The organism is Micromonospora sp. GCM10011541 (assembly GCF_042650725.1).
Taxonomy (GTDB): Bacteria; Actinomycetota; Actinomycetes; order Mycobacteriales; family Micromonosporaceae; genus Micromonospora; species Micromonospora sicca.
On record NZ_JBHSBP010000031.1, the window covers coordinates 1 to 88,033 of the forward strand.

Below are 88,033 nucleotides of genomic sequence, written 5' to 3' on the forward strand. Positions count from 1 at the left end.
CGCCCACCGCTGCCAACTGTCAGCTCACCACTGCTGAACCGACCCCGCCATGCTCACAGTCAGCCCAGGCCAAGGGCGCACCGTCCGAGCAGGAGCGGCTGCGCCCGGTTCGACTTGTGTGAGCTCAAGAGTCTTGCGGATCGTCATCGGCGGCGGGGCGATGATTCGTGTCGCCCACCGGACCGGAGTCTTCAACCGCAGATTGCAGCCGTGAACGCCCACTTGACCGGCACGTCATTCGCACCGGTCTTCGGAGCCCCGCCCGTACGGCGCACAGCAGTCAGGGCGGTGGCGGTACACCCGCAGGTCGCGTCCGCGCCCGTGACTGACCTCGGACGTGATCTCGTAGACGCAGGCCTGCCACACGACGGTCTCCCCGCCGCCGGGAACGACCTGGCCGTCACCTGGCCCGCCGCGCAGCCGAACGTCCACCTCTGAACGGTACGTAGTTCAGGACGATGGGATTCGGAGGCCCGAGAGTTACCTCCGCTGGCGGCGCGGGCCGCTGTGGCTCACGCCGGTCCCCGCAACCGAGCGGCTCGATTGCGGGGACCGGCGGTCGGTGGCCTGCGGCCGGGCTGCTCCACCTGCACGTCGCCAGCAGCCGAGCGGCGACCTCGCCGACCTGTTCAACTTCGCCACAGAGCCGGTCGCATGCCAGGACCGGACTACACGTTGTGAACAACCGTCGGTGCCTGCGCCCTGATCATGGTCGGATGTGCTGGCGCCTGTGGGTGCCCGGAGAGTTTGGATGGGTTGCGAGGTCAGGGGAGGAGCGAATGACGTTTCCAGGCCGCCCGCCGCGCCGTACCCGATTCCAGCCGAACGGGTCGAACAGCCAGGGCAAGGCCGTGCCGCAGCGCGAGGTCGCCAAGAAGCTGGGTACCACCACTGACGGCACCAACTCGGCCGACGACACCACTCGGGTGCTCAATGAGCTGACCGGCGGCGGCTACGAGACCACCAAGATCGAGGGCCCCACCGCTAAGCCGGAGCAGGTCGACAAACTGCGTACCGACGTGGTCGAGGCCATTGACGCCAAGCGCGGCGTCGTGGCCAACACCACCGGCACCGCGGTCGACACCCGCGACAACCAGCACTCGTTCCCCGCCGGGCACTACATGAGCATCGTCGGGTACCGAGACGCGGGTGACAGCCTGAAGATCGCCGACCCGTACGACCCGAGCAGGCACTACTGGATGAGCGAGAAGAAGGCCGCCGACTGGATCGCCGAGCGCGGTTACTCCAGCTGACGCCGACTCGGCGAAACGGCCGCGGGCCGGGCACCCGGAGACGGGACCTGGCCCGCATCGCTTTGCACGCCTGAGCCGGCCGCCTTTTCGCGCTCTCCAAGGGAGCGTGTGGTATGGCCGTTCTGCCTGCCCTCGTCCGGAAGGTGCTGGCGCAGGCCGAGCGGCCTCCTCTGCTGGTCGGCACGCGTGCAGCCGGTCCCCGCGCCGCTGGTTGGCGCGGCGAGGCCCTGTACCGCGATGCGCGCCCGTCACGCACTCGGAGACGCCGAGGGCATCCGCGTGCTCCTGCGGGGCCCGTCCGCATCGCCAGTCGACCGGCGCCAGCTCGGCTTCGGCGTGGCCGGATATCTTGCCTTCCACTATATTAGGTGGATGAGTTCTCGGGCGATGACAGAGCCGGCCTTCTTCATCCTCACCGCGCTGCTCGACGCTCCGCGCCACGGCTACGGGATCGTCGCCGAGGTGGCAGAACTGTCGCAGGGCCGCGTGCAGCTGAAGATCGGCTCCCTGTACGGGGTCTTGGACCGACTCGTCGGTGATGGCCTGGTCGAACTGGACCGCGAGGAGGCATGGCAAGGACGGTTACGCCGGTACTACCGGTTGACCGAGCGGGGCCGGCATGCCCTCGACGCAGAGGCTCAACGGCTGGCCGCCAACGCACGCCTCGCCTCGACCCGGTTGCGCGAGCGGCGGAACCCGATCGCGGGGACACCGTCGTGAGCCCGCTGGAGGAGCACTACCGGTTCGTTCTGCGGCTGCTGCCCGCGGCCTACCGGCAGGAATGGGAAGACGACATGGTCGCCGCCTTCCTGGACAGCATGGACACCGGCGATCCCGAGACGACCGCGTATCTCACGGACTACGGCCGACCGAGCCTGTCCGAGGTCGCCAGCATCGTGTCCCTCGCCGTTCGGTTGCGTCTCGGCGGGGCTGACGCGCCACCCCGCTCGTACGCCTGGGGGCAAGCCGTGCGACTGGCGACCCTGATGGCGATGCTGGCCCACGCCGTCATGGTCACCGCCAGCATCGCCGTCACACTGTGGCTCTCCGGGAAGATCGCCTGGTTGCCGGCTCCTGCACTGGAATGGCCACTCAGCCTGCCGTCGAACATCTGGCACACCGCCTGGAGTCTCGCCGGCTACGCGTGGTTACCGGCCTACGTTGCGCTCGTCCTCGGACACCGGCGCGTGGCCCAAGCGGTCGCCCTGCTCGCCATCGTGCCTCCCGCCATCACCACCGCCGTGGAACAAGCCGCCGGTGACGTACCGCTGTCCGTGTCGCCCTGGGCGATGCGGTTCATCGACGTCGTCCTGCTACTCGCCATGGCGGCCTTTCACCACGGCGCCCCACCGGTGCCGCGCCGCCCCTGGCTCCTCGCGCTGCCGATCGGAATTTTCCTCGTCCCCGTGCCGCTGTTCACCATCCAGGCGACCAGACCGGCGCTGAGGCTGCTGGACTGGCCGGGCCTGTTCTGCGCGGTGGTCACTGTCACCATGGTGGTCCACCTGGTCGGTCGAGTATCCAGTCGTTCATCTCGCACCCTGCCATGGTCACTGGCGCTGACCCTACTCGCCGTAACCGCGCTCGCCCTGCGAACCGCAACCCTGCCCGACTACAGCAACCAGGCGCAGCGCACAACACTCGCCACGATTGCTTCCGTGGAGGTTATCGCCGTCCTGGCGGTAGGCGTACCGCTCGCCGTACTAGCCATCCGAGCACTGCGCCGACTTCCACCGATCCCCGCCGTCGCCCGACGACCCACGACACCAACGTAGGAACTCGCCCAACCTCGGCACCACCGGCCCGAGACACAACCCCATCATGTCCGTGCAGACCACAACGGGACGCACTGTCATGCCGCGATCTCCCCGGTGGTCAGGAGCACGGGCGCAGGACACGGTCGTAGGTGCTGCGGACGGCCTGTAGCACCGGTTGCAGCGCGGCCCGCTCGGCCGGCAGCACTGGCGAGCAGCGGGAGGGATGCTCCATGGGTCGTAGCGTTCCTCCACGTCGTCGTAGCGTTGCTCGCCGTAGTAGCCCTTCCGCTCGAAAGCAGTGGAAGTCGCCGTGCGCGGTGAATCGTTCGAGGTCGGACGCCTGCTGCCACAGCGGTGCCCGCGCAGCCGAGAGGGCCTTGTTGAGGACGTCTCGGCGCACCTGGCGGACCAGTGGTGCGGCCGTCGCCGATGTGGTGCCGGAGCTGCTCGATGGCGTCGGGCAGTGACGCGCACCAGACGAACCGGCGGGGCGCCGGCAGTCCGGCAGGGCTCACCGGAGACAGCGCTCGCCGAGTTTGATCGGGCCGTCTACCGAGGGTGTTCGCCGGCGGGCGACCACCAGCCTTCGACCGAGTTGCCGACAAGAAGCGCAACGTCGTAAAACTCTTCAACAGATCCTGCCGAAGTCCGAGGCGACGCCGTCGCAGGGACCTTGTCCGCTGACACCGCTGCCGGGCCTCTGACGTCCGTGACCAGTCTGTCTCGGGCCATGTCTGATAGTCCGACTGGACCCGACGTAAGGCACCCGACATCGGGATCCCCTGGCGCGCCGCCAACAAGTACTCTCCTGGCGGAGAGGAACGAGATGATCAATCGTCGAAAGTTGATCGCCACCGGTCTGGGTGTCACGGCCGGCCTGGTGACCGCAGGTTGCAGCCGTGGGTCCGCGTCCGGAGCCGCGTGGTCGCAGCCTGGTCTGGCTGCGGCGAGTGCGCCCGCGGGCGAGGTGCGTGTGACCGTCACGCCGGCTGCCGATGCGACCAAGGTGTCGCCGCTCGAGCAGGTGGTCGTGGCGGTGGAGGGCGGCACGCTCAAGGACGTATCGGTGGCCACCGGAGGCAAGACCGTCGCCGGCAAGCTCGGCAGCGACGGTCAGACGTGGCGTTCGACCGGCAAACTGGCCTATGGCAAGACCTACACGGTTGCCGTGTCGGCGGCCGACTCCGCCGGCGCGCTGAGCCAGCACAAGAGCAGCTTCCGCACGGTCAAGCCGTCCGGGGTCGCTTCCGTCACGTTCCAGGCCAGCGCACTGACCGCCCTCCGGGACGGCGGCACGTACGGGGTCGGTCAGCCGGTCATGGTGAACTTCAGCAAGCCGGTCAAGAACCGCGCCGAGGCAGAGAAGGCGATGCTGGTGGAGACCACGCCGGCCGTCGAGGGACGGTGGCGTTGGATCGACGGCCAGAACGCGCACTGGCGGCCGGCGAAGTACTGGACCCCGGGCACGAAGATCTCGGTGAAGGTCAACCTCTTCGGCCGTGATCTCGGCAAGGGCGTCTACGGCGGCGCCAACGCCAGCACGAACTTCGCCATCGGCCCGTCCCGCATCGCCATCGCCGACGCCACCACCCACCGGATGAAGGTCTACATCGACGGCAAGATGGTGCGGGACATCCCGATCAGCATGGGCAAGGGCGGCACCGCCGTGGGCGCGAACGGGGAGGTCATCAGCTACTGGACGCGGTCCGGCCCGCACGTGGTGATGACCCGTGAGCCCTCACACCGGATGACCTCGGCCAGCTACGGGCTCGTCGATCCCAAGGATCCCAACTACTACGACGAGGTCATCAAGCTCTGTCTGCGGATCTCCTACTCGGGCGAGTTCGTCCACATGGCCGACTGGAACATCGGTGCGCACGGCAACCGGAACACCTCGCACGGTTGCATCAACGTCGGACCGGCCGACGCTCGATGGTTCTACGAGACGTTCCGGCCCGGCGACGTGGTCGATGTGCGCAACACTCCTCGGCACATGACGCTCACCGACGGGGTGGGCGACTGGACCGTACCGTGGGACAAGTGGTGATCGGAGGCGGCTTGGCACGGCCCTGTGCTCAATGGCAGCACGGTGCCGGGATGGCCGTCTCGGTCAGGAAGTGGCCGGCGCCGGTCTCCCGGAGGACCCCGACTGGCACCGGCCCGGTCAGCGCAGTCCGGCGAACAGGTCGTCCTCGGGTACCGGCGCGCCAGTGGTGTCGCGGACCCGGACGAAGGTCTCCATGCCCATCAGCTCGGTGAACCGGTCCCTGCCCAGTTGCAGGAAGAAGATGTTCTCGGTCTGACTGGCATGCGCGGCCAACGCGTCGAACTTCTGCGCGCCGTAGCTGCTCGTGTCCACCCAGGTGGTGATCTCGTCGTCGGGCAGGCCGAGCTGCGGCACCGACTCCGCAGACGCCGCGTCCGGCTCGGCCCACTCGACGCCGAGCTCCTGCATGATCCGGCCGAATTCCGCGAACGCCGAGCGCGGCACGGTGGTCCAGTACACCTTGGCGGGGATGTCCGTCATCGCGACCGCGGCCATGGTGATTCTGTGGGCCTGGATGTGGTCCGGGTGGCCGTAGAAGCCGTTCTCGTCATAGGTGACGACGACGTCCGGCCGGTACTGTCGGATCAGCTCCGCCAGCCGGTCCGCCGCCTCCGCCACCGGCGTGGTCCAGAACGCGCCGGGCAGGTCGTTGGTCGGCCAGCCCATCATCCCGGAATCGCCGTAGCCGAGCGTCTCCAGGTGGGTGACCTTCAACGACGCGCAGCTGGCCTCCAGTTCCTCCTGGCGCATCGCCACCACGGCGGCCGGGTCGTGCCCCGGGTCGCCGGGCTTGACCCCGCCGGGGCCGTCGCCACATCGGCCGTCGGTGCAGGTCACGAGCACTGTCGAGATCCCTTCCGCCGCGTAGCGAGCCAGGACACCACCGGTGCTCGTCGCCTCGTCGTCGGGGTGGGCGTGCACCGCCATCAAGGTCAGAGATCGCTCAGCCATGCCATTACCCTACGAGGGACGTCGCGACCGCTCGCCGGGGCTTCACCTGGCCACCGCCGCCCTGGCCGCGACGGCGGGTGGCCTGGTGGTCGCCCCCGACCGGTCAACGCAGATGTGACTCGATGGCCTCGATGATGCGCGGACGGAGTTCGGCTGCGCGGATGACGGCGTCCACGGAGCCGACCTCGACAGCGCGCTGGATGTTGTGCACACGGTCGAACTCCGTGGCCACCTCGCCGAGCTTCTCCGCTCGGACCGACGAGCGGAGTTCGTCGAGTTCCGCGGTCAACGCGGCGCGGTCGGCGCCGGAGGCGGCCGCTGCGCGGGCCTCCAGGTCCCGTACGCGAGGGTCGGCCGCGGTGCGGGCGTCGACGTCGCCGGAGAACACCACCGCAGCGGCGGGAGCGCCGCCGAGCACGGAGGCGAATGAGCCTTCCAGCGCCAGCACGGTCATGTCGGGGTTCAGCGCCTTCGAGAACACCACGAACGCGCCGCCGTGGTACCGCGAGATCACGCAGAACACGATGGGCCCCCGGAAGTTCACGATCGCGCGGCCGATCTCGGCGCCGTACTCCAGTTGCAGCTTTCGCATCGACTCGGGCGAGCCGTCGAAGCCCGACAGGTTCGCCAGCACCACCAGCGGTCGGTTGCCGCTGGCCGCGTTGATCGCCCGCGCGGCCTTCTTCGACGACCGGGGGAACAGCGTGCCCGCGGTGTAGGTTTCCGGGCCGTCGGTGGGCGGGAAGCCACGCCGCGGCACCGTCCGGGACTCGATGCCGAGCAGGCACACCGGCATGCCGCCCAGGTGCGCGTCCTGCACCACCGCGGTCTCCGCGTCGGCCATGCCCGCCCAGCGTTCCAGCACCGGGTGGTCCTGGTCGGACAGCGCCCGCATCACGGTCCGGATGTCGAACGGCTTCTTGCGGTCCGGGTTGGCCTCGGCGGAAAAGATCTCCCCGACGGTGGTGAAGTCGCTGCCGGCTGCGGCATGCGGGAAGTCGGAGACGTCGCGGTCGGTGGGGTCGGTGGTGGTCGCCCGCCGCGGCGCGTCCTCGCCGGGTGCGACGTACGTGTGGTCGTAGTGCGACATCAGTACGTCCCGCGCGGCGGGGAGGCTCGGCGCCCAGTACTGCGCCTGCCCGTTCGGGCCCATCACCCGGTCGTAGCCGCCGATGCCGAAGTTGTCCTCGGCGGACACGCCACCGGAGAAGTCGAGCGACTGCTTGCCGGTGAGCACCATCGCCGAGTCCGGTGTCATCACCAGGACGCCCTTGGTGTGCATGAGCATCGTCGCCTCGGCGTTCCAGTACGGCTGCGCGCCGACGTTGATGCCCGCGACCACGATGTTGATCTCACCGCCGTCCTGGGTGAACTCGACGATCCGCTTGAGCGCCGCCGCCACCCAGTCCATGTTCTCCGTGCCCGACTTCATCGAGATCCGCGCGCCGGCGGACAGCGCGTACCACTCCAGCGGCACTCGCATCTGCTCGGCCAGGTCCAGCGCGGCGATCACGCGGCGGCACTCCGGCTCCGACAGCGCGCCCAGCGACTTCGTCGGGTCGCCGAGCAGCGCGACCCGGGTGACGCCCTGCGGGTGCCGCGGGGTCGACGTGGTGACGATGCCGGCGACGATCGCCGCGGTGTTGCGCCCCTTCGGCCGGTCGACCGGCACCAGCGCATGGTCGTCGTCCAGGTCGTGCTCGACGAAGTCGCCGAGCAGGCCGGTCAGCTCGTACGGGTACACCGTGTTGCGGCTGCTCGCGCGCAGCACCTTCAGCCGGTAGTCGTCGAGCGGCTCGACCGGCTCGACCGGCGGCTCGCCGACGGTCAGCTCGGCGCCGCCCGTGGCGTCGAAGGAGATCCGTACGGCGATCTTGGTCAGCTCGCCGGTCTGGCGGTCGCGCTGCCGCGCGATGAACAGGATCTCCTCCAGCCCGGCGCCGACGGTCGTCGGGCGCACGCGCCCGGCGATCATCTCCATCTCCTCCCGAGTGAGGTCGCTCGGCGGCCACACGTAGATCACGATCCGGTTGGTGTTGAAGCGGGTCTTCGACGGTCGCCGGGACTGCGCGCGGCGGATCGAGTCGAGGCAGGCGGCGACTGTGTCCTCGGTCGTCGGCAGCGCGACCAGCCGGCCGTCGTGCTCGCGCAGCGCGGTCAGGTCGCGCACCTGCGCGAACGCGACGAGACGCTCGTCGGACGGGTTCTCCCGCGCCACGCACTGGAAGAGGTAGACCTCCTCGTCCGACGACGGCAGCCGGGTCAGGTCGAACTTGCGCAGCCGCTCCAGCTGCATCCGCTGCGCGATGTACGGGTGCAGGCCGCGGATCAGCCGCTCCTCGGCCATCCCGGCGCCCGACGGGCGGAACGTGAAGTGGTGGTGCATCACCGCTCCGCCGCGACCCGCGACGGTGGTGGTGACTCTGCGGACCTGGTGCGGCAGCGGGTGCGCGTTGATGACCTCGAGCAACGCGGTGGCCATCGCGTCGAAGTCCTGCGGCTGGCTCTCCCAGGCGAGGTAGATGTCGGCGTCGACGGCATCCTCGCCGCCGGCGAGTTCGGCGAGCCCGTGCAGCGCGCCGCCCAGCGCGTCGAAGCTCACCGCGGCGGAGACCACGCTGGAGTCCGCGCGCTCGGCGACCACGAACGTGCAGCCCGCGACCTCACGGATGCCGACGCTGGTGAGCCCCTTGTTGCCGTAGTACCGCCGGGTCAGTACCTCCAGCATGACCGCGTTGTCGAGGTGGTCGCGGACGAGCCGCTGGCCGAGCAGCCGAACCAACGGCTCGGTGCTGCGTACCATCGCGGCGATGCGCTCGGGGCGGTCCGGCGCGTCCGGGTGCGCGTCCAGGTGGCGCTGGTGCTTGCGGACCTCGGCGTAGACGCGGGCGCGATTGCGGCGCAGCAGCGGTTGGGCGAACCAGGCGAACACCACGCCGCGGGCGAGGTCGGCGACCACGGGGAAACGGACCTGCGTCGCGGCCACCAGCCGCTCCAGCGCGAGGCCCGCCGGCTCGCGCAGCGTCTCGTCCGGCGGCGACTCCCGCAACCACGCGCGCAGCAGCGTCGCGACGACCGTGGCGTCGGCGGACGCGCGTTGCTGGGCGAGGAAGATCCGGAACACGGCGGCTTCGAGCTCGGGGGAGCGCTCCAGGTCGGTGACCCCGTAGTGCCCGAGCGCCTTGGCGAGCTTCGCCTGGAACGAACTCGGCAGTCCGGCTCGCTCGACGTCGAGGCTCTGCAGGTAGGTGTGGAAGTACTCGCGGGCGCTGTGCACGTGGGCGTCGCCGCCGCCGTCCTCGCCCGTGGGCCGGTTGCGGCTCAGCTCGGTGAGGTCGGCGAACACGTTGACGAGGTCGAGTTCCTCGGCCAGCGGCCGGTGGCCGTCCTCGGTTGCCGCCCGACGCGCGGCGAGGTAGTCGTCGAGCACCCGACGGTCGTCGTGCGGGTCCACGTCGAAGCCGAGCAGCAGGCCGCGCAGGTCCTCCTGGCCGCGCATGGCGCGCTTGCGCGCCGGGATCTCCGCGGGCGCGGCGGGCAGGTCCAGCTCGACGGACGCGGCGGCGGGGCCGTTCGCGGCCTCGTCGGCCTCCTCGGCCAGCGGCTCCAGCCGCAGCAACGGGGCGCCGGCCTCCACCTGGCTCCCCACGGAGACGGCGCATTCCTTCAGCCGCGCCTTGAACGGCGCCCGCAGCACCGTCTCCATCTTCATGGCCTCCAGCACCAGCACCGGCGCGCCCGCCTCGACCTCGGCGCCGACCTCCAACGGCGTGGCGACGACCAGTGCGGGCATGGGTGAGCGGACGACGCCGCCCTCGTCGCGGCCGACCCGGTGCGTCACGCCGTCCACCTCGACCAGATGGATCGGCCCGTGCGTCCCGGTGAGCAGGCGGTACCGGACGCCGTTGACGACGATCTGCCCGGTGTGCCGGTCGAAACGGTCAAGCTCGACGTCGGCGGTGCGGACGGCCGCGCCCGCTTCGATGCCGACGCGGAACCGGTGCGCGCCGACCCGCGCCACCCGCACCCGATAGCTGACGCCGCGCAGCTTGAGGTCCAGCGGTCGGCCACTCTTGTGCTGCACCTGCGGGCGCCCGCCGAACGCCGTCGACAGCAGCCGCTGCCGCTCGATGCGTTCCTCCTCCTCGTACGCCTCGATGGCGGCGGCCGCCAGCGCGACGGCGGAGTGCCGCTGCGCGACGAGCCTGCCCGCGCCGCGGACGCGGTCGATCCAGCCGGTGTCCGCGCTCGCGTCGATCACCTCGGGCTGGTCGAGCAGGTCGAGTACGAAACTCTTGTTCGTCGCGCCGCCCTCGATGATCACCGTGGTGTTCGCCATCGCCCGGCGCAGCCTGCCGAGCGCCTCGTCGCGGTCGCGACCGTAGGCGATGATCTTCGCGATCATCGAGTCGAAGTCGGCGGGGATGGTGTCACCCTCGCTGACGCCGGTGTCCACCCGGATGCCCGGCCCGGCGGGCAGGTCCAGCCGAGCGATGCGGCCCGGGGAGGGCGCGAAGTCGCGGTCAGGGTCCTCGGCGTTCAGCCGGGCCTCGATGGCGTGCCCGCGCTCCACCGGCGGCTCGCCTTCGAGCCGCCCGCCCGCGGCGACGTGCAGCTGCGCCTTGACCAGGTCGAACCCGGTCGTCGACTCCGTGATCGGGTGCTCGACCTGCAGGCGGGTGTTGACCTCGAGGAACGCGAACAGCCGGTCGCCAGGGTGGTAGAGGAACTCGACGGTCGCCGCACCCCGGTAACCGACCGCGACGGCCAGCCGTTCCGCCGACGCCTTGAGCTCGGCGACCTGCGCCGGGCTGAGCACCGGCGACGCCGACTCCTCGATGACCTTCTGGTTGCGACGTTGCACCGAACAGTCACGGACACCGAGCGCCCACGCAGTGCCCTGGCCGTCGGCGATCACCTGGACCTCGACGTGCCGGGCACCGGTGACCAGGCGCTCCAGGAACACGACGCCGCTGCCGAACGCCCGCGCCGCCTCCTGGCTGGTGCGCTCGTACGCGTCGGCGAGTTCGGCCGCGTTCGTGATCACGCGGATACCGCGCCCGCCGCCGCCCGCAGTCGCCTTCAGCATCAGCGGATAGCCGATCTCGGTCGCCGCCGCCAGCGCGGCGTCCAGGGTCTCGACCGCGCCACGGCTCCACGGCGCGACCGGCACGCCGACCTCCTCGGCGATCAGCTTCGCGCCGATCTTGTCACCGAGCTTGCGCATGGCCTCCGCGCTCGGCCCGACGAAGGTGACCCCGACCTTCTCGCACAGCTCCGCGAACGCCGGGTCCTCTGCGACGAAGCCCCAGCCGACCCACGCGGCGTCGGCCCCGGTCTCCACCAACGCGCGCTCCAGCACCTTCAGGTCCAGGTACGGGCGCGCGGACGCGGGACCGAGATCGTAGGCGATGTCCGCCTCACGCACGAACGTGGCGGTGCGGTCGACGTCGGTGTACAGGGCGACGGTCTCGATCCGGGCCCCGGTCTCCGCGGCCAGCTCTCGGACCGCGTGGATGAGCCGCATCGCGGCCTCACCACGGTTGACGATGGCGACACGGCTGAACACCCGAACGACCCCTCCGGTAGACCCACGATGTACGCGCCGCGAGACCCCGGCCTCCGGCAGTGATCACCTTTCCGCCTGCCGGCTGGCAGCGCCATGTCGTAACCACCGAACCCGAGGCGGCACCATTTGTAGGAACCGAACAAAACTTTTTGGCTGCCCACGCCTCTCGTCAGGCGGGTGCGAACGGCAGCGACGGCACGTGCCGGGACCGCGGGCTCAGCCCGTCGACGAGTGGTGCGCGTCGACTGCCCGGCCCATGCGGGTGACGGCGTCGGTGAGGATCGTGGGTGAGGTGGCGAAGTTGAGTCGTACGAAGCCTGCCCCGCCGCTGCCGAAGACGTGCCCGGAGCTGAGGGCGACCCGCGCGCGGTCGAGGAACATCTTCGCGGGCCCGGCGACGTCGCTGGCCACGCCGGGTTCGCCGTCCGGCTGCTCGGTGGCGATGCCCAGGCCCGTGCAGTCCAGCCAGGCGAGGTAGGTGCCCTCGGGGCGGTGGAATTTGACGGACGGGAGGTGCTTCGCCAGCAGCGTGCGGTTGCCGTCGAGGCCGTCGAGGAGGAGGTCGAGCCACGGCCCGCCGGCGCGGAACGCGGCGGTGTGCGCGATGACGCCCAGGTGGCTGGGCCCGTGGCTGACCTCCTCCGGCATGCGCTCGAGGTCGGCGGCGGCCTGCGGCCCGGCGACCGCGAGCGCCGCCTTGAGGCCGGCGAGGTTCCACGCCTTGGAGGCGGAGGCCAGGGCGAACGCGTTCTGGGCGCCGGCCACCGTGAGGTACGGAGTGAAGTGCGTCCCGGGCAGTACCAGGGGGGCGTGGATCTCGTCGGAGATCACCCGCAGGCCGTGCCGGCCGGCCAGTTCGGCGACGGCCTCGAGCTCGTCACGGCGGTGGACGACGCCGGTCGGGTTGTGCGGGTTGCACAGCAGGAACGCCGGCCGGCGGCCGCAGGCCCGGGCCCGGCGGAAGGCCTCGTCGAGAGCGGCGGGGTCCATCCGCAGGTCGGGTCCGAGCGGGGCTTCGATCACCTGCCGGCCGGCGTGGCTGACGAAGGCGTAGAAGGGCGGGTAGACGGGGGAGCAGACCACCACCGCGTCTCCAGGGTCGGTCACGAGCCGGAGTGCCTCGACGACGCCCATCATCACGTCCGGTACGACCCTGGTGTGGTCGACGCGGAAGTCGTGCCAGCCCCAGCGCCGGGCGGCGAACTCGCCGAGCGCCTCGGCGTACGCCGTCCCGTGCGCGTAACCGGTGTCACCGAGGTCGATCGCGCGGCGGAGCGCGTCGGCCACGGGAGGAGCGAGGGGTACGTCCTGCTCGGCGACCCAGAGGGGGAGCACGTCGGGCGGGTGCATGCGCCACTTCACACTGCTGCGCTGCCGGAGTTCGTCCAGCGTGAGCAGGGTGAGCGGATTCTGGGCCGCGAAGCCGTCGGTCGAGGGGGCAGGGGTTGCCATGCCGCCCACCCTAGGCCGTACGTCGATGTCACCGACCGCGGCTTGGTGGTCGAGGTGTTCGCGACGAAGGAGGATGCGGACCGGCGGGCCGACTACATCAAGAAGTAAAGGCGATGGACAGCCAGCGGTGGATCTGCCGAACCCGCTCCTCGATCTCTGCTCCTCCTCTCGCCGCCGGTCGCCAACGGCGCGGCCGTCCGGTCACCGTCGTTGACACCATTTGGGGGAGTATGCCGCCAGGGTGCAACAGGATCGGTGAGACATGCGGTAATTGCCGGACATCTGTCTCCGGGAAACCGCCCGGGCGGCTGTTTGTCGCACAGAGAGGAAACGGGGATGCAAAGACAATGGCGCAGGGCGGCCGTCGCGGCCGCCTTGTCGATCACCGGTGTGCTCGCTGGACTGGCCACTGTGGCGCCGGCACAGGCCGAGACCATGGCCGCCCTGGACCTTCAGCTCGCCGTCGCCAGCGACGGCACAGCCAGTGCGGTGAGCGGCAAAGCGATGGTGCACGGCACCGTGACGTGCGACCAGCCTGCGTCCGTATCGCTCACCGGCGCCGTCTTCCAGGTGGTCAAGAAGGAGCTGGTCCGCGGCACCTTTGGTGCCCTGGTGAACTGCACGCCGGGTACGGCGGTGGAGTGGACGGCCTCGGCCACGCCGAATGGCACCACGCCGTTCGGGAAGGGCGACGCCGAGGTCAGCACCCAGGCGACCGCCTACTACAACGAGTACGGCGACTCCGTCACGGTCGACGACACGTCGATCGTGACCCTGTCCAAGTCCTGACCCCACCCACGCCTGGCGCCCGGACCGGCTACGGTCCGGCCGCCAGGCGTGGGTGGGGCCGGCCCCCGAACAGGGACGGCCCTGCCGGAGGCGGCGGGGCGGCTCGTCACCTCAACGTCGGAGCACCGCCGTCAACTGGGAAGCCGCGTGTTCAAGCCACAGCGCCGCGAGCACCTCGTGACCGCGATGACTTGGATGCACGCCGTCGGGCGCGAGTCCAGCTGCGTCGCCGACGGCGTTGAGGGCCGCGTCCGCCGGCACGAGCGCGGCGTCATACTCCCGCGCGAGGCTCCGCACTATCGCGATCTTCGGTTCGAGGTCCTCACGCCAGGCGACCTGCTCCGCCCGCACCGGGAGCAGGAAGGGCTCGATGAGCACGAGTCCGACGCGGTCGGCGGCGAGTGGCTCGAGCAGCGCGCGACAGTTCGCCTCGAAGTCCGCCGCCGGGGTCGGGTCGTCGCTGTCGTAGCGTCGCCAGGTGTCGTTGACGCCGACGAGCACGCTAACGAGCGCCGGCCGCGCCACCAGCACATCTCGGACCCACCGCTCGCGGAGATCGCGGCTCCGATCGCCGCTGATCCCGCGGTTGAGCCAGTGCGCCTCGCCCCCCAGGGTCTCAGCGATCCGGAGGACGTATCCGTCTCCGAGCCCGGCTGAGTCTTCACGCCGCCCGCAGTCGGTGACGCTGTCGCCGGCGAAGAGGATGGTCGGCTGGTTCATGAGATCCTTCCGATGTCGATGAGCATCGCCTGCTGCGGATTGAGCGTCGGCATGGGAACGCCGGCCCCCGCGAGCACGGCGCCGGAGAGTTCGATCGGGTGTTCGGCGGCTCGGGCCACCCACTCGGGGTCTCGCCCCTGATGCCGGCTCGCCGCGCCGAGTTCCTCTCGGATGACGACTCGGTAGCGGGCGGTGCGGTCGAGTCCGGGGAAGCGGACCCGGCCGGACTGGCCGGCCGCGGAGGTCTGGAACCGCACCCAGGTGAACAAGGCCCTCGAGCCGTCGCGGGCGACGGTGCCGTAGAGCGCGGTCGCGTCGTCAGCGAGGTCGGCGTTGACGACCCGCCCCGTGTGGAGGAACGGGCGGAACTCGCGGTACATCTGCGACCACGCGGCGATGGTCGCGAGTTCGTCGTCGCTCGCGACGGTGAGGTCCTGCTCGATACCCGCGTGCGCCGTGAGCGACGCGACGAGCCGGAACGACAGGTCGGTGGTGCGGGAGGTGGTGTGGGCCCGGGCCGGTCCGACGTGCGAGCCGATGAGTTCCGGCGGCACGAGTGCCCGCGTCCACCGCTCGATCTGCACACGTTCCACCGGGTCATTGCAGTCCGAGGCCCACACCCGATCGGTGCGGTCGAGGATGCCGAGATCGACACGCCCGCCGCCGCCGGAACACGTCTCGATCTCCAGGCCCGGGTGCCGTTCGCGCAGCTCGTCGAGCAGCCGGTAGAGCGCGAGCGTCTGCCGGCGGACGTTCGGCCGGTCGCCGCTCGCCTCGCGGCTGACCGCCTCGAGCAGGTCGCGGTTGTGGTCCCACTTGAGATAGTCGATCGAGTGCTCCCGGACGAGAGCGTCGATGCGGGTCAGCAGGTATTCGTACGCCTCGGGGCGGGCGATGTCGAGCACGTACTGCTGCCTTGAACTCGACCCGAGACCGGCGCTCGGCCCGAGGATCCAATCCGGATGCCGTTCGGCGAGCGCCGAGTCGAGGTTGACCATCTCTGGCTCGAACCAGAGCCCGAACTGCAGGCCGTGGGAACGCACGACCTCGACGAACGGGCCAAGGCCGTCGGGCCACACGTCGCGGTCGACGAACCAGTCGCCGAGGCCGGCGTCGGCCGCGCGGCGCCGATGGAACCAGCCGTCGTCGAGCACGATCCGCTCGACGCCCACCTCGGCGGCTCGTTTCACGAGCTGGGTGAGCCGGTCGAGGTCGTGGTCGAAGTAGACGGCCTCCCAGGTGTTCAGCACCAGCGGTCGCGGCGTCGAGGGATGGCTCGGCCGGCTGCGCAGTCGGCGGTGCAGGCGATCCGCGACGCCGTCGGTGCCGGCATCCGACCAGATGAACAGGACCGTCGGCGCCTCGTAGCGGTCCCCGTCGGCGAGGATGACCTCGCCCGAGTGCAGGGACTCACCCGCGCCGATGACGGCGGAGAAGGCGCCGGCTCCTTCGGGGAGGCGTTCGGCGAGGTAGCGCTGCTCGCCGCTCCACGCCAGGTGCATCGCCCAGACCTCGCCGTGGCCGAAGCCGAACGACTGCGTCCCCGCGACGAGGAGGTAGGGCGAGTCGTGCCCGGGCTTGCCGCGATGCGCGGCGCGCACGTGCGTGCCGAACCCGAACGGCGTGCGCTGCGGCGCGCGCTCACGGCACCACTTCCCGGTGAAGTCGAGCAGCTCGGTCGCCCGTTCGGGCACGGGCATGAGCGCGAGGAGGCCGTCGAGCGTGTACGGCGCGCCACCGGTCGACGCGTTGAGGGCCGCGTCGCGTTCGATGCTCATCCGAACGGCGAGCACGCCGAAACGGTCCAGTTCGTAGACGACGGTGGACCGAAGCGCCGTCACCCGGTCGACGAATCGGAACTCGATGCTGCCGCCGACGCCGTCGCCCGGGACGTCGATGCGATGCGACTCGAGCAGGGGCCGCGGGGTCGTCGCGTACCCCGCCGCGTTCCCCGACTGCGCGGTGGTGCCCGACCAGCCGTCGTACTCGCTCGGCCACACGGACAGGACCCTGGGTTCGTCGGGCGAGTTGTTGAGGATGGCGGGTTCGGCGGTGAGCCGAAGCTCCTCGTCGCGGCCGTCCGTCGGGTCTCCGAGATCCGCCCCCCAGTGGAGGACTCGGGGGGTGGGATGGCGCACCTCGACGATGAAGGCGGTGCCTCCGGCACGCAGGGTGAGTACGGCTTCGGCGCCGGAAAGCATGGGTCACAGCCTCCGTGGACGGCTACAGGGAAGTTACTTGACGCCGTAAATTAATCATGTCTACGCTGTCGCGGCAAGCGCAGGGGGAGTCGGGCACCTGCCGTCGAGCACCGCGCGACAGGTCGAACATGCGGGAGCAGGAAGACCAATGGCGCTCTGGAAATCAACGGCTCGCGAAACGCGGCCACCGCTACAGGCGATGCGGCGTAAGACGCCGCGCCGCCCGATCAACGCGAGCTCCCCGGCCCACTGCGGGGACGCACGGCTCGCCTGGGCGCTCATCGCGCCCTCGTTCGTCGGCTTCGCCGTCTTCGCGGTGTACCCGACGCTCCGCGGCCTCTACTTGAGCTTCGCCGGCTACAAGGTCCTCACCCGGCCCAGCTGGGTCGGCTTCGGCAACCACGTGAAGCCCGCAGGCGACCAGTTCTTCTGGTGCTCGCTCGGCGCGGGAATCAACTGATGGCCGAGACGCTCCGCCTCGCCTGGCGGCAGCCCGCACGCGAGTGGGTGGAGGCCACGCCCCTCGGCAACGGCCGCATCGGTGCGATGGTCTTCGGCGGCGCTCAGACGCGCATCCAGGTCAACGACGCGACCATCTGGTCGGGTCACCCCGACGCGCCGGCCGATGCGCTCGCCGATCTCGTGGCGCACGGAGCCGGACCCGAACGCCTCGCCGAGATCCGGTCGGCGATCGACGCCGGAGACCTCCGACGTGCCGAAGCGCTCCTCATGAGTTTCCAGGGCCCGTACTCCCAGGAGTTCCTGCCGTTCGTCGATCTGGAGCTCGAGACGCGCGGCGCGGCCGTCGCGGAAGGCCGGCCCGCCCGCATCCTCGACCTCGACGAGGCGCACGTGGCCGAATCGCTCGTGATCGACGGCGCCGCCGCCACGCGCCGCACCTTCGTCTCCGCGCCTGCCGGTTGCCTGTTCGTCGAGTACCTCGCCGACCGGCCGGTGCTCGACGTCGACATACGCCTGTCGGCGCGCCTGCGCGAGGCGGGACGCGACACCGCCGCGACCGGCATCACCCTCGACGTGGTCGCGCCGATCGACGGTGCCCCCCTGCACGAAACGGCCGTGGAGCCGGCTCATCGCTTCCTCTCCGGTGAAGCCGACGGCTTCGACCACTTCGCGGTCGCGGCGCTCGCGGTGCGAAGCGACGGAACCGAGGGTCCCGTCGGCGACACGCTGCGGATCCGCGGGGCGAGCCGGCTGCTGATCGCTCTTTCCACGTCGAGCCGGGCCGCATCGTGGTGGGCCGACCCTGACGGCGCCGACTGGCGCAGCTCCTCCCGCGAGGAGATCCGGGAGCGCGCGCACTCGAACGCGACGGCCGCCCTGCGGGAGACGGCGGACGAGCGGTTCTCCGAGCACCTCGCGGACGTGCGGGACCATGCCTCGGGGGCGCGCTTCGCGATCGGCGGTCGGCGGGCCGGCACCTGGGACGTCGAGCGCGACATCCTCCAGGGCGACGACGAGGGCCTCCGGGCGACCGTGCTCGCCGAGTACGGCCGCTACCTGCTCGCAGCGTCGTCTCGCTCGGGCAATCCCGCCGCGAACCTGCAGGGGATCTGGAACGACGAGCTCAGACCGCCCTGGTCGTCCAACTACACGATCAACATCAACACGCAGATGAACTACTGGGCGGCACCGGTGGTCGGACTCGACGATTCGACCGACCCGCTGATCGCACTCGTGCGGCGGATCGCGAGCACCGGCTCCGACGCCGCGGCCCGCCTCTACGGCGCCCGCGGCTGGGTCGCCCACCACAACAGCGACCTCTGGGGCTGGAGCCTGCCGGTCGGCATGGGTCACGGCGGCCCGAGCTGGGCGATCTGGATGATGGGCGGCGTCTGGCTCACCCACAACCTCTGGGACCATTACGAGTTCACGGGCGACCTCAAACTGCTCGAGCACACCGTATGGCCGCTCATGCGCGGGGCAGCGCTGTTCTGCCTCGACTGGCTCGTCGACGACCCCGTGACCGGCCAGCTGCGCACCATCCCGTCGACCTCGCCCGAGAACCTGTTCGTCGGCCCCGATGGACGGCCCGAAGCGCTCAGCGTCTCGACGACGACGGACATCGCCCTCATCCGAGCGCTGTTCGAGCGCGCCCGCTCGGCCATCGCCGTGCTCGGCCTCGACGACCCGCTCGACGTCGACCTCGCCGCCGCCCTCGAACGGCTCCCCGAGCTCGAGGTCGGCCCCGACGGCCGGCTGCGCGAATGGTCGACGGATGTCGCGGACGAGGACCCGCACCATCGGCACATGTCTCCGCTCGTCGCGCTCTACCCGCTCGGTCTCATCGACCCCGTCCGCACGCCCGAGCTCGCCGAAGCGGCGCGCCGCTTCCTCGACGCCCGCGGACCCGGGGCGATGGGCTGGTCGTGGGCGTGGAAGATCGCGCTTCGAGCCCGGCTCGGCGACGCCGCCGAAGCCCGAGCACTACTGCTCGAGGCGATCACCGCATTCGACCGTGACCACCGCAGGCTCGCCCCCGTCGACGGATCCGAGTGGGGCGGGCTCCTGCCGAACCTGTTCAGCACGCACCCGCCCTTCCAGATCGACGGCAATTACGGGTTCACGGCGGGGATCGCCGAGATGCTCGTGCAGAGCCACCACGGCCGCATCCGGCTGCTGCCCGCACTGCCCGCGGAATGGCCCTGCGGCCGGGTAGCGGGGTTGCGCGCACGCGGCGGACTCGAGGTCGACCTCGCCTGGGCGGACAGCGCCGTCGAGACCGCCGTGATCCGCGACGTTCGCGGCGCCCCGCACCGGATCGTCGTCGAGCACGGCGACCGGCTGCTCGAATTCGAGCTCCCGGCACACGGCGAGGTCACGCTACGGCCGTCCGACCACCCCGCGCCGACCTGGACATCGCATCTTCGCCGACAGCGTCAGCGCCATCGGCGCACCCGCCGGCCTTCGCCGCCGGGCGTATGAACGCGCCGGCACATCAGACCCACCACACCCACCCAACCGGGCGTCAGTGACGGCGCCGGCTCCGCCCCGCTCGCTGACTACCGTAGTGTCCGATCGACGCGTTACCACGCCCTGGCCGGCGTCCAAGCAAGAGGGATCCCGGGAATGAACGAAGCAGCCGCCGCAGTCTCGCTGCTCCGAGGGGCCTCCGCGGCGGCGGCCGAGGTCTTCAAGAGCATCCTCACGCGAGGCCCGATCACCCGCATCGACATCGCCCGGCTCACGGGCCTCTCGCAAGCGGCGGTCACGAAGGCGGTCGCGCCGCTCATCGGGGCCGGCCTCGTCTCCGACCAGCTCGAGTCGCAGCGCGACGGGCAGCCAGGGCGGCCGGCGAACCCGGTCATGGTCGTTCCCGATGCGCTGGTCTTCGTCGGCATCAAGGTCAACGCCGACGAAATCGTCGGCGTGGCGACCGATCTGACGACGAGCATCCTGGCCAGCGACCGGCGTCCGCTCCGTTCCACCAACCTCGACATCGTCGTCGACGCCATCGAGGCGACCGGGACCACACTCGTAGACCTGCTCGGCGTGCGAGCCGAACGCATCTGCGCCGTCGGGGTCACCGTCTCCGGCGACGTCGACGCGCACAGCGGCATCGTCCGCGAGTCTGCGATCATGGGCTGGACCGATGTGCCGCTCGGGAAGATCCTCACCGGCCGCCTCGACCGCGACGTGCTGGTCGAGAACGACGTTCGCGCCCTCACGATCGGGGAGCACTGGTTCGGCGTGGGCGTGGGCACCGCTTCCTTCGCGATCGTCACGATCGGCCGCGGCATCGGCAGCGGCATACACGTCAACGGGGCGGTCGTCGAAGGCGCCTACGGCGTCGCGGGCGAGATCGGGCACCTCCCGCTGACCTCGCCGGACCGGATCTGCCCCTGTGGTCGCCGCGGCTGCGTCGAGGCGGTCGCAGGCACCCCCGCCATCGTCGCCGAGGTCTCCCGAGGCCACGGCAAGGATCTGTCGATCGACGAGGTCCTCGACCTGGCGCACCGCGGCGACCCCATCGCCGTCCGGACGTTCGAGCAGGCAGCGACCGTGATCGGCACGGCGATCGCGACACTGGTGAACCTCGCCGGGCCCGAACTCGTCATCATCGGCGGCGAGGCGGTGAGCGACTTCGACCTCTTCGAGGAACACCTGCGTGCGGCGTACGCCGAGCACGCATTCGGCGCGGCGAGCCGCTGCCGGATCGTCACGCGCCCGCACACCTTTGAGGACTGGGCACGCGGCGCCGCAGCCTCGGCTATCCGCCGATTGGCGGAGAACCGGATCTGAAGCGCGGCCGGGGCCCGGGCCCCGGCGTGACTTCGGTCAGCGGCCGGATGCGATCACGTCGTCGTCGGGGATCAGGACGACCTCCAGTCGGCGGGGCCCGTGCACCCCCTCCACCCGGTCCAGCTCGATGTCGCTGGTCGCCGACGGGCCGGAGATCCAGGTCTGCGGCGCGCGCGGGTCGAGCCGGGCGACGGCCTCGGGCACCAGGCCCACGATCTGGCCGGTCCGGACGACACAGATGTGCCGGTCGGGAACGAGCGTCAGCACCCGGCGTCCCTGGGCTTGACCGGCGTCCAGCACGATGGTGCCGGTGTCGGCCACCGCTACCGCGCAGCCGGTCAGTACGGCGTCCATGCCGTCGAGGTCGGCCGGCGACAGCGGGGGTGTGTCCCGGCGGACCTGCCCGGCGAAGCCGGTCAGCCAGTGCCCGGGGATGTCGTCGGGCACCGCGAGCCGGTCGACGCCGGCCAGCAGACGCGGGAGAGCATCGAAACCGTGGTGGACCACCGCGCGGTAGTCCACCAGCCGGTCGACGAACAGCTCGACCAGATCGACGGACTCGGCGACGCGGCGATAGTGGCGCGGCACGTCGACCGGCGTCGGTGCGTCGACCAGCGCCGCCCGCAGGCGGGCGAGGACCTCGGCTCGGGCGGTCACTGCTTTTCCCACCATTCACGGAAGGTCTGCGGCGCGGGCAGCGGGGCGTCGCGCGACCGCGTCCACGCCGACGCCGGCCAGGGCAGCCGGCGTAGGGTGCGCGTCCCGGTCCGCCGATGCCGCCAGGCGCCCAGGGGGCCGGCAGCGCGGCGGGCAACCCGCAACGCGAGGGCCCACCGTCGTGGGCTGCGCATGATCCACGAGAGGGTACGCATGGCTGTCCGCTCCGCCACCGGGTGCGGTGCCTGTTGACGCAGGTGGACGAGGATCTCCGGTATGTCGATCTTGACTGGGCAGACGTCGGCGCAGGCGCCGCAGAGCGTGGACGCGAACGGCAGCGACGCGTTGTCGGCCACCCCGGTCAGCTGCGGAGACAGGATCGCCCCGATCGGCCCCGGATACACCGATCCGTACGCGTGCCCACCGGCCCGCCCATAGACGGGGCAGACGTTGAGGCAGGCGGAGCAACGGATGCAGGACAGCGCCGACCGGCCGACCGGATCCGCCAGCACCGCCGAACGTCCGTTGTCGACGAGCACCACGTGCACGTCCTGCGGGCCGTCGCCCGGGGTGACCCCCGTCCACATCGAGGTGTAGGGGTTCATCCGCTCGCCGGTCGAGGAGCGCGGGAGCAGTTGCAGGAAGACCTCCAGATCGGCGAAGCCCGGCACCAGCTTCTCGACACCGACGACGCTGATCAGGGTCTGCGGCAGGGTGAGGCACATCCGCCCGTTGCCCTCGGACTCCACCACGACCAGGGTGCCCGTGTCGGCGACCGCGAAGTTCGCCCCGGACACGGCGACCTTCGCCTCCAGGAACCGGCGCCGCAGGTGCAGGCGGGCCGCCTCGGCCAGCTCCCGCGGCTCCGCGCCCAGGTCGGCGGGCGCGTCGGCCATCCGGCGGCGGAAGATGTCCCGGATCTGCGTCCGGTTGTAGTGGATCGCGGGCACCAGGATGTGTGACGGGGTGTCGTCGCCGAGCTGCACGATCAGCTCGGCGAGGTCGGTCTCGTGGGCGGCGATGCCGGCCGCCGCCAGGGCCTCATTGAGCTCGATCTCCTGGGTGGCCATGGACTTGACCTTCACCACCTCGTCGGCGCCGGCCGCGCGGGTCAGCTCGACCACGATCCGGCATGCCTCGGCCGCGTCCCGGGCCCAGTGCACCCGGGCGCCGGCGGCCGTGGCCGCCGCCTCGAACCGCTCCAGCAGCTCGGGCAGCCGCCGCTGCACATCGGCCTTGATCGCCGCCCCGGCATCGCGCAACGCCGCCCAGTCCGGGACCTCGTCGACGGCCCGGGCCCGTTTGCCGCGGATCGTGCGGGTGGCCCGGTGCAGGTTGGCGCGCAGCTGGTCGTCGGCGACCGCGCTTCGGGCGGCGGTAGGGAACGGCAGCGGGGCGCGGATGCGGCCACCGCCGGTGGACGGAACTCCGGCCGGGGTGGCGGGGTGGCTCATGCGTGGTGTCCCGTCATGGCGAGGATCTCGGCGTAGTGCATCGCCCGTACGCCGGAGCGGGCGCGGTCCAGGCCGCCGCCGATGTGGGCCAGGCATGAGTTGTCCGCCGCCGCGAGCACCGCCGCGCCCGTCTCGCGTACCCGGGCGCACTTGTCGGCGAGCATCGCGGTGGACACCGCAGCGTTCTTCAGCGCGAAGGTGCCGCCGAAGCCGCAGCACTCGGTGGCGTCGTCGAGTTCGACGAGGCGGATCCCCCGGACGTGGCGCAGCAGGGTGAGCGGCTTGTCGCCCAGCCGCAGCATCCGCAGGCCGTGGCAGGTCGGATGGTAGGTGACCGTCTCCGCGAACGCGGCGCCGACGTCGGTGACGCCGAGGACGTCCACGAGCAGCTCGGAGAGTTCATAGGTGCGGCCGGCGACGGAGGCCGCAGCCGGGTGCAGGCGAGGGTACTGGTCGCGGATCATGGCGGTGCACGAGCCGGACGGCGCGACGACAGCGTCGTAGCCGTCGAAGGTGTCGGCGAAGCCGCGGACCATCGGCACCGCCTCCGCCCGGTACCCGGTGTTGGCGTGCATCTGACCGCAGCAGGTCTGCGCGACGGGGAACTCGACGGTGTGACCGAGTCGCCGCAGGATGCGGGTGACCGCGATGCCGGTCTGCGGATAGGCGAGGTCGTTGACGCAGGTGATGAACAGGGCGATGCGCACGGCGGGTCCTCGGGGACGTTCGGGGGCACTCCGGCTGGGGTGGAGTTGACGCCGGATTCAGGAAGCGACGAGCGCCTGGATGCTCACCGTGGCCGCTCCACGCGCCCACTCCTCGAAGGGCAGCGGGCGGATCGACAACGGGCACTCGGCGGCGGCGCCGAAGGCCTGGCGCTCGAAGCCCGCACGGATGTGTGTCTCGAACAGGTCGTAGGCGGCCAGGCCTTCGCCGGACACGACGATCCGGGCCGGCCCGACCAGGTTCGCGACCGCGGCGATGCCGCAGCCGATCGCGTTGCCGGCGCGGGCGAAGACGGCGCCGACGCGCTCATCGCCGCGGCGTGCCAGATCCACCGCTTCGTCGAAGGTGAGCTCCGGCCGTCCGGAGCGTTGCCGCGCCTGTCCGACGATGGCATCGGTGCCGGCGATGGCCTCCACGCAGCCGCGGCCGCCGCAGTGGCAGGTGGGGCCGTTCGCGTCGATGCCGATGTGGCCGATCTCGCCGGCGACGCCGTGCGAGCCGGAGACGAGCCGGCCGCCGATGACCAGGCCACAGCCGATGCCGGTGCCCACCGTGACGAGGGCGAACGACTCCGCGCCCACGCCCTCGCCGAACCAGTGCTCGGCGGTGGTCAGCGCCTTCACGTCGTTCTCGACCGTGACCGTGAGCCCGGTGAGCTTTTCCGCGCGTTCGCGCAGCGGCACGTTGTGCCACCGCAGAAATGGCGAATACCGGACCAGGCCGGTGGTGGGGTCCACGTCGCCGGAGACGGCGAGCCCCAGTCGGCGGGTGCGCGCCCGGTAGCCACCGGGGCTGTCGAGCAGCTCGTCGACGAGGTGGCCGAGCTCGGTGAGGACGGCCTCGACGTCGGGGTCGGTCAGCGGCCGGTGGATCGCGGTGCGCACCTGCGCGCACAGATCGCAGACGACGCCGATCAGCTCGTCAGCGGTGATCTTCACGCCGACGAAGAACTCGCGGTCGGCCCGGACGGCCAGGGGGCTGGCCGGCCGCCCGGCACCCGGTCCCGTCCGCTCGGTCGCGGCCAGTTCGTGCAGGTAGCCCATCTCGATGAGTGGCCGTGCGGCCTTGGTGACGGCGGCGGAGGACAACCCGAGCCGGCGAGCGAGCCGGACCCGACTGAGTGGTCCTTCGGTCAGCACCGCGGTGAAGACGGCGGTTACCGCGGGCGCGACGACGTCCGCCTTGGGATACATGGCCCAAACCTAGGCTTAATATTTAACTTCGTCAAGTATTGATTTCGTGTCTTGGGAAATTCTACGCTCGGTCGCACTCATCCGCCCGTCACCGCCCTGCTTCGTCGCCCCTCTGAACCGGAAAGGCATAGCGTGGCTCTGTTCGACCTACCCCTCGCCGAGCTGCTCACTTACTGCCCGGAACGCGTCGAGCCGGACGACTTCGACGCGTTCTGGCGGGCGACGCTGTCCGACGCGGCGCGGCACGAGCTGAAGCCGGAGTTCACCCCGTACGACGCGTTGCTGCCTGGCGTGCGGGTGCAGGACGCGCGGTTCAGCGGCTACGAGGGACAGCGGGTGGCCGCCTGGTTCCTCGCCCCTGCGGACGTGGCCGGGCCGCTGCCGTGCGTCGTGCAGTTCATCGGCTACGGCGGCGGCCGGGGCCGGCCCCACGAGTGGCTGCTGTGGCCGGCGGCCGGGTACGCGGTGCTCGTGGTGGACTCCCGCGGGCAGGGCGACGGCGACACCCCCGACCTGCCTGGCGGCGACACGCCGCAGCACTCCGGTCTGCTGACGCGCGGCGTGCTGGATCCTGAGCAGTACTACTACCGCCGGTTGTTCACCGACGCGGTGCGGGCGGTGGACGCGGCGGCCGCTCACCCGGACGTGGACCGCACCCGGATCGTCGTCGCCGGTGCCAGCCAGGGCGGCGGCATCGCGCAGGCGGTCGCCGGCCTGCACCGCCATGTACGGGCCGCGCTGATCGACCTGCCGTTCCTGACCCACTTCCGGCGCGCCACCGAGATCACCGACTCGCACCCGTATCAGGAGCTGGCGGACTTCTGCGCGACGAACCGTGACCGGATCGAGCAGGTGTTCCGCACGCTGGGCTACTTCGACGGCGTCAACTTCGCGGCGCGGGCCACCGCACCAGCGCTGTACTCGGTGGCGTTGATGGACGACGTCTGCCCACCGTCGACCGTGCTCGCCGCGTACAACCATTACGCGGGCCCGAAGGAGCTTCAGGTCTGGCCGTACAACGGGCACGAGGGCGGCGCGACGTTCCAGCCACCGATCCAGTTGCGCTGGCTGCGAGACCTGTTGGGGTGACGGGTGCAGGTTCAGCGCCTCGCGGCCCGCCCCGAACCTGATCCGTGGATCCGGCCTTGAGCCCCGGCTCAGCCCACCGGCCGCAGGTGGACGAGCGTGCTGGCGTGGTCGCCTGACGGCAGGTCGAGGGGCAGGCCGGAACCGAGCAGCACGGCACCCGCGTACGTCGCCCCCGTGTCGGTGTCCCGGTACACCACCTCCGGCCGCACTGCGGTCAGCCGCAATGGGGCGGTTGCGTGGCCGTACGGGCGGGTCGGGCACCAGGCGAGCACCACGTGCTCGTCGCCGTGGGCGTACTGCACCGCGGTCAGCGTGCCGTCGCCGCGCAGCCGGTAGGCCGTACCGTGCTGGACGACCGGCCGGATGCGCTTGTACGCGGCGATCAGCTCGACGGCCTCCTTGAGCTCGTCGTCGGTCCACGCGGCGAGGTCGCCGCCGATGCCCAGAACGCCGGCCATGGCGACGTGGAACCGGAACCGCAGCGGAGTCTCCCGGGCGGTGGCCGCGTTCGGGCTGTCGGTGACCCAGGCGCCCATGACCTGGGCGGGGTAGAGCTGGCTGAAGCCGTGCTGGATGTCGATCCGGTCGACCGGGTCGGTGTTGTCCGACGTCCACACCTGGTCGGTACGGGCCAGGATGCCCAGGTCGGCCCGCCCGCCGCCGCCGGCGCACGCCTCGATGCGCAGGCCCGGGTGGTCGGCCCGCAGCCGGTCCATGATCCGGTAGACCGCGCGGGTGTGCTCGATCCACAGCCGGTCGGGATCGCCGTGCCCGGGCCACCCGGCCTCGGTGAACGGCCGGTTGGCGTCCCACTTGAGGAAGTCGATGTCGTGCGCGGCCACCAGCCGGTCGAGCCAGGCGTGGGTCCATTCGGCGGTGTCCGGCCGGCCGAGGTTCAGCACCAGCTGGTTGCGCAGCTCGGTGCGGTCGCGGTTGGTCATGTGCAGCACCCAGTCCGGGTGCGCCCGGTAGAGGTCGCTGTCCGGGTTGACCATCTCCGGTTCCACCCACAGGCCGAAGCGCATGCCGAGCCGCCGCACCTCCGCTGCGAGCGGGCGCAGCCCGTTGGGGAATCGGACCGGGTTGGGCACCCAGTCGCCGAGGCCCACGTGGTCGCCGGTGCGGGCGCCGAACCAACCGTCGTCCATCACGAACAGCTCGACGCCGAGGCTCGCGGCGCGCGCCGCCAGGGCGATCTGGCCGACCTCGTCCACGTCGAACCCGGTCGCCTCCCACGAGTTGTAGAGCACGGGTCGCGTCTCGTTCGGGTGGGACAGCACGTGCCGGCGCACGTACCCGTGCCAGGCGCGGCTGGCGGCCCCGAATCCGCCCGCCGTGTAGAGGCCGGCGAACACCGGGGTGTCCAGCGCCTCGCCGGGGGCCAGCGACCAGGTCAGCCCTTCGTGGCCGAAGCCGCCCGTCCAGGTCGTGCGGCCGACCGGGTCCCGGTGCAAGGTGATTCGCCAGCTGCCGCTCCAGGCCAGCGCGGTGCTCCAGACCTCGCCGTGCTCCTCGCCTGCCGTGCCGTCGTCGACGGCGAGCCAGGGATTGGCGTGGTGGCTGGTCACCCCGCGCCGGCTGGTGAAGACCGTCTCGGCCACGGCGACGTCGGTGCGTCGGAGCTGGAACTCGCTGTTCCAGCCGCCGACGAGGTGGCTCACCCGGTAGTCCGTCCGGTGCGGTGCCGCCCAGGCGGCGGAGTCGCAGCGCAGCACCGTGATCGGGGTGCGGTCGTCGTGGTTCTCGACGGTCGTCCACCGCTCGATCACGTCGCTGTCGGCGCATACCCGGTAGTGCAGGGTGAGGCGCAGCGGGTAGTGCCGGTCGTGCAGCCGGATGCGCAGGTGGCCGCCGTCGACGTCGTGGCCGGCGTACCGCCACTGGACGCCGCGGGTGCCGTCGGCGAAGCGCACGAGCAGGCTGGGTGGTCCGAAGCGGGCGCCGCCCTCCACCGCCAGTTCGTCCACCGCGGCCACCGCCTCGAAACTGCTCGCCGCCGGGGAGATGCGCTCGGCAACCTTCACCGCCTCGGTCAGCGTCAGCGTCGCTCCCCAGTGGACATGTCGCACGGTGTCGTCGTCGGCGAGCCGGATGGCGTACGCGGTGGTCGGGCCGCGCAACAGCCAGAGGCGGTGATCGGGATCGAACAACACAGGGGGCATCAAGTCCTCGGCGGTGGTGGGCGACGCGCAGATGAGTGCCGCCGAGAGTAGGACCCACGCCAGCCTAAATCAATACTTGACGAAGTTAAATATTGGGCCTAGGTTTCGGCCATGTTTCCCCGGACCGTCACCGGTCCACCCGCAACCCGGCGCCCAGCTGAGTCCCGCGGTGAGCCGTCGGTCGCTCGTCGTCCCCTGGCCCACCCGCGTCGATCCGGCCCCCGGCCGGCCACACCGCGAATCGGCACCACCCCCACCCACCAGTAGGAGGTGTGACTGTGAGGTCACCGTCACGCAGCCCCGGGCAGCCCGGCGGCCTCTCCGCCGGGCGAGCGAGCCGCGTCCGCACCCGCCAAACGGCGCTGGCCGCCCGGCTGGGCGCGACGCCCGCCGCCAGCGACGTCCCGGCGCAGGCTGCCGCACCCGGTCCGAAGCCGAGCCCCGCCGGCAGGCACGTCGAGCACATCCCGCAGCCGGGTGCCATCACCCGCACCAGACCAGTGGACGACTCGGTTCGGCCGCGGGGCGTACCCCGTGGGGACCTGGACGCCACCGACGACCTGTGGGTGGCCTGATGACGATCACCACGCCGCGCCCGAGTCCGCCGGCCGGCGTGACCCGGCTGCGGGTCCGGTCCCCTTGGCGCAGGAACGCGCCCACGCGTCGGCGTAGCCGCTGGGCCGAGGCGCAGCGATCCTGGCGGCTGCATTGGCAGCTGTACCTGCTGGTGATCGTGCCGTTGGCGTACTTTGTCATCTTCAAGTACATTCCGATCGGCAACGCCGTCATCGCGTTCAAGGACTACAACGTCATCCAGGGGCCGTGGGGCAGCGACTGGATCGGCTTCAAGAACTTCGAACTGTTCTTCACCAACCCGGTTTTCGGCACGCTGCTGGAGAACACCTTCATCCTGGCGTTCTATCTGGTGCTGGCGAGCTTCCCGATCCCGATCATGCTTGCCATCGCGCTGAACGAGATCGGCAACGGCTGGTTCAAGCGCACCGTGCAGATGGTCACCTACGCGCCCTACTTCATCTCCACCGTCGTGGTGGTCTCGATGACGATCCTCGTGCTGTCGCCGCGGCTCGGCGTCGTGAACGACGGGCTCGGGCTGTTCGGGATCGCGCCGATCAACTTCCTCGGCGATCCGAACTACTTCCGGCACATCTATGTCTGGTCCGACGTCTGGCAGACCGCGGGTTACTCGGCCGTCATCTACATGGCGGCGCTCGCCGGCATCGATCCGGCGCTGCACGAGTCGGCCAAGATCGACGGTGCCAGCCGGCTGCAACGGATCCGGCACATCGACCTGCCGGGAATCATGCCCACCGCGGTGATCGTCCTGATCCTCGGCGTGGGGAACATGATGGCGATCGGATTCGAGAAGGCCTACCTGCTGCAGAACGATCTGAACCTGGCGCAGTCGGAGATCATCCCCACCTACGTCTACAAGACCGGCCTGATCAACGCGGACTTCAGCATGGCGACCGCCGTCGGCCTGTTCAACTCGGTGGTCAACCTCTGCCTGCTGCTGCTGGTCAACTTCGCTGCCAAGCGGATCACCGGGAGTGGACTATGGCGATGAGCACGCCGACGATGGCAACCCTGTCCAGGCCGCGGCGGAAGCCGGCGGCCACGAAGAAGGTCCGCGAGCCGTTCGGCGACCGAGTGTTCCTGGTCGTCATCACGCTCATGCTCGCCGTGATGCTGGCGCTGGTGCTGCTGCCGTTGATCTACATCGTCGCCAGCTCCTTCAGTAGCGCGACCGCCGTCAGCGCAGGCCGGGTGAAGTTCTGGCCGGTCGAGTTCTCGCTGCACGCCTACAAAGTCGCTCTCAGCAACCCGCAGGTCCTGCGGGGGTACTACAACTCACTGATCTACGCCGTCGCCGGCACCCTGATCAGCGTCACGCTGACCGTGGCCATTGCCTACCCGTTGTCGCGCAAGACGTTCTTCGGGCGCAACGTGCTGATGACCGTCCTGATCTTCACGATGCTGTTCTCGGGCGGCCTGATCCCGACGTACATGGTGGTCCAGGACCTCGGCCTGCTGAACACCCGCTGGGCGCTGCTGATCCCCAACGCGATCGGCGTCTGGCAGGTGATCATCGCGCGCACCTTCTTCGCTCACTCGATCCCGGACGAGCTCTATGAGGCGGCGACGCTGGACGGGGCGAGCGAGCTGCGGTTTCTCCGGTCGGTAGTGCTGCCGCTGTCGAAGCCGCTGCTGGCCGTCCTCGTGCTGATGTACACGATCTACCAATGGAACACCTACTTCGACGCCCTGGTCTATCTCAAGGATCCCGATCTATATCCACTGCAGATCGTGCTCAGGAACATGCTCATCCTGAACCAGCGCAACGTCGGCGCAACGGACGTGGCGCAGCAGCTCCAACAGCAGCAGCTCGCCAACGTCTTGAAGTACGCCCTCATCGTCGTGTCGAGCCTGCCCGTACTGATCATCTACCCGTTCATCGCCCGCCACTTCACCAAGGGCGTGCTGGTCGGCGCCGTCAAGGGATAGCAATTCGCGATTGGAAGGAACCATAGAAATGCGTTCTATCAGGAAAGTCGCTGCACTGACGATCGCCGCGGCACTGGCGGTGGCGGGGTGCAGTTCCGACAACAAGAATGACGCCCCCAAGGCCGAGATGGGCCCCGACGGCAAGGTCATCGTCGACACGTTCTCGCCCGCCAACGCGGACCTGAATCTGGACACCAACCCGGTCACGAAGTTGATGAGTGACAAGTTCAAGATCCAGTTCCGCTGGCAGACCACCACGTTCGACGCGGGGCCGGCCAGGGAGAAGAGGCAGATCTCGCTCGCCAGCGGCGACTACCCGGACCTGTTCATGCTTATCCCCTGGGTGGACGGGTTTTCCCAGGCCGACGTGCTGAAGCTGGGCAAGCAGGGCGTCGCGGTGCCGCTGGAGAAGCTGATCAAGGACAACGCGCCGAACATCCAGAAGGCGTTGGACTCCAACCAGACGCTCAGGGAGATGTCGACTGCGCCCGACGGGCACATCTACGCGTTGCCGCAATGGTCGGACTGCTTCCACTGCAGTTACCCGGACAAGTTGTGGATCAACAGTGCCTGGTTGAAGAAGCTGAACCTGCCCATGCCGAAGACCACCGAGGAGCTGCGTACGGTCCTGCGGGCGTTCAAGACCAAGGACCCGAACGGCAACGGCAAGGCCGACGAGATCCCGATGACCGCCGACGTGCAGGACGGCCACCTGATCGACTACCTGATGGGCGGGTTCGCCTACCCGCCGGCCGGTGCGAACAACGGCGGTCTCGGGCTGCTCACCCTCGACGGCGACAAGGTCAGCACTCCGGTGAACACGCCGGAGTGGCGCGAAGGCCTGAAGTACATCCACTCGCTGTTCCAGGAGGGTTTGATCGACCAGGCCTCGTTCACCCAGAACGCCGAGGCACTACAGGCGACCGGCAACAACCCCGACGCCGTCATGATCGGCTCGTCGCCTCTCCTGCACCCGGCCATCTTCGTCCAGCTGGGCTCCAAGGACGGCCGTGACAAGCAGTACGACGCCGCGCCACCGCTCACCGGGCCGTCCGGTAAGAGCTACAGCGGCCTGAACTACCCGAGCTCCAGCACCTTCACCTTCATGCTGACCAACAAGGCCAGCAAGGAGGCGCAGGTCGCGGCGATCAAGATGCTCGACTACATCTACACGACCGAGGGCACCAACATCGCGGTGATGGGTCCGGAGGGCGTGGGCTGGAACAAGCCGGGAGCCGGCGACATCGCGCTCGACAACAGTGTCCAGCCGCTGTACAAGCGCACGCCTGGTACGCAGGCGCCCAAGAACCTCTCCTGGGACTCGATGGCGCAGTACAACCTGACCCTCGCCTACCGCAACGCCAACGTGGTCCCGATGGACATCTACGCCGAGGCCGGATACGAGCGGCGGTTGTTCCAGGCAACCAAGCTGTACGAGGGCCACGATGACAAGGCGCAGTTCTTCCCGACCGTCTCGGTCTGGACCGACCCGAGTGTCAGCGCCGAGATCGCCACGCTGAAGACCAACCTCGACAGCTATGTCTCGCAGGGGCAGCTGGCCTTCATCACGGGGTCGAAGAACATCGACACCGACTGGGACGCCTACGTCAAGGGTCTCGACGGCGTCGGCTTGAAGCGGTACCTGGAACTGAACCAGAAGGACTACGACGGGTACAAGGCCGGCAAGTGACACTGCGCCCAGCCGGCCGGCGCCGGCCGCAGAGCAGGCGGAGGCCGCTGCGGTCGGCGCCGGCCGGCTGGGCGCGACGGTCGACGCTGCGAGATGTCCTCGTGGACCGGCTTGAGCACACTGTGCTGGCCTGTGTCGGGCTGGTTCTCATCGAGCGGAGTACCTGACGTGCCAGTGATGTCCACGATCACGCATGCCGAGGCGTACCTGGTCGATATCGCCGTCGAGACGGTCCGCACCGATGCGGTGCAGGCGTTCGTCAAGCAGGAGACGGTTTTCGTCGAGGTCCGCACGGCCGACGGCCAGCAGGGTACCGGTTACTCGTACACCATCGGGACCGGCGGCACCGCCGTGCTCGCGCTCCTGCGCGACCACCTGGTGCCCCGCCTGATCGGCCTGGACGCGGCCCGGGTGGAGGCGGTCTGGCGAGATCTCTACGCCAGCACCCGCGCCACCGCCGTCGGCGCGATCACCTCATTGGCCCTGGCCGCTGTCGACACCGCGCTGTGGGACCTGCGTGCCAAGGCCGCCGGCCTGCCCCTGTGGATGCTGGCCGGCGGGGCCAGGGACCGCATTCCGCTCTACGACACCGAGGGCGGCTGGCTGCAGCTCAGCACCGAGGAGCTGGTCGCCGGGGCGAAAGCGGCACAGGCGGCCGGCTGGCTCGGCGTCAAGCTGAAGGTGGGCAAGCCCGATCCGGCCGAGGACGCCGAGCGGATCGCTGCGGTCCGAGCCGCCGTCGGCGACCGGCTCGACGTGATGGTCGACGCCAACCAGTCGCTCACCGCCGCGGAGGCCATCCGCCGGGCGCGGCTGCTCGAACCGTACGGGCTCGCCTGGTTCGAGGAGCCGCTGCCTGCCGACGACGTCGCCGGGCACGAGCTGCTCGCCCGCTCGACCAGCATCCCGATCGCCGTCGGCGAGTCGATGTATTCGATCGGGCAGTTCGCCGAATACCTGCGCCGCCAGGCTGCGGGCATCATCCAGGTCGACGTCGCCCGGGTCGGCGGGATCACCCCCTGGCTCAAGGTCGCCCACCTGGCAGAGGCGTGCAACGTCGAAGTCTGCCCGCATTTCCTCATGGAGCTGCACGTGAGCCTGTGTGCCGCGGTGCCCAACAGTCGATACCTTGAGTACATCCCGCAGCTGCGGGCGGTGACCCGGTCCGAGATCGCCGTCGCGGGAGGCCACGCTCTCGCTCCGACCGCCCCCGGGCTCGGCATCGACTGGGACTGGGACGCGATCGAGTCCAGGCGAGTCGCGTGACGACCGCCATCACTCCGGCGGCGGCGCCCCCGGCGCCCCACGCCCGGCTCGATCTCAGCCACGGTTCGCGGGAGGGCGAGTGAAAGCCACAGAGAAGGTCCGACTGGGGCGCACCGAGGTGGAGGTGACCCGGCTGGGCTTCGGGCTCGCACCGATCGGCGGGCTGTTCACCGCCGTCGGCGACGAGGTCGCCCGGGCCACGGTCGAGGCGGCCTGGAACCTCGGACTGCGCTACTTCGACACCGCCCCGCTCTACGGCGGCGGCCTGTCGGAGCGCCGGGCCGGTGCGGTGCTGTCGGGCAAGCCGCGCGAGGAGTTCACGCTGTCGACCAAGGTCGGTCGGCTGCTCGTGCCGGGCGGCGTCGCGGAGCAGGAGTTCTGGGCGGAGCCGAGCGAGCTCACTCCGGTCTTCGATTTCTCCTACGACGGGGTGCTGCGCTCGCACGCGGAGAGCCTCCAGCGGCTGGGCCTGGACCGGGTCGACATCGCGCACATCCACGACCCGGACCACCACTTCGACGAAGCGGTGAGCGGGGCCTACCCGGCGCTGGCCGACTTGCGCGCGCGGGGCGACATCGACGCGGTCAGCGCAGGCATGAATCAGGCGGAGATGCTGGTCGACCTCGCTCGGGCCGGCGACTTCGACTGTTTCATGCTCGCCGGGCGATACACGCTGCTGGATCAATCGGGGTCGGCCGAGCTGTTGCCGCTGTGCCTGGAGAGGGGCATCTCGGTTCTCGCGGCCGGGGCGTACAACTCGGGCCTGCTCGCCGACCCGAAGCCGGGCGCCCACTACGACTACGCCCCGGCCGAGCGGACCCTGATCGAACGGGCGCTGGCGATCCAGGCGGTGTGCGAGCGGCACTCGGTGCCACTGAGGGCGGCGGCGATCCAGTTCCCGCTCGGCCATCCGGCCGTCGCCAGCGTCGTGGTCGGAGCCCGGGATCCCGAGCAGATCACCGACAACCTGGAGATGTTCGAATGGGAGATCCCGGGCGCCCTGTGGGCCGATCTGAAGAAGGACGGCCTGCTGCCGGAGGAGGTGCCCACACCGTGATCGTCGACGCACACCACCACCTGTGGACCGCCGACTACCCGTGGCTCGCCGCGCCGGGTCTGGCGGCGATCCGGCGCGATTACACGGTCGCCGACCTCACGCCCCGGCTGGCGGCGGCAGGCGTCACGGCTGGCGTGCTGGTCGAGGCGGGCCGCTGCGACGTCGCCGAAACCGCCGAGTTCCTCGCCCTGGCCGCCGCCACTGCGCACATCGCGGGCGTGGTCGGTTGGGCGTCCCTCACCGATCCGGACCTGCCCGCCACCCTGGCCGGCTACCGCGACCTGCCCGGCGGAGCGAAACTCGTCGGTATCCGCGACCAGGTGCAGGGCGTCGACGACCCGGCGTTCCTCGCCCGGGTGGACGTGCGGGCGGCGCTGACCACCATCGGCGCCGCGGGTTTGACCTACGACCTGATCGTCCGGGTCGGACAGCTGGCCGCCAGCGCCGCTGCGGCGCGCGCCACCCCGGGCACCACCTTCGTGCTCGACCACCTCGGCAAGCCCCGGATCGGCGCGGGAGCCGAGGGGTTCGCCGAGTGGCGCGCGGCCGTGGCGGGACTGGCCGCCTGTGGCAACGTCGTCGCGAAGCTGTCCGGCCTGCTGACCGAGGCTGGCCCCCGGTGGAACGTCTCCACCATCCGGCCGTACGTCGACACCGCTCTGGACCTCTTCGGTCCCGAGCGGCTCATGGTCGGTTCCGACTGGCCGGTCTGCGAACTCGTCGCCTCGTACCCCGCTGCCCTCGAGGCGATCGACAGTTGCCTGAGCGAGCTGTCGGCAGGCGAGCGGACCGCCATCGCGGCCGGCACCGCGATCCGTACCTATCGTCTGGAGGTTGGCTCTTGAAGCTCATGCGTGTTGGACCGGCGGGGGAGGAGAAGCCCGTTCTGTACGCCGACGGCCGTCACTTCGATCTGTCGTCGGTCACCGCCGATCTCGACCCGGCGTTCTTCGCCTCCGACGGGCTGCGGCGCGTAGGCGAGGCGACCGGCCTGCCCGAGATCGACATCGTGGGACAGCGGATCGGGGCACCCGTCGCGCGCCCCGGCGTGATCCTCTGCGTCGGCCAGAACTACGCCGCCCACGCGGCCGAGTCCGGCGCGCAGCCGCCGACCACGCCGATCATCTTCTACAAGGCCCCGAACACCGTGGTCGGTCCGTTCGACGACGTGCTGATCCCGCCCGGATCGGCGAAGACCGATTGGGAGGTCGAGCTGGGCGTGGTGATCGGCCGGCGCGCTCGGTACCTGTCCTCCCCTGAGGAAGCGCTCGGGCACATCGCCGGTTTCGTGCTGTCCAACGACGTGTCAGAGCGGGACTTTCAGCTCGCGCAGTCGGGCGGGCAGTGGTCGAAGGGGAAGTCGTGCGAGACCTTCCAGCCGCTCGGACCGTGGCTGGTGACGCCCGACGAGATCACCGACCCGCAGGCGCTGCGGCTGCGCTCGTGGGTCAACGACGACATCCGGCAGGACTCCTCCACCAAAGACATGATCTTCGACGTGGCGTACCTGGTGTGGCACCTGTCCCAGTACTCCGTCCTGGATCCGGGGGACCTCGTCAACACCGGCACGCCGCAGGGTGTGGCGCTCTCGGGCCGCTTCCCGTACCTGGCGCCGGGTGACGTGATGGAGGTCGAGATCGACGGCCTCGGCCGGCAGCGTTCGCTCCTGAGGAGCGCCTGATGGCCGTGATCGTCGCCGTCGACACCTTCGACGTACGGTTTCCGACCTCGCGCGAGCTGGACGGCTCGGACGCGATGAACCCCGACCCGGACTACTCGGCCGCCTACGTCGTCCTGCGCACCGACGAGGGGCCCGACGGGCACGGGTTCACGTTCACCATCGGCCGCGGCAACGACATCTGTCGGGTGGCGATCGAGGTGCTCGCCCCGTTCGTCGTCGGCGTCGACCCCGATGCCGTCGACCTCGGCGCGTTCGCCCGCAGCCTCACCCACGACTCGCAACTGCGCTGGCTGGGGCCGGAAAAGGGGGTCGTACACCTCGCCGCCGCAGCACTCATCAACGCGATGTGGGACCTGGTCGCCAAGCGCGCCGGTAAACCTGTCTGGCGCTATCTCGCCGACCTCACCCCCGAGCGGATCGTCGACCTCGTCGACTGGCGCTACCTCACCGACGCGCTCACCCCACAGGAGGCGTTGCGGATCCTGCGGGCCGCCGAGCCCGGCCGGGCCGGGCGGATCGCAACGCTGCAGGCCCGCGGATACCCCGCCTACACCACCTCACCGGGCTGGCTCGGGTACGACGACGAGAAGCTGGTTCGGCTGGCGAAGCAGGCGGTGGCCGACGGGTTCACCCAGATCAAGCTGAAGGTCGGTGCTGATCTGTCCGACGACGTCCACCGCTTCCGGTTGGCTCGCGAGGCCGTGGGCCCGGGCATCCGGATCGCGGTCGACGCCAACCAGCGTTGGGACGTCGCAGTGGCAGTCGAGTGGATGACGGCGCTGGCCCCGTACGACCCGTGGTGGATCGAGGAGCCCACCAGCCCCGACGATGTGCTCGGGCACGCCGCGATCCGCGCCGCTCTTGCCACCGCGGCGCCCGAGGGCAGGCCGATCCGGGTCGCAACCGGTGAACACGTGCAGAACCGGATCGTGTTCAAACAGCTGCTCCAGGCGGGCGCGGTCGACTTCGTGCAGATCGACGCGTGCCGGGTCGGTGGCGTCAACGAGAACCTCGCGATCCTGCTGCTGGCCGCGAAGTACGGTGTGCCGGTGTGCCCGCACGCCGGCGGCGTCGGTCTGTGCGAACTCGTCCAACACCTGTCGATGTTCGACTTCGTGGCCGTGTCGGGAACGACCGAGAACCGCGTCCTCGAGTTCGTCGACCACCTGCACGAGCACTTCCTCGCCCCGGCGATCGTCCGCAACGGCCACTACGTCGCGCCGACCCAGCCCGGCTTTTCGGCCGAAATGAGCCAGGAAGGCCTCGCTACCTACTCCTACCCCGACGGCCCGGCATGGGCATCCCCGGCGTCAATCCCCACCGGGCGGATCTGAAAGAGAGCACTCTTCATGTTTGACGGTTTGGTGGCAGTGGTGACCGGTGGCGCCTCGGGGATCGGGCGCGCCTGTGTGGAGGCCTTCCACGCCGCCGGCGCACAGGTGGGCGTGCTCGACCTCGATCCGACGGAAGCACCCGAGGATCCGCGCGTCCACGCGGTACGGGCCGATGTGGCCGACCGGGCCTCGCTCACCGCGGCGCTGGCCTCGGTCGCGCACACGTTCGGTGGGGTGGACATCCTGGTCAACAACGCAGGGATCTCCGCCGTCGGCGAGGTCGAGGAGAACGATGACGCGCAATGGGCACGCGTCCTGGACGTGAACGTGACCGGAGTCGCCCGGACCACCGCTGTCACGCTGCCGTACCTGCGCCGATCCCGAGCGGGCGCGATCGTCAACATCTCCTCGATCGCGGCCGGCGCCGGTCTGCCGAAGCGGGCGCTGTACTCGGCATCGAAGGGTGCGGTACACGCGCTGACGCTGGCCATGGCCGCCGACCTGGTCGGCGAGGGAATCCGGGTCAACTGCGTCGCACCCGGCACAGTGGACACGCCGTGGGTGGCCCGGCTGCTGGCCAACGCCGCCGACCCGCAGGCCGAGAAGCGCCGGCTTGCCGCCCGCCAGCCCACCGGCCGCCTGGTCACCGCGCAGGAGGTGGCGGAGGCTGTGGTGTATCTGGCGTCGCCGACCGCCGGGGCGGTGACGGGCACCTCACTCGCCGTCGACGGGGGCATGTCGGGCCTGCGCCTGCCGGCCCGCGCGACCTGACCGACGATCACGAAGAAGGCAAGCGGTGACCGGAGTTCACGAGATCATCTCACTGCCTGTCGGAGCGCAGCCGCCCCGGGCCCGGACCCGCTCGGACGCGGGTGAGCTCTCGCTCGACGGGCGATGGCGGTTCGCGTGGTCGCCGACCGCGCTCTCCGGCAAGGACCCCGCGGATCCCGGGGACACCTGGGACGAGATCCAGGTTCCCGCGCACTGGCAGCTGTGCGGCTATGGCGCCCCCGCGTACACGAACCTGCGCTATCCGTTTCCCATCGACCCGCCGTACGTGCCTGAGGCGAACCCCACCGGCGAGTACCGCCGAATCGTGCGGCGTCCGCCCGGTTGGGACGGCGGACGCGTGCTGCTCCGGTTCGACGGCGTCGACTCCTGGTTCGAGGTGTGGCTGAACGGTTCGTCCGTCGGTCGGGGGTCGGGCAGCCGGCTCACCGTCGAATTCGACGTGACCGAGCTGCTCACCGGGGGCGACGACCTCCTGGCGGTGCGGGTGCACCAGTGGAGCTTCGCCAGCTACGTCGAGGACCAGGACCAGTGGTGGTTGTCAGGCATCTTCCGGTCGGTCGCGCTGCTGCACCGCCCCGCAGGCGGGATCGACGAGGTCCACATCGTCGCGGACTACGACCAGCACACCGGCGACGGCCTCCTCCGGGTCGAGGCGCGCAGCCGCGAACCGGTGACGGTGGAGCTGACCGAGCTCGGCGTCCGCGGCGTAGCCGGCGAGACCATCCGGGTCGCGTCGGTGGAACCGTGGTCGGCCGAGCTGCCGCGGCTCTACCGGATCCTGGTGGCCACCGGGGCCGAGACGATCTCGGCCGACATCGGCTTCCGCACGGTACGCGTCGACGGGGGCCGGCTCCTGCTCAACGGCGCGCCACTGGTGTTCCGCGGAGTGAACCGGCACGACTTCGATGCCCGGTCCGGGCGTGCGTTGACCAGGGACGTGCTGGAGCGCGATGTGATCTTGATGAAGCGGCACAACGTCAACGCGGTGCGGACCAGTCACTACCCGCCCGACCCGTACTTTCTCGAGCTCTGTGACCGGTACGGCCTGTACGTGATGGTCGAATGCGACATCGAGACGCACGGCTTCTCGCTGGTGGACTGGCGGGGCAACCCCTCCGACGACCCCGCCTGGGCTGAGGTGTACCTCGACCGGATGCGGCGAATGGTCGAGCGCGACAAGAACTCGACGAGCGTCGTGATGTGGTCACTCGGCAACGAGGCCGGGTGGGGCGTCAACCTGGCGGCGAACGCCCGGTGGACCGCGGAACGTGACGCGAGCCGGCCGATCCACTACGAGCCGGACGTCGAATGCGAGGCGGTCGACGTCTACAGCCGGATGTACCCGACCTTCGACGAGCTCGACGCGATCGGACGGCACGCCGAGGCTGCGCTCGCCGACCCCGCCCGCGACGGTCGCCGGCGCGGGCTGCCGATGCTGATGTGCGAGTACGCGCACGCGATGGGGAACGGGCCGGGCGGGTTGGCCGACTACGAGGCGATCGTCGACGCGTACCCGAGGCTGGCCGGTGGCTTCGTCTGGGAGTGGATCGATCATGGCCTGGCCGGCGACGGCCCGGACGGACGCCGTGCGTACCGCTACGGCGGGGACTTCGGCGAGCCCGTACACGACGGCTCGTTCGTGATCGACGGTCTGCTCTTCCCGGACCGGACCCCATCGCCGGGACTCGCGGAACTCGCGGCCGTCATCGCGCCGGTGCGGATGCGCCTGGACGGGGACCAGCTTTCCGTGCGGAACCGCTGGAGTTTCTCCACCACCGAAGATGTGGACTTCCGGTGGCTCCTGGAGCTGGACGGCGAGGTCGTCGACGCGGGACTGCTGGACCCGATCGTGATCGGGCCGCGGTCGGAGTCCCGGGTTGCTCTCCCGCCCGCCGTACGCCGGGCGGAGCAGGACCCACCGGCGGGCGGGGAGCTGTGGCTCACGATTACGGCGGCGACCGGGAGCGCGCGCCCCGGGATCGACGCCGGGCACGCCCTGGCGCGGACGCAACAGCGGCGCCGTGCCGCTGCCCCGCCAACGGCTGCGGAGCTACTGCCGCCGGCCCCGGAGGCGCGGCCGGCCACAGTCGACCAGCGGTTCGATCACCTGGCGCGACCGACGGCGCTGGGTCCGTTCGCGGTCGCGCAGGTCGGCCTCGACGTCTGGCGCGCGCCGACGGAGAACGACCGGTACCCGGGACTCGGCGAGCAGGTGTCGCTGGAAACCCGCTGGCGGGCAGCCGGCTTCGATCGCCTGGTGGATCGTACGGTCGAGGTTCGACTGGGCGACGGGTCCGTACGACGCGTCGCGCGCTACGGTTCCCCCGGTCTCGACAGCGGATTCGACGTGGATCACCACTGGACGGCGCGGGATGATCGCCTCCGGCTCGACGTCGTGATCGAGCGCCGCGGCGAGTGGCGGCTGCCCCTACCCCGGTTGGGTGTCGTCCTCGCCCTGCGCTGCGCCGAGCCGGGTGCGACGGAGCTCGAGTGGCTCGGGCTCGGACCGGGGGAGAGCTACCCCGACTCGCGTTCCGCGAACTGGTACGGCCGGCACCGCATGACGGTCCGGGACGCGCAGGTCCCGTACGTCGTACCGCAGGAGAACGGCAATCGGTCCGACGTGCGCCGGCTGCGGTTGACCGTGCCCGAGGGCGGCCTGCGCATCGAGGGCGCCCAGCCATTCGAGGTCGCGGTACGGCCCTGGTCGACCGAGCAGCTCGAGCGCGCCCAGCACGCGGCGGAGCTGGCCGAGGCGGGGCTCCTGTGGGTGCACCTGGCGGCGGGCGTCACCGGACTGGGCTCGGCGAGCTGCGGTCCACCGGTCCGGTCATCCGGGCGTTACCGCGCCGCCCGGGTACGGCTCGGCTTCGACTTCGTCCCCGAGGCGGGTTAGCGATGGCAATGCCCGTCGCCAACCGGGCCGGGGTGTGACGCAGATGCCGGCACTGCTCGACGTCACCGACTTCGGGGCGCTTCCCGGGCACCCGCACACCGACGCCGCGCCCGCGGCCCGTGCGGCGCTGCGCGCCGCACGGGCCGCGGCCGGCCCGGTGCAGCTTCGCTTCCCGCCAGGCGAATACCACCTGTGGCCGGACCGCGCGCACGGACGTGAGCTGTACGTCTCCAACACGGTGGGGGACGACCCGCGACACCGCGTCAAGTCGATCGCGCTGCTCGTGGAGGCGACGGACGACCTGGTCATCGCCGGGGAGGGCGCCCGTCTCGTCCTGCACGGGCTCCAGACGACCTTCGCCGTCCTCGACTCGCAGCGGGTACGCGTCGAGGGGCTCGAGTTCGACATCGCGGTGCCGACGGTCGTCGATGCCACCGTGGTCGGCGCGGGCGTCGCCGCAGGCCGGGCCTACCGACTGATCCGGGTGCCCGCCGCCACGCTCTTCTCCGTCGAAGGTGCGTCGATCCGCTGGCACGGGGAAGCGCTCGACTCGGGCGGGTTTGCCTGGTCCGGGCGCGACGCGCTCGCGTACACCCAGATCCACGATCCCGCCGGTCAGCGGACGTGGCGCGGCCCGAACCCCCTTTTCGAGGACGTCCGGTCGATCCGGTTGGTGGGGGAGCGCGACATCCGGATCGACTACGCGTACCCCGAGGAACCGGCCGACCTGGGACTGGTCTACTCGATGCGGTCGAGGACCCGCGACCATCCCGGTGCGCTCGTGCTCGACAGTTGCGACGTGACGCTGTCGCGATTGCGGTTCCGCTTCCTGCACGGCTTCGGCGTGGTCGCTCAGACCAGCAGGGACGTCACGGTGGAGGGGTGCGAGTTCCGGGCTCCGCCCGACAGCGGGCGGCACAGCGCAGGCTTCGCCGACTTCATCCAGTTCGCCGGTTGCTCGGGACGGGCTGTCGTGCGCGACTGCCTCTTCGACGGGCCGCATGACGATCCGATCAACGTGCACGGCAGCTATCTGCGGCTTGCCGGTCAGCCGGACCCTCGTACCCTCGAACTGGCGTACCCACACCCGGAGACGGCGGGCTTTCCCCAGTTCGCGGCCGGTGACCAGGTAGAGCTCGTCGATCGCGCCACGCTCCAGGCGATCGCCACGGCCACGGTACGGACCGTGCGACAGCCGAGCGGTCGCGACCACGACCAACCGCTGCGCACCATCCTCGTGACTGTCGACGTGGAACTGCCGGACGGTCTCGTCGGGTGGACCGCGGTCGAGAACGTCACCCGGACGCCGACCGTGAGGATCGTCCGCAACATCTTTCGCAACGTCCCCACGCGCGGAGTGCTCGTGACGACCCGCCGCGCCGTGCTGATCGAGGAGAACCGTTTCGAGCACATGGGAATGGCCGGCATCTACGTCTCCGGCGACGCCGCCGAATGGTGGGAGTCCGGGCCAGTGCGCGACCTGACGATCCGCGGCAACAAGTTCATCGAACCGGGGGGACCGGCGATCCACCTCGATCCGAGGAGCACCCGACGCGCTCCGGGGCACGCCGTCCACAGTGGCCTGTTTGTGACGGAGAACCAGTTCGTGCTCGACGGCGTGCCCGCGCTCGACGCCAAGAGCACACGCGGGATCCGCTTCCGGGACAACAGCATCGTCCAGCGCGGCCAGGAGACGCCCGACATCGTCCTGCGGTCCTGCTTCGACGTGCGCATCGAACTCGACGGTGCCGGGCCGCCCTGATTGCCGGGCGCCCTGGTCAGTCCGGGTGGCTGGTCAGGCCGACGATCCGCAGCGGGACGGGCAGCGCCCGGAGCGCACGGAAATCAATGCTTGACGAAGTTAATTATTCATTTTAGGTTTCGTCCATGTATCCCGAGTCCGGCGCCGATTCGCTCGTCGCGGCCCCATCGGCAACGGCGGTGCTGGCCGGAGGACCACTGACTCTGGCCAGCCTCGCTCCTCGGCTCGGGCTGACCTCCGCCGCCGTCACCACGTTCGCGCGCCCACTCATCGACACGCGTCAGGAGTGGGCGCGCGGACCGGCTGCCGTGAGCGTCCAGTCGCTCGTCGTTCCCTGACCCACCAGCGTCAATCCGGCCACCGGCCGGCCAATTCGCAACAGGCACCACCCCCGGCTCCCCCAAACCAGGAGGTGTGACTGTGAAGTCACCGTTACGTACCACCGCGCAGCGAGTCGAACCCCCCGCCCGGCGCGAGAGCCGAGCCCGCACCGGCGTGGCCCTGGCCGTCACCCTCGCGGTGGCCCTCGGCGCGGGCGCCATCCCGGCACAGGCTGCCGCGCCCGTCCCGAGGACGCAGGCCGCCGTACCCGGTCCGAAGCCGAGGCCGACGCCGAGCAGCGCGACGCCCGGCGCCACCACGAAGGACCCGTCGCCCGCGGACCGGGCGGCCGCGCAGAAGGCGGCCGCCGCGGCAGCCGCGCAGGGCGTCGCGGACCGCCCCTACATGGGGTGGAGCAGCTGGAGCCTGCAGGCCACCAACTACCCCGGGGTCAACCCGAACGGCAACGCGAGCTGGCTGAACGAGGCCAACCTGCTCCAGCAGGTCGACGCGCTCGCCACCAAGCTAAAGCCCTACGGCTACGAGTACGTCAACATCGACGCCGGCTGGTCCACCAACTACGACTGGGCGCTCAACTTCGACGGGTACGCGCGTGAGATCGCCTCACCCGAGCGGTTCCCGCACGGCATGAAATACGTGGCCGACGCCATCCACGCCAAGGACCTCAAGGCCGGCATCTACCTCACCGTCGGGCTGAACAAGCCCCTGTACGGCAACGGCACGGTGCCGATCTGGAACGCTCCCGGCTGCACCACCGCCGACATCGTCTACCCCGACCTGCGTACGACGAACGGCTGGGACGGGGCGTACAAGATCGATTTTTCCAAGCCCTGCGCCCAGAAGTACATCGACTCGCAGGCCCAGCTGATCGCCGACTGGGGCTACGACTTCCTCAAGTTCGACGGCGTCGGGCCGGGCTCGTTCCGCGGCGGCGACAACTACAACAACGTCGCGGACGTCGCCGCCTGGCAGGCGGCCATCGCCAAGACCGGGCGCCCGATCCAGTTTGTCCTGTCCTGGTCGCTGGACCGCAACCACGCCGCCGACTGGAAGCAGCACTCGAACGGCTGGCGGATCGACACCGACGTGGAGTGCTACTGCGACACCCTGGTGACCTGGAACAACTCCGTCAAGATCCGGTGGGACGACGTACCCGGCTGGACGCCCTGGGCCGGCCCCGGCGGCTGGAACAACCTCGACTCGCTCAACGTCGGCAACGGCGAGATGGACGGCCTCACCGAGGACGAGCGGCAGAGCTACACGACGCTGTGGGCGATCTCGGCGGCCCCGCTGTACGCCGGTGACGACCTCACCAAGCTCGACGCCTACGGCCTGTCCCTGCTCACCAACAGCGAGGTGATCGCGGTCGACCAGCAGGGCGTTCCGGGCCGCCCGGTGACGCCCACCGGCTCCGCGCAGGTCTGGGGCATGAAGAACGTCGACGGCAGTTACACGATCGCGCTGTTCAACATGGGCAGCTTCCCGGCACAGGTCACCGCGAACTGGAGCAGCTTCGGCTTCGGCGGCAAGGCCACCGTGCGCGACCTGTGGCAGCACAAGGAGCTCGGCGGCTACGACGGCAGCATCTCGGCGACCCTGCCGTCGCACGGCTCCCGGCTGTTCAAGGTCACGCCCAAGGACGGGGCCGTCAAGATGGCCAGCTACGAGGCCGAGGCCGGCACGAACAGCCTCGTACGCGGTGCCTCGGTCGGCGGCTGCGCCAACTGCTCCGGCGGCGCGAAGGTCGGCAACCTCTACAACGGCGGCGCGCTGCGCATCAACGGCGTCACCGTGCCGAAGACGGGCACCTACCAGGTGAACATCCGCTACACCACGAACGACCCGCGCTCGGCGACCATCTCGGCCAACGGCCAGAACGCCGTCACCCTGGCCTTCCCGCCCAGTGGTGGTTGGGACATCCCGGCCACGCTGACCGTGGCCGTGCAGCTGCATGCCGGCGCCAACACGATCGAGATCGACAGTACGACGCCGGTCTACTCACCCGACGTCGACAAGATCGAGGTGCCGCTGACCGTACGGTAGGCACGGCTCGTCAGGGGGCCGGAGCGGCACCGCCGCCCCGGCCCCGTGCCATCCGGACTCACGTCGCGCGCTGGCGGCGGCGCGGCCCGGATCCCCGCCCGGACGGCGGCCCGAGGCTGCGTGAGATCGGCGTAACAGGTGATCAGCCAGCGCTACGGGCGGAAGCCGACGTACCGTGAGATCGTGCCGACGAGAGATGTGATCACCAGCGCTGACCTCGACGAACTTCGCCGCTCGGCGCTCGGCACAGCCAATCCGCTCGGAATCGCCGCCGACCTGGCGGACGCGGTGGAGCAGGGCCGGCTGGCGGAGCCGGAGGACGCCGGGGACGCGCTGACCCTGGCCGCGGAGATCGCCGAGATCCGAGGGCGGTTGGACGCCGCGCTCCGGTACGCGGACCGGGCCTTGGAGACGTACCCGTCGGTGGAGGACGCCCGGGCCGGCTTCGCCCGGGCGCTGCGGGCCCGGATCATGTTCCGGGCCGGCGGCCGGGAGGACGAGGCGATGGCGGAGCTCACCGCGCTGCGCCAGCTCTTGATCGAGCAGCCCGAGGCCCCGGTGTACGTCAGCGCGGCCCTGGACGCCGGCGGTCTCTCCGTGATCGCCGAGGAGTGGCTGAGCGAGGCGGTCGACACCGTGCTCGGCAGACGCGCCACCGCGGCCGGAGCACCCACGGAGGCCGTACCCGCCGCCGAGGCGACGGCGGAGGTCGGCCCTCCGGAGGCGCCCGGCGTCCTGTTCTTCCTGCTGCAGCAGCGGCACCGGGTACGCCGGGACTTGAACCTGCCGCATGATCGGCAGGACGATCTGGCGGACCGGCTGGAGACTCAGCTCCTCCGCCGGGCGGAGCAGCGGCAGGGCACGGAGCCCGACCTGCTCTTCTGGCCCCGGGCCGAGTTCGACCGCCTGCTCGCCGAGCACGCCGAGCTGACCGAGGCGTACGGGCCGGACTGGGACGCGCACCGGGGCCGCCTGGAACGGCACCTCGTCCAGCAGACCAACGCCGGTCGGACCGGGCTGAGCGTGCTCAGCGCATCGGTGGATGGGCTGACCGACTACGCCAGCCGGCACAACGGGGAGCCGACGGATCCGGAGATCCGCACCCGCTACGCGCGAGACTTGGCGACCCGCCCCGGCGCGCAGATCCCGTGGCCGCCGGAGCGCAACGACGCCTGCTGGTGCGGCTCGGGCCTCAAGTACAAGAAGTGCTGCCTGCCGCGCTCCCGTAGCTGACCGCCCCGCCAGTCGCTGCTGCGGCAGTCAGACAGAAGCGGCGGGCAGTAGGTGCGGCACCGGCGGCAACCGTCATGATGAGCCGGTGAAGATCCTCTCGATCCAGTCTTCGGTCGCCTACGGCCACGTCGGAAACTCGGCGGCTGCCTTCCCTCTTCAGCGGCTCGGGCACGAGGTGTGGCCGGTACTGACGGTCCACTTCTCCAACCACACCGGGTACGGCGCGTGGCGCGGGCCGCTGCTGGCGCCGGCCGACGTGGCCGAGGTGATCGCCGGCATCGCGGACCGCGGGGTCCTCGGCAGCGCGGACGCGGTCCTGTCGGGCTACCAGGGTGACCCGGCGATGGGCGCGGTGATCCTCGACGCGGTGGACAAGGTCAAGGCGGCCAACTCGGACGCGGTGTACTGCTGCGACCCGGTGATGGGCGACGAAGGCCGCGGGATGTTCGTGCGGCCGGGCATTCCGGAGTACATGCGGGACATCGTGGTTCCGCGGGCGGACATCATCACCCCGAACCAGTTCGAGCTGGACTTCCTCGCCGGCCGTAGGACGAACTCGCTGGCGGAGGTGCTGGAGGCGGTCGACGTGGTGCGCGAGACGGGACCGCGGCACGTCCTGGTCACCAGCGTGCTGCACGGCGACCTGCCGGTGGGGTCGCTGGAGGTGGTGGCCGTCTCGGACGAGGGCGCCTGGGCGGTGACCACGCCGCTGCTGCCGATCAACCCGAACGGCGGCGGCGACGTCACCGCAGCGCTGTACCTCGCGCATCTGTGGACGACGGGCTCGCCCGCGACGGCACTGGAACGCACCATCGCCTCCGTCTTCGCCGTCCTGGAGGCGACCCTCGCGGCGGGCACCCGGGAGATCCAGCTGATCGTGGCCCAGGCCGCGATCGCCGAGCCGCCAGCCAGCTTCACCGCCCGGCGGTTGCGCTGACGCGACTTCCTGCCGAGCCGCTTACTGGCGCGCTCACCCCCGTCGACATGCCCCGCGAGCGTCCGTACTGGCGTGCGCTGATCACCAGGCGCAGGGCGCGTAGTCCTTCAGGAAGCAGCCGTACAGGTCTTCGCCCTGTTCGCCGCGGACGATCGGGTCGTAGACCCGGGCCGCGCCGTCGACCAGGTCCAGCGGGGCGTGGAAGCCGGCGTCCGCCAGTCGCACCTTCGTCGGGTGCGGCCGCTCGTCGGTGATCCAGCCGGTGTCGACGCTGGTCATCAGAATGCCGTCGGCCAGCATCTCCTGGGCGCTCGTCCGCGTCAGCATGTTCAGCGCCGCCTTGGCCATGTTGGTGTGCGGGTGCCCCGGCCCCTTGTAGCCGCGGGCGAACTGGCCCTCCATCGCCGACACGTTCACCACGTACTTGCGGCGGGCGGGCGCTGCGGCCATCGCCGGTCGCAGCCGGCTGACCAGCACGAACGGCGCGGTCACGTTGCACAGTTGCACTTCGAGCAGCTCGACCGGGTCCACCTCGTGCACCCGCTGCACCCAGCTGTTCACCGGGTCGAGGTCCGGCACCAGACCGCCGGCGTCGATGGCGGTGGCTGCCGCGATCCGTTCCGGCGAGGCGGAGCCGCTCGTCAGCGCCAGCGCGGTGAGCGCCTGCGGGCTGATCGGGGCCGGCTGCGGCGAGGCGATCAGGCTGCCCGCCGAGTCGCCCCGGCCGGCCGGTTTGGCGAACGTGATCATCTCCGGCAGCGGGCCGTCCGGCAGGGCCGCCGCCTCCGCGGCGACGAGCTGCGCGTACGCCCCGGGAGTGCGCCGGACGGTCTGCGCCGCGTTGTTGATCAGGATGTCGAGTGGTCCCTGGCCACTGACCGTGTCCGCGAGGGCGATCACCTGGGCGGGGTCGCGCAGGTCGATCCCGACGATCCGCAGGCGGTGCAGCCAGTCCCCGCTGTCCGGCATCGCGGCGAATCGGCGGATCGCGTCGTGCGGAAACCGCGTGGTCACCGTGGTGTGCGCGCCGTCGCGCAGCAGCCGCAGCGCGATGTACATGCCGATCTTCGCCCGGCCGCCGGTGAGCAGCGCGCGTCGGCCGGTCAGGTCGGTGCGGGCGTTCCGGCGCTCTCGGTTGAGCGCGGCGCAGGGCGGGCAGAGCTGATGATAGAAGGCGTCCACCTCGCGGTAGCGCTGCTTGCAGACGTAGCAGCCGCGCGGATTGTGCAAAAGACCGGCCGTGGCACCCGCGGTGGGGGAGGCGAGCGGGATGCCCTGGGTCTCGTCGTCGATTCGGCCGGGGGCGCCGGTGGCGGTGGCCGCCGTCACCGCGCGGTCGGCCGCCGCGATGGCATCCCGCCGCTCCTCGCGTCGCCGCTGCTTGATCACCTTGTAGAGCTTCGCGGTGGCCCGTTGCACCCGCACCACGTCGGGGTGATCGGGAGGCAGGTCCTCCAACGCCTCGAAGACGCTGAGACAGGTCTCCAGCCGGCCGGGGTCAATGCCGTATTGACCGTTTTCGGTAATGTTGTCCGCCGTCATGCCGTCGCTGTCTCGTCCCGTTTCCTGCGCCAGATCTACCCGGCCCACCCCAAGTCCGACCCGGAACTGTACGCGCACCGCGCGTCTCCGAGACATCCCGCGCCGGTTACTGACCATGAGCTGGCTGGGTGCGGTGCCGCCGCGCCGCGCCGATGGCTCACCGCGGATGCACAACCGCCGTGGGCCCCGGCGGTTTCGGTCAGCCCAGCTTGGGTGCCGCGCGGGAGATGATCGCGGCGAAGTCGACACCGCTCGGCAGCGTGCCGAATGCCTGACCGTGGTCGCCCCCGAGCCGGGAGGCGCAGAAGGCGTCGGCGATGGCGGGGTGGCCGTGCCGCACCAACAGCGAGCCTTGCAGGACCAGTGCGAGCCGTTCGACGATGCGGCGGGCCCGTAGTTCGAGGTCGCCGTGGTCGGACAGGTCAACCTGCACCTGGCGTAGCGCGGCGTCGAGCCGCGCGTCGGCGCCGGCGGCGGAGGCCACCTCGGCCCGGAACGCATCCATGACCTGGGATTCCCTGGTGAGAGCGCGCAGTACGTCCAGCGCGGCGACGTTGCCGGAGCCCTCCCAGATCGAGTTCAGTGGCGACTCGCGGAACAGCCGCGGCATGCCCGACTCCTCGACATAGCCGTTGCCGCCCAGGCATTCGAGGGCCTCGGCGGCGTGCGCCGGCCAGCGCTTGCAGACCCAGTACTTGCCGACGGCGAGGGCGAGCCGTTTGAACGCGGACTCGCCGGCGTCGCCGCGCGCCGATCGGTCGGTCGCTCCGGCGAGCCGCATCATGAGGACGGTGGCGGCCTCGGACTCGACCGCGAGGTCGGCGAGCACGTTGCGCATCAGCGGCTGGTCGACGAGGTACCGGTCGAAGGTCCGCCGGTGGGTGGCGTGGTGGGCGGCGGTGATCACGCCTTGGCGCATCCCGGCCGCGGCGCCGATGACGCAGTCGAGGCGAGTCAGGTTGACCATGTCGATGATGGTGCGCACGCCGCGGCCCTCGTCTCCGACGCGCCAGGCGACCGCGTGCTCGTACTCGACCTCCGCCGAGGCGTTGGACCGGTTGCCGAGTTTGTCCTTGAGGCGCATCAGCCGCATCGGGTTGCGCGTGCCGTCCGGGAGGACACGCGGGACGAGGAAGCAGGTGAGTCCGCCCGGCGCCTGGGCGAGGGTGAGGAAGATGTCGCACATCGGCGCCGACGTGAACCACTTGTGCCCGAGAAGCCGATAGGTGCCGTCCGGCTCGGGGCGGGCGGTGGTGGTGTTGGCGCGCACGTCCGAGCCGCCCTGCTTCTCCGTCATCGACATGCCGGCCAGCAGTCCCTGCTTGGCCAGCGGCGGACGCAGCCCGAAGTCGTACGCCCTGGCGGTGAGCAGCGGCTCGTACTGCGCGGCCAGCTCCGGGTTGTGCCGCAGCGCCGGCACGGCCGCGTAGGTCATCGAGACCGGGCAGCCGTGGCCGGCGTCGGGGCGCCAGGTGTAGAACTTGGCCGCCCGGGCCACGTGTGCGCCCGGCCGGTGGTCCGCCCACGGTGCGGCGTGCAGGCCGTGCGTGACCGCGGTGCGCATCAGCTCGTGCCAGGCCGGGTGGAACTCGACCTCGTCGATCCGGTGGCCGTAGCGGTCGTGGGTGCGCAGGACCGGCGGGTGTTCGTTCGCCAGCCGCCCGTACTCGATCGCCTGCTCGCTGCCGCCGATCCGGCCGAGCTCGTGCAGCTCGGCGGCGGCCCAGCCGGCGCCCTCCCGCTCGAGCCCGTCGAGCAGTGCCGGGTCGTCCGCCGCGTCGTAGCCGGTCAGCGGGGGAACCTGGTTGAAGACCTCGTGTGTCGTCACGGCGATACTCCAAGCGCGCGGTGGATGAACGTGATCAGGCTGGGGATGGTGCTCGGGCCGGCGACCCCGGCGGCCAGCGGACCGACCATGGCCTCGGCCAGGGCGCCGACCAGAGCCGTCGCGGTCAGCTCCGGGTCCTGCGGAGGTAGTTCACCGCTCGCCACACCGGCCGCGACGTACCCGGCAATCAGCTCGGCGTATCCACGGCGGAACACGAGCCGCTGGGCGTCGACCGCCGGGTCGACCGGCTCGGCGAGCAGGGCGTACGCCAACCGCGGGGACTGCAGCGCGCGACCGGAGAACGTCTCGATGACGGCTGACACGCGCTCGGCGACGGCGGTCTTCAGCGCTGCGGCGCGCGCGACCGCGTCCATCTCGCGCTGGGAGGCTGTGCGAAACACCTCGGCGAACAGGTCGGCCTTGGTGGGGAAGTGGCGGTAGACGCTGCCGGTCGCCACACCGGCCCGCTCTGCCACGGCGGCTACCGAGCAGCCGGCGTATCCGTGCCCGGCCATGATCTCCAGTGCGGCGGCAATGATCCGCTCCCGGGAGGCGATCAGCCGAGCTTTCACGCGCTCGGTGCTCCGGTAGGCCACGCAAAGAATTGAAGCATCATTCAGTCCTTGGCGGCAAGGTGGCGACCACCCCGGGATCGGACATCGTCTCCTCGAAGTACGGCAGCCGAGTGACCCCGTCCGGGGCTCCCGGAGGAGTCGGGCACAGCCTTTCCAGGTGCGGTTGCGTGGCGAGTGCCGGGTTTACCGAGCGGAACGGTTGCAGCTTGGTCTAGCGCCCCGTCGTGATCTTGGTACGGCTCGTCAGATCAGGTACCGTCGCCTGTCACACCGTCTTTGCACCAACCCTGGCTGCCCGTCATACGGGGGCTGAATTCGGAGGGACATAGCCGTGAGGTTCGATAGCGCAGTCCGCAAGGCCGGCCTCGTCGTGGCGATCGCCGCCCTCGCGGTGAGCGCGGGATGCGCCAAGAAGGACGAGGGCGAGGTCCAGGCTGGCGGGGTCAAGCTCATCGAGAAGGGCAAGCTGACCGTCTGCACCCACCTGCCGTACGCGCCGTTCCAGTCCAAGGATTCCAGCGGCAAGGTGGTCGGGTTCGACGTCGACGTGATGGACCTGGTCGCCAAGGAACTCGGCGTCGAACAGACGATCGTCGACACGCCGTTCGAGGGGATCAAGTCCGGCCAGGACCTGAACACGGGCAAGTGTGACGCCGCGGCTGCCGGCATGACGATCACCGAGGAGCGGCAGAAGGTGATGAACTTCTCCGATCCCTACTTCGACGCAACCCAGGCGATGTTGGTCAAGACCGGCAAGCCGTACAAGTCGCTCGACGACCTCAAGGGCAAGAAGCTCGGCGTCCAGGCTGCGACGACTGGCCGTGACTACGCCAAGAAGCTCGCCGACGAGAAGGGCCTGCAGCTCGTCGAGTTCGAGGACCTCGCCGCCGAGCAGCAGGCCCTGGCCAACGGCCAGATCGAGGCCGCCATCAACGACCTGCCGGTCTGGACCGAGTACATCAAGGAGCACTCGGGCGGGTTCGAGGTGGCGGCCGAGTTCGACACCGGAGAGCAGTACGGGTTCTCGGTGAAGAAGGACGGCAACCCGGAACTGCTCAAGAAGATCAATGAGGTGCTGGCCAAGGCCAAGCAGGACGGCACGTACGACAAGATCTACGAGAAGTGGATCGGCAAGCAGCCGAACAAGTGATCGAACCTTGTAGCAGCAGGGCGCGCGCCTGGCGCGCGCCCTGCGCGTCGGCAACCTCCGCCCAGTCAAGGAGAGTCGAACGGTGAAGCTGCGACGCCGCCAGCGAGAGCGGCTGTCCCTCTGGCTCCAGTACCTGGCCTTTGTCGCCATCATTGCCGTGGTGATCTTTGCCGCGGACTGGGGCAGGCTGAGCGAGGCGTTCTTCCGGGTCGACATCATCGAGTCGATGTTCCCGACGATCATCACCGTTGCGCTCCGCAACACGATCCTGTACACGCTGGGTGCGTTCGCCTTCGGCCTCGTGTTCGGCACCGTCCTCGCGTTGATGCGGCTGTCCCGGGTGGCTCCGTACCGCTGGGTGGCGACGGCGTACATCGAACTGTTCCGCGGTCTGCCCGCGCTGCTGGTGCTCTTCCTCGTGGGATACGGCATTCCCATCGCCTTCCCCGAGCGGGAGATTCCGGGCGGCGTGTTCGGATCGATCGCGATCGGTCTCGGGTTGACCGCCGCGGCATACATGGCCGAGACCATCCGGGCCGGCATCCAGGCCGTGCCGAAGGGGCAGATGGAGGCGGCGCGCACCCTCGGCATGTCGCACTTCACCGCGATGCGCACCATCGTCATCCCGCAGGCGTTCCGGATCGTGATCCCGCCGCTCACGAACGAGCTCATTCTGCTGACCAAGGACTCGTCGCTCGCCTACGTGCTCGGCGTGACGGCGCAGACCATCGAGGTCACGAAGTTCGGTCGGGACACGCTGAACGACCGGGTGAACGCCACCCCGCTGCTGGTGGCCGGCCTCACCTACCTGATCATCACCCTGCCCCTGTCCCAGGTGGTACGTCGCCTCGAACTCCGCTACGCCAAGGCTCGGTGACCCACATGACCACTCCTCAAACCCAGCCCGCCGTCGAGATCCGTGACCTGCACAAGTCCTTCGGGTCGCTCGAAGTGCTCAAGGGCATCGACTTCGAGGTCGGCCACGGCGAAGTGGTGTGCGTCATCGGGCCGTCCGGGTCCGGCAAATCGACCCTGCTGCGCTGCGTCAACCTGTTGGAGGAGCCGACCGCCGGCAAGATCTGGGTGAACGGGACCGAGATGACCGACCCGGATGTCGAGATCGACTCGGTCCGCCGCGGCATCGGCATGGTCTTCCAGTCGTTCAACCTCTTCCCGCATCTGACCGTGCTGGACAACCTCACCATCGCCCAGCGCCGGGTGCTCCGGCGTGGCCGCGCCGAAGCCGAGCGGATCGCGCGGGGCAACCTGGAGCGGGTCGGCCTGACCGACAAGGCCGACGCGTTCCCGGCGCAGCTCTCCGGCGGGCAGCAGCAGCGGGCGGCGATCGCCCGATCGCTGTCGATGGACCCCAAGCTGATGCTCTTCGACGAGCCGACCTCCGCGCTCGATCCGGAACTGGTCGGCGACGTGCTCACCGTCATGCGCCAGCTGGCCGAGGACGGCATGACGATGCTGGTGGTCACCCACGAGATGGCGTTCGCGCGGGACGTCGCCGACCGGGTCGTGTTCATGGACGGCGGCGTGGTGGTCGAGCAGGGGCCGCCCCAGGAGGTACTCGGCGCGCCGCGGCACGAACGGACCCGCTCGTTCCTCTCCCGGGTCCTCGACCCGACCCATGTCGCGCAGCTCGGTCAGCCCGACCAGTCCGCCGAGTCACCGGAGCCGCCCCGGCTGCCGGCCGACGACCGCCACAACCTCTGACAGCCGCCCATCCTGAATGGACGCTCCGCTCATGCCGTCACCAGCGGCTCTCATCCAGGCTCGGTGGACATGTCGAGGGCCGCGGCGCCGACGATGGCCTTGTCACCGTCGTGCTGCACGTAGCCGACCACCGAGGCTTGTTGAGGATCAAGGTCTGGCGACACCTCCAGTTCCACCCGCCCACGCTCGGCGTCCAGACCCACCGACGTGAAGGCGCGCACCACGTTGTCCTGCCGCAGCGTCCGCCCGGCGTTCTCACCGCGGGCGACCTCGCTTTCCAGGCCACGCTCCACGATCGCCACGTTCAACACCGCCCGCTCCGGCGGCCGCTCGGTCCGGTAGTCCACCACCACCCGGTGCCCGCCGCCCGTGCCCCCGGCGGCGTCCTCGACCGATAGTGCGAGCGGCGTGGTGGCCACCACCGTCAGGGCGGACGCGATCGCGGTCGCCGCCCGCCGGCGGTCGGAGCCGACGAACTCGACGCTGCCGTTGACGACCATCTGCGGGGTGTACAACTGCCCGGAGCCGAAGGCGCGCGCGTACGCCTGCTGCCGCGCGCTGTACGCCACGTCGGCGAATTGGTCGGGCCAGCCCAGGTAGTCCCAGTAGTCGACGTGAAAGCCGAGCGCGAACACGGGTTGTCCCCGCTTCCGGGCGTCGCGCTCGATCTCGGTCAGCACTTCCTCCGCAGGAGGACAGCTCGAGCAGCCCTGGGAGGTGAACAGCTCGACGACGGCGAAGCCGCCCGTCGGCGCGACGTCATGCGGCTGCAGCGGCGACTCCGGCGGACGGGCACGATTCGAACCGCTGCGCGATGGGTCCGTCATGGCGCGTCTCCTCCGTAAGTCCTGCTGGCGGATCTCCGATTCCCGTTACGGCTGCGACCATGCGTGATCACCAGTCGCCGCGCGGCGGCGGTGGGCGACGAGTCCCTTTGACAACCATCGCGCCGCCTTGCGGTGCGGCGTTGCTACTACCCGGGGGCTCAGCCTCTGACCTCGATGCGCCGCGATTGGGTCTTATACGCCTTTTGCCGAGCCGCCGGCCTGGGCGGAGCGGCCGTGGGACCGATGCCAGACAGGTCCAGGTCGGCTGGCGCCCGGCGGCGGAGGGGCCTCGACGTACGAGGGGAGCGTCCTCTGACGTCAAGCTGCGGGAGCCGTGCTTGGATGGTCGGGTGGAGTTCACCGTGACAGACGCGCCAGGGCGGGAGCGGTTCGAGGCACGGGACCAGGCGGGCGCGGTGGCAGGGGTGGTCACCTACCAACTGACCGGCAACATCATCGTCTACACCCACACCGATGTCGATCCGGAGTTCGAGGGCAGGGGCCTCGAATCGACCCTCGCTCGTGCGGTGATGGACGACGCGCGGGCGAAGGGCCGGCTCGTGGTGCCAATCTGCCCCTTCCTCGGCGAGTGGCTGGGTAAGCACCCGGAGTACGACGATGTCGTGGCCCGATCGACTCGAAAGCTCAAGTAGTCGCCGAGCTATCGTGATTGGCCTGCCGCGCTGGCCAGCGTCCGGCCAACCAGGTCGGCGAGTGCCTTCTCGATCTTCTGCGGCATGATCTTGGCACTGCCGCTGGAGCCAGCGACCGGTTCACTCGTACTGCTCGGCGGGCGGGCTGATCTTCTGCCAAATGTCGACCTCGAGGTAGGGGATGTCGGAGTCGTTGACCGGATCCTTGGCGGTGTGCGGGATCCACCGACCCTGTACCTGCACCCACGTGTCGGACGCCAGTCGGGGCACGTCGCCGCGAAGGCCGATCTTGATGGGTACGCCGTCGGCGGCGCAGCAGGCGAGGATGATGCGCGCGAGCATCGGCTGGCCGTCCGGTCCGGTGGCGATGAAGCCGGTGAGCTGGATCTCGCGGTCCCGGAGGGTGCGGCCGGAGTCGTAGACGGCGCGGTAGCCGTACTCGAGCAGGGTGAGCTTCGCCGGGTCGCCCGGCGGCAGTGGCGGGTAGGCCGTGTCCTCGATGCTGCTCAGGGCGGAGCCGGCGCGGGCGGCGGTGTCCGCGCCGAGAGCCGGTGGCACGATCATGAGGAGTCCGAAGGCGGGGAGTAGCAGCAGCCAGCCCACGACCGGTCCGCCGTGGGCGTGGCCGTGGTCGTCGTCGTCCGGGTGGTCTGCCGGCCGGTGCATGTCGCGCAGCTCGTAGATCAATGTCATCACCGCGGTGGTGACCAGGAGCAGGCCGGCGGCGATCAGGAAGGGCCGCAGGCCCTGCTTGACGTAGCGCAGGTAGACGTCGGCCCAGGTGGCGCGCAGCACGGCACCGCCGAGGAGCATCACCACCACGGCCTGGGCGCCTCGGTTCACCAGATCACCGTCCCTAGTCCGGCCGCGACCAGCACGGCGAGGCCGAAGGTCGCCGGCGCGAAGCGGGCGGCGAAGCGCCGGCCGAAGATGCCGGTCTGCATGGAGATGAGCTTCAGGTCGACCATCGGGCCGACCACGAGGAACGCCAGCCGGGCGGTCAGGGAGAACTGGGACAGCGACGCGGCGACGAACGCGTCAGCCTCGGAGCAGATCGACAGCAGTACGGCGAGCACGGCCAGGGCGAACACGGAAAGCACCGGGTGCTTCGCCAGATCGTGGAGAAAGGCCTGGGGCACGGCGACATTGATGGTCGCGGCGGCCATCGCCCCGAGGACGAGGAAGCCGCCAGCGTGAACGATGTCGTGCCGGCACGCGGCCCAGAACGCCGCCATCCGGGGCAGACCGTCGAGGTGGGCCCGATTCGGCAGGCGGATCCACTCGGCGCGGCCGAGTCGCAGCCACAACCAGCCCATCAGCATCGCGACGGCCAGGCTGGCGCCGGCGCGGGCGGCGACCATCTCCGGGTTCTTCGGGAAGGCCACGGCGGTGGCGGTGAGCACGATCGGGTTGATCGCCGGTGCGGCGAGCAGAAACGCCAGGGCGGCGGCGGGGGTCACGCCGCGGCGGATCAGGGAGCCGGCGATCGGCACGGAGCCGCACTCGCAGCCGGGAAGCACCACGCCGGCGACGCCGGCGACGGGAACCGCGAGCGCCGGGTGGCGGGGCAGGGCCCGGGCCCAGATCGACCGGGGTACGAACACCGCGATGACGGCCGAGAGGACCACGCCGAAGACGAGGAACGGCACGGCCTGCACCATCACCGACACGAACACGGTCAGCCAGGTCTGCAGACGCGGGTCGGCCATCAGGCCGCCGAGCTGCCGATGCAGGACGCCGATGAGGATGAGGACCACGAAGAGCACCTCGACGGAGCCGATCCGCCGGTCGCGCGGCGGTGGCGCCGGACCAGCGCCCGCGGGTGGCGCGGCCTGCTCAGGCGCAGCCGGTGCGACGGACTCGGGGACCACTTCCGCAGTGGCGGCAGGATCCGTCGTGCTCACCGCGACCACCTACTCCGACGTCGACGAGTGCATCCTAGAGTGATTGTTCGGCGACGGAAGGTAGGCGCGGCGAGGCCGGCCCCAGTTTGGGAGACGAGCACGAGGCTTCGACGAACGTCCGTTTGCGGATCCGCCCGCGAGCGCCCACGCAAGCTGGCTCCTCGTAGGCCTTCGCCCCGCCATCGCCGAGGGCGCCGAGGTGGTCGGGAGAATCTGGAATGACGGACGGTTCGACGGCCCTCGGGCCCGATATCCACCGCTGGCGTTCGCAGTGTTGGTCAAGTTCGCGGGTTTACCCCGGCTGAGCTGCTCATCAGGTCATGATGACTCGGTGCCGGTTGAGTCACGGTGCAGCGAGCGAAGGAGCGGACGTGCAGGACGTGACGGCGGACCCGACGGTCAGCGGCACGGGGATGCCCGGCTTGGCCGAGATGGTGTGGGAGAACGCCCGAAAGGCCCCTGACGCTGTGCAATTCGTCCGCCCGGATCCGGTTCCCCGGTCATGGCCGGCGAGTCGGTCAGTGCAGGGCGGTCCGGTGCCGGTGACCTGTCTGCAGTTCCGCGACGATGTCCTCAGCATCGCGCGCGGATTCATCGCGGCCGGTGTGGGTCACGGCGACAGGGTGGGGCTGATGAGCCGGACCCGCTACGAGTGGACCCTCGTCGACTACGCCCTGTGGTCCATCGGGGCGGTCACCGTTCCCGTCTATGACACCTCCAGCGCCGATCAGGTGGAGTGGATCCTGTCGGATTCGGGTGCGGTGGCGTGTGTGGTCGAGACCAACGGGCAAGGCGCGCTGCTCGCCGGCCTGCATGACAGGCTCCCTGCCCTGGGCCGAATCTGGCAGATCGACGCCGGGGACCTGATCGGCCTGGCGGGTGCCGGCCGCATGGTCGACGACATGCAGGTCGAGGCCCGGCGTCGGGCGGTGTCGGGCGGTGACCTGGCCAGCATCGTCTACACCAGCGGCACGACGGGCCGTCCAAAGGGCTGCGTGCTGACCCACCACAACATTCTCTGCGACGTCAGGGGTGCCGCCGCGGTGCTGCCGGATTTGTTGCGTCCAGGTGCGTCGACAGTGCTGTTTCTGCCGCTGGCGCACGCGTTCGCCCGGCTCATTCAAGTTGGGATGGTGTACAGGCGGGCGACCATGGTGCACAGCGCCACCGCTGCCGGGGTGCTGGACCAGCTGCGGAAGTACCGCCCGACGTTCATCCTCGCCGTACCCCGGGTGTTCGAGAAGATGTACAACCAGGCCCGGCGCAAAGCCGAAGACGCGCACCGGGGACGGCTGTTCTCCGTCGTCGATGCCGTGGCCGTGCGGTACAGCCGGGCGATGGACACGCCGCGGGGCCCGGGAGTGCTGTGGCGGGTGGCGCGCGCGGCGTGTGATGTCGTGGCGTACCGCAGGTTGCGCGCCGCGATTGGCGGACAATGCCGTACGGCGATCGTGGGTGGGGCGCCACTGGGGGAGCGGCTCGGGCATTTCTTCCGCGGCGCCGGCATCACCCCGCTGGAGGGGTACGGACTGACCGAGACGTCCCCGGCGGTGACGGCGAACAGGCCCTCGGCGATGAAGATCGGCACGGTCGGCCGCCCGTTGCCGGGCGTGGAGGTCCGCATCGCCGACGACGGCGAGGTCCTCGTCCGCGGGGACGTCGTCTTCGCCGGGTACTGGAACAACCCCGAGGCCACGAGCGACACGTTGACCGCAGACGGATGGCTGCGCACCGGTGATCTCGGCAGTCTCGACGACGAGGGCTTCCTACGCATCACCGGACGCAGAAAGGAGATCATCGTGACCGCGACGGGGAACAATCTCGCCCCGGCGCCGATCGAGGAGAAGATCCGCACGCACCCGCTGATCAGCCAGAGCATGCTCGTCGGCGACGACCGCCCCTATGTCGCGGCGCTGGTCACCATCGACCCCCAGGCGTGGTCGCGGTGGCGGGTCAGACACGGCCACCCGGACGCACAGGTCGCCGAGCTGCAGGACAACGCTGAGCTGCGTGCGGCGGTCCAGGGCGCCGTGGACAGCGCCAACCAGACGGTGTCCAAGGCCGAACAGGTCAAGACCTTCCGCATCCTGCCGCGGGACCTCACCGAAGCCGACGGAGAACTCACCCCTACTTTGAAGATCAGGCGAGAGGTTGTGCAGCGCCACTTCGCCGACGATGTCGAAGCGCTCTACCGCGGGCACTGACGCCTGCACACCGACCCACGCCGGAGGCGGGATGGCTGGCTGTGCCAGTCGTGCCGGAGGGACTCGTTACCCCCGATGTGGTTGACGGCCGGGTAGTGAGGCCAGTGGTGGTGGAGGAGCCTGATAGCGGCATCCGGCGGCTTGCCGCGGGCTCCTCCACCCGTGGGATTCGGCGAGAGGCGTCGGTTGCTGGTGTCTCGCTGCGGTAACCCCGTGCGCCCTGTGCGAATGCCGAGCACATCATCTGGTTCAGGCCCCGCGTCTGCCTTCGGTGAGGGCCCCGGCGCCGTTCCGGCTCGTTGCTTGTTCAGAATCGTCGTCCGGTGTGCGGCTGCGTCCGAGGGCATCGATCTTGCCCCATCGCCCGGGGATGTCGAGGAGTTCGACTCGTCCAATGCCGGCGGGTACCTCTGGATCGATGATGAGGTGTTCGTCGTGTGGTTCGAGGCCGAGCATGACGCGCAGCAGCAAGAGGGGAGTCCCGGCCGACCAGGCCTGGGGACTGCATGCCGTCGGATACTGCACGGGAGATCTGGTGCGGACTCGTGGGTAGCCGGCAAAGGCTTCGGGTAGCCGGCCCTGAAAGTGCCGGGCGGCGTCGAACATGGCCTCACAGATTGTTGCGGCCTCTCGGCGGTAGCCGTAGCGCCACAGGCCCCAGGCGATGATGGAGTTGTCGAAGGGCCAAACCGTGCCGACGTGGTAGCCGACGGGGTTGTAGCGGGCGCAGTCGGTGGCGAGGGTGCGCACACCCCAGCCGGAGAACAGGCGGTCGCCGAGGAGGAGCTCGGCGATCCTACCGGCCCGGGACTCGTCGACGATGCCGCTCCACAGAAGGTGGCCGATGTTGGAGGACAGGGCGTCGACCTGGCCGCCGTCGGCGTCGAGGGCGAGCGCGTAGTACTCGCCGTCGGCTATCCAGAACTCGCGATTGAACCGGTCTTTGAGCTCGGCGGCTTCCCGCTCCAGCCGCTCGGCGAAGGCGGGATCGTTCCAGTACAGGCGGGCCAGACGGGCCCCCCGCATCTTGGCGTCGTACGCATAGCCCTGCTGCTCGCAGGTGGCCCGGGGAAACGGCGGTAGTCGGCCGTCGCGATAGGAAATGGAATCCCAGGAGTCTTTCCAGCACTGGTTGGCCAGGCCGGTGTCAGGATTGCGGGTCTGGTACCAGATGTAGCCGGTGTCGAGCAGGTCGCCGTAGGTGTCGACCCAGGACAAGGCTGCGCGGGCTTCGAACTCGTAGGCGCGTACGAGGGTGTCGTCGCCGGTCCACCGCTCGTATTCGTCGAGCAGGATCACGAACAGCGGGGTGCTGTCCGCAGCGCCGTAGTACGGCGAGTGTGGTTGTTCGGCGAACCCCGCGGACTCGCCATAGCGCAGCTCGTGAAGGATCTTGCCCGGTTCCTCGTCGCGGAAGTCGTCGATCCGGCTGCCCTGCCCGTAGGCAAGGGTGCCGAGGGTGGTCGGGGTCAGCTGCGGGGTGAACGGTAGAGCCTGCAGGCAGGTGAAGATGCTGTCGCGCCCGAAGACGGTCATGAACCACGGCAGCCCGGCGGCGACCAGTTCTGCCGCCATCGTGATCGACGAGTAGCGCAGCGCCGCCAGGTCCGCCAAACTGCGCCTGTAGGTGGAGACGATGTCCAGGCTGTCACACGACAGCCGTGGGGCTGCTGCCATCCATTCGCGTAGTTGCTCGTCGAGCTCGTCTGGATTACGCACGTGGCGCAGTTCAAGGCTGTCGCGGAAGTCCCGCTCGTGTGCACCGAGCACCAGGGTTTGCACGCGCAGCTGTGTCTGCCATTCAGACTGGCCCGGAACACGGATGCGGAAGGTCATCCCACCGGAGTCGATCTGCGCGTCAGCCGAGGTGGAGATCACCGTCTCTCGGTGGAACCGGTCCCGGCGGTAGCGCAGCCGTAGCTTTTTCTCCTCCACGATGGCCGACACAGTGGCCTTCTTGCTCTGCGGATTCTTGATCTCGAAGATGTCCGCGAAGTCGGACGCCATGTCCAGCCGAACCGTCAGGTCCACCTCGTGATCGGCGTGGTTGAGGACCGCGAGGTCCTCGGTGAAACTGCCGCCAATCGTGCGGTTCCGGATGACGGACACCTTCGCGTCGACGTAGTGGGTCGGCTCTCCGGGAACGAGGAAGAACCGGGTCTCGAAGTACCGGACGTCGTCGACGGACAGCGCGTGCAACCGCTCCCCGTTGATGCTCAACCGCCAGTTGGACAAAAACCGGGTGTCATAGGAGAACAGGCCTGTCGGCACCTTACGTGAGGCGTCGATGTCTCCCGTGTCGTCGCTGACCAGGAAGGTGTTGCCGTCCAGCATGCTGATAGGTCTGCCCATGGCACTCACGAGATCCGTGTCTGCAGGCGCTCCCGCCATGCCTGCCCGTGCAGTGCATGCTGTCGCGCCACCTCCCGCGGGTCGCGGGTGCCAGCGGGCGACGGAAAGAACCGGCGGAAGGCCAGGATCAAGCGGGTGTCCCCGGCGAATGTTGCCTCGTTGCGGAGCAGCACGGCTATTGCCGACTGGTCCCCGCACACCAAGCGCTCGAACAAGCGGTGAGTGGTGGTCAGCACCGCGTCGGCGGGCCTGCTGTCGCGGGTCACCAACACCCTGTCCGCCGCCGTCATGTCCACATACCAGTGGCTGGTGCAGTCCTGGTCGACAAGATCAATACGGAGCGTCCCGTGAACCCGTGGCGGCAACAGTGAGCGACCCCGCGGCCCTAGACCGACGAAGAATTCAGCGATCGTACTCATGCCCGCCCCCCAAGCGCGAGTTTATGCAGGCATGGATGCGTGTTCAGGTGTTTGCGAAACGTGAGGCAGATGCACGCCTGAGTCTGGGCCGAGCTGTCCGTCCGGTCGTGGACCTGCCTGTGCGGGGCGGTCCACGACCGGGACGTCAACCCAGCGATCAACATACTCGCCCGGGGGACGCTGGGAGGGAGCCTCCGCCCCTCAGGGCGGAGAGAACGTCAAGGCGTTGCGAGGCCGAGGCTGATCGTCCTGGTCAAGGTGGCGTTGTCGTCGTCGCCGTCCAACGACCAGGCCATGGCTCCGGCCAGGCCGGCCCGCCGGATGTACAGCGTCTTCTGCAGCACCACCGCCGGATCGTCGTAGGTCCAGAACGTGGTGCCGTCGAACAGCCAGGCGTGCCCGGCACGCAGGTCGCGGTGGACGGTGAAGCCGTTGCCCGCCAGGGTCTTGAGCTGCCGGTAGTCCTCGTACCCGGCGTCGAAGGTGGCCGGCGCGGGCCCGGCCGCGGGCTGGAACAGGCCGTTTCCACCACCGGTGACGCCGGTCCAGCCCCGACCGTAGTACGGGATGCCGAGGACCAGCTTGTCGCGCGGTGCACCCCGGGCGATCCAGCCGTCGATCGCCACCTCGGCGGAGAAGTCCGGGTTGTCCGGCGCTCCCGTCGGCACGCGCAGCGCCGACTGCTGGTTGGTCACCGCGTCCCAGGCGCCGTGGAAGTCGTACCCCTGCACGGTGGCGAAGTCCAGGTACCGGAAGATCTTGCGACCCTCGTACCCGGCGTCCATCGTCGCCGGACTGGCCGGCAGGAAAGCGGTCAGCGCGTAGTGCTTGTGGGTCTGCCGGCCGTACGCGTCGAGCTGCCGGCGGAACTCGGCGAGCAGCTTGGTGAAGTTCTGCCGGTCCTCGGGGCGGATCACGTTGCCGGGCTCGCCCGGCCAGTTCGGCCACTCCCAGTCGAGATCGATGCCGTCGAAGACGCCGGCGGCCGCACCCGGGCCGCCACTGCCACCGTCCAGGACCGGCAGGTTCCCCTTGAGGTAGAGATCGATGCAGGAGGCGACGAAGGCCTTGCGGGAGGCGTCGGTGCGGGCGGCGTTGGAGAAGTACGTCGACCAGGTCCAGCCACCCAGCGAGATCAGCGCCTTCAGGTCGGCGTGCTTGGCCTTGAGCTTGGCCAATTGGCCGAAGTTGCCGTTGAGCGGTTCGCCCCAGGCGTCGGCAACCCCGTCGACGCTCTCCTCTGCCGGGACCGGACGCTGGTAGTCGGCCCAGGCGTCGCCCTCGCCCGGCCCGCCGTCCACATAGCAGCGCCCGTCCTCGCTCACGTTGCCGAAGGCGTAGTTGACGTGGGTGAGACGGCTTGCCGCCCCGGAGGTGTCGAGCTTCTTGACCGGGAAGGCCCGGCCGTAGATACCCCACTGGGTGAAGTAGCCGACCCGGTGGAAGCCGGCACGGCGGTTCGGGCTGTCACCCGCGCTCGCGGCGGTCGGTGGAGCGGCGGTGACCAGCACGGTCGCCAGGGCGACCAGAGCGGCGAGGCGGCGGTGACGGAGAGATCGCATCGGCACTCCCACGAGGAATGGAGCGAATCGTAAAGAGACTTTGCTGATTGATGAAGCTAAGCCGATCACGTCCTGCGGTCAAGGGCTGTCTCGGCATGGTCGTCCGGTCGGTGCGGCGTCCTCGGTGCGGGCGTTGACATGTGACCATTCGGTCACCTATTCTGGCTCCTGTGAGCGACGACGACCTGGTGTTCAAGGCGCTCGCCGATCCGACGCGACGTGCCCTGCTCGATCGCCTCTTCGTCCGCGACGGCCAGACGTTGACGGAGTTGGAGGCCGAGCTGGCGATGACGCGTTTCGGTGTCATGAAGCACCTGCGCCTGCTCGAGGACGCCGGTCTCGTGGTCACTCGACGGCGGGGCCGGGAGAAGCTGCATTTCCTCAACCCGGTGCCGATCAGGTTGATCCATGACCGGTGGATCGACAAGTACACCGAGGGCCACGCCGCGGCGCTGTTGGACCTCAAGGCTGAGCTCGAACGCGACGAACCGGAGGAGAACCGATGACCACCACGACGACGGCCGGGACCACGAAGGTCTACCGGGTGTACATCAAGGCCACACCCCAAGCGATCTGGGACGCGATCACCAAGCCCGAGTGGACCCAGAAGTACGGCTACCAGGGCATCGCCGAATACGACCTGCGGCCGGGCGGTCGGTACCGGGCCCTCGCCATCGAGGAGCACCAGCAGGCGGGCATGCCGGAGGTGCCGGTCGAGGGCGAGGTGGTCGAGGTGGACCCGCCGTTCAAGCTGGTTCAGACCTGGCGGCCCACCTGGCTGGACGAGCCGGCCACTCGGCTGACATACGAGATCGCCGAGCAGCACAACGGTGTCACCTCGCTCACCGTGACCCATGAGCTGGCCGGCGCGCCACAGACCCTGGCCCAGGTCAACGGCGAGATCGAAAGCGCCGGTGGCGGCTGGGCGGAGGTCCTCAGCGACCTGAAGTCACTGCTGGAAACCGGCCGCTCCCTCTACGCCTGACCCTGCGACGACGGAAGGAGCAGGGGATGCGGCGAGCGGTACGTACTCTGACCCGACGGCTGACTCTGACGGCCGCCCTGGTAGCCGCCGGTGGCATGGCCGTTCCCCCGGTCGCCGCCAGCGCGGCGTCGACGACGGCATCGGGTCGGCGCACCATCACCGGGACCATCGACGGCACCGACTTCCGGGTGGAACTGCCGCAGAGCTGGAACGGCACACTCGTGCTGTACAGCCACGGGTACCTCCCGGAAGGCTTCCCGTCGTTCGCGATCGGGCTGACGAACAGGGCGCCGGACCGGTCCGAGACCGAGGCATGGCTGCTCGACCACGGGTACGCCCTGGCCGCATCCCAGTTCGCCGACGAGGGCTTCGGCTACGCGGTCGAACGCGGATTGCACGACCAGATCGCGCTACTGGACTGGTTCGACGCCAACGTGGGCGCGCCGCAGCACACAGTCGCCACCGCGCAGTCGATGGGCGCGGGGATCGCGACCCAACTCGCCGAGCGTCACCCGCAGCGGTTCGCCGGGGTGGCGACGATGTGCGGCGCATACGACACCCATGCCACTTTCAACTCCGGGCTGGACGTACTGTTCGCGATCCGCACCCTGCTCGCGCCGGACCAGGACATCGACCTGGTACACCCGGAAGACCCGACCGGCAGCGCCCGGGCCCTCACCGACGCGATCCAGCAGGCGCTCATCACCAAGCTCGGGCAGGCGCGGCTGGCGCTGGCCGCCGCGCTGAGCAACGTCACCGGCTGGTACTCCGCGCACGAGCCACGACCAACCGACCCGGTCGAGCAGATCCACAACCAGGCCGAGTGGCTGCAGTACGCGTACACCCTGGGCTTCGGTCCGCCGGGACGGCTGGACCTGGAGCGGCGGGCCGGCGGCAACCCGTCCTCCAACGTCGGCGTCGACTACCGGCGTCAACTAACCCGATCCGCCCAGACCACCCAGGTCGAGCAGGCGTACCGGACGGCCGGGCTCAACCTGCGGGCAGACCTGGACCGGCTCGCCGCCGCACCTCGGATCGCCGCCGACCCGGCTGCGGTCGACTACATGCACCACATCGCCGTCCCACAGGGCCGCACCCCGGTGCCGGTGCTCACCATGCACACCCTCGGCGACGGAGGCGCGCCGCCACACCAGGAACGCTGGTACGCCGAGCAGGTCCGTCGTGCCGGGAACCCCGACATGCTGCGCCAGCTCTACGTCAACCGGGGTGGGCACTGCTCCTTCAGCGCGGCGGAGGAGATCGCCATGCTCCGCACCCTGTTCACCCGCATCCACACCGGTCGCTGGCCGGACATCAGTCCCCGACCCCTGAACCAGACCGCCCGTGGGCTCGGCGACCCGTACCAACTCGTCCTGGACCTTGGACGCACCTTCACCGACGCGCCCATGCCACCGGCATTCACCACGTACGCCCCACCCCGGCAGGGCGATTGCGTAGTCGATCGGCGGGCGCCCTGAGCTGGTGATGTGCGTAGTGACTGGCCTGTGTGGAGGCCGGAAGAGCGGGTGAGATCGCGTCGGTGATCATGGAGTTCTCTACGCTTCACGACACCCCGAGGACCTCACCCGCCGATGTCATCATGCCCGATCCCCGCACTGTCCGCCGTCGCCGGCGGCACCCCTGACACATCACCACCTGCGGTCACCGAGAGCGAGTGCGCGGGGTTGATGCAGGCCCTGTCGGCGGTCCCGGATCCCCGCGACCCGCGTGGGGTGCGGTATCCGCTGTCGGGTCTCCTCGCGGTCGCGGTCTGCGCGGTCCTGGCGGGGGCATCGTCGTTCGCCGCGATCACCGACTGGCTGCACGATCTGGACGCCCAAGCCCGCGACCGGCTCGGGTTCGATCATGGGGTGCCGGTGGGCACGACGGTGTGGCGGCTGCTGACTCGCCTGGACGACGGGCTGCTGTCCACCGTCCTGGCCGGTTGGCTGACCGCCCGCGCCCAGCCGGTGACCACGCCCCAGCCACGCCGGTATCGGACGGTGATCGCCGTGGACGGGAAAACCCTTCGAGGCGCCCGCCGCAGCGACGGCGGCCAGGTCCACCTGCTCTCCGCGCTGGACACCAGCACCGGCATCGTCCTGGCCCAGGTCACCGTGAGCGCGAAGAGCAATGAGATCCCCGCGTTCGCGCCGCTACTCGACGCGGTCGAGACCGTGTTGGGCACCCTGACCGGCCTGCTGTTCATCGCCGACGCGCTGCACACCCAGACCGCCCACGCCGACGAGATCGCCGCCCGCGGCGCCCACCTGATGATCCCCACGAAAGGCAACCAGCCCACCCTGTTCGCCCAGCTCAAAGCCCTACCCTGGCCCGACGTCCCACTCGGCGACCGCCGCCGCGACACCGGGCACGGCCGCCGCGAGACCCGCACGGTCAAAGCCATCACCGTGCACACCCCCGGCGGAATCAGGTTCCCCCACGCGCAGCAGGCCATCCGGATCATCCGGACCCGCACCACCGGCGGGAAGACCAGCCGCGAGACCACCTACTTCACCGTGTCTCTACCCGCCGAGCAGGCCCAACCCGCCGACCTGCAGGACTGGGCCCGCCGCGAATGGCACATCGAGAACCGCGTCCACCACGTCCGGGACGTCACGTTCCGTGAAGACCTCCACCAGGCCCGCACCGGCACCGGACCCGCCGTCCTGGCCACCCTGCGCAACACCTCGATCGGCTACCACCGCACCAACGGCGAGGCCAACATCGCCCGCGCCACCCGACGCGCCAACCGCCGCCCACACGACCTCATCACCGCCGTGACCAGCACCTATCCGACAACGCAATGACCCTGCCCACCCCGGCCCCTGCGGCCGTCGCGATTGCCACCGACTTGATGCAAAAGAACCCGTAGGCCGTGCCACCGGGTTTGCAGTGGCACGGCCCGTACGCCCGAATGGGCCTGACTCTGTGAACGGCCTACGACAGCCCGAAGCCCGGCCATGCCGGGGTGATCGCTAGTGCGCTGACCAAGAAGGTTCACCGTGTTGGTGACACGCCGGGTGGGGTGCTCCGCCTGATTCGTTCCTGTCACATCTCGCCGAGCTATTCGGTCTAATAGGTGTAACTCAGCAGATCGAGTACCTCGCCGGAAAGGCCGCCCCCGCATGAAGACCATCGTTCTCGTCCACGGCTTCTGGGTGACCTCGCGCAGCTGGGAACACTGGATCGACCGCTACCAGCGGGCCGGCTACCACGTCATCGCGCCCGCCTACCCGGGGTTCGAGGTGGAGGTCGAGGCACTCAACGCCGACCCGACGCCGATCGGGGAGGTGACGGCCCCGGCGATCATCTCGCACCTGGAGTCGGTGGTCGGCGCCCTCGACGAGCCGCCGATCATCATCGGCCACTCCGCGGGCGGTGCGTTCACGCAGGTCCTGCTGGACCACGGATTCGGCGCCGCGGGCGTGGCGCTCAACTCCGCGGCGACCGAGGGCGTGCTCGTCACGCCGCTGTCCCAGATCAAGTCGACGTTCCCGGTGCTGAAGAACCCGGCGAACCGGCACAAGGCCGTCGGCCTGACGCCCGAGCAGTGGAAGTACACGTTCGCCAACACCTTCACCGAGGAAGAGTCCCTCGAACTCTACCAGCGGTACCACATCCCGGCATCCGGGCGGATCCTCTGGAACAGCGTGCTGGCGAACTTCCAGCCCGGCCCGCAGGACATCCACGTCGACTACCACAACGACAACCGGGCGCCGCTGCTGTTCGTCTCCGGCAGCGAGGACCACCTCATGCCGCCGAGCGTGCAGCGGTCCAACGCCAAGCACTACAAGTCGTCGAAGACCATCACCGAGATCAAGGAATACGAAGGCATGGCGCACCTGCTGCCCGCGCAAAAGGGGTGGGAGGAGGTCGCCGACCACGTCCTGGCCTGGGCCGTGGAGCACGCCGGCTGGCCGGCCGCGACCGGCGCCTGAAGGACGTCCGCGTCACGCACATCGGCGGGCCGACGGTCCTGATCGAGGTACACGGGTGGCGCCTGCTCACTGATCCGACGTTCGACGCCCCCGGCCGGAGGTACTCCTTCGGCTGGGGCTCGATGCGGTCGAGCTTGGCGTCCTTGTCCGGGTCGCGGGACTCCTTCCATGTGCGGGTGCGCTGGAAGGAGACGTCGTGGTGGCGCAAGATCTGCCGCAGCCGTTCCCGACCGATGACCACGCGTCGGAGCCGGTTGGTGGCCAGGTAGTCGGCGAGCTTGCGCACGCTCCAATGCGTAAGGCGTGGCCGTCGCGACGATGAACTGCTGTTGATCATCTTCGGTGATCAGGCGGGGACGGCCTCCCGCCCACTGAAGGTCCGGCACGTATTGGGCAACTTGATCTGTTGTGCAGGTGGGCGATGCCGGTCAATGTGCGGGCAGCGCGGCGATAGTCGCACAGAATCTTCCAGCACTTGAAGCAGCGGAGGCCATCACTCGACAGCGGCGTCGTGGGCGTTGATCCTGATTGCGGGACGTTCCAAAGGGTAAACAACGAAGATATCGCTATGAAGCCTCTCTTTCGAGCCCGGCCCGCGATGACCGAAACGACCCACCGGGCGACCTCGTTTGAGATCTTCTTCGACCTGGTGTTTATCTTCGCGCTCACCCGAATCACTACATTCATGGGGCACCCACCGACACCCCTCACCTTGGCGCAGGGGTTCATCCTTCTGCTGTTGCTCTGGATCGCGTGGACCAACTACACCTGGCTGGGTAACCAGGCCCGCGCCGACATCGGCCTGATTCGTGGCGGCTCAACTGTCGCCATGGCCGCAGTCTTCCTGATCGCCCTGGTCATACCCGACGCGTGGCAGCGCGGTGCTGGATTCGTGCCCACGCCTCTGACCCTGGCCCTGGCCTACATCGTCCTCACGGCAATGCACCTGGCTCTCTACTTCTACGCGGCGACCGGAGACCGGAGACTGCGTATGACGGTGACCCTGTACGCGACCACCACGAGCCTCGCCTGGATACCCCTCATCCTCGGCGCCGTGTTCAACGGCACCGCGCAAACCCTGCTCTGGGCAGCGGCGTTCGTCATCAACTACGCCGGCGGCTTCCTCGCCTCCACCCTCAGCGGATGGCGCCTACGCACTCCCAGCCACTTCACCGAACGGCACGGCCTGGTATTGATCATCGCGTTCGGCGAGTCCCTGGTCTCCACAGGATTCGGGGCCGGGCCGGCGGTGGCGCGCGAGCCGGTAATGGCGGCGGCGCTGCTTGCATTCATCACAGCGGTTTGCCTGTGGTGGCTCTACTTCAAGAACTCTGCGGTAACCGCTGGCGAAGCATTGGCGAGGATGCCCACCGGACGGCGCGATCGAGTAGCCACCAACGCGTACAGCTTGGCGCACTTTCCGATGATCGCCGGAGTCATCTACCTTGCGCTCGGCATCGAGCAGGTCTTAGAAGATCTTGCCCACAACCAGGCCCGCCACGTCGCCGGGACGCCGCTGGGCTGGACCTCGACCGTCGCGCTGTACGGCGGGGCGATCCTCTACCTCATTGGCCGAGCGATGTTCCTCCGATTCGCTGCCGGGTTCATCCCGCTCGTACAGCTCGTTGCGCTTGGCGCGTTGCTGCTGCTGTTGCCCACCGCCCGCATCCTGCCCTCCTTACCCGCGCTCGGCCTGCTCACCGCCTCGCTCGTCGCACTGGTCTTCTACGAGAGGTTTAGCGGCGGCGAACAAGACCTGACCGCAGACGAAACGGCAGACGTCTGAGTGCGGGCAGCGCGGCGGTAGTCGCGCAGAATCTTCCAGCACTTGAGCCTGGCCGGGGCGTGTTCGACATGTTGGCCAACGGCCAAGTCGATCAGTACGCCGACCGTGACACCGTCGAGGTTCGCCGCGTCGTGCCGATCGTGGTCCACTTCCTCGCCACCACAGATCGATGGCCAGGAGTGAGGTGGCAGGACGGCAACTGGGTGTAGGAACGGGTCGCCGTACAGCCATTCGTGCAGCCAGGACCGCCAGCCAGCGCCGACGCCGCCCGACAGCAGGGAGGGGCTGAGCAGGGGTCCCGCTCCCTACCAGCCCGCCACGGGCCGTGCGCGGTGACTTGACAACCGCCAATGAAACCGGTGCCGCAGGCGGCCTCACGGCGGTTACCGCTCAGTGGGCGTGGCGCGCAGGTCCAGCAGCCCGGCGTCGACGACGGCGCGGCTGAACGAGCGTGCCAGTTCCGCCAGCCGTGCGCAGCCGTCCTCGCCGAGCGCCCGGTAGGCCGGTTCGGCGAGAGCGTCGGTCCGCTCCTCGACCGACCGGCGCAGCTCCCGGCCGGCATCGGTGAGCGCGAGGTCCTCGGCGTCGACGCCGGCGGCGGCCAGCAGACCGCGGGACCGCAGGCCCTCCACCGCCTCGGCCCACTCGTCCCTGGTCCAGCCGCGGCTGCTGCGCAGGAACCGCTCCGGCGCCTCACCGGTCGCGGCGTGCAGCACGAGCGCGTCGAGACCGTTGACACCGGCTACCAGCAGCGCGTTCACGTGCCCGTCGCCGCGATACTCGCGCAGCAGCGTCTGCGCGTGCCACAGCACGAGGTGCGGGTCGTCCGGCCACGGCAGCGCCGCGTGGGCGGCGAACAGCGGGCGCCCGGGCAGCTGCTCGCATGCCGTCTCGGCGGCCCTCCGCGCCAGCCCGGCCGCCTCGGCGATGGCCGCCCCGGTCAGCGCATCGCCTGGCAGGCCCGCGAAGGCCCGGCGCAGCGCCGCGTCCGCGGCGTCGAGACGGGCGCGAAGCACCGTCGCCGGGTCGGCGTGCTGCCATGCGGCGGGCAGCGCCGAGCGCACCAGCGCGGGCTTGAAGTTGAAGAACGTCGCGATGACCGGCTCGGCCGGTACCGGGCCGAACGGGGCCGACCGGGACGCGAAGTAGCCCATCGGGCCGTCCAGGCCGAGCGCGGCATACCGTTGGCGCGCCTCGGGGGCGAAATAGATCATGGCGTGGATCGGCTCTGCGCGGCGCCACGCGGCGCGGGCGAGCGCGGGGTCGAGCGGGGATCGCACCACTGCAACTCCTTCCGTTACTGCCGGACGACGGTCACGCCGCCGTCGACGTCGAGGGTCTGTCCCCCGCGCAGCGCGGGCACGCCACGGCCGTGGCGCACCGCCAGATCGCGTATCTCCAGCACCGGTCAGGGCCTCGCGTCCTGCGCGAACCGCCACCGCAGCTCCCGCTTGAGCACCTTCATGCTCGGCCCGAGCGGGAACTCGCCGACGAACTCCACCCGCCGCGGATACTTGTGGCGGCCCAGGTGCTCGCGCGACCATTCGACGATCTCGTCGGCGGTCACCTCCGCCGCGGGGATGACCACCGCGCACACCTCTTCGCCGTGCGTCGGGTGGGGCACGCCGATCACCGCCACCTGCCCGACGGCCGGGTGGCGCAGCAGCGCCTCCTCGACCTCCCGCGGGTACACGTTGAATCCGCCCCGGATGATGAGGTCCTTCTTCCGGTCGACGATCGTGACGAACCCGGCCTCGTCCCGCGCGCCGAGGTCACCCGTGCGAAACCAGCCGTCCACGATCGCCTCCGCGGTCGCCCGTGGCTGGCCGAGGTAGCCGGCGAAGACGTTGTGCCCGCGGATGACGATCTCGCCGATCTCCCCCGGCGGGAGCAGCTCGACCCGGCGCTCCAGGTCGGCCCGGGCCACCTCGACGTCGACACCCCAGATGTGGCAGCCGACGGTACCGGGGCGCGCGCCGAAGGTGGGCTGGTTGGTGGTCGCGACGGGGGAGGTCTCGGACAGGCCGTAGCCCTCGTAGACCGTCGTCGCGAACATCTGCGCGACCTCCTCCAGCAGACTGACCGGAAGCGACGCGCCGCCGGAGACGCACAGCCGTAACGACGGGCGCGGCGCACCCCGGCGGGCCGCGTCGACCAGCGCGGCGTACATCGTGGGCACGCCGAGGAACGCCGTCACGGCCTGCGCGACCATCAGCTCCAGCGCCCGGGCCGGATCGAAGCGCGGCTGGAGCACGAGCGTGGCGGCGGCGCGGAAGGTGGTGTTCATCGCGGCGGTCTGCCCGAAGCTGTGGAACAACGGCAGGCAGCCGAGGATCACGTCATCGCGGCGCACCCCGAGGTCGTCGAAGGCGTTGACGGTGGCGTTCATCGTCAGGTTGAGGTGGGTCAGGACGGCGCCCTTCGGCCGGCCCGTGGTGCCGCTGGTGTAGAGCACGACGGCCGCGTCGTCCGGCGCGGTCGGCACCAGCCCAGGTCGCGGCGCCAGGCTTGCGGCCGTCGCGACCAGCGAATCCGGATCGGCCGGGTCCAGCGGGACCGCCGGTACCCCGGCCAGCTCCGCCGCCTTCACGGCCGTCGCCGGGTCGCCGCCGCCGTGCACCACCACGCGGGCCCCGCTGTCGCGCAGGACGAACGCCACCTCCTCGGCGGTCAACAGCAGGTGGATCGGCACCACGACCGCGCCGAGCGAGAGGATCGCGTAATAGGCGCGCGGGAAGTCCGGCACGTTCGCGGCCATGAGCGCGACCCGGTCACCGCGGCGTACCCCCCGCTCGGCCAGCGCCGCGGCGTAGCCCCGGGCCTGCGCCCACAGCTGCGCGTACGTGACGCGTTCGTCGCCGCAGATGATCGCGGGATGCTCCGGTCGGCGCCGGGCGCTCTCTGCCAGGACGGATGCCAGCGACAGTTGGGCCATGGTGCGGGGTTCCTCGCTGTCGAAGGGACGGGCGGCGTCGCGGACCGGACGCGGACGGGTGCACTGATCGAAGACCGGCGGGCAGGCGAAATCAAAGACGAGCCCTCACCCGCCCCATAGGCGTCGGCTATGGCTGGTGCACACGGCGCCGCGACGACCGGGTCACGGATCGCCGACGGCGTGGCGGGTCTCCTCGGGTCGGCGCAGCAGTTCCAGCAGGGCCCGGGCCGCCGGCGACAGCCTCCCGGGCCGGTGGACCACCGCGAACCGGCAGGCCATCGGCGAGTCCAGCGCCCGCACGACCGCTCCGCCGCGGGCCGCCTCGTCGGCGTACCACCGGGTCAGGAAGGCGGTGCCGGCCCCGGCGAGGACCATCGGTACGACGGCCTCGCTGTGCCGGGTCACCGTCGCGCGACGCATCCGCACGCCGGCCGAGGCGAGCGCGGCCAGTACCGTCGCGCGAAGCGCACCGTGCCCCTCGATGTCGATCACCGGGGTGTCGTGGAGCGCCCGCACCGGTAGCGGCCCGTCGGGGGCGGGGGTGCCGGGCGGCAGCACCGCCCACACCTGCTGGGAGCCCAGCGCCGAGACCGGCAGCCCGAGATCGGGTACCGGTAGGTACGTCAGGGCCAGCTCGCAGCTTCCGTCGCGCACCAGCCGGGCCAGTTCCTCGTCGTCGCGGGGCTCCCGCACGCCCACTGAGATGCCTGGGGAGCGGCGCCGCAGGGTGGCGAGCGCCGGGGTGAGGGGGTCGACGGTCAGCGCGGCGTGCGCGGCGATGTCGAGCCGTCCGGCACGCAGACCCACCACCTCCGCGACGGCGGCCCGGGCGGCGGTGGCGTCGCAGAGGACCTGCCGAGCCGGGGCGACGAGCGCCTCACCGGCGGCGGTGAGGACCAGGCCGCGTCCGGTGCGGTGGAACAACTCGACGCCGAGTTCGCGTTCCAGGCCCCGGATCGCCTGCGACAGGGATGGCTGGGCGATGCAGATGGCCGCGGCCGCGCGGGTGACGCCGCCGTGATCGACGACGGCGAGGAAGTACTCCATCTGGCGCAGGTCGACCATCGCTACCCTGTCCCACAAGCGGCGCGGGCGTGGGCCACGAACGCGCGCGCCGCCGGCGACAGGGGACCGGGCCGGTGCACCAGTCCGTACGCCTGCCGCAGCGGCGGGTCGACGGGGCGTATGACCGCGCCGAGCGAGGCGGCCGCGTGCGCGGTCTCCCGCACCACGAAGGCGGTGCCGGCGCCGCCGAGGACGAGCGGCACGAGCGCTTCCCGGTGCGCCACCTCGACCACGAGCCGGGTGCGGACGCCCTGCTCGCGCAGCGCCCGTTCGACGTGGTCGCGCTGCCAGCTGCCGCGCGGCACCCCGAGAACGTCGGCGCCGTGCAGCCGGGCCAGCGGCACGGCTGCACCCGGGCCGACGTCGGTGCCGGGTGGGAACGCCAGCCACAGCTCCTGGACGCCGAGCTCGACCACGTGTAGCCCCAGGTGCGGCAGGGGCAGGTGCGCCAGGCCCAGCTCACTGTGCCCGTGCCGAACGAGGATGTGCAGGCTGTCGTCGGTCTCCGGCTCGTCGACGCGTACGACGATGTCCGGTTTCGCGCGCCGGAACGAGCCGACCAGGGATGCCCCCGGGTAGGCCGCCAGGACGGGCACGGTGACCAGGTCGAGGGTGTGGCCGGATCGTTCGTGTGACCCTACCGCCTCCCGGGCGGCGGTGATGCCGCGCAGCATCTGCCGGGCCGGGCCGACGAAGGCCCGGCCCGCGTAGGAGAGCAACAGCCCGTGCGAGACCCGGTGGAACAACTCGGCGCCGAGTTCGCGTTCGAGCGCGCGCACCGACTGCGACAGCGTCGGCTGGGCGACGTCGAGTGCCGCGGCCGCCCGGCTGAAGCCGCCGTGCTCGGCCACCGCGAGGAAATAGGAGACCTGCCGGACGTCCAATGTGTCGCTCAGCGGGCGCCGACGATGCGCAGCGCCATCTCGGCGTACTGGGCGGCGACGTACTCGGGGCTCCAGTCGCCGTCGTCGCGGTACCACCGGCCCACGTCGATGCCGAGCGAGAGCAGCGCCGCGCCCGCCATCCGCGGGTCCGGGGTGTCGAAGACCCCGGCGGCGACGCCTGTCTCCACGAGCTGGCGGATCGCCTGCTCGATGCGATGGCGCACGTCGCGGATCTCGGCGAGATGCTCGGGGCTGAGTGCGGCCAGCTCGTAGTTCACGACCCGGGTGGTGGTGTGGTCGCGGGCGTGGGTGACGACGAAGTCGTGGACCACCCGCCGTAGCGCGGTGGCCGGGTCGTCGGATGACGCGATCGCGTCCTGCACGACCCGCAGCACGTGGTCGTGCCCTGACCGTGAGATCAGATAGAGCAGTTCCTCCTTGGATTTGTGGTGCACGTAGAGCGCGGCCGGGCTCAGCCCTGCCGCCGCGGCTATGTCGCGTGTCGTCGTGCCGTGAAAGCCTCGCTCGGCGAACGCACTGACAGCCGCCTCGAGCAGCCGGGCGCGGGTCGCGTCGGCGCGGGACTGCTCTGCGGTGTCGGTCAACGTGCGTCCACCCTTCCTTCCTGAGCCTCGGCGGGCATTGATACCACAGCACCGGACATCAGCCGTCCGGGTCAGACCCGTTGACGGCGGCGGCCATGCTGTCGCACACTTCGTCGAGCTTATCCTAAGCAAGCGCTTAGTAACCCGGGAGGGAATGGCCGTGTCCCGAAGCCCTGTCGAACACCCGTCTGGCATGACCGGTGCGCGCACCACCAGCAGGCCGAGGTTCGCCGGACGGACCGCGATCGTGACCGGCGCCAGCCGGGGGATCGGCCTGGCCATTGCCGAGCGGCTGGTCGCCGACGGCGCCAACGTGGTCCTCACCGCCCGCAAGCAGGACGCGCTGGACCAGGCCGTCGCCCAGTTGGGCCCCGAGCACGCGCTCGGCGTCGCCGGTCACGCCGACGACGCCGACCACCAGGCCGAGGTCGTGGCGCGGGCGGTCGACACCTTCGGCAGCGCCGATCTGCTGGTCAACAACACCGGCATCAACCCGACGTACGGCCCGATGGTCGAGCTGGACCTGGCCGCGGCCCGCAAGATCTTCGAGGTGAACTGCCTGGCCGCGCTGTCGTGGGTGCAGCACGTACATCGGATCTGGATGAAGGAGCACGGCGGCGCGGTGGTCAACGTGTCGTCGGTGGCCGGCGTCCGGCCCGCGCCCGGCATCGGCTTCTACGGCGCCAGCAAGGCGATGCTCACCCAGATCACCCAGCAGCTCGCCGTCGAGCTCGGCCCCGACATCCGGGTGAACGCCGTCGCCCCGGCCGTGGTGAAGACGAAGTTCGCCACCGCCCTCTACGAGGGTCGCGAGGACCAGGTCGCCGCCGCGTACCCGCTCAAGCGGCTCGGTGTAGCCGAGGACGTCGGCGGCGTCGTGGCGTTCCTGCTCTCCGAGGACGCCGCCTGGATCACCGGTCAGCTGCTGCTCGTCGACGGCGGTCTCACCCTCACCGGAGGTGTCTGATGCCGGTACGGGACAAGGGCGTCGTCGTCACCGGCGCCGGCCACGGCATCGGCCGCGCGCTGGCCACGCGACTCGCCGCCGGGGGAGCGCGGGTCGTCGTCAACGACCTCGACGCCGAGGCGGCCATCCGGGTGGCCGAGGAGATCGGCGGCTACGCCGCTCCCGGCGACGCCGCCGGTGAGCAGGGTGTCGCCGCGCTGGTCGAGGCGGCCCGAGGTCACCTGGGCGGCATCGACGTCTGGTTCGGCAACGCCGGAATCGAGCCTGGCCACGGGCTGCGGGCCACCGAGGAGGAGTGGGCCGCCACCCACGAGGTGAACGTCATGGCGCACGTGCGGGCCGCGCGACTGCTGATGCCCGGGTGGGTCGAGCGCGGGACGGGTCGATTCGTCGTGACCGCGTCCGCGGCCGGGCTGCTCACGATGATCGGGAGTGCGGCGTACTCGGTCAGCAAGCACGCCTGCGTCGCGTTCGCCGAGTGGCTGTCGCTGACCTACCGGCACCACGGAGTCGTCGTGCAGGCGATCTGCCCGCAGGGCGTACAGACCCGGATGCTCGACAACGCCGGGCCGCTGCAGGAGTTGCTCAGCCACGACGCGGCGATCACCCCCGAGGACGTCGCCGAGGCGACGTGGCAGGGCCTCCACGGCGACCGGTTCCTGATCCTGCCGCATGCCCGGGTGGCCGAGTACTACGCACACCGCGCCACCGACACCGACCGCTGGTTGAACGGCATGAACAAGCTCCAGCGACGACTCGAGGACCAGGGGGCGCTCCGATGAGGGCATGGCGGGTGGCCGAGCTCGGCGAGCCCCGCGACGTGCTGCGGCTCGTCGACGTGACCGACCCGCAGCCGGGTCCCGGGCAGCTCGTGGTGAAGGTGCTGGCCTGTCCGGCCAACTTCCCCGACGTCCTGATGTGCCGCGGCGAATACCAGGTCAAGCCGGAGCTGCCGTTCACCCCGGGCGTCGAGCTGTGCGGCCGGGTCGTCGCGCTCGGTGCGGGTGTCGACGGGTTCGCCGTCGGCGACCGCGTGCTCGGCGGCGCGGTGCTGCCGTTCGGCGGCTTCGGTCAGCTCGCGCTGATGGATGCGGCGACCACGTTCCCCGCGCCCGCGGCACTCGACGACGCCGAGGCGGCCTCGCTCTACATCGGCTACCAGACCGGCTGGTTCGGCCTGCACCGTCGGGCCGGGCTGCGCGCGGGCGAGACGCTGCTGGTGCACGCGGCGGCCGGCGGCGTCGGCAGCGCCGCCGTCCAGCTGGGCAAGGCAGCCGGCGCCCGGGTGATCGGCGTCGTGGGGGGGCCGGAGAAGGCGGCGGTGGCCCGCGCACTGGGCGCCGACGTGGTCGTGGACCGTCGCCAAGAGGACTTCGTCGAGGTGGTCAAGGCCGAGACCGGCGGCCGGGGCGCCGACGTCGTCTACGACGCGGTCGGCGGCGAGACCTACCAGCGCTCGACCAAGTGCGTCGCCTTCGAGGGCCGGATCCTCGTGGTCGGCTTCGCCGGTGGCCGGATCCAGTCCGCCGCGCTCAACCACGCCCTGGTGAAGAACTACTCCATCGTCGGCCTGCACTGGGGCCTGTACCACCGCCACGACCCGGCAGCCGTCGCCGAATGCCACCGTGCCCTCACCGCGTTGGCCGCCCAGGGCGCCGTACGACCCCTGGTCAGCCAACGCCTCGCGCTCGGCGAGGTGGCCGACGGGGTGCAGGAGCTTGCCGACGGCGTCACCGTCGGCCGGGTGGTGTACGTCTCGTGAGCACCGCCGACCAGGTGCAAGCCGTGATCTTCGACTACGGCGGCGTGCTCACGGGACCGGTCCGGGACTCGATCGCCGCGTGGCTGCACGCCGATGGCATCGACCCGGCGTCGTTCTCGCGCACGCTCAAGGCCTGGCTGTCCAGCGAGGCCCCGGACGGCACCCCCATCCACCGCCTGGAGACCGGGGCGCTGAGCGTCGAGGAGTTCGACGCTCTGCTCGCCGCCGAGCTCACCACCCTCGACGGGCGTGCGGTCGATCCTGTCGGCGTCCTGGTCCGGCTGTTCGCCGGGATGCGCCCCGACCCGGCGATGTTCGCCCTCGCCCACGAGCTGCGGGACGTCGGCGTGCGCGTCGGACTGCTGTCCAACAGTTGGGGCAACACGTACCCGCGCGAGCGGATCGAGGCGCTCTTCGATCCCGTCGTCATTTCCGGTGAGGTCGGTCTGCGCAAGCCGCTCGCCGCGATCTACGCGCTCACCCTGGACCGGCTCGGCCTGCCGGCCGACCGGGTGCTCTTCGTCGACGACGCCGAGCCGAACGTGCTCGGCGCCCGCGCGGTCGGCATGCGGGCGCTGCAGCACACCGACGCCGACACCACCCGGGCCGCGCTCGCCGAGTTGATCCCCGGCCTGTCCCGCCGGCCGCCCACGGCCGCACCCCGTTCTGAACTGCCACATTCCGTACCCGTCGAGGAGTTGACCCCATGACCATCACCCGTACCGCCGTCGTCACCGGCGCGGCCCGCGGCATCGGCGCCGGCGTCGCGAAGCGGCTCGCCCGCGACGGCTTCGCCGTCGCCGTGGTCGACCTGGCTGAAGCGGCGGGCAAGCCGGTCGTCGAGGAGATCGAGGCCGGCGGTGGCCGGGCCCTGGCCGTCGGCGCCGACGTGGCCGACGAACAGGCGGTGCAGGCGGCCGTGGACCGGATCGCCGAGGAGCTGGGCGAACCCACCGTGCTGGTCAACAACGCCGGCATCATCCGGGACAACCTGCTGTTCAAGATGAGCGCCGACGACTGGGACGCGGTCGTGAACGTGCACCTGCGTGGCTCGTTCCTCATGGCCCGCGCCGTGCAGGGCTACATGACCAAAGCCGGTTGGGGACGGATCGTCAACCTGTCCAGCACCTCGGCGCTGGGCAACCGCGGTCAGGCCAACTACGCGGCCGCCAAGGCCGGTCTGCAGGGCTTCACCAAGACGCTCGCCCTGGAACTCGGGAAATTCGGTGTCACGGCCAACGCGATCGCCCCGGGCTTCATCGAAACCGAGATGACCGCCGCCACCGCGGCGCGGGTCGGCATGCCGTTCGAGGACTTCACGAAGGCCGCCGCGGCGCAGATCCCGGTCGCGCGCACCGGCAAGCCGGAGGACATCGCGCATGCCGTGTCGTTCTTCGTCAGCGAGGGCGCCGGTTTCGTGTCCGGCCAGGTGCTGTACGTCGCCGGCGGGCCGAAGGCCTGAGCGGGAAAGGGGAAATGATGAAGGTCTTCCAGGGCATCGAGGAACTGCGGCAGGCTGTCGGCACCCACCTCGGCTTCTCCGACTGGCACACCGTCACCCAGCGGCAGATCGACACGTTCGCCGAGGCGACGGGCGACCACCAGTGGATCCACGTCGACCCGGCCAAGGCGGCGCACGGCCCGTTCGGCAGCACCATCGCGCACGGCTACCTGACGCTGTCGCTGGTGCCGATGCTGGTCTGGCAGGTGTACAAGGTCGAGGGGCTGACCATGGGCGTGAACTACGGCGCCAACAAGCTCCGCTTCCCCTCCCCGGTCCCCGTCGACTCCCAGGTGCGTGCCGGCGTGGAGCTGCTGTCGCTGGTGCCCGGCGGCGGTGGCTACCAGCTGACGGCGAAGGTGACCGTCGAGCTGGCGGGTGCGGAGAAGCCGGCCTGCGTGGTCGAGACCGTCAGCATCCTCGTGCCATGATCGCCTCCGCACCGCTGGACCCGCCGGGCCTCGACCTGGCCCGGCTCTCCGACTGGTTCGCCGCCTCGGTGCCCGGGGCGGCCGGGGATCTGACCGCCCGGCTGATCGCCGGCGGGAAGTCCAACCTCACCTACGAGGTAGGTGACGGGCGGAAGACCTGGATCGTCCGCCGGCCGCCGCTGGGGCATGTGCTGTCCACCGCGCACGACATGGCCCGCGAGTACCGGGTCATGTCGGCGCTGCAGGCCACCGACGTGCCGGTGCCGACCACCTACGCGCTCTGCACCGACGTCGACGTGCTGGGCGCACCGTTCTACGTGATGCAGCGGGTGGCCGGTACGGCGTACCGGCACGCGGCCGAACTCGAGCGGCTCGGCCCGGAACGCACCCGGGTCATCTCGGCCAGGCTGGTCGACACCCTGGCCGCCCTGCACGCGGTCGACCCGGCGGCCGTGGGCCTGGCCGACTTCGGCCGACCCGAGGGCTTCCTTGCTCGGCAGGTGAGCCGTTGGAAGAAGCAGCTCGACGCGTCGTATTGCCGGGACCTGCCGGCCGCCGACGAGCTGCACGCCCGACTGGCGTCCGGCGTGCCCGCCGGGTCGGCACCGGGCATCGTGCACGGCGACTACCGCCTCGACAACGTCCTCACCGACGACCGCGACCGCCTCGCCGCTGTCATCGACTGGGAGATGGCCACGCTCGGCGACCCGTTGACCGACCTGGCGCTGCTGGTGCTCTACCAGCGTCTCGGCCGGCTCGTCGGAACGGCGGTGGCCGACGCCGCGTCCGCGCCCGGCTTCCTGACCGAGGACGAGATCCTCGAGCGGTACGCCGCCCGCAGCACCCGCGCCCTCCCAGGTTTCGGCTTCTACCTCGGCCTGGCGGCCTTCAAGCTGGCCGCGATCCTCGAAGGCATCCACTACCGCCACCTGCGCGGCCAGACCGTCGGCTCCGGCTTCGAACGCCTCGGCGAGGTCACCGCTCTGCTGCTCGACGCGGGCCTGACCTACCTCAAGGAGCAATGATGGACTTCAGCCTGGACCCCAGGACCGAGGGACTGCGCGACAACCTCCTGGACTTCATGGACAGTCACATCTACCCGGCCGAGCACGTCTTCCACGAAGAGCTCGGGCAGCTCGGCAACCGCTGGGCCTGGGACTCGGTGCCCGTGCTCGCGCAGCTGCGCGCCGCGGCGCGCAAGCGAGGACTGTGGAACCTCTTCCTGCCTGGCGAGCACGGCGCGGGCCTGACGAACCTGCAGTACGCCCCGCTCGCGGAGATCACCGGACGGAGCCACCTGGCGCCCGCCGCCCTGAACTGCTCCGCCCCGGACACCGGCAACATGGAGGTGCTGGCGATGTTCGGCACCCAGCGGCAACGGAAGCAGTGGCTGGAGCCGCTGCTGGAAGGTCAGATCCGGTCGTCGTTCGCCATGACCGAGCCGGACGTGGCGTCCTCGGATGCCACGAACATCTCCACCCGCATCGAGCGGGACGGCGACCAGTACGTGATCAACGGGCGCAAGTGGTGGATCACCGGCGCGATGAACCCGAACGCCCGGATCTTCATCGTCATGGGCAAGACCGACCCGAACGCCGAGCGGCATCGCCAGCAGTCCATGGTGCTGGTCCCGCGGGACACCCCCGGCCTGCAGATCAAGCGGGGCATGGAGGTGCTGGGGTACGACGACCACGACCACGGCGGGCACGCCGAGCTGGAGTTCCACGACGTACGCGTGCCGGCCGAGAACCTGATCGGCGCCGACGGCGACGGCTTCGCGATCGCGCAGGCCCGCCTCGGCCCCGGCCGGATCCACCACTGCATGCGCTCCATCGGCGTCGCGGAGCAGGCCGTCGAGCTGATGTGCGCCCGCGCCGAGCAGCGGATCGCGTTCGGCAAGCCACTGGCCGACCAGGGGGTGATCCGGAACTGGATCGCCGAGTCCCGGGTGCGGATCGAGCAGCTGCGCCTGCTGGTGCTCAAGACGGCCTGGTTGATGGACACCGTCGGCAACAAGGGCGCGCACACCGAGATCCAGGCGATCAAGATCGCCACCCCCGCGACCGTGCAGTGGATTCTGGACAAGGCGATCCAGGTCCATGGCGCCGCCGGCCTCTCCCAGGACTTCCCGCTGGCCGGCGCCTACGCCCGCGTCCGCACCCTGCGCTTCGCCGACGGACCCGACGAGGTGCACAAGAACGCTCTGGCGCGCCACGAACTGCGTCGCCAGGCTGCCGCGAGGCAGAACAGCCACGCCTGACCACATCCCGCTGCACGAGGAACAGCGCCGGAGGTGGCCGACTACCTCCCCGCCCACGCCCCGGTTTCCCGACGGGCGGGCGGTGCGGCGACCGGATTGAGCGGGGCTCGGGTAGGACGGTGATTCCGGTGGAATGGGCTGGGCCGGTCCTGGGACTTCGGCTTGTTCGGGTTGCCGACTCCCGGCCAGGGGAGTAGGCAGAAGGCCCACCCGTGTCGATCTGGGGAGACGACATGAGACCTCCGGCCCTCATCACCGCGACCGTCGCTCTGGCCACGCTCGTGGCCGCAACCGGCGTTCCCGCCCAGGCGAAGCCGGCCGAGCCGCCGAAGGAGCCGGTGGCCGTCGGGTACGGGGGCGCCGTGTCCTCAGTGGACGCCACCGCCACGGCGGTCGGGCTGGATGTGCTGCGCCGCGGTGGCAACGCCGTCGACGCGGCGGTCGCCGCGGCGGCGACGCTCGGCGTCACCGAACCCTTCTCGGCCGGTATCGGCGGCGGTGGCTTCTTCGTCTACTACGACGCGAAGACCGGGCGGGTGCACACCATCGACGGCCGCGAGTCGGCACCGGTGTGGATGACCGAGACCAGCTTCATCAACCCGACCACCGGGCAGCCGTACCGGTTCGACGAGGCCCGCATCAGCGGGCTGTCGGTCGGCGTGCCCGGCACCCTGCTCACCTGGCAGGACGCGCTGGACCGCTGGGGCACCCGGTCGCTGGCGCAGATCCTCAAGCCCGCCGCGCGGGTCGCCGAGGACGGCTTCACCGTCGACGAGACCTTCGCCGGCCAGATCGCCGCGAATCAGGCCGCGTTCGGGCAGTTCAGCTCGACCAGTGCGCTGTACCTGCCCGGCGGTCAGCCACCGGCGGCCGGCAGCACCTTCCGCAACCCGGACCTCGCCGAGACGTACCGGCTGATCGCCACGCAGGGCACCGACGTGTTCTACCGGGGCGAGGTCGGCAGCGACGTGGTTGCCACCGTGCAGCACCCGCCGCTGGCGGCGCAGCCGATCGGGTCGTGGCCGTACCCGATCCGCCCGGCCGGGATGACCTCCGACGACCTTGCCGGCTACCGCACCCGCTTCCCCGAGCCGACCCGGTCGGACTACCGCGGCCTCGAGGTGTACGGCATGTCCACCCCGTCGAGCGGCGGCACCGCCGTGGGCGAGGCGCTCAACATCCTCGAGCGGTTCGACCTGCGGTCGATGACCGCCACCCAGGCGATGCACCACTACCTGGAGGCCAGCGCGTTGGCGTTCGCCGACCGCAACCGCTACGTCGGCGACCACACCCCGCAGAACGTGCTCGGCGAACTGCTCAGCGACGCGTACGCCAGGGAACGCGCGTGCCTGATCGATCCCTCGGCGGCGCTGCCCAAGCCGGTCGCACCCGGCGTCCCCGACGGCGCCTACGACGGCTGCTCGGTGGCGACGGTCGCCGACACCCGCGACGATCGCAAGAGCACCACCAACCTGACCGTGGCCGACCGGTGGGGCAACGTGGTGGAGTACACGCTGACCATCGAGGCGACCGGCGGCAACGGGATGGTCGTACCCGGTCGGGGATTCCTGCTCAACAACGAGCTGACCGACTTCAACTTCGCGTCGACCCAGGGCACCGCGCCCGACCCGAACCTGCCGGCGCCGGGCAAGCGCCCGCGCAGTTCCATGTCGCCCACAATCGTGCTGGCCGACGGACGGCCGTTCCTGGCCGTCGGCACGCCCGGCGGCGCGACGATCATCACCACGGTCCTGCAGATGCTGATCAACCGGATCGACCTGGGCATGACCCTGCCGGAGGCGCTGGCGGCGCCGCGGGCATCGCAGCGCAACGGCGGCAGCACTCAGGCCGAGCCGGCGTTCCTCACCGAGTACGCCAACGGCCTCCCCCCGGGCCATGCCTTCTCTCCCACCGCTGAGATCGGCGCCGCGACCGGTATCGAGTTCCTGGAGGACGGCCGGCTGCTCGCCGCGGCCGAGCCGGTACGCCGGGGCGGCGGCGCAGCGGCCGTGGTCGGCCTCTGGGCGCGCCACTGACGGTGGGGACCGCGGCGACGGCTCAGACCCCCAGCTGAGCCGTCTCCCATTGTCGGCATGGTCTCACCTGGCCTGGTGTGACTCCTGCTGACACCGCGTAGTGGCTCTTGACTGGCCCGACATAGCCGTCCCTGTTGACGGTGGACTGCACGCCGAACCCGTCTTGTCCGGGATTCACTACCGCGGGTCTCGGTAAGGTCGTCCGCATGGCTGACGCTGTCGTGATTCCCGGCCTTAGGTTCGGACCGGGTGCACCCCTGCTCATGTATGCCGGCGATGTGGCGGAGCAGCGGGGCGCAGCGGTGCACCGGTACTCGTGGTCCCAGGAGCCTCCGAAGCCTGACGGGCCAGAAATCGAGGGCTGGGTGAGGGGTGAGATCGGTCCGCTGCTCGACACTGTTGGCGGTCGCCCCCTGCTGATCGCCAAGTCGCTCGGCACGAATGCGGCAGCGATCGCCTCGACGAACGCGGCACCTCGTCGACCTGCCCCGCCTGCCACCGCCGGATACCGAAACCCCGCGGACGGACCCTGTCCTGCCCGCACTGCCGCTTCTCCGGCCACCGCGACCTCGTCGCGGCCGCCAGCATCGCCACCCGCACCCCGGGCGGCGGACCCACCACCCCGACAGCCGTCGTGCTGCCGGAGGTAGTCGAGCACCGTCGAGCCGGCCGGCACCTGCCCGGTGCCGGACGGTCCCGACGTGACCCCCGCCGCCCACCCCGGGCGGCGCGAGGATCAGTTGGCCCGCGGAGGCCCGCCCCACCACCCGGTGGGGGGAGTCGCTCGCCCACGAGGCGAGGATCCACAACACCCACCGCAAACCCGGTGAACGTTAGTGGACACCGCACTAGGCACCTGTTGCGCGACGATGAACCCGGGCACTGACGGTTGCGAACGAGCGGGCGCAGGCTTGAGCAGCGAGCAGATGGTGCCGCCGCACCAGCCCATCACCGTGTCTCGTCAGGGTATGGCCGGCGTGTGGCGCCGGTCTAACGGCCTGGTTGAAACAGCTCGATCAGGTTGCCGGAGGGGTCGGCCAGCAGGATCTGACGCCCACCGGGGCCGGAAACCACGTCACCGCGGAACGACAGTCCGGCGCCCCGGTGCCGGTCGATCTCGGCATCCAGATCGTCGACGGTGAGGTGGATGCGGTTGCGGCCGGGAGTCGTGGCGTCCTTGGGCGTCGCGCGGGCGCCTGAGCTGGCGGACCCGGACAGCAGCAGCCGCAGCGGACCGCGGACCACGTCAGCGAAGGCGGGCCCGGCGTTGGTGCTCAGTTGAAAGCCGAGGTGAGTGGTATAGAAGTCGACGGCTGCCTGGACGTCGTCAACCAGGTAGCGGACGCTGGCGTACTGGTCGGGTCCGGTCATGGCTTGAACCTCCTTGACTCATGGGCGGGCGGGTAGTGAGGACGGGTAGCAGATGGCGGATGCGGGTATCGATGTCGGCCGTGGTGCGAATAAAGGCCGGGTAACTGGCCTGGGCGCTGTCGCCGGCCAGGGCGGGGTCAGGGATGCTCCAGTGAATGCGGCGATGGTGATCGTCGAACTCGGGGCAGACCTCGCGGGCCTTGTCGCACAGGGTGATCACGTAGTTGAACCGGCGGCCGGTAAGGGTGTCCAGGTGGCGGGGCCGCTGATCAGCGATGTCGATGCCCCACTGGTCGCGCAGCGCCCGCACGCTGTTGGGATGCACTTGCGGCCTGGGTCGGCTGCCGGCGCTGCTGACCTCCAGCTGTCCGGCGGTGTGGTGGCGTAGCAGGGCTTCGGCGATCGGTGAGCGGGCGCTGTTACCAGTGCATACAAACAGCACGGCGAGGCCGGGCAACCGCCGCTGATGGACCGGCGGGGCCAGCGTGGCGCTGTCCAAGCGCAGGGCCGGGTGCAGGGCGGCGCCGGTGCTGGCCAGCGCTTGGGCGCAGCGGTCCAGATCCAGGTGGTAGTAGCTGTCGCGGCCGTCGAAGCTGCTCTGCGTGGCGGTGACCAGGCCGCCGTTACGCAGCAGCCGCAAATGGTAGGAGACCAGGTTCTGCGGCTGGCCGATCCGCGCGACCAGCTCGCGGACCCGCAGGTCGCTGTCGGCGAGTTCGGTCAGTAGCCGCCACCGCAGCGGGTGGGCGGCCAGCCGTACGAACGCTGGGGCGGCTTGGCTCGACGCAGCCATGAACCGGAGAATACATCAAACTCATTTGATCGACTATCCGGCGGAGAGGTTGGGCGGTTCCGGATCTTGTTCGTCTAGATCGTTAACCGGAAATTCGGTGCAGGTCAGGCCGGGGGGTAACGGGCGACGCGCCGTGT

At 70.3% G+C, this 88,033-nt stretch carries 73 protein-coding genes and 3 pseudogenes; 48 read left to right on the top strand and 28 right to left on the bottom strand.

What is annotated here, in order from left to right:
• Window positions 1-234 precede the first annotated feature (234 nt).
• Window positions 235-432 (bottom strand): hypothetical protein, encoded by a 198-nt coding sequence (locus ACFOYX_RS12660; protein WP_322442454.1) that lies wholly within the window; start codon window positions 430-432, stop codon window positions 235-237.
• A gap of 347 nt (window positions 433-779) precedes the next feature.
• On the opposite strand from ACFOYX_RS12660, the gene ACFOYX_RS12665 reads away from it, so the two are divergent.
• The 4 genes from ACFOYX_RS12665 (at window position 780) to ACFOYX_RS12680 (ending at window position 5,057) form a co-directional block, all read left to right on the top strand.
• Window positions 780-1,253, top strand: coding sequence for a C39 family peptidase (locus ACFOYX_RS12665; RefSeq protein ID WP_322442453.1), 474 nt, complete (start codon window positions 780-782; stop codon window positions 1,251-1,253).
• A 372-nt stretch (window positions 1,254-1,625) separates the two neighbouring features.
• Complete coding sequence (locus ACFOYX_RS12670) at window positions 1,626-1,973, top strand: PadR family transcriptional regulator (RefSeq protein ID WP_322442452.1); 348 nt, start codon at window positions 1,626-1,628, stop codon at window positions 1,971-1,973.
• Window positions 1,970-3,028, top strand: a complete 1,059-nt coding sequence (locus ACFOYX_RS12675) for a hypothetical protein (protein WP_322442451.1) — start codon at window positions 1,970-1,972, stop codon at window positions 3,026-3,028. Before ACFOYX_RS12670 ends, ACFOYX_RS12675 begins: the two co-directional genes overlap by 4 nt.
• Window positions 3,029-3,719: 691 nt before the next feature.
• The gene (locus ACFOYX_RS12680) at window positions 3,720-5,057 is read left to right on the top strand and encodes an Ig-like domain-containing protein (protein ID WP_377533995.1); all 1,338 of its coding nucleotides are present in this window, start codon (window positions 3,720-3,722) and stop codon (window positions 5,055-5,057) included.
• Window positions 5,058-5,174: 117 nt separating this feature from the next.
• Here ACFOYX_RS12680 and ACFOYX_RS12685 read toward each other — a convergent pair whose 3' ends face one another.
• From ACFOYX_RS12685 to ACFOYX_RS12695, 3 genes are all read right to left on the bottom strand, one after another.
• A complete protein-coding gene (locus tag ACFOYX_RS12685) occupies window positions 5,175-6,008 on the bottom strand; it encodes a PIG-L family deacetylase (protein WP_322442449.1) in 834 nt (277 codons plus the stop codon).
• Between the two features lie 103 nt (window positions 6,009-6,111).
• The gene (locus tag ACFOYX_RS12690; protein ID WP_322442448.1) at window positions 6,112-11,577 is read right to left on the bottom strand and encodes a carboxyl transferase domain-containing protein; all 5,466 of its coding nucleotides are present in this window, start codon (window positions 11,575-11,577) and stop codon (window positions 6,112-6,114) included.
• Between the two features lie 216 nt (window positions 11,578-11,793).
• Window positions 11,794-13,029 (bottom strand): MalY/PatB family protein, encoded by a 1,236-nt coding sequence (locus tag ACFOYX_RS12695; RefSeq protein WP_322442447.1) that lies wholly within the window; start codon window positions 13,027-13,029, stop codon window positions 11,794-11,796.
• 435 nt (window positions 13,030-13,464) lie between these two features.
• Between ACFOYX_RS12695 and ACFOYX_RS12700 the strand changes: the two genes are divergently transcribed.
• Window positions 13,465-13,818, top strand: a complete 354-nt coding sequence (locus ACFOYX_RS12700) for a hypothetical protein (RefSeq protein ID WP_322442446.1) — start codon at window positions 13,465-13,467, stop codon at window positions 13,816-13,818.
• Between the two features lie 111 nt (window positions 13,819-13,929).
• On the opposite strand, the gene ACFOYX_RS12705 is transcribed toward ACFOYX_RS12700, so the two are convergent.
• Window positions 13,930-14,538 carry a GDSL-type esterase/lipase family protein gene (locus ACFOYX_RS12705; protein WP_322442445.1) on the bottom strand — a complete coding sequence of 203 codons (609 nt, stop codon included), beginning with the start codon at window positions 14,536-14,538 and terminating at the stop codon, window positions 13,930-13,932.
• On the bottom strand, window positions 14,535-16,739 hold the full coding sequence (locus tag ACFOYX_RS12710) for an alpha-galactosidase (RefSeq protein WP_322442443.1): 2,205 nt from the start codon (window positions 16,737-16,739) through the stop codon (window positions 14,535-14,537). The genes ACFOYX_RS12705 and ACFOYX_RS12710 overlap by 4 nt, the downstream gene beginning before the upstream one ends.
• 199 nt (window positions 16,740-16,938) lie before the next feature.
• Here ACFOYX_RS12710 and ACFOYX_RS12715 point away from each other — a divergent pair, with 199 nt between their 5' ends.
• The 3 genes from ACFOYX_RS12715 (at window position 16,939) to ACFOYX_RS12725 (ending at window position 20,999) form a co-directional block, all read left to right on the top strand.
• On the top strand, window positions 16,939-17,199 hold the full coding sequence (locus tag ACFOYX_RS12715; protein WP_322442442.1) for a hypothetical protein: 261 nt from the start codon (window positions 16,939-16,941) through the stop codon (window positions 17,197-17,199).
• Window positions 17,199-19,682 carry a glycoside hydrolase N-terminal domain-containing protein gene (locus ACFOYX_RS12720; RefSeq protein WP_322442441.1) on the top strand — a complete coding sequence of 828 codons (2,484 nt, stop codon included), beginning with the start codon at window positions 17,199-17,201 and terminating at the stop codon, window positions 19,680-19,682. Before ACFOYX_RS12715 ends, ACFOYX_RS12720 begins: the two co-directional genes overlap by 1 nt.
• A gap of 144 nt (window positions 19,683-19,826) precedes the next feature.
• On the top strand, window positions 19,827-20,999 hold the full coding sequence (locus ACFOYX_RS12725; protein WP_322442440.1) for an ROK family transcriptional regulator: 1,173 nt from the start codon (window positions 19,827-19,829) through the stop codon (window positions 20,997-20,999).
• A 36-nt stretch (window positions 21,000-21,035) separates the two neighbouring features.
• On the opposite strand, the gene ACFOYX_RS12730 is transcribed toward ACFOYX_RS12725, so the two are convergent.
• Genes ACFOYX_RS12730 through ACFOYX_RS12745 form a run of 4 tightly spaced genes read right to left on the bottom strand, consistent with a single transcriptional unit; the run spans window position 21,036 to window position 25,029 of the window.
• Complete coding sequence (locus ACFOYX_RS12730) at window positions 21,036-21,671, bottom strand: LUD domain-containing protein (RefSeq protein WP_322442439.1); 636 nt, start codon at window positions 21,669-21,671, stop codon at window positions 21,036-21,038.
• A complete protein-coding gene (locus ACFOYX_RS12735) occupies window positions 21,653-23,110 on the bottom strand; it encodes a lactate utilization protein B (RefSeq protein WP_322442438.1) in 1,458 nt (485 codons plus the stop codon). The genes ACFOYX_RS12730 and ACFOYX_RS12735 overlap by 19 nt, the downstream gene beginning before the upstream one ends.
• Window positions 23,107-23,817 (bottom strand): (Fe-S)-binding protein, encoded by a 711-nt coding sequence (locus tag ACFOYX_RS12740; RefSeq protein WP_322442437.1) that lies wholly within the window; start codon window positions 23,815-23,817, stop codon window positions 23,107-23,109. The genes ACFOYX_RS12735 and ACFOYX_RS12740 overlap by 4 nt, the downstream gene beginning before the upstream one ends.
• Window positions 23,818-23,874: 57 nt before the next feature.
• Window positions 23,875-25,029 carry an ROK family transcriptional regulator gene (locus ACFOYX_RS12745; protein WP_109803091.1) on the bottom strand — a complete coding sequence of 385 codons (1,155 nt, stop codon included), beginning with the start codon at window positions 25,027-25,029 and terminating at the stop codon, window positions 23,875-23,877.
• 132 nt (window positions 25,030-25,161) lie between these two features.
• Here ACFOYX_RS12745 and ACFOYX_RS12750 point away from each other — a divergent pair, with 132 nt between their 5' ends.
• On the top strand, window positions 25,162-26,118 hold the full coding sequence (locus ACFOYX_RS12750) for an acetylxylan esterase (protein ID WP_322442436.1): 957 nt from the start codon (window positions 25,162-25,164) through the stop codon (window positions 26,116-26,118).
• A gap of 68 nt (window positions 26,119-26,186) precedes the next feature.
• On the opposite strand, the gene ACFOYX_RS12755 is transcribed toward ACFOYX_RS12750, so the two are convergent.
• On the bottom strand, window positions 26,187-28,280 hold the full coding sequence (locus tag ACFOYX_RS12755; RefSeq protein WP_109803089.1) for an alpha-galactosidase: 2,094 nt from the start codon (window positions 28,278-28,280) through the stop codon (window positions 26,187-26,189).
• Between the two features lie 278 nt (window positions 28,281-28,558).
• Between ACFOYX_RS12755 and ACFOYX_RS12760 the strand changes: the two genes are divergently transcribed.
• The 16 genes from ACFOYX_RS12760 (at window position 28,559) to pdxY (ending at window position 47,836) form a co-directional block, all read left to right on the top strand.
• The gene (locus ACFOYX_RS12760; protein ID WP_322442435.1) at window positions 28,559-28,855 is read left to right on the top strand and encodes a hypothetical protein; all 297 of its coding nucleotides are present in this window, start codon (window positions 28,559-28,561) and stop codon (window positions 28,853-28,855) included.
• Entirely contained in the window at window positions 28,855-29,865 is a 1,011-nt protein-coding gene (locus tag ACFOYX_RS12765) for a sugar ABC transporter permease (RefSeq protein ID WP_109804204.1), read from the top strand. The genes ACFOYX_RS12760 and ACFOYX_RS12765 overlap by 1 nt, the downstream gene beginning before the upstream one ends.
• Window positions 29,862-30,803 carry a carbohydrate ABC transporter permease gene (locus tag ACFOYX_RS12770; RefSeq protein WP_322442434.1) on the top strand — a complete coding sequence of 314 codons (942 nt, stop codon included), beginning with the start codon at window positions 29,862-29,864 and terminating at the stop codon, window positions 30,801-30,803. Before ACFOYX_RS12765 ends, ACFOYX_RS12770 begins: the two co-directional genes overlap by 4 nt.
• A gap of 28 nt (window positions 30,804-30,831) precedes the next feature.
• Window positions 30,832-32,493, top strand: coding sequence for an ABC transporter substrate-binding protein (locus ACFOYX_RS12775; RefSeq protein ID WP_377533996.1), 1,662 nt, complete (start codon window positions 30,832-30,834; stop codon window positions 32,491-32,493).
• A gap of 177 nt (window positions 32,494-32,670) precedes the next feature.
• Window positions 32,671-33,759, top strand: a complete 1,089-nt coding sequence (locus ACFOYX_RS12780) for a mandelate racemase/muconate lactonizing enzyme family protein (RefSeq protein WP_322442432.1) — start codon at window positions 32,671-32,673, stop codon at window positions 33,757-33,759.
• A 79-nt stretch (window positions 33,760-33,838) separates the two neighbouring features.
• Window positions 33,839-34,816 carry an aldo/keto reductase gene (locus ACFOYX_RS12785; RefSeq protein ID WP_322442431.1) on the top strand — a complete coding sequence of 326 codons (978 nt, stop codon included), beginning with the start codon at window positions 33,839-33,841 and terminating at the stop codon, window positions 34,814-34,816.
• A complete protein-coding gene (locus ACFOYX_RS12790) occupies window positions 34,813-35,661 on the top strand; it encodes an amidohydrolase family protein (protein WP_322442430.1) in 849 nt (282 codons plus the stop codon). The genes ACFOYX_RS12785 and ACFOYX_RS12790 overlap by 4 nt, the downstream gene beginning before the upstream one ends.
• Window positions 35,658-36,497, top strand: a complete 840-nt coding sequence (locus tag ACFOYX_RS12795; RefSeq protein WP_109804196.1) for a fumarylacetoacetate hydrolase family protein — start codon at window positions 35,658-35,660, stop codon at window positions 36,495-36,497. Before ACFOYX_RS12790 ends, ACFOYX_RS12795 begins: the two co-directional genes overlap by 4 nt.
• Complete coding sequence (locus ACFOYX_RS12800) at window positions 36,497-37,831, top strand: L-fuconate dehydratase (protein WP_322442429.1); 1,335 nt, start codon at window positions 36,497-36,499, stop codon at window positions 37,829-37,831. The genes ACFOYX_RS12795 and ACFOYX_RS12800 overlap by 1 nt, the downstream gene beginning before the upstream one ends.
• A gap of 15 nt (window positions 37,832-37,846) precedes the next feature.
• On the top strand, window positions 37,847-38,602 hold the full coding sequence (locus ACFOYX_RS12805; protein ID WP_109804194.1) for an SDR family NAD(P)-dependent oxidoreductase: 756 nt from the start codon (window positions 37,847-37,849) through the stop codon (window positions 38,600-38,602).
• A 25-nt stretch (window positions 38,603-38,627) separates the two neighbouring features.
• The gene (locus tag ACFOYX_RS12810) at window positions 38,628-41,519 is read left to right on the top strand and encodes a glycoside hydrolase family 2 TIM barrel-domain containing protein (RefSeq protein WP_322442428.1); all 2,892 of its coding nucleotides are present in this window, start codon (window positions 38,628-38,630) and stop codon (window positions 41,517-41,519) included.
• A 43-nt stretch (window positions 41,520-41,562) separates the two neighbouring features.
• Complete coding sequence (locus tag ACFOYX_RS12815) at window positions 41,563-43,281, top strand: right-handed parallel beta-helix repeat-containing protein (protein WP_377533997.1); 1,719 nt, start codon at window positions 41,563-41,565, stop codon at window positions 43,279-43,281.
• Between the two features lie 125 nt (window positions 43,282-43,406).
• Window positions 43,407-43,619 (top strand): hypothetical protein, encoded by a 213-nt coding sequence (locus ACFOYX_RS12820; RefSeq protein ID WP_322442426.1) that lies wholly within the window; start codon window positions 43,407-43,409, stop codon window positions 43,617-43,619.
• 82 nt (window positions 43,620-43,701) lie between these two features.
• Entirely contained in the window at window positions 43,702-45,666 is a 1,965-nt protein-coding gene (locus ACFOYX_RS12825) for a CBM35 domain-containing protein (protein ID WP_322442425.1), read from the top strand.
• A gap of 183 nt (window positions 45,667-45,849) precedes the next feature.
• Window positions 45,850-46,899: an SEC-C metal-binding domain-containing protein gene (locus tag ACFOYX_RS12830; RefSeq protein WP_322442424.1), complete on the top strand. Its 1,050-nt coding sequence runs from the start codon at window positions 45,850-45,852 to the stop codon at window positions 46,897-46,899.
• An 85-nt stretch (window positions 46,900-46,984) separates the two neighbouring features.
• Entirely contained in the window at window positions 46,985-47,836 is an 852-nt protein-coding gene (gene pdxY / locus ACFOYX_RS12835; protein WP_322442423.1) for a pyridoxal kinase PdxY, read from the top strand.
• A gap of 81 nt (window positions 47,837-47,917) precedes the next feature.
• Here pdxY and ACFOYX_RS12840 read toward each other — a convergent pair whose 3' ends face one another.
• The 3 genes from ACFOYX_RS12840 to ACFOYX_RS12850 all read right to left on the bottom strand — a co-directional run bounded on the left by ACFOYX_RS12840 (window position 47,918) and on the right by ACFOYX_RS12850 (window position 51,802).
• Window positions 47,918-49,378, bottom strand: coding sequence for an SDR family NAD(P)-dependent oxidoreductase (locus ACFOYX_RS12840; protein ID WP_322442422.1), 1,461 nt, complete (start codon window positions 49,376-49,378; stop codon window positions 47,918-47,920).
• 199 nt (window positions 49,379-49,577) lie between these two features.
• On the bottom strand, window positions 49,578-51,206 hold the full coding sequence (locus tag ACFOYX_RS12845; RefSeq protein ID WP_322442421.1) for an isovaleryl-CoA dehydrogenase: 1,629 nt from the start codon (window positions 51,204-51,206) through the stop codon (window positions 49,578-49,580).
• Window positions 51,203-51,802, bottom strand: coding sequence for a TetR/AcrR family transcriptional regulator (locus ACFOYX_RS12850; protein WP_322442420.1), 600 nt, complete (start codon window positions 51,800-51,802; stop codon window positions 51,203-51,205). The genes ACFOYX_RS12845 and ACFOYX_RS12850 overlap by 4 nt, the downstream gene beginning before the upstream one ends.
• Window positions 51,803-52,112: 310 nt before the next feature.
• Between ACFOYX_RS12850 and ACFOYX_RS12855 the strand changes: the two genes are divergently transcribed.
• The 3 genes from ACFOYX_RS12855 to ACFOYX_RS12865 all read left to right on the top strand — a co-directional run bounded on the left by ACFOYX_RS12855 (window position 52,113) and on the right by ACFOYX_RS12865 (window position 54,653).
• Entirely contained in the window at window positions 52,113-52,931 is an 819-nt protein-coding gene (locus ACFOYX_RS12855; protein WP_109803123.1) for a basic amino acid ABC transporter substrate-binding protein, read from the top strand.
• 82 nt (window positions 52,932-53,013) lie between these two features.
• Window positions 53,014-53,808 carry an amino acid ABC transporter permease gene (locus ACFOYX_RS12860; protein WP_109803124.1) on the top strand — a complete coding sequence of 265 codons (795 nt, stop codon included), beginning with the start codon at window positions 53,014-53,016 and terminating at the stop codon, window positions 53,806-53,808.
• A gap of 5 nt (window positions 53,809-53,813) precedes the next feature.
• Window positions 53,814-54,653, top strand: coding sequence for an amino acid ABC transporter ATP-binding protein (locus ACFOYX_RS12865; protein WP_109803137.1), 840 nt, complete (start codon window positions 53,814-53,816; stop codon window positions 54,651-54,653).
• A gap of 50 nt (window positions 54,654-54,703) precedes the next feature.
• Here ACFOYX_RS12865 and ACFOYX_RS12870 read toward each other — a convergent pair whose 3' ends face one another.
• Window positions 54,704-55,480, bottom strand: coding sequence for a DUF1223 domain-containing protein (locus tag ACFOYX_RS12870; protein ID WP_322442419.1), 777 nt, complete (start codon window positions 55,478-55,480; stop codon window positions 54,704-54,706).
• A 350-nt stretch (window positions 55,481-55,830) separates the two neighbouring features.
• Between ACFOYX_RS12870 and ACFOYX_RS12875 the strand changes: the two genes are divergently transcribed.
• Window positions 55,831-56,133, top strand: a complete 303-nt coding sequence (locus ACFOYX_RS12875) for a GNAT family N-acetyltransferase (RefSeq protein ID WP_201749760.1) — start codon at window positions 55,831-55,833, stop codon at window positions 56,131-56,133.
• 120 nt (window positions 56,134-56,253) lie between these two features.
• Here ACFOYX_RS12875 and ACFOYX_RS12880 read toward each other — a convergent pair whose 3' ends face one another.
• Both ACFOYX_RS12880 and ACFOYX_RS12885 read right to left on the bottom strand, forming a co-directional pair.
• Window positions 56,254-56,976, bottom strand: a complete 723-nt coding sequence (locus ACFOYX_RS12880) for a TIGR03943 family putative permease subunit (RefSeq protein ID WP_322442418.1) — start codon at window positions 56,974-56,976, stop codon at window positions 56,254-56,256.
• On the bottom strand, window positions 56,973-57,914 hold the full coding sequence (locus tag ACFOYX_RS12885) for a permease (RefSeq protein WP_322442456.1): 942 nt from the start codon (window positions 57,912-57,914) through the stop codon (window positions 56,973-56,975). The genes ACFOYX_RS12880 and ACFOYX_RS12885 overlap by 4 nt, the downstream gene beginning before the upstream one ends.
• Window positions 57,915-58,408: 494 nt before the next feature.
• Between ACFOYX_RS12885 and ACFOYX_RS12890 the strand changes: the two genes are divergently transcribed.
• Window positions 58,409-60,241: an AMP-dependent synthetase/ligase gene (locus ACFOYX_RS12890; protein ID WP_377533998.1), complete on the top strand. Its 1,833-nt coding sequence runs from the start codon at window positions 58,409-58,411 to the stop codon at window positions 60,239-60,241.
• Window positions 60,242-60,490: 249 nt separating this feature from the next.
• On the opposite strand, the gene ACFOYX_RS12895 is transcribed toward ACFOYX_RS12890, so the two are convergent.
• Both ACFOYX_RS12895 and ACFOYX_RS12900 read right to left on the bottom strand, forming a co-directional pair.
• Window positions 60,491-62,593, bottom strand: a complete 2,103-nt coding sequence (locus tag ACFOYX_RS12895) for a glycogen debranching N-terminal domain-containing protein (protein WP_322442417.1) — start codon at window positions 62,591-62,593, stop codon at window positions 60,491-60,493.
• Between the two features lie 5 nt (window positions 62,594-62,598).
• A complete protein-coding gene (locus ACFOYX_RS12900) occupies window positions 62,599-63,012 on the bottom strand; it encodes an SCP2 sterol-binding domain-containing protein (protein ID WP_322442416.1) in 414 nt (137 codons plus the stop codon).
• Window positions 63,013-63,105: 93 nt separating this feature from the next.
• Between ACFOYX_RS12900 and ACFOYX_RS12905 the strand changes: the two are divergent.
• A pseudogene (locus tag ACFOYX_RS12905) lies at window positions 63,106-63,174 on the top strand (hypothetical protein); the annotation flags it as partial.
• A 56-nt stretch (window positions 63,175-63,230) separates the two neighbouring features.
• Here ACFOYX_RS12905 and ACFOYX_RS12910 read toward each other — a convergent pair.
• Window positions 63,231-64,574, bottom strand: coding sequence for a glycoside hydrolase family 18 protein (locus ACFOYX_RS12910; RefSeq protein WP_322442415.1), 1,344 nt, complete (start codon window positions 64,572-64,574; stop codon window positions 63,231-63,233).
• Between the two features lie 170 nt (window positions 64,575-64,744).
• On the opposite strand from ACFOYX_RS12910, the gene ACFOYX_RS12915 reads away from it, so the two are divergent.
• The 6 genes and pseudogenes from ACFOYX_RS12915 to ACFOYX_RS12940 all read left to right on the top strand — a co-directional run.
• Window positions 64,745-65,080 (top strand): helix-turn-helix transcriptional regulator, encoded by a 336-nt coding sequence (locus ACFOYX_RS12915; protein WP_109803131.1) that lies wholly within the window; start codon window positions 64,745-64,747, stop codon window positions 65,078-65,080.
• A complete protein-coding gene (locus ACFOYX_RS12920) occupies window positions 65,077-65,559 on the top strand; it encodes an SRPBCC domain-containing protein (protein WP_109803132.1) in 483 nt (160 codons plus the stop codon). The genes ACFOYX_RS12915 and ACFOYX_RS12920 overlap by 4 nt, the downstream gene beginning before the upstream one ends.
• Window positions 65,560-65,654: 95 nt before the next feature.
• Window positions 65,655-67,037 (top strand): hypothetical protein, encoded by a 1,383-nt coding sequence (locus ACFOYX_RS12925; RefSeq protein ID WP_322442414.1) that lies wholly within the window; start codon window positions 65,655-65,657, stop codon window positions 67,035-67,037.
• A gap of 255 nt (window positions 67,038-67,292) precedes the next feature.
• Window positions 67,293-68,369 (top strand): ISAs1 family transposase, encoded by a 1,077-nt coding sequence (locus tag ACFOYX_RS12930; protein ID WP_322442413.1) that lies wholly within the window; start codon window positions 67,293-67,295, stop codon window positions 68,367-68,369.
• Window positions 68,370-68,687: 318 nt separating this feature from the next.
• Complete coding sequence (locus ACFOYX_RS12935) at window positions 68,688-69,500, top strand: alpha/beta hydrolase (protein WP_109803136.1); 813 nt, start codon at window positions 68,688-68,690, stop codon at window positions 69,498-69,500.
• Window positions 69,476-69,613, top strand: a pseudogene (locus ACFOYX_RS12940) (MBL fold metallo-hydrolase); the annotation flags it as partial. The gene ACFOYX_RS12935 and the pseudogene ACFOYX_RS12940, both read left to right, overlap by 25 nt.
• Before the next feature lie 5 nt (window positions 69,614-69,618).
• On the opposite strand, the pseudogene ACFOYX_RS12945 reads toward ACFOYX_RS12940, so the two are convergent.
• Window positions 69,619-69,880: pseudogene (locus ACFOYX_RS12945) on the bottom strand (IS630 family transposase); the annotation flags it as partial.
• 218 nt (window positions 69,881-70,098) lie between these two features.
• Between ACFOYX_RS12945 and ACFOYX_RS12950 the strand changes: the two are divergent.
• Window positions 70,099-71,286, top strand: coding sequence for a low temperature requirement protein A (locus tag ACFOYX_RS12950; RefSeq protein ID WP_322442412.1), 1,188 nt, complete (start codon window positions 70,099-70,101; stop codon window positions 71,284-71,286).
• Window positions 71,287-71,669: 383 nt separating this feature from the next.
• On the opposite strand, the gene ACFOYX_RS12955 is transcribed toward ACFOYX_RS12950, so the two are convergent.
• The 5 genes from ACFOYX_RS12955 to ACFOYX_RS12975 all read right to left on the bottom strand — a co-directional run bounded on the left by ACFOYX_RS12955 (window position 71,670) and on the right by ACFOYX_RS12975 (window position 76,775).
• The gene (locus ACFOYX_RS12955; protein WP_322442411.1) at window positions 71,670-72,566 is read right to left on the bottom strand and encodes a hypothetical protein; all 897 of its coding nucleotides are present in this window, start codon (window positions 72,564-72,566) and stop codon (window positions 71,670-71,672) included.
• 128 nt (window positions 72,567-72,694) lie between these two features.
• Window positions 72,695-74,221 carry a long-chain fatty acid--CoA ligase gene (locus tag ACFOYX_RS12960; RefSeq protein WP_322442410.1) on the bottom strand — a complete coding sequence of 509 codons (1,527 nt, stop codon included), beginning with the start codon at window positions 74,219-74,221 and terminating at the stop codon, window positions 72,695-72,697.
• A gap of 162 nt (window positions 74,222-74,383) precedes the next feature.
• A complete protein-coding gene (locus tag ACFOYX_RS12965) occupies window positions 74,384-75,286 on the bottom strand; it encodes a LysR family transcriptional regulator (RefSeq protein ID WP_109800372.1) in 903 nt (300 codons plus the stop codon).
• Window positions 75,287-75,288: 2 nt separating this feature from the next.
• Entirely contained in the window at window positions 75,289-76,170 is an 882-nt protein-coding gene (locus tag ACFOYX_RS12970; RefSeq protein ID WP_322442409.1) for a LysR family transcriptional regulator, read from the bottom strand.
• 8 nt (window positions 76,171-76,178) lie between these two features.
• Window positions 76,179-76,775 carry a TetR family transcriptional regulator gene (locus ACFOYX_RS12975; RefSeq protein WP_322442408.1) on the bottom strand — a complete coding sequence of 199 codons (597 nt, stop codon included), beginning with the start codon at window positions 76,773-76,775 and terminating at the stop codon, window positions 76,179-76,181.
• A 193-nt stretch (window positions 76,776-76,968) separates the two neighbouring features.
• On the opposite strand from ACFOYX_RS12975, the gene ACFOYX_RS12980 reads away from it, so the two are divergent.
• The 10 genes from ACFOYX_RS12980 (at window position 76,969) to ACFOYX_RS13025 (ending at window position 86,618) form a co-directional block, all read left to right on the top strand.
• Entirely contained in the window at window positions 76,969-77,742 is a 774-nt protein-coding gene (locus ACFOYX_RS12980) for an SDR family oxidoreductase (protein ID WP_109800375.1), read from the top strand.
• A complete protein-coding gene (locus ACFOYX_RS12985; protein ID WP_322442407.1) occupies window positions 77,742-78,524 on the top strand; it encodes an SDR family oxidoreductase in 783 nt (260 codons plus the stop codon). The genes ACFOYX_RS12980 and ACFOYX_RS12985 overlap by 1 nt, the downstream gene beginning before the upstream one ends.
• Complete coding sequence (locus ACFOYX_RS12990) at window positions 78,521-79,504, top strand: NADPH:quinone oxidoreductase family protein (RefSeq protein WP_322442406.1); 984 nt, start codon at window positions 78,521-78,523, stop codon at window positions 79,502-79,504. Before ACFOYX_RS12985 ends, ACFOYX_RS12990 begins: the two co-directional genes overlap by 4 nt.
• Window positions 79,501-80,214 (top strand): HAD family phosphatase, encoded by a 714-nt coding sequence (locus tag ACFOYX_RS12995; protein WP_322442405.1) that lies wholly within the window; start codon window positions 79,501-79,503, stop codon window positions 80,212-80,214. The genes ACFOYX_RS12990 and ACFOYX_RS12995 overlap by 4 nt, the downstream gene beginning before the upstream one ends.
• Window positions 80,211-80,966, top strand: coding sequence for a 3-oxoacyl-ACP reductase FabG (gene fabG / locus ACFOYX_RS13000; RefSeq protein ID WP_322442404.1), 756 nt, complete (start codon window positions 80,211-80,213; stop codon window positions 80,964-80,966). Before ACFOYX_RS12995 ends, fabG begins: the two co-directional genes overlap by 4 nt.
• A gap of 17 nt (window positions 80,967-80,983) precedes the next feature.
• Window positions 80,984-81,436: a MaoC family dehydratase gene (locus ACFOYX_RS13005; RefSeq protein WP_109800400.1), complete on the top strand. Its 453-nt coding sequence runs from the start codon at window positions 80,984-80,986 to the stop codon at window positions 81,434-81,436.
• Window positions 81,433-82,461 (top strand): phosphotransferase family protein, encoded by a 1,029-nt coding sequence (locus tag ACFOYX_RS13010; RefSeq protein ID WP_322442403.1) that lies wholly within the window; start codon window positions 81,433-81,435, stop codon window positions 82,459-82,461. The genes ACFOYX_RS13005 and ACFOYX_RS13010 overlap by 4 nt, the downstream gene beginning before the upstream one ends.
• Window positions 82,461-83,696, top strand: a complete 1,236-nt coding sequence (locus tag ACFOYX_RS13015; protein ID WP_322442402.1) for an acyl-CoA dehydrogenase family protein — start codon at window positions 82,461-82,463, stop codon at window positions 83,694-83,696. The genes ACFOYX_RS13010 and ACFOYX_RS13015 overlap by 1 nt, the downstream gene beginning before the upstream one ends.
• Window positions 83,697-83,929: 233 nt before the next feature.
• On the top strand, window positions 83,930-85,732 hold the full coding sequence (ggt, locus tag ACFOYX_RS13020; protein ID WP_322442401.1) for a gamma-glutamyltransferase: 1,803 nt from the start codon (window positions 83,930-83,932) through the stop codon (window positions 85,730-85,732).
• Window positions 85,733-86,237: 505 nt separating this feature from the next.
• Window positions 86,238-86,618 carry a hypothetical protein gene (locus ACFOYX_RS13025; RefSeq protein WP_369292982.1) on the top strand — a complete coding sequence of 127 codons (381 nt, stop codon included), beginning with the start codon at window positions 86,238-86,240 and terminating at the stop codon, window positions 86,616-86,618.
• Between the two features lie 104 nt (window positions 86,619-86,722).
• Here the strand turns inward: ACFOYX_RS13025 and ACFOYX_RS13030 are convergent, their stop codons facing one another.
• A complete protein-coding gene (locus ACFOYX_RS13030) occupies window positions 86,723-87,103 on the bottom strand; it encodes a VOC family protein (protein WP_322442400.1) in 381 nt (126 codons plus the stop codon).
• Entirely contained in the window at window positions 87,060-87,896 is an 837-nt protein-coding gene (locus ACFOYX_RS13035) for an ArsR family transcriptional regulator (protein WP_322442399.1), read from the bottom strand. The genes ACFOYX_RS13030 and ACFOYX_RS13035 overlap by 44 nt, the downstream gene beginning before the upstream one ends.
• Window positions 87,897-88,033: the final 137 nt, after the last annotated feature.

What these genes read in the sequence shown, in the direction of transcription:
- ACFOYX_RS12665 (WP_322442453.1), top strand. Translation starts at nt 780, where the DNA reads ATGACGTTTCCAGGCCGCCCGCCGCGCCGTACCCGATTCCAGCCGAAC.
- ACFOYX_RS12670 (WP_322442452.1), top strand. Translation starts at nt 1,626, where the DNA reads ATGAGTTCTCGGGCGATGACAGAGCCGGCCTTCTTCATCCTCACCGCG.
- ACFOYX_RS12685 (WP_322442449.1), bottom strand. Translation starts at nt 6,008, where the DNA reads ATGGCTGAGCGATCTCTGACCTTGATGGCGGTGCACGCCCACCCCGAC.
- ACFOYX_RS12695 (WP_322442447.1), bottom strand. Translation starts at nt 13,029, where the DNA reads ATGGCAACCCCTGCCCCCTCGACCGACGGCTTCGCGGCCCAGAATCCG.
- ACFOYX_RS12700 (WP_322442446.1), top strand. Translation starts at nt 13,465, where the DNA reads ATGGCCGCCCTGGACCTTCAGCTCGCCGTCGCCAGCGACGGCACAGCC.
- ACFOYX_RS12705 (WP_322442445.1), bottom strand. Translation starts at nt 14,538, where the DNA reads ATGAACCAGCCGACCATCCTCTTCGCCGGCGACAGCGTCACCGACTGC.
- ACFOYX_RS12710 (WP_322442443.1), bottom strand. Translation starts at nt 16,739, where the DNA reads ATGCTTTCCGGCGCCGAAGCCGTACTCACCCTGCGTGCCGGAGGCACC.
- ACFOYX_RS12715 (WP_322442442.1), top strand. Translation starts at nt 16,939, where the DNA reads ATGCGGCGTAAGACGCCGCGCCGCCCGATCAACGCGAGCTCCCCGGCC.
- ACFOYX_RS12720 (WP_322442441.1), top strand. Translation starts at nt 17,199, where the DNA reads ATGGCCGAGACGCTCCGCCTCGCCTGGCGGCAGCCCGCACGCGAGTGG.
- ACFOYX_RS12725 (WP_322442440.1), top strand. Translation starts at nt 19,827, where the DNA reads ATGAACGAAGCAGCCGCCGCAGTCTCGCTGCTCCGAGGGGCCTCCGCG.
- ACFOYX_RS12730 (WP_322442439.1), bottom strand. Translation starts at nt 21,671, where the DNA reads ATGGTGGGAAAAGCAGTGACCGCCCGAGCCGAGGTCCTCGCCCGCCTG.
- ACFOYX_RS12735 (WP_322442438.1), bottom strand. Translation starts at nt 23,110, where the DNA reads ATGAGCCACCCCGCCACCCCGGCCGGAGTTCCGTCCACCGGCGGTGGC.
- ACFOYX_RS12745 (WP_109803091.1), bottom strand. Translation starts at nt 25,029, where the DNA reads ATGTATCCCAAGGCGGACGTCGTCGCGCCCGCGGTAACCGCCGTCTTC.
- ACFOYX_RS12755 (WP_109803089.1), bottom strand. Translation starts at nt 28,280, where the DNA reads ATGCCCCCTGTGTTGTTCGATCCCGATCACCGCCTCTGGCTGTTGCGC.
- ACFOYX_RS12765 (WP_109804204.1), top strand. Translation starts at nt 28,855, where the DNA reads ATGACGATCACCACGCCGCGCCCGAGTCCGCCGGCCGGCGTGACCCGG.
- ACFOYX_RS12770 (WP_322442434.1), top strand. Translation starts at nt 29,862, where the DNA reads ATGAGCACGCCGACGATGGCAACCCTGTCCAGGCCGCGGCGGAAGCCG.
- ACFOYX_RS12775 (WP_377533996.1), top strand. Translation starts at nt 30,832, where the DNA reads ATGCGTTCTATCAGGAAAGTCGCTGCACTGACGATCGCCGCGGCACTG.
- ACFOYX_RS12780 (WP_322442432.1), top strand. Translation starts at nt 32,671, where the DNA reads ATGTCCACGATCACGCATGCCGAGGCGTACCTGGTCGATATCGCCGTC.
- ACFOYX_RS12800 (WP_322442429.1), top strand. Translation starts at nt 36,497, where the DNA reads ATGGCCGTGATCGTCGCCGTCGACACCTTCGACGTACGGTTTCCGACC.
- ACFOYX_RS12805 (WP_109804194.1), top strand. Translation starts at nt 37,847, where the DNA reads ATGTTTGACGGTTTGGTGGCAGTGGTGACCGGTGGCGCCTCGGGGATC.
- ACFOYX_RS12815 (WP_377533997.1), top strand. Translation starts at nt 41,563, where the DNA reads ATGCCGGCACTGCTCGACGTCACCGACTTCGGGGCGCTTCCCGGGCAC.
- ACFOYX_RS12820 (WP_322442426.1), top strand. Translation starts at nt 43,407, where the DNA reads ATGTATCCCGAGTCCGGCGCCGATTCGCTCGTCGCGGCCCCATCGGCA.
- ACFOYX_RS12840 (WP_322442422.1), bottom strand. Translation starts at nt 49,378, where the DNA reads ATGACGGCGGACAACATTACCGAAAACGGTCAATACGGCATTGACCCC.
- ACFOYX_RS12865 (WP_109803137.1), top strand. Translation starts at nt 53,814, where the DNA reads ATGACCACTCCTCAAACCCAGCCCGCCGTCGAGATCCGTGACCTGCAC.
- ACFOYX_RS12870 (WP_322442419.1), bottom strand. Translation starts at nt 55,480, where the DNA reads ATGACGGACCCATCGCGCAGCGGTTCGAATCGTGCCCGTCCGCCGGAG.
- ACFOYX_RS12895 (WP_322442417.1), bottom strand. Translation starts at nt 62,593, where the DNA reads ATGGGCAGACCTATCAGCATGCTGGACGGCAACACCTTCCTGGTCAGC.
- ACFOYX_RS12900 (WP_322442416.1), bottom strand. Translation starts at nt 63,012, where the DNA reads ATGAGTACGATCGCTGAATTCTTCGTCGGTCTAGGGCCGCGGGGTCGC.
- ACFOYX_RS12910 (WP_322442415.1), bottom strand. Translation starts at nt 64,574, where the DNA reads ATGCGATCTCTCCGTCACCGCCGCCTCGCCGCTCTGGTCGCCCTGGCG.
- ACFOYX_RS12920 (WP_109803132.1), top strand. Translation starts at nt 65,077, where the DNA reads ATGACCACCACGACGACGGCCGGGACCACGAAGGTCTACCGGGTGTAC.
- ACFOYX_RS12925 (WP_322442414.1), top strand. Translation starts at nt 65,655, where the DNA reads ATGGCCGTTCCCCCGGTCGCCGCCAGCGCGGCGTCGACGACGGCATCG.
- ACFOYX_RS12935 (WP_109803136.1), top strand. Translation starts at nt 68,688, where the DNA reads ATGAAGACCATCGTTCTCGTCCACGGCTTCTGGGTGACCTCGCGCAGC.
- ACFOYX_RS12950 (WP_322442412.1), top strand. Translation starts at nt 70,099, where the DNA reads ATGACCGAAACGACCCACCGGGCGACCTCGTTTGAGATCTTCTTCGAC.
- ACFOYX_RS12960 (WP_322442410.1), bottom strand. Translation starts at nt 74,221, where the DNA reads ATGGCCCAACTGTCGCTGGCATCCGTCCTGGCAGAGAGCGCCCGGCGC.
- ACFOYX_RS12965 (WP_109800372.1), bottom strand. Translation starts at nt 75,286, where the DNA reads ATGGTCGACCTGCGCCAGATGGAGTACTTCCTCGCCGTCGTCGATCAC.
- ACFOYX_RS12980 (WP_109800375.1), top strand. Translation starts at nt 76,969, where the DNA reads ATGACCGGTGCGCGCACCACCAGCAGGCCGAGGTTCGCCGGACGGACC.
- ACFOYX_RS12985 (WP_322442407.1), top strand. Translation starts at nt 77,742, where the DNA reads ATGCCGGTACGGGACAAGGGCGTCGTCGTCACCGGCGCCGGCCACGGC.
- ACFOYX_RS12990 (WP_322442406.1), top strand. Translation starts at nt 78,521, where the DNA reads ATGAGGGCATGGCGGGTGGCCGAGCTCGGCGAGCCCCGCGACGTGCTG.
- fabG (WP_322442404.1), top strand. Translation starts at nt 80,211, where the DNA reads ATGACCATCACCCGTACCGCCGTCGTCACCGGCGCGGCCCGCGGCATC.
- ACFOYX_RS13005 (WP_109800400.1), top strand. Translation starts at nt 80,984, where the DNA reads ATGAAGGTCTTCCAGGGCATCGAGGAACTGCGGCAGGCTGTCGGCACC.
- ACFOYX_RS13010 (WP_322442403.1), top strand. Translation starts at nt 81,433, where the DNA reads ATGATCGCCTCCGCACCGCTGGACCCGCCGGGCCTCGACCTGGCCCGG.
- ACFOYX_RS13015 (WP_322442402.1), top strand. Translation starts at nt 82,461, where the DNA reads ATGGACTTCAGCCTGGACCCCAGGACCGAGGGACTGCGCGACAACCTC.
- ggt (WP_322442401.1), top strand. Translation starts at nt 83,930, where the DNA reads ATGAGACCTCCGGCCCTCATCACCGCGACCGTCGCTCTGGCCACGCTC.
- ACFOYX_RS13030 (WP_322442400.1), bottom strand. Translation starts at nt 87,103, where the DNA reads ATGACCGGACCCGACCAGTACGCCAGCGTCCGCTACCTGGTTGACGAC.
- ACFOYX_RS13035 (WP_322442399.1), bottom strand. Translation starts at nt 87,896, where the DNA reads ATGGCTGCGTCGAGCCAAGCCGCCCCAGCGTTCGTACGGCTGGCCGCC.